Here is a 114005-nt window from a genome sequence, read left to right as displayed (position 1 = left end):
TGGTGAGCAGCCTGAGCGGAGAGTATACGTCGCCGTTTTACAAAGCGACGGGCGCGCTGAAAGACATCAGCCATATCTCTGTTTATCTTCGCGATAGCGTGTCAGAGGTTCCGCTGCCGGCCGCCGCGTGGCTGATGATCGCCGGCCTCGGCGGGCTTGGCTTCGCAGGCCGCCGCAAGAAAGCCGCTTAAGCGCTTCAGCGCAGCGCACCGAAATTCGAAAAGCCCGCCATCCGGCGGGCTTTTCGCTGTTTTGGGCGGAAAATCGCGATATGCCCGCGCTTTCCGGCCCGAGAACGTTGACATTCCCGTCCCCCACCGGTAATTCCGCGCGCTTCTGACGGGTGGCGCGTGGACCGCCGTTTTAATCGCTTCGGGGATGGGCCCCGGGGCCGGGCCGCGCCGGAAAACGAGGATAAAATGTCGAAGCGCAACAGCGCCAAGCACAAGCTTGACCGCCGGGTCGGCGAAAACGTCTGGGGCCGGCCGAAATCTCCCATCAACAAACGCGATTACGGGCCCGGCATGCACGGCCAGCGCCGCAAGGGCAAGCTGTCGGACTTCGGTCTGCAGCTCATGGCCAAGCAGAAGCTCAAGGGCTATTACGGCAACATCTCCGAAAAGCACTTCGAGCGGATCTATAACGAAGCCGTCCGCCAGCGCGGCAACACCGCCGAGCTTCTCATCGGGCTTCTGGAAAGCCGTCTCGACGCCATTGTTTATCGCGCGAAATTCGTGCCCACCGTGTTTGCGGCGCGGCAATTTATCAACCACGGCCATGTGAAAGTGAACGGCGTTCGCACCAATATCCCGTCTGCGCGGCTGAAGCCCGGCGATGTGGTTGAAATCAAAGAAAAATCCAAGAACATGGCGCTGGTGCTCGAAGCCCTTCAAAGCGCCGAGCGGGACATCCCGGAATATCTCGAGGTGGACCCGAAGAAAATGACCGTCACCTATATGCGCGTGCCGGAATTCGCCGAGGTGCCTTATCAGTGCACCATGGAGCCGAATCTGGTCGTCGAATATTATTCGTCATAAACTGACGTTGCCGATCTTGCGAAAAAGGCCGCCTTCGGGCGGCCTTTTCTTTGACCTCAAGTCTTTGCTTTTACTTATGAAAGAGAAAACTCTGTTGTTTAACAGCAACAGATCACGGTCTAACGCAATCTGCTTTTCACAATTCGTAATGAGGGGCGTGAGCCTCGCTGCGGTTTCGATATAGTCATAGGCAACGGCAGGGGCGCCGGGGCTTATTCTGCGGGGAATATTAAGAGGGCGTTCCTGTCTCACCGGACTATATGGGAGCATTAATTATGTCAAAAAACCTGATGCGCAGGAGTTTGCTTGCGCTGTTGTCGACCGCATCCGCAGGCGCGATGTTGACGGCTGGAGCTTATGCCCAGGATGAAGATCTTGGCGAAGACAATATTCTTGTCACCGGCACGCGGATCGCAAGACCTGCCCTGGACGCGCCGTCGCCTGTCACAACGATCGACGCCACTAATATCCAACGTTCGGGCGAGACCAACCTCGTCGAGCTGTTGAATGAAGTGCCGGCCCTTGTCGGGTCTGTCGACAATGACGACGCAACCCTTGGCGGCGGCATCGGCGCAACGGGTCTCAATACGCTAAACCTGCGCAACCTCGGCTCCAACAGGACGCTGGTTCTCGTCAATGGCCGCCGGCATGTGGGCGGTTCGGGCGGATCGACCGCCGTGGACATCAACACCATTCCGGTCGACATGATCGAGCGCGTCGATGTGCTGACCGGCGGCGCCTCGTCGATCTACGGCGCGGATGCGGTGACCGGCGCGGTCAACTTCGTTCTGAAGGACGATTTTGAAGGCGTTTCGGTGCGCGGTCAGGGCGGGCTGACGCCGGACCATGGCGATGCGGCCAGATATTTCGGCAGCGTCACCGCGGGCAAGAATTTCGCGGACGATCGCGGCAATATCATGTTTTCTTTCGAATACTCCAAAGAAAACGGCATCGATTCCAGCGATCGCGATTTTGCAAATGACGGCTATTACACGCTGCTCGACAACCCGGATTTTGATCCGAACGGCGATGTTCGCCAGCGCGTGTTCCTGCAGGACGCGACCATCCGCTTCGCGAGCCCTCAGGGCGGCGTCGCCATCGACTTTTTCGACGGCTTTGATCTGTTGTTCGATTATGAAGGCGACGGCGATCCTTACGAGCAGGGCGAGGTAATCGCCTTCCGCAACTCCATCGGCGGCAGCTCGACCCGGATCAGCTCTTTCACTGGAAGTCTGACGTCAGACATCGAGCGCTATGTCGCCAACGTCAATACGCATTACGAGTTCAATCCGAATGTCCGCGGCTTCCTGGAGCTGAAATTCGCCCAGGTCGATTCTTACGCCACGAGCAGCCCGGCCTTCAGCGATCTCATTCCGATTGTCGTTGCGGACAACCCGTTCGTGCCGCAGACAATTGCGGATGCGGCGAACATGGCGGGCGCGGATACGGTCTTCATTTCTCATGACACGTTCGAACTTGGCCGCCGCGCGGAGGACATCCGCAGACGGACCTATCGCGTCGCCGCCGGTCTTGAAACGACGATCCTGCCGGATAGTTTCGACAATCTCGGCTTTGACATGTCGTTCGTTTATGGCCGTACTGATGAAAGACTTATCTCGGAGAACAACCTCGTCCTTGACCGCTTCTATGCGGCGATGGACGCCGTGATCGATCCGGCGACAAACGAGCCGACCTGCCGCTCCAATCTCGATCCGAATGCGCTGCCGCCTCAGATACCATTCCCGGGCGGTTTTGGCTTCCTCGGCTATTTCGATGCATTCAATACGACTGTGACGCCGGGCAATTTCGGCACCACGCCGTATTTCACGCCGGGCCCGAACAGCGGTTGTGAACCGTTGAATCTTTTCGGGCTGGGCAACGCCTCGCAAGCGGCGATTGATTTCGTCAATGACGACAGTCTTCGCGAAGCATCGGTCGAGCAAATGGTCGTAACGATGGTCTTGCGCGGCGACACTGCCGGCGTCTTCGAGCTGCCGGCCGGTCCGGTCTCCTTTGCTCTTGGCGGCGAATACCGTGAAGAAGACAGCGAGGACAATCCGCCGCTGATCGATACGCAAGGCTTCACCTTCGGCAACGAAATCTTTCCGACTGTGGGCGGCTACAATGTCTTCGAAGGGTTTGGCGAAGTCTCGGTGCCGCTCATTGCAGACAAGCCTTTCGCGGAAGAGTTTTCTGTGGACGCCGCGTTCCGGGTGTCCGATTACTCCACCATCGGCTCCACGCTCGCGTGGCAGGTTGGCGGCGTCTACAAGCCGGTTGACGATATACGTTTCCGCGGCACGTATTCGGTCGCCGTGCGCGCGCCGAACATCGCCGAACTCTTCAATCCGCAGAACCAGTCCTTCTTCCTGCCGGATGATCCCTGCGACATCGACAATATCCCTCTCGCAGCCGATCCAGGACTTCGAGCGGCGAACTGTGCGGCGATCCTGACGCCGCTCGGCGTCGACCCTGGGACGTTTGAAGGCGACGACATCCTGAACGCCACGTTCCCCGGTGTTGTCGGCGGCAATCCGGACCTCTCGGAGGAAACCGCCAAAACCTGGACGGCCGGCATTGTCTTGCAGCCGCGCTGGCTCGAGGGCCTGACCTTCACGGCCGACTATTACAATATGCGCATCACCGACGGCATCATCGCCCCGGCGAGCCAGGATATTGTGGATCAGTGCGTGGACTTGCCCTCGATCGACAATGAGTTCTGCAACCTGATCACGCGCCGTTCCGACGGCGGTCTGAGCTTCCTCGAAGTGGTGCCGATCAACGTGGCCTATTTCGAAACCTCGGGCGTCGACTACGAGGTGAACTATTACTTCGATCCGGCGGAGGTCGGGCTGACCAATATCGGCCAGTTCAATCTGCGTTATGTGGGCAGCTATCTTGAGCGTCTCGATGTGATCAGTCTTCCGGGACAAACGCCGGATGAGGAGCGCGACGAAACGGAGACGCTGCTCGGCGACGATGCGCCGGTTCACACCGGAGCGCTCGATTTCACCTGGTTCTATGACAAGCTGACGGTGAACTATCGCTGGCGTTTCCGCGATCGCGTCTATCGCGATGAAATCGACGAGTTTGATGCAGCTGAAGATGAGGGCCTGATCCTGTTCCAGCCTGGCCGTACTTCAGCTCTATCGACCCACGACGTTCAGGTCCGTTTCGAAGTGCACGATCAGGCGGACGTGTATGTCGGCGTGAACAATATGTTTGACCAGGAGCCGGATATCGGCTCCCTCGGCACGCCGGTGAACTCTGTCGGCCGCTATGTCTATGGCGGCTTCTCCTTCGACTTTTAAGAAATGGCGGGCTGACGCCCGGTTGATGTACCGAGAAAGGCCGCTCATCCGGGCGGCCTTTTTCTGTCCATAAACAATTGGAATTAGAGCATTCTTTTTTATCGCCTGTTGTCGCCCAGCAACAGCGGCGCGGTCAAAATGTCTCCGGCGACGCATAGTTGACACAAAAAGGATGAGCTCAGCCTCGGTTCCGGTATGGTGTGTGATCACAAGTTGGCGACCGGATTCAGCAAGGGGCTGTGCCGGATTCGCTTGTCTTGCTGGGCATGCATGGGAGAGAAAATGTCGAAAGAATTTGTGCGTAAGGGTTTTCTTGCGTTGCTGTCGACTGCATCAGCGAGCGCGCTCCTGACGGCTGGGGCCTATGCGCAAGATGATGTCGAGCTTATTCCAGAGACCTCCTCTGAGGATGACGAGAGCGGCCGCGACGTTGTGGTCGTCACCGGTTCGCGCATCCGCAAGGACGAATTCTCCAGCCCGGGGCCCGTTCAGGTCATCGACCCCCGCCTTGGCGAACTGCAGGGCACGATCGATGCTGCGTCCCTGATCCAATCGTCTTCGGTCGCCTCTGGATCGGCGCAGACCACTTCGGCGATCTCTTCGAACTTCGTCACCAATGGCGGCGCCGGCGCGGCGACGATCTCCCTGCGCGGTCTCGGCGCGGAACGCACGCTCGTTCTCCTGAACAGCCGCCGCGCCGGTCCGGCGGGCACCCGCGGCGCCGTCAGTTCATTCGACCTCAACGTGCTGCCGACCTCGATCATCGGCAATATCGAAATCCTGAAAGACGGCGCGTCGTCTATTTACGGATCGGACGCGGTCGCCGGCGTCGTGAACATCATCACGAAACGCGACACGGACGGCGTCGAGTTCGATTTTTTCGGCTCCCAGCCTTTCAAATCCGGCGGCGAGGAATATCGCGCCAGCGCCACTTGGGGCAAAACCTTCGACCGAGGCCACCTGCTGATCTCCGGCGATTATTACAAGCGCAAGGAACTGGCGCGCGGCCAGCGGCCCAAATATCTCGAATGCGGCGAAGAACGCATCTTCGACTCGCCGGGCGGCAACCGCGTCGATCTCGTTGATCCGCGTACGGGCAATTATAAGTGCTCGGACGACCTGCCCTGGGGGCACATCTGGATCTACGACCTGCATTATTACGATTACGACTATGGCTATCTTTATGGCGGCCTGACGAATAACCCAAACTCGAATATTCCGGGCAGCGGGCCGGGGGTGGTGACCAAGTTCCAGTATAATTACGCCGGCGACAATCTTCAGAACTACATCCCGGCGTTGGCGCCGCCGCGCGACGGATCGGACCTGACGGTTCCGGACGGGTTCTTCCCGGTCGAATACGATCCGATCTCTTACGCCCTGTTCAACCAGCAGTCGCCGTTCATTCCCGAAGTCACCGTCATTCCCGAAACGACGCGCTACACCGCCTATCTCGACGGCGCTTTCGAGATCACCGACAATGTCGAAGTCTATGGCGAGTTCCTCTTCAACCGCCGCGAAACCTATCAGAACAGCTGGGTGCAGTTCTGGGATTTCGGCGTCACGTCCGATCCGGGGCCGGTGATCACGAATTTCTGGGGGCTGCCCGGGGGCAACCCTTTCAACCCGTCGACCGGGCCTTATCTCACGAGCGCTACGCCGATCACCAACCACGCTGACGCATCGCAGCAAGTGGATTATTTTCGCGGCGTCGGCGGTTTCCGCGGCGAGTTCGATAGCGGCGGCCTGAAGGGGTGGGCCTGGGATGTTTATTCCCAATACAGCCGGTCGAAAGGGCTGTATCGCAACGACCAGATCTACAAGGACTCGATCCAGTACCAGTACGATATTGGCTACGGCTACTATCCTGACGGCTGCGAAGGCTATGTGACGCCGGTCAGTCAGAAAGAATGCGTGACCATCGACTGGTGGGATCCCGAACTTCTGCGTGGCAATATTCCCCAGAATGTCCGGAATTACCTCTTCGGCACGGAAGAGGGCAAAACGATCTATACTCAGGCCTATGTGGAGGGGATCCTTACCGGCAATGTCGTTGAGCTGCCGGCCGGTCCGCTCGGCGCGGCTTTCGGCGCAACCTTCCGGAAGGATTCGCTTGACGATCTCCCGGGCCACATCACTTACGCGGAAAACCCGTATTACGATCCGAGCGATCCCGACTCGCAGGAGTTCATCAACAACTCCTGGACGGGCAGCGCGTCGGGCAACACGGTCGGCTCGAGCAAAACGCTTGAATTCTTCGGCGAGCTCAGCATTCCGCTTCTGCGCGATATTCCGGGGATTGAATATTTCGAAGTCGGCGTCGCCGGGCGCCATACGGATGTGAGCACGGTTGCGGGCACAGCCCAGACCTGGAAAGTGAGCGCCAATTGGGTGGTCACCGACTGGCTGCGTCTTGGCGGCACGATGGGAACGTCGTTCCGCGCCCCGGCTTTGTTCGAGCTTTATCTCGCGGACCAGACCTATTTCGAGGGGCAGCGTGTCATCGAACCTTGCGCCGGCTGGGGTGAGGCGCTGGCGAGAGGCGACATATCGCAACAGCTTGCGGACAATTGCGCCGCTGAAGGCGTGCCGGATAATTACACGGCGGGCGCAATCTCTTCCACCATCATCACAAGCGGCGGTCTCGGAGAGCTTGAGCCGGAAACCTCCAAGGCGAAGACTGCGAGCGTAACCGTGTTCCTCGATCCGATCCTGCCGGAGAAAACGAAAGCAAGCATTCGCGCTGACTATTTCGACATCGAAGTCAATGGCGAGATTGCGCAGCTTGGGCCGGCGAATATTCTCTATGGGTGCTTGTCCTCGAATTTTTATCCGGACGACCCGCTTTGCGAACTCTATGAGCGCAACGGCCAGGGCAATGTGAACTCGATTGCGACGGTGACGGACCAGTTCATCAACGTGAACAGCCAGAAGAACCGCGGCCTCGATTTCACGGTGCGGATTGACCAGGAGCTTCCCGGCGAGCTGGGCGACCTTCAAATCCTGTCGCAAATGACGGTGCAGCTCAAAGATACGATCGCCTTGTTTGAAGGGACGATCGAGGACATCAACGGCGAAGAGGGCGAGCCGAAATTCACCGGCGACCTCAATATTCGCTGGGACAAGGGCGACTGGTCCGCCCTCTGGTCTATCGACTATTTCGGCCGCACCAGCGATCTTGCGGATTTCCGCGAGGAATCCGGTCTCGACAGCGCCTGCGGCGTGACGGACATTCTTCATGACGGTCCGTATTGCGTGGATGTCGTCGCGGAACGGACGATCTATCACAGCGTCTCGCTGTCCAAGTCATTCATGGACGATCAGTTCAAGGTGATCTTCGGCGTGGCGAATGTCTTCGACAAGGAGCCGCCGCGCGTTTCCGAATATGGGGCGAACTACAGTTCAATCACCAATCTCGGCGCGGTTCCCTATCAGTCGCAATATGATTTCGTCGGACGGCGGGCCTTCCTCAACCTGAAGGCCGCGTTCTAGGAAACGGCTTGAATCATGCACGGAACGGGCGGCGGAGCGATCCGCCGCCCGTTTTTAATCTTGCCCGCTATGGGCCGCGGTTTTAGACCTGTTTTTGACGGGAAAGTTTGAAGAGGCCTGCGCCATGCCCAGAGTTTCCATGAAACCTGACACGTTGAACGTGGAAAACAGGAAATTTGAGCAAACGCCGCTGCGCCAGCCCTTGTTCATTAACTCTGTTCCGAAAAGCGGCACGCATCTTCTGCGCAACATCGTCAGGATGTTCGTGCCGGTCGAGCAGCAATATCATGAACAGTTCATTCAGCATCCGAACCTTCAGCAACATCTCGAAGCCTTCAATCCGGAAAAGAACTATCTGAGCTGGGGGCATCTTCTGTTTTCGGACGCCTCGGCGATCGAGCTGGCGAACAGCAGGAAGGTCGTCCTTTACCGCGATCCGCACACATGGGTGCTGGCGCGGGCGCGGTTTTTCCTGTCCGACGAATTTTCCGGCAATATCGATCACGTGAAGGGCGGGCGCATCCGGGTCGAGGAACTGCTCAACCTGATGATCCTCGGCATTTATCAAAAAGTGCCGTCCATGCTCGATCTTTACGTGCACAACGCGGTCGCTTGGCTCGGCGCGGGCAACACGATCGTACGCTATGAAGATCTCGTCCATGCGGTGAAGAATATCGACAGCCTCGAATCGGAAGTCTATTTCCGCAAGCTGCTCGGCGATTGCGGCATCGATCCGGTGCCGGAGGATTGGCGCGAGCGCGTCAAGGTGGGCGCCGACCGCAAGCAGAGCGGGACGGCGCGGGAAAATCTCTCCGGGCTTTCGGTGGAAATTCCGAATGAACTTCCCGAAGCGCAAAAAAAACTGATTGAGTTTATGGCGCCGGGCTTGCGGAAAATGCTCGGCTACGAATAGACGGGATCGTTGCAGGCGCGCCGCCGATCAGCCCTCAAGCCGCGTCTTGATCTCCGCAATCAGCGCGTCGACGCCTTTTTCGCCGCCGCCATTGTTGGCGATGATCGAGGTGAACTGGCTGCGCTGTTCGATGGCGAGCCAGACATTGTCGGCGCCGGCGTCGACGATGCTCAAGTCGCCGTCGCGGCTCCGGTAGACGCGCCAGTGGATGACCGTGTTCGCGTAAGAGCTTCCCGGTTCTGGGTTCTTGATCTTGGAATTGACGATGATGTCGCGTTCCGAACGGTCGACGGAGCCGGTGACGACAAGGCTTTCCCCGGCATAGTCGGAAAGCGTGTTGCGATAGATCTTTTTCGCATAGCGATGGAACAGGGGATAATATTCCGCCTCCTGCTCTTCGCTCATGCGCCGCGCATATTGACCGAGCACGAAGCGGCCGATGCGGCGCATGTCCACATATTCGTCGACGAGCGCCTCGATATTGTCGAGCATGGTCTGATGATCGGCGCCGGCGAGGATCGGCGCGGCTTCATCGAGGATACCTTGCACATAGTCCTCCACGGCTTGATCCGCGGCCGCCGGTTGCGTGGCGAAACAGAACGCGGCGGCGCCGGCGGCGGCGAGACGAAAGACGGAACGGCGGGCGAGGCTGCGCATGAGTTGAGCTCCTCCAGGAGGGAAATGTCTATTCAAGATCGTCGAATTCTTCGAATTCGCCGATATCCGGCAAGTCTTCGTAATTGGTGCGGCCATTGGAAATCTCGCGCTTGCGCGATTGCAGGTAAAAACTGCGGATGGACGCGTAAAAGTCGAGAGAATCCGTGCGGATGTCTGCGAGCGGTTCGATCAGCGGCTCGCGCGCGCTGACAATGTTCGCGCCGGCGCGGGAAAAGCGGAAATAGGTGGCCGGATCGGTGCGCACCCAGAAGGCCGGATCGGCGGTCAGGTCCACGCCGGCGCCGAACCCGTCGCGCAAGGTGGAGGGGCCGAAAAAGGGCAGCACCAGATAAGGTCCGGAATCGACGCCCCAAACCGCCAGCGTCTGGCCGAAATCCTCCGAATGCTGCTCGATGCCGAGCCGTTCGGCCGGATCGCCCATGCCGCCGAAGCCGATCGTCGAGTTGATGACGAAACGCCCCATGGTGTCGCCGGCGCGGCTGAACTCGCCCTGCAGCAGGTCGTTCACCAGGATGACCGGCGTTCTGAGATTGGCGAGAAAATTCCGAATGCCTTTGCGCTGTTTCTTGTGGGTGACGGTGCGATAGGCCTTGGCCGCCGGGATCATGAGATGTTGGTCGAACCCGTCATTGATGGCGAACATCTTGCGGTTGAAGCCTTCCCAGGGGTCGGCGTCCGCGCCGTCCGGGCTCGTGTCCGCGGTTTCGAGATCCCGGGCGATGTCCTCCGGATCGTCGCCTGCGCCCGAAAGCTGCGCCTCGGCGGCGCCGGAAAGGACGAGGCAGGATGCGGCGATATAGGCGAAAAGTCTCATAATGGCGGTGCGCCCCCTGGCGTCGGCGGGCGGTCGGGCCCGCTTTCCTGATTTGTCCCGCACCATATAAGGCTTCGCGCCGCCGGAACAATGAACAAACGCGCTAGCGGGCCGGATGGCCGCCGCTTCAGCTTGCCGGGGCATAAATATATCTTTATATCTCAAGAAAAGTGTCTGACTCACCCCAAAGGCCCCCCATGGCGCTGGACGCTGCTCTTCATGTCTTTCGCGCCATCGGCGAGGAAACCCGGCTTCGGATCATGGTGCTCCTGATCCGGGGCGAGCTGACGGTGAGCGAGATTACCGCCATCCTCGGGCAGAGCCAGCCGCGGGTGAGCCGCCATTTGAAAATTCTCGCCGACGCCGGCCTCGCCGAGCGCCATCGCGAAGGCGCCTGGATGTTCTACCGGGCGGCGTCAGGCGGCGATGCGGGCGGCGAGGATGACGACGATGCGGCGCGCCGGGCCGTGGTGGAGGCTGCAGCGGCGCTGGCGGCCTCAGGCGACCGCCTTCTGGCGCGGGACGGCGAGCGCTTCGAACAGACCCGGCTCGCCCGCGCCGCGCAGGCCGCCGCTTATTTCGAAGAAAACGCCCAGGAATGGAACCGGCTCAGAAGCCTCCATCTTCCCGAGCAGGATATCGAAGCGCGTATTCTGTCGCTCGCCGATGACAGGCAAATGAGCCTTTTCATCGACATGGGCACCGGCACGGGCCGTATGCTCGAAATCTTCGCCGGCCATTACGCCGCCGCGATCGGCTATGATCTGTCCCATGAAATGCTGTCCATCGCGCGCGCCAATCTCGACCGCGCCGGCATAACGACCGCCCAGGTGCGCCATGGCGACATCCTGGCGCTGCCATTGGAAAACGGCGCCGCCGACTGCGTTTGTTTGCATCAGGTGCTGCACTTCCTGGTCGATCCGGGGGCGGCTGTGATGGAGGCGGCGCGGCTTTTGAAAAAAGGCGGCGCCCTGATCATTTCGGATTTCGCGCCGCATGAGCTGGAATTCCTGCGCGAGGAGCACGCGCACCGGCGTCTGGGCTTCTCCGACACGGAAGTCGAGGGCTGGTGCGAAGCCTCAGGGCTGAAGCTCGACAAGGTGGAGACCCTGTCGCCGGCCTCGGGCGAAACGCAGAAACTGACGGTGAAAATCTGGCGCTGCCTCGCCTGAAGCCGTATTTTTGCGGGCGGCGCCGGCCATTTCCATTATGAGATCAGTGAAGCACCCCGGCGAGAGCGAGCGCGATCACGGTGAAGCCCGCGCCGCATAAAAGTCCGCTCACCAAAACGCCAATTTCTTGAAACGTACGCCCCATGCCCGGATCCTTCCCCGCATTCCGTTTCAACGCCCCGATTCAACACCCGTTCAACGCGTGTCGATCAGTGCGGAGAAAGCATGTCTGCGAAAGCGGGGATTGGCAAAGCGCAAGGGCTGCACATCGGCGCACTTCATGCGCTGAGGCGCGGATAAGCGCTTGCCGCTGTTTGTGAAATAATTTTTACAGGTATTTTTCCACAGATTTTTCCCGGGAAACAGACAATCATGACGGCGGCAAGCTGGATTTTCCGGGCGGCGGGACTTATGAAACGCGGCCATGCCTTTATGGGACCGCATAGAGACCGCTATCGTCGAAGCCCGCAAGCGCACGCTGGGGGCGTTTCTGGAAGCGTTCGCCGCGCAGAAGCAGCGGCGCAACGAGACCGCCTTTTCCATCGCCTTGATCGCCCTGTCGGCGAAGATGGCCAAGGCCGACGGCGTCGTCACCGATGACGAGATCGCCGCCTTCAAGGATTTCTTTTCTTTTCCCGAAAAAGAGGCGGACAAGGTCCGCATGATCTATCAGCTCGCCCAGCAGGATGTGGCGGGCTTTGACGAATATCTGCGCCGCGCGGCGAAAATCTTCGAGGATGCGCCGGCGGTGCTCGAGGACGTCCTCGACTGCCTTTTCCATGTGGCGACAGCCGACGGCGTCGCGCATCCGCGCGAGCTTGAACTGCTCGAAAAGGCGGCGACCGTGTTCGGCGTTTCTAAGCCCGCTTATCACCGGCTGAAGGCCGTGCATCTGGGGCTGGGCGCGGACGATCCTCATCTCATTCTGGGTGTTGAGCCGGGGGCCGGGCTCGACGCCGTCAAATCCGCCTATCGCGCGCTTTCCCGGGACCATCATCCGGACGCCCTGATGGCCCGCGGCGTGCCGCCGGACCTTGTGCGGATCGCTGAAGGCCGCATGGCGGCGATCAACGCCGCCTATGAACAGATATTAACCGATTACAGGTAAAATGGCGGCGCATGGGGCGCCTGGTTCGCTGGACGCGGGCCCCGCAATTTGGTTTGATACCCCTTCCAGAGTCGCGTCGAGTGGGTTTTAAAGAGGTGGATAAAGCGATCGGAAAGTCAGGCGAAGAAGCGGCCTCAGGCTCGCTGATCCGGCGGCTGGGCGAGGTTATGCTGTTTACCTGCGTCGTCGCGCTTTCCTGCCTCGCCGTGATTGCGGTGGCGCTCGCCGCGCCCTTCGTTCTCGCCGCTTCCGCCATCGCCGGCCTGTTCGCCAAGCCTGGCGCGCCGCGCGGCTGGCGCCCCGCCGGGGCGTAACAAAACCGCCGGTTTTTCCGGCGCTTCAATCCCTTTCCCGATAAATTCGTTTGCCGCCGGCAAGGCTTCGCCTTAAGGCGGGTTCATCTCCCCGCCCTGTCCCCTTGGTTATAAGGCGCGATCCATTGTCCCTGCGCGAACTCTCCGTTTTGTTCTCCGTCTGCTTCGTGTGGGGCGTTCATTTCGTCGTCATCAAGCTCGCAGTGGGCGTCCTGCCGCCGATCTTTTACGCCGGCATCCGGATGGTGCTGGTGGCGCTGATCCTGTCGCCGTTCCTGACCTGGCGGAAAGGGGAAATGGGGCTGGTGCTCGTCGGCGGGCTCTGCCTCGGCGCGTTCAATTATGGGCTGATGTTTTCGGGGATGAAGTTTGCGCCGGCTTCCGCGGCGGCGATCGCCATTGAGCTGAACGTGCCGTTCTCCACGCTGCTCGCCGTTATGTTCCTTGGCGACCGGCCCGGCTGGCGGCGGCTTTTCGGGATCGCGCTCGCTTTCGCCGGAGTCGCGGTCATCGCCCTCGGCGGATCGGAAGACGGGGCCGGCGGAGAAGAGGCGGCGCGCATCGGCCTTGGCATTGGCCTCGTCGCCGCCGGCGCGTTGTCTGAGGCCACCGGCGCCGTCATCGTCAAGCGCACGACCGCGTTCAAACCCCATGAATTGCTCGCCTGGTTCGCGCTGGTGGGCGCTGTCGCGCTGATGACCATGTCGTTTTTTCTCGAAGAGGGGCAGGGCGCAGCCTGGGCGTCGGCGGACCGCACGCTTATTGTCGGGGCCATTCTCTATTCGGCGCTCGGCGCCTCGCTTTTCGGCCATACGGCCTATTACTGGCTGTTGCAGCGCCTGCCGATCAGCATGGTGGCGCCGGCCGTTCTGTTTACGACCGTAATCGCCGTGTTTTCGAGCGTTTTTCTCCTCGGCGATCCCTTCGGCCCGCGCATGGCGGCCGGAGGTTTAATGACCCTGGCGGGGGTCGGCGTGGTGCTTTTCCGGAATGTTAAGAAACAGGCTAAGAATAAGGCTTTGCTGGAGCCCCAGGGGTAAGCCATGAAGCTCATCGACGCGCCGTCGCCCAATTTCGACGACCGGAAACTCCCGGTCGACACGGTGATCCTGCATTACACCGGCATGGAAACGGGCGCCGAAGCCCTCAAACGTCTGCAGGAGCCGGGCGCGAAAGTCAGCGCCCATTATCTCGTCGAGGAAAATGGCGATGTCTACAAGCTCGTCGAGGAAGACAAGCGCGCCTGGCATGCGGGCGTTTCCTATTGGAAGGGCGACATCGAAATGAACGGACGCTCCATCGGCGTCGAGATCGTCAATCCCGGGCACCAATTCGGCTATCGCGACTTCCCGGACGCGCAGATCGCGTCGGTGATCGATCTTCTGAAAGAAATCCGTGCACGCCATAAAATCGATCCCGCGCGCGTGATCGGCCATTCCGACGTGGCTCCGCGCCGCAAGGAGGACCCGGGCGAAAAATTTCCCTGGAAAAAACTGAGCGATGAGGGGCTGGCGCTGGCGCCCTTCGAGGGCGACGCAAAAGCCGGCGAGGCGGTGACGTTCGAGGCGGCGTTGGAAGCGCTTTCGGCTATCGGTTATGACGCCAATCTCGGCGATTACGCCGCGGGGCTTCTCGCCTTTCAGCGCCGGTTCTGTCCGCAGGCTTTGGGGCAGGGCTTCGATCCGCTGACGCGCGCGGCGCTGATCAGCGTTAAAGAAAAGCTCTGACGAATTCGAAGCTCAAACTCACGCCGAAGACGAGCGCGGTCGCGGCCCATAAGCCTTCATAAGCGGCTTGCGAAACGCTTGGCGCCGGGGCGATCTTCAACAGGCCGCCGACGCCAATGCTCTCAGGCGCGCGCAAAGCGGTCCAGACCAGGAGGGTCGTCAGAAACGAAAACCACGGGAATTGCAGGACGATCACCGAGGCGACAGCGCCGGCGATGAACAGGATCGCGCCAAAAGAGGGTCTCGACAGGGTCTGCATGAGCATCCGGAAAGCGAAGGTCCCTCCTTGCTAGAGGAGGATTTCTAATTTCGTTTAAGAATGCGCACGTAAGATCGAAGCACCGGCGCAAGGTTCTGTTAGTTTATAGAACGAGCGGCTTGATGTCCGGCGGAACCCATTCCTTGCGCGCTTTTACCGAAAACAGGGTCTCTTTCGTCCAGTAGTCGAACAGCCAGTCGCTCCGGCCGAAGGGCGAGGCGAAGAGCCGGTTGCAGAGCGCGTGCAGGGGCGGCTCGTCCGTTTGCGCCGCGAGAAAGCCGCGGGCGACGATCAGCGAGGCCTGCGTGATGGTCTCGTGATAGCCGGCCGTGTCGGTGTTCTCGCCGCCCACAGCGACGTTGTAGCGGCGGATGAGATGCGGCATGTCCCGCTCTGGGACAATGTCCGGGCGCTTGCATATGAGCCAGAACGCCGCCGCCCAATGGGCGCCGTGGGTCCACTCCGCCTTGGGCAGGGCGCGGTCGAAAAACCCCTCGCCGATGCGAATAATTTCCGCTTCGGAGCTGTAATGATACAGCGCCGCCATGATCCGCGTCCTTGTTTTCTGCTTGCCCGCGAAGCCTCATAGCCGGCCGCGTCTCCATGCGCCAGCCGTCACTTGCGCAAGTCTTTGGGCCGGGTGAATTGGACGAGACGCCCGCCGCCGAAATCGGCCTTGCGCCAGGCGCCGATATCGAATTCGAAAACGGCCAGCGCGCCTTTGGGAAATTTGTTTGCGATCCGGGCGAGTTCGCGCGCGTCGCTCTCATGTGGGTCGGCGAGCCTGACGCCGAGGGCGTGAAAGCCGGGATTGTGGCCGACGACCAGCACATGATCGCATTCATCGGGCAGTGTCTTGATGGCCTCGAGGATCTCCTCTTCCGTCGCTTCGTAAATCGCGGCGTCGATCATCGTCTCGAGCGGTTCGGCAAGGCGGGCGTTCACGCCGTCGAGCGTCTCGCGGGTGCGGGTCGACGGCGAGCACAGGGCGAGACCTGGAAGGCGATCGCTTTTCGCCAGAAACCCGCCCATGAGCCTGGAATCCTCGCGGCCTTTCTTGGTCAGGGGCCGCTCCCGGTCGGTGATCGCCGGCGATCTTTCGGCGGCCTCGGCGTGGCGCAACAGGGAAATTCGTTTCATGCACGGATCATAGGGGGCTGCGCGGGCCCCTTAAACCGTTAATCACGCAGCCTTGACCCGGACGGCCGGAAGGGACACATCACTCCCCGCCAGACGGTCGGACGGCCGCCCGCCTACGCGGCGTAGCCGCTTCGGCGCGGCAAGCCCTGCCTGCACGATGCAGCGGGTTCGCCACGCCGAAGCCCGAAAGGGCGAAGGCGGGAGGAAAGTCCGGGCTCCATGGAGACAAGGCGCCGGGTAACGCCCGGCCGGGCCTCTCAGCGATGAGGGGTCTGAGGGACAGCGCCACAGAGAACGAACCGCCTCTTTTAAAGGGGCAAGGGTGAAAAGGTGCGGTAAGAGCGCACCGCCGGACCAGCAATGGGACGGGCACGGCAAGCCCCGCCTGGAGCAAAACCGAATAGGGACGGCGCGCCCCAAAAGGGCAGGCGGGTTTCCGCGCCGAGTCGTCCGGGTTGGTTGCTTGAGCCGCGCAGCAATGTGCGGCCTAGAGGAATGGCCGTCGCCTCGCGAGAGGTACAGAACCCGGCTTACAGACCGTCTGGCGCTTTTATTCTGAAGCGGATCAAGAGAAACTTGGTCCGACGTATATTTCTTTTTCTGATCACGGGGTCCCGCCATGCCGTCATTCGATATTGTTTCCGAAGTCGATCTTTCCGAAGCGGAGAACGCCATCCAGAACGTCACGCGGGAAATCTCGACGCGCTATGATTTCAAAGGCTCGAAATCGTCCGTTGAAATGAAGGACGGCGTCATCACGATCTTCGCCGACGACGATCTGAAGCTTCGCCAGATGCACGAGATTTTGCAGGGCAATATGCAAAAGCGCGGCATCGAGCCGGGCTCGCTCGACTATCAGAAGGAAGAGCCGGCGGCGGGCCAGTCCGTGCGCCAGCGCGTCCTCATCAAGCAGGGCATCGACAAGGAGCTCGGCAAGAAGATCGTCAAGGCGATCAAGGGCGGGAAATTCAAGGTCCAGGCGGCGATCCAGGGCGATTCCCTGCGCATCACCGGCAAGAAACGAGACGACCTCCAGGAGGTGATCGCCTTCGTCAAGGGCATGAAGCTCGAACAGCCCATGCAGTACCAGAATTTCCGGGACTAAGCGGCTGTCCGGGCTTTAAGAACGGCCTTGCGGCCTAGGCATTTCCGGCGGCGTCGGTTAAGAGCCCTAGTATGAGGTCTGTAACGACACAGGAGCCCGATGGACAGACGTTCGCCAGCCGCCAAACCGATGCCTCACAGGCTCTTATTCTTTTATGTTAGAGCCGGCGCCGCATCGGCGCGCTGAAAGGGACGTCTGATCTTCTTCGTTCCGAAGGGATTGCAACACCTTAAGATCAGGCTCTAAGACGCGAGGGAGACAAGGGAGAGCGATATGGCCGATATGGAAGCGAGCCTTCTCGAGATCATCAAGGAGCACGCGGTGGGGCTCACCGGCGAGCTCAATCGCGACACGCCCATCGCCGATCTCGGCATCGATTCCTTTTCGGTCGTGGAGATCATCTACGAAATCGAGGAAAAGCTCGACGTGGAAGTGCCGTTCAACGCCAATGAAAATCCGTTCGGCGAGATGACGACGGTCGGCGATCTTCTCGACGCCCTCGACAAGCTGATCAAGAAATAGACCTGATGGCCCGCCCCCAATGAGTAGAAATGTCGTTGTTACGGGAATGGGCGCGGTCACGCCGCTTGGCGCGAGCGTGGCTGAGTTTTGGGACGGTCTGACGGCCGGACGCTGCGCTATCGAAAAGCGCGACTATTCCGCAGACCGGTTTTCGCTCAATGTGCCGGTCGCGCCCGTCGACGGTCTCGAAGCGCGCATTAAAAACCTCGGCGTCCAGCTGATGCGCGCCGACCGGTTTTCACAGCTTGCAGCGCTCGCCGCGGAAGAAGCGGTTGCGCAGTCCGGCCTAGAATTCGACGATGCTTTAAGCGCGCGTACGGCCTGCATCATCGGCACCGGGATCGGCGGCCAGTCGACTTTCGACGAAGGCTATGTGTCGATGCTCTGCCGCGAACGCCGGCCGCATCCGCTGACCATCCTCAAACTCATTCCGAACGCTGCCGCGAGCCATCTGACCATCAAATACGGCGTCAAAGGACCGTCTTTCGCGGTCTCCAGCGCCTGCGCCACCGGCGCGCACGCGCTTGGCGTCACCGCCGAGCTGATCAAATCGGGCGCCGCCGACGCCGGCATCGCCGGCGCGAGCGAGGCGATCCTGTGTTATGGCGCGCTCGAAGCCTGGAGGGCGATGCACATTCTCGCCGACGAGACCTGCCGGCCGTTTTCGAAAAACCGCAACGGTCTCGTTATCGGCGAAGGCGCCGGGGTTTTCATCCTCGAAGAAGAAGAACATGCGAAAAAGCGCGGCGCGGAGATCATTTGCCGGCTTTCCGGCTTCGGCATGAACGCCGACGGCAAGGACATGATCAATCCGGACGTGAACGGCGCCGCCGGCGCGATGAAGATGGCGCTGAAAGACATCGATATCGCCGACCCGAAGTCGGTCTATGTCAACGCCCACGGCACCGGCACGCTTTTGAACGATCCGACGGAGACGAAAGCCATTCGCGACGTGTTCGGCGCCGGGGCGGACGATCTCGCCGTCTCCTCGACGAAGTCCATGCATGGCCATTTGCTCGGCGCCGCCGGCGGCGTCGAATCGATCGCGGCGATCCTGGCGCTTAAAAACGGCGTTGTTCCGCCCACGGTCAATTATGATGAGCCGGACCCGGAATGCGATCTTGATTATGTCCCCAATAAAGCAAAAGAGCGCGACATTGCGGTCGCGCTCTCGAACTCGTTTGCTTTTGGGGGCCTCAATGCGGTCATCGCATTCGAGAAGCTCTAAAGCTTAAGCGGCCGCCTTTTTCGGCGATATGCCGTGAAGCGCGGCGCGCATCCAGCGGAAGCCGCCGATCATCAGGACAAGCCCGATATAGCGGACGATGTAAATGCCGAGATCGTCCTTGAAGCTTTTCGCCATCCCGGCGATCGCGGCATAGATGGATTGCAGCTCCGCGCCTGAGGCGCCCATGGCCGCGATCGGCCAGACCGTGCGGTCGATGAGAAGCGCCAGAAGACCCGCTTTCCAGACATTCGTGTTGCTTTGCGCGAACATTGCGAAGAGGAAAGCCAGAATGACCGCGCGCGGCAGGTCCGCGCCCGAAAACCCAATGCCGATAATGTAATTGAGATCTTCCATCTTGGGGATCTCCTCCGGATTGTTGCAGCCCCATTTAGGCGCCATTAGGGTTAATGGCGCGTAAAAAGCGGCGCTGTCTCCCGCAAGAATCGGGTGTCTCCGGGCGATTTTTGCGCTCAAAAAGGCGTCATGACCGATATGTCCTCATTCCTCCCGTCCCCCCGGTTCGTTCAACGCCTCGATGCTTATGAGCCCGTGGCGCGCGCCATCGATTTCCTGACGGCGAACGCCGACGCCAAGCCCGGCCTTGAAGAAACCGCCGCGCATGTAGGGCTTTCCCCGGCGCATTTTCAGCGCGTCTTCAAGGCGGGCGCCGGCGTCTCGCCTAAGCGCTTTTTGCAATATCTCGCCGCCCAGGAAGCCAAGCGCGCCATGGCCGAAGGCGAAGACATCTTGTCGGCGTCCTTTTCGGCGGGGCTTTCCGGCGCCTCGCGCCTGCATGACCTTTTCCTCGCGGCGGAAGCGATGACGCCGGGCGAGTATCGCCGCCGGGGCGCCGGGCTCGTCATTCGGCACGCCTTTATCAACGGGCCTTTGGGGCGCGTTCTGATCGGGGCCACGGACAAGGGCGTGTGCTGGCTGAGTTTTGCGGATGAAGGCGGCGACGACCGGCATCTCGAAGAGATGATGCATGACTGGACGGCGGCGGAGTTCATTCAGGACAAGGACTATGTGGCGCCGCTCGCCGCACAGGCCTTCGCTTTTGCCCTGAACTGCGATATGAGCGAGCCTTTGCGCCTGCATGTGCGGGGCACGAATTTTCAGTTGAAAGTCTGGGAAGCGCTGTTGAAGATCCCGTACGGCGCGCGCTGCACCTATGGCGACATCGCCGGCGAGATAGGCAAGCCGAAAGCCAACCGCGCGGTCGGCGCCGCGGTGGGCGCAAACCTCATTTCGGTTCTGATCCCGTGCCACCGGGTGATCCTGTCTTCCGGCGTCATCCACAATTACCGCTGGGGCGTCGAGCGCAAGAAAACGGTCCTCGCCATGGAAGAGGCGGTGAGCGCCGCCTGATCTTTTGGCGTGTCGCGCCTTCGGTCCTTTGAGACGCAAAAATATCTTCATCCTGAGGGCGTTCGCGCAGCGGGCGCGTCTCGAAGGACGAAGATATTTTTGCTCCTCAGGATGAAGGCTTAATGAGTCATCTCATCTGTAATCGGCTCAAAACCAAAAACGCCCCGGATTTTTCCGGGGCGTTTCTGAACTGGTGCAAGTTTAGACAGCGTCGCGTTTGCGATGGTCTTACGCGACGGATTGGGCTTTTTCCTCCTGCGGGTCGCGAAGAACGTAGCCGCGCCCCCAGACTGTTTCGATATAATGCTCGCCTTGTGTCGCGGCGGCGAGTTTTTTACGCAGCTTACAGATAAAGACGTCGATGATCTTGAGTTCCGGTTCGTCCATGCCGCCATAGAGATGGTTGAGAAACATCTCTTTGGTGAGCGTCGTGCCCTTGCGGAGCGAGAGAAGCTCCAGCATCTGATATTCCTTGCCGGTGAGGTGGACGCGCTGGCCCGCGACCTCGACCGTTTTCGCGTCGAGATTGACCACGAGCTTGCCCGTGGTGATGACCGACTGCGAATGACCTTTCGAGCGGCGCACAATCGCGTGGATGCGCGCAACCAGCTCGTCCTTATGGAAGGGCTTGGTCATATAGTCGTCTGCGCCGAAGCCAAGGCCGCGCACTTTGGTTTCGATGTCGCCCTGACCCGTCAGAATGAGGATCGGCGTGTTGATCTTTGCGACGCGCAGAGATTTCAGCACGTCAAAGCCGGTCATGTCCGGCAGGTTGAGGTCGAGAAGAATGATGTCGTAGTCGTAAACCTTGCCGAGATCGACGCCTTCTTCGCCGAGATCGGTGGTGTACACATTGAACCCGTCCGACTTCAGCATCAGCTCGATGCTCTGCGCCGTCGCGCCATCGTCTTCGATCAGCAGAACCCGCATTGTCCGTCTCCTGTTGCGCGCTGTTCCCCTCGAACTCGTCGCGCTTTATTCGCTTTGTCGTCGGGAAGTTAACGACGATAAGCTTTCATAATGGTTAACAGCGTGAATCAAATTCGCTGGTTTCTCGGGCGCTTTTTAAGGGCGCGAAAACACTTGTTACTGGCAAGCCCCAGTGATTGCTTGATTTGCGGGTCCTGTCATTAAGCATGTTCGATTTTTTCGCGTTAAAGCGGTTCACTAATTTACCCGGGCTTAAGCGCGTCTTGTTAACAGGAAGAACGCGCCTGGGGCGTTCTCTTATGTCGTTTCCGAAACAGGCGCGCCTCAAAAGGCGGGAGAATGCATGCGGGAGATGGACCCAGCTTTCGCGGCCGGGCGGATTGGACAAACCGGGCGAAGCAGCGCCCCATGCGATGAAGAGGGGCGGCGAATGATCATTGCCGAAAAAGACAGGATCGCGCTCGAAAAGCTTTTGCGGCTCGCCCGCGAGGAAGGCGCTGTCCTCAGCGAAGATCTCGCCGATATCGCCGCGGCGCGGACCGCCGCGGAAATCTCGCTCCGCAGGCTCGATGAAGCGGGGCCGGGCGGCGAACATGGTCCCGCGCGCCGGCGCCGGCTCGCCGTCACGCTGGCGACCCTCGACAGGGCCGAGGCGGAGATCCGCGAAAAGCTCGAAACGGCGAGCGCGCTCGCCATCCGCTTCGAGGCGCTGATGGCGCGGGATGCGCAACCCCGGAAGGGCGTGCAAAAACAAACCTCTGGGCAAGGCGCGGCGCGCGCCGTCTAGGTTTTCGGCCCGCCGGGAAAAACTTTTCCCCAATAGGCGTGGAAAATTCACCCTTTGTTAACGGATGTTTACGGATCATTACCCCGAGCTGATTCGGCATGTTCCGTTTCTGTTCCGGAACCATGCGGAGATAAACCGGCCCCAAGGCGAATCATTCTTTGACCGCCCATAAAATCCCATGCTATCCCATGTAAGCCCATAAAAGCAGGGCTAGGGGCGGCGTGCGCCTGGTGGAAGCCGGGGCGCGCCGCAGCGGAGGATGCGGCATGCGGCGCGGGGCCGGGGCCCGGTTTTTCGGGTCTTACACCAACAAGATCGATGCAAAGGGCCGGCTGGCGACGCCGGCGGCCTTCCGGCGCGTGCTCGATCTCGCCTCGGAAAACGTTATCTATTGTCTTCCGTCTACGGAGGAGCCCTGCCTTGAATGCGGCGGCGCCGATTACATCGATTACCTCCTTTCGATGATTGAGGATCTCGATCCCTATTCGGAAAAGCGCATCGCGCTCGAGCGGGCCATGGCGACGCAGATGACGCCGGTGACGACCGATACGGAAGGGCGCATCAACCTGCCGGAAAATCTGCGCAAACATGCGCAGCTCAACGGCCAGGCGCTGTTCGCCGGTCATATTCGCAACTTCCAGATATGGAATCCCGACCTTTTCGAAGCGCCGCTCGACGAAGCGAAGAAGATTGCGAACGAAGCCAAGCGCTCCTTGCGTAATCCGAAAGAAACGGGAGGCGCGGAATGACCGACGCTCCCCACAAACCTGTCATGCTGAAAGAAGTCATCGACGCCCTCGCGCCGAAAGACGGGGGCGTTTATGTCGACGCGACCTTCGGCGCCGGCGGTTATTCGCGCGCCATTCTCGCCGCCGCCGATTGCACGGTTTACGGCTTCGACCGCGACCCCACGGCGATCGCGCGCGCCGCCGAGTGGGCGAAGGAATTCGCCGGGCGTTTGTTCCTCATCAACCGGCCCTTCGCGGAAATGCGCGAGGCGCTCGCCGAAGAAGGCGTTGAAACCGTGGACGGCGTCGTATTCGATCTCGGCGTTTCCTCGATGCAGCTCGACGAGGGCGCGCGCGGCTTTTCCTTCCGTTATGACGGGCCCTTGTCAATGCGCATGGACGGGGGCAATCCCGACGCCGCCGACGTCATCGCCCGCGCCGACGCGCAGGATCTTGCCGCCATCTTCCGGCGCTATGGCGAAGAAAAGCGCGCCAACGCCATCGCCCGGGCGATCCTGCGCGAGCGCGAAAAGGCGCCCATCGAAACCACCGGACGGCTCGCGGAGATCGTCGAAAAGGCGACGCCGGGCGCGGCGCGGCTGAAAATCCATCCGGCGACCCGCGTCTTTCAGGCCTTGCGGATTTTCGTCAATGACGAGCTCGGGCAACTGATCGCGGGGCTGCGCGCGGCGGAGCGGTTGTTGCGTCCGGCGGGGCGGCTCGTTGTCGTCGCGTTCCATTCGCTCGAAGACCGCATCGTCAAGCGTTTCCTGACGGGGCGGTCGGCGGCGCGTCCCGCCGGGTCGCGGCACCTGCCGCCTGAAGAGGCGCCGCCGGCTTCGTTCCAGCTTCTTTACCCGCGCGCGCTCGAGGCGTCGGCGGCGGAAACAGAGGACAATCCGCGCGCGCGCTCTGCAAAACTGAGGGCCGGCATCCGCACCGACGCGCCGCCGCCGCCCGACGGCGACGATCTCGGTGCGCCGAAAGAAATCAACCTGTCATTCATGGACGGAGGCGTAAAAAAATGATCCGTATTACAACTATATTTTTGTGCATGTTGCTGGCCGCAGCGGCGTTCGGCCGCTACAGGGCGGAGGTGTCCGTGCGCGAATTGCGCGAGGACATTGAGCGTATCGAAACCAGCAAGGTTGAAGAACAGCGCGAAATTCAAATGCTGCGCGCGGAAATCGCCTATCTTGAAAACCCCGACCGGCTTTCGAAAATCGCTGAGACCAAGACCGATCTGCGCCCGTCGACATCGGCGCAGCGCGTCAACGCCCGTGAATTCGCGGCGCTTTTCGGCGATGAGGAGTTCATCGCCGAAGAAGAGGCGCCGGCGCCGGAGGCAGACGTCATCCGCAATGCGCTCGCTATGGCGCTGGTGACGGACGCGCAGTAAGCTTTCAATCGCGAATGAAGGGCGGCGCATGTTCCAGCGCAAACACAAAAGAGCGAAACCGCAAGCCTATGTCATCGCCGAAGCGGATGCGGACGAGGAAGCGCGCGGCGCCGACGCCGGCGCGCTGAAAGTCCGCGCCCTTGGCGCGCGCGGGCGCATTGCCGAACGCGCGCGCATGCGCGTGATGATGTGCGCGTCGGTTTTCGTCTTTGTGTTTGCCGCGCTTGGCGTGCGCCTTGCTTTCGTCTCCTTCGGCGGGCTCGGCTCCTCGCAGACTTATGCGGCCGCGCCGCGCGCCGCCGCGCCGCGTGCGGAGATCGTCGACCGCAACGGCGCGCTGCTCGCCGCCGATCTGCCGGTGATCGCGCTCGAGGTTGCGGGCCGGGACGTCTGGGACCCTGAAGAGGCGGCGCGCAAACTCGCCGGCGTGTTGCCGGATATCGACGCGGCCGAACTGCAGGCGAAACTTGAAGACGGACGTTATGTGGAAGTGCGCGCGGACTTAACACCGGCGGAGCGTCAGGCGGTGTTCGATCTCGGCTTGCCGGGCGTGCGTTTCGCTGCGCGGGTGAAGCGTTTCTTTCCTCAAGGAGATCTCGCCGCGCATACGGTCGGTCATGACGAACCCGGCAAGGGCGGCGTCATGGGGCTTGAGAAAGTCGTGAACCGCTTCCGCGGAAAAGGGCCGATGCAGGCGAGCCTCGACATCCGCGTGCAGCAGATCCTCGAAGAAGAGCTCGCCGACACCATGGAGGCGTTCGAGGCGGAAGCCGCCTGGGGCGCGGTCATGGATGTTAAGACCGGCGAGGTTGTGGCGCTGGCGAGTCTTCCCGATTTCGATCCCAATGCGCCGGGCGCCTATCCGGCCGATTCCCGCCGCAATCGCGCCACCTATGACCGTTACGAACTCGGTTCCGCGTTCAAGAGCTTCACCGCCGCGGCGGTGATCGAAGACGGGCTCGGCGACGAGACGACGACTTACGATGCGCGCGGAAGCTTCAAGGTGGCCGACCGGCGGATCACCGATTTCCATGGCGAGAACCGTATTCTGACTCTTTCCGAAGTGGTGCAGCATTCCTCCAATATCGGCGCGGCGCGCATGGCGCTCGACCTCGGCGCCAAAGAACAGCAGCGCTTTCTCGAAGCGCTCGGGCTGTTTGCGCCGCTGCCGATCGAGCTGGCGGAAAACCGCGCGCCGGAGCTGCCTTATCAATGGGGGCCGGTGGAGACCGCGACGATTTCTTACGGTCACGGTATTGCGGTGACGCCGCTGCATCTTCTCGCCGCCTATTGCGCGGTGGTGAATGGCGGCGTTTACCGCGCGCCGACATTTCTGGCGGGGACGAAAGACGAAGAAGGCCGCCAGGTGTTCAGTCCTGAAACAAGCGCCGCCATGCGCCGCATCCTGCGCCGGGTCGTCACGGACGGAACGGCGTCTTACGCGGAAGCCCCCGGCTATTATCCCATTGGCAAAACCGCGACGGCGGACAAGCAATCGGCGAGCGGCGGCTATCAGGACAATGCGCGGATTGCGAGCTTCGTCGGCGCCGTGCCGGGCTATGCGCCGCGTTACGCAATTCTTATTTCCTTCGACAATCCGCAGCCCCAGGAAGGAACCTATGGCTACGCCACGGCGGGCTGGAACGCCGCGCCCGCTTTTTCGCGTTTCGTTGAGCGCGCCGCGCCCTTGCTCGGTCTTTCCACGGTCAATGAAGCGACGGCGCTGGCGTCTTTCGTGTCGGGCGAGCCGCCGGCGCTTCAACGCCAGGCGAAGCTTTCCAGAAAAGCCGGGAGCGAGGCCGGGAGAGGCAAGATCAGCGGAGGCAATATCAGTGGAGGCGGGGCGCCATGAGGCTTTCCGAACTCGCTTACGAAACGATCTCGCCGGACCCGCAGATTGACGGGCTGACCGCCGACAGCCGCGCCGTTTCGCGCGGTTTTCTGTTTGCGGCGCTCGAAGGCGTCAAGTCGGACGGTGCTGATTTTATTCCGCAGGCGGAGGAAAACGGCGCTGCAGCGATCCTTGCAAGGCCGGGCGTGAGGTCGACATTGCCGGTGATCGAGGACCCTGAACCGCGCCGGCGCCTGGCGCAAATGGCCGCGCGGTTCTATCCGCGCCAGCCGGAGGTTGTCGCCGGGATAACGGGGACGAATGGGAAAACATCGACGGCGCGTTTCGCCGCGCAGCTCTGGACTCTTTTAGGATATGAAGCGGGCAGCATGGGCACGCTCGGCGCGCAGTCGCGCGTCTATGAGCGCCCGCTCGCCCATACGACGCCGGAGCCTGTGACCCTGCACGAGACGCTTGACGCCATGGCGCGCGCCGGCGTCACCCATCTCGCCATGGAGGCTTCGAGCCATGCGCTGGCGCAGCATCGCCCCGATGCGGTGAATTTCCGCGTCGCCGCGTTCACCAACATCACCCAGGACCATCTCGATTATCACGCTTCCTTCGACGATTACTTCGCCGCGAAAGGGCGCCTGTTTTCGCAATTGCTGACGACGTCCGGGACGGCGGCGATCAATATGGACGGCGAGGGCGCGCAAGGCGTTGTGGAGATCGCCCGCGCGCGCAATTTGCCCACCATCCAGACCGGCGTCAAAGGCCGCGACGTCAAGCTCCTTAGCTGCAAGCCCCATCTCGGCGGGCTGGCGCTGGAAATCGAGTGCAACGGCTATGTCTATCGCGCCGACCCGCCGCTCATCGGCGCGTTCCAGGCGGAAAACGCGCTGCTCGCTGCGGGGATCGTTATCGCCGCCGGCGCGAAGCCTTATGACGTCATGCTGCAGCTCGACAATCTCGAAGGCGCGCCGGGCCGCATGGAATACATCACCGAGGTCTGGGGCGGCGGCGTTTATGTGGATTACGCCCACACGCCGGACGCGGTGGCGACGGCGCTTGCCGCCATCCGCGCCCATGCGCCGGGCAAGGTGATTGCAATCATCGGCGCCGGCGGCGACCGCGACCGGACGAAACGCCCGCTTATGGGCGAAGCCGCCGCGAAATATGCGGACACAGTGATTGTCGCCGACGACAATCCGCGCACGGAGGATCCGGCGGCGATCCGCGCGGAGTTGATGAAGGGATGCCCGGACGCGAAAAATATCGGCGACCGGGCCGAAGCGATCGCGACGGGGGTTGCGATGCTGTCGGAGGGGGACGTGCTCCTGATCTTGGGGAAGGGGCACGAAGCGGGCCAGCAGGTGGGGGATGAAATCTTTCCTTTCGACGATGCGAGCGTCGCGCGCGACGCCGCTTCGGACCGGATGAAGGAGCTCGGGTGATGGTGAAAGACATGATTGAAAACCTGTGGAGCGCTTATGAAGCGGCGGCGGCGACGGGCGGCGCCTTGTGCGCGCGCGGCGGCGATCCGAAAAGCTGGACGGCGGAGGAATGGAACGCCGGCGGGATCTCCATCGACACGCGCAGTCTGAAACCCGGCGACATTTTCGTCGCCTTGCGCGATGCGCGCGACGGCCATGAATTTCTGAAAAACGCTTTCGACGCCGGGGCCGCGGCGGCGCTCGTCTCCCGCGCGCCCGAAGACGCGCCGGAGGGCGCGCCTTTGCTGGTCGTCGGCGACACGCTCGACGGGTTGCGCGATCTTGCGAAGGCCGCGCGCACCCGCAATTTCGGCAAACGCATCGGCGTCACGGGAAGCGCCGGCAAAACCTCGACCAAGGAAATCCTGCGCGCGGTTCTGGGTTCTGACGGCGAGGTCCATGCGGCGGACAAGAGCTTCAACAATCACTGGGGCGTGCCGCTGACTTTGGCGCGCCTGCCCATGCGCGCCGATTACGGCGTCTTTGAAATCGGCATGAACCACCTGGGCGAGATCACGCCGCTGACAAAACTCGTGCGCCCGCACGCCGCCATCGTCACCACCGTCGCGGCGGCGCATCTTGAGTTCTTCAAATCGGTCGAAGAGATCGCCGAAGCGAAAGCGGAAATCTTTTCCGGCCTCGCGCCCGGCGGCGTCGCGGTTCTGCCCTTTGACAACGAGTTCTTCCCGCTTTTGAAAAAGCGCGCCGAAGAGGCGGGGGCGGCGAGCTTCGTTTCCTTCGGCGAAAAGGACGGCGCCGATTTTCAATTGCTTGACTACAAACCGGAAGGCGCGGGCGCGACGCTGAAAGCGAAAATCAAGGGCGAGGTGCAGAGCTTTTTCGCCGGCGTGCCGGGGCGTCATCAGGCCCTCAATATCCTTGCGGCCCTCGCCGCCGCCGATGCGGTCGGCTGCCCGCTCGGGCCGGCGATCCATGCGCTCGCCCGGATCGCGCCGGCGGAGGGGCGGGGCGCGCGGTCGCGCATCGCCCTCGAAGGCGGGGAGGCGACCCTGATCGACGAAAGCTACAACGCCAATCCCGCCTCCATGGCGGCGGCCATCGGCCTTCTCGGCGCCTCCGAACCCCCGTCCGGCGGACGGCGAATCGCGGTCCTCGGCGAAATGCTGGAGCTGGGGCCGGACGGTCCGGCGCTGCATCGCGGTCTTGCCGAGGCGCTCGTCGCCGCGAAGGTTGACCGGGTCTACGCAGCAGGCCAATTGATGCGCCATCTCTGGGATGTCCTTCCTGACGCCATGCGCGGTCTTTACGCCGATGACGCGGTCGGCCTCGTGGGCCCTGTGCTGGACGCGGTCGCGCCCGGCGATATCATCATGGTCAAGGGATCGAACGCCTCGAAAGTGAGCGCCGTGGCGCGCGCGCTCAAACAGAGCGGCGGTAAAGAAGAGAACAAGGAAAGCCGGGCTTAATGCTGTATCATTTGCTGACCCCTTACGCGGATCAGTTTCAACTGTTCAACGTGTTCCGCTACCTCACCTTCCGCACCGGCGGGGCGGTGATGACGGCGCTGTTGATTTCGTTCATTCTGGGGCCCTCGCTGATCCGCTGGATGCGCCGCAAGCAGGGGCGGGGCCAGCCGATCCGCACCGACGGACCGCAAGGCCACATCATCGAAAAAGCCGGCACCCCGACCATGGGCGGCGTGCTCATTTTGCTTTCGCTCACCATCGCGACTTTCCTGTGGGCGCGGCTCGACAATATCTATGTCTGGATCGTCATGGGCGTGACGCTCTCTTTCGGCGCGCTTGGCTTCATCGACGACTATCTGAAAGTGACGAAGCAGTCGTCCGACGGCGTCGTCGGCAGCTTGAAACTTCTCGTGCAGTTCGCCGTGGCGTTGCTTGCCGGCTATTTCTGCATGGACGCGCTGGCCGCGGCGCCGGATGCGCCGGAAGGGCTCGCCCGGTCGGTGGGCGTTCCGTTCGTGCCGCTCGACCTTTTCCAGAGCTGGTTTCATGCGCCGGGCGTGCCGCTCGGGCTTTTCATCATTCCTTTCGCCGCGTTCGTTATTGTCGGCGCCTCGAACACGGTGAACCTCACCGACGGGCTCGACGGGCTGGCGACCGTGCCGGTGATGATCGCGGCCGGCGCTTATGCGCTGATCGCCTATCTCGTGGGCAATGCGATCTATGCGGAGTATCTCGGCGTTCCTTTCGTCCCGCATGTGGGCGAGCTGACGGTGATCTGCGGCGCCATCATCGGCGCCGGGCTCGGTTTTCTCTGGTACAACGCCCCGCCTGCGGCGATCTTCATGGGCGACACGGGCTCGCTCGCGCTGGGCGGCGCCATCGGCTCTATCGCCGTCGCCGCGAAACATGAAATCGTGCTGGCGATTGTCGGCGGACTTTTCGTGCTCGAGGGCCTGTCGGTGATGATCCAGATCGCGTCGTTCAAACTATTCGGGAAACGCGTTTTCCGCATGGCGCCCATCCATCACCATTTCGAGCAACTCGGCTGGAAAGAGTCGACGATCGTCATTCGCTTCTGGATTATCGCCTTCGTTCTTGCGATGGTCGGTCTTGCAACCTTGAAACTGCGCTAGGGACGACAATGATCCTGATCCCTGACGTCAAACGAAAGAAGATCGGCGTATTCGGCCTCGGGCTGTCCGGCGTCGCGACCTGCGAGGCGCTGGCGGCGTCGGGCGCGCATGTGTTTTCTTTCGACGAAAACCGTCAGGCGCGCGACAAGGTTGCGGACACCGAATATCGCTGCGAACATCCGAAAAACTGGCCGTGGAAAGAACTCGACGCGGTCATCGTGTCGCCCGGCGTGCCGCTGACGCACCCGAAACCCCACGCCATCGTGCGCAAGGCGAAGATGGAAAAGGTTCCGGTCATGGGCGATACGGAGCTTTTTGCGCGCGCCTTGAATGCGCTGGAGCCGCGGGCGCGCCCGCGCGTCATCGGCGTTACAGGCTCGAACGGAAAATCGACGACGACGGCGCTCATCGGTCATATCCTGAAACAGGCGGGCGAAGATGTTTATGTGGGCGGCAATATCGGCGAGCCGGTCCTGTCGCTGCCCGCTTTTGAAAGCGACGCGATTTACGTGCTTGAGCTTTCCTCTTTCCAGCTCGATCTTACCGCATCCCTGCGCCTCGATACGGCGGTGCTGCTCAATCTTTCGCCCGATCATATCGAGCGCCACGGCTCGGTCGAAGGCTATCTCAAGGCCAAGAAGCGTATCTTCCTCAATCAGACGGAAAAGGATCTCGCGGTCATCGGCGTCGATGACGATTACGTGCAAGGCGTGTGCACGGAAATGATGGCGCGCGGGACGGCGGATGTCCGGCCTGTTTCATCGGGCAGCGCGCTGGGGCGCGGCGTTTATGCGCTCGACGGCAAGATCTATTACAATCTCGACGGCAAGACGGCGCAGGCCGGCGATATCTCGAAGGCGCGGTCCTTGCGCGGCGTTCACAACCATCAAAACGTCGCCGCGGCGATTGCGGTTTGCGAGAAATTCGGCGTCGATCCGGCGCTGGCGGTGAAATCCGCGCAGCGTTTCGAAGGTCTCGCCCACCGGATCGAGGAAGTCGGGCGCAACGGCAAGGTGCTGTTCGTCAACGATTCCAAAGCCACTAACGCCGATGCGGCGGCGCGCGCCTTGAACGCCTTTGAAGACATATACTGGATCGCCGGCGGCAAGCCGAAAGAGGGCGGGGTGAAAAGCCTCCTGCCGCTGATGAACCGTGTGCGCTGTGTTTATCTCATCGGCGAAGCGGCGGTCGAATATGAAGAGCAGTTGAAAGACGCGGTTACATGCGTTCATTGCAGCGATCTTGAAAAGGCCGTAGCGGCGGCGGCGAAAGACGCGGCGCAGTCGGAGGCGGCCAATCCGGTCGTTCTCCTGTCGCCGGCCTCAGCCTCTTACGATCAGTTCAAAAACTTCGAAGAGCGGGGCGAGGCGTTTCGCGCGCTCGTCTCCGATCTTTCGGCGACCAATGGAGAAGCGGCGTGAAGCGTCTGTCGCGGCTTGACGAGTCTCCCTTCGCGCGGCTCTGGTGGTCCATCGACCGGCCGGCGCTCGGGATCCTGTCGCTGATCATCGTCATCGGCGGCGTTGTCCTGATGGCGGCGGGGCCGTCCGCCGCGGCGCGCATGCCCGGCGTCGGGCAGTTTCAGTTTCCCATGCGCCAGCTCATCTTTATGGGGCCGACGCTGCTTCTCATGGCGGCGGTCGCGTTTTTAACGCCGCTGCAGGCGCGCCGGCTCGGGGTTTTTGTCTTCATCGGCGCGGTCGCTGTCATGATCTTTGTGCTGATCTTTGGCGGCGAGGTGAACGGCGCCAAGCGCTGGCTCTATGTCGGCGGCATGTCGCTGCAGCCCTCTGAATTCGCCAAACCCGGCTTCGTCATCGCCGCCGCCTGGATGATGGCGGAGGGCGCGCGCGATCCGAAATTTCCCGGCGGCTCCGTCGCCATGGGACTTTACGTTATGTTTTCCGCCTTGCTCTTAATGCAGCCGGATTTCGGCCAGTGGGCGCTCGTCACTGCGGTCTGGGCGGTGATGTTTTTCGTCGCCGGGTGGAGCTGGCTGTGGATCGCGGGGCTCGGCGGCGCCGGGTTCGGCGCGCTCGCTGCGGGCTATTATCTCTCCGACCATGTGGCGCGCCGCGTCGACGGGTTTTTCAAACCGGGCGCGACGGAGACTTATCAGGTCGACAAGGCGATCGAAACGATTGCGAATGGCGGCCTGATCGGCCGGGGCGACGCGCCGCCGGTGAAGACCGCGCTTCCCGATGCGCACACCGATTTCATTTTCGCCGTCGCCGGCGAGGATTTCGGCTTTCTGGTGGCGGTCTTCATCATCGTTCTTTTCGCCGTCTTCACCGCGCGGGTGATGGCGCGGGCGGCGGGGCTGAAAAGCATTTTCGCGCAATGCGCCGCCACCGGCCTTGCGGCGATCATCGGCTTTCAGGCGATCATCAATATCGGCGTTAGTTTGCGCGCGCTGCCCGCGAAAGGCATGACCCTGCCGTTCATTTCTTATGGCGGCTCGTCGCTTTTCGCCACGGGATTGACGGTGGGGCTCATCTTCGCGTTGACCCGCACACATCAGGGCGTCTTCCGGCGCAAGGACATCATGCCGTGAGCTTGAGCGGTCCCATCGCGCTCGCTGCCGGCGGGACCGGCGGACATCTGTTTCCCGCCGAAGCCCTGGCGCAGGAATTAAAGCGCCGCGGCCATCAGGTGCTGCTCGTCACCGATGCGCGCGGCAGCCGTTACGCCAAAGCCTTTCCCGCCGACGAACGGTTTGAGATCTCCGCGGCGACCCCCTCCATCGGCGGGCCCGTGGCGAAAGCCGCTTCTGCGGTCTCCATTGCGGCGGGGCTTTTTACGTCGCTGCGCGAATTCAAGAAAAGAAAACCCGCGGCCGCGGTAGGCTTTGGCGGGTATCCGTCGCTTCCCGCCATGAAGGCGGCGGCGCTGATGAAGATCCCTTACGGGGTGCACGAACAAAACGGCGTCCTGGGTCGCGCCAACCGGCTGCTTGTCAAAAAGGCGGCCTTCGTCGCCCATGGGTTTTCAATCCTTGAAAAATTGCCCGCCGGCGTTGAAACGGTGGAGGTGGGAAACCCCGTGCGCGACGCCGTGGCGGCGCTTGACGGCGCGCCTTATCCCGCGACGGGCGGCGACATTCATCTCCTCATTTTCGGCGGCAGTCAGGGCGCCAGCATTTTCTCCGATGCGCCGGTGAAAGCGATTGCGGGCTTGCCCGAAGGCTTGCGCAAGAGGCTCATCGTCACGCATCAGGCCCGCGAAGGCGAGATGGAGACGGTGAAAGCCGCTTATGCTGAAGCCGGCGTCCGCGCCGAGGTTGCGCCGTTCTTTTCCGACCTTCCGCAACGCATGGCGGCGGCGCATCTCGTCATTTCCCGGGCCGGCGCCTCGACCGTGACGGAGCTCGCCGCCATCGGCCGGCCGTCGATCCTGGTGCCGCTTGCCATCGCCATGGACGATCACCAGACCGGCAATGCGCGGGCGTTAAAGGATAAAAACGCCGCCGTGATTTTGCCCGAAAAAGAGTTTAATGCTTATGAGCTCGCCGCGCCGCTGGAGGCGTTGCTCTCCAATCCGGCGCGGCTGAAATCCATGGCCGAGGCCGCTCATGGCGCGGTGAAATCCGGCGCCGCATCGCGCCTTGCCGATCTGGTCGAAGGCATCGCTGCGGTGAAAGCTGCAGCCTGAGGAACTTTAGTGAGTAAGCTGAAGACATTGTTCTTGAAGTATTGCACCGATCAACACGATGTGGATCGGTATCTCAATGTCTATGGTGTTTTTGTGGTCGCGGTTTTGGTTCTTGTACTTTTTGGCGCTGTTGGCGGATTTGTAAGCGGTCTTACACAAAATTAGGCGAATGTGAGTATGAGTAAGAACCAATATTCCAAAATCGATCCGCCGGCGATCAAGGTGCGCCTGCCTTTCGGCGCGGGCGTCGTGCATTTCGTGGGTATCGGCGGCATCGGCATGAGCGGCATCGCGGACGTGATGAGGACGCTCGGCTATGACGTCAGAGGCTCCGACATGGCCGAAAGCGCCAATGTCCAGCGCCTGCGCGATAAGGGCGTTCCCGTCGTCATCGGCCACAAGCCGGAAAATGTCGAAGGCGCCGACGCCGTCATCATTTCAACGGCGATCAAGCGCGACAATCCGGAGGTTGCGGCGGCGCGCGCGCGCCATATTCCGGTGGTCAAGCGCGCCGACATGCTCGCGGAGCTTATGCGCCTGAAATGGACGGTCTCCGTCGCGGGCACGCATGGCAAGACCACGACGACGACCATGGTCGCCGCGCTTCTCGACGAGGCGGGACTCGACCCCACGGTCATCAATGGCGGCGTCATCAATGCTTACGGCGCCAATGCGCGCATCGGCGAGGGCGACTGGATGGTGGTCGAGGCCGACGAGAGCGACGGCACTTTCATTCGCCTGCCGACGACCGTCGCCATCGTCACCAATATCGACCCGGAGCATCTCGACCATTGGGGCGGCTTCGAGGCTTTGCGCGCCGCGTTCGACCGTTTCATCGAGAACACGCCGTTTTACGGCTTCGGAATTGTCTGTCTCGATCATCCGGAAGTGCAGGCGCTTGTCGGCCGCGTCACCGACCGGCGGCTCATCACCTATGGCGTCAATCCGCAGGCCGATGTGCGCGCGGTCAATATCCGCCATGAAGACGGCGCCAGCCATTACGACATCATTTTCCGCGAGCAGGGGCGCGAAATCGACCGTATTGAGAATCTGCGCCTGCCCATGCCGGGAACGCATAATGTGCTGAACTCGCTGCCCGCCGCGATTGTCGCGAAACGCCTCGGCGCCAGCGACGACCAGATCAAATCGGGCCTGTCGAAATTCGAAGGCGTCAAGCGCCGCTTCTCGCCCGCCGGCGAGTGGAAGGGCGTTCACATCATCGACGATTACGGCCATCACCCGGCGGAAATCGCCGCGGTCCTGCGCGCCGCCCGCAATATCGCGAAAGGCAAGGTCATCGCGGTCGTGCAGCCGCACCGTTATTCAAGACTACGCGATCTCTTCGACGAATTCTGCGCCTGCATGAACGAGGCGGATGTCGCCTTGATCGCCGACGTATATGCGGCGGGCGAGGCGCCGCTCGAAGGTTTCGACCGCGATAGTCTTGTGGCGGGCCTCGAAGGTCATGGCCACCAGGGCGCGCAGCCCTTGAAGTCTTTCGATGAGTTGCCGGGGATCATCGCGGAGGTTGCGCAGGAAGGCGATTATGTCATCTGCCTCGGCGCCGGCGACATCACCAAACATGCGAATGCGCTGGCGGGCGAGTTGGCGAAGTCGGGCAAGTAGTTGTGTGTTTATTGTTGCGGCCAACCCCCTTCGACCCGCGCCTGATGGCGCAGGCCACTTCCCCCGTAAACGGGGGAAGAGATTCTTTCCTGCAGTTGCCTCCTTTTCTCCTCCCCCGCTTGCGGGGGAGGTGTCAGCGAAGCTGACGGAGGGGGTGATATGAAAAAAATCACTATATCCGAGCTCCCCGCCGTCCGCGGCAAATACACCGAGAACGCAGACCTCTCCGCGCTCACCTGGTTCCGCGTCGGCGGCCCGGCGGATGTTTTGTTCTCGCCCGCCGATGAAGACGACCTCGCGCACTTCCTGAAAGAAACGCCGGAAGAGATCCCGGTTCATGTGATGGGCGTCGGCTCGAATCTGCTGGTGCGCGACGGCGGGGTGCGCGGCGTCGTCATTCGCTTCGGCTCGCCGTTTCGGCAAATCAGCGTGTCGGGGATGCGCGTCACCGCCGGCGCTGGCTGCATCGACGCGCAGGTCGCAAAAGCCGCCGCGCAGGCGGGCGTCGCCGGGCTCGAATTTTTCCGCGGCGTGCCGGGGACCATCGGCGGCGCGATCCGCATGAACGCCGGCGCCTATGGCGGCGAGGTGAAAGACGTGCTTGTCGCCGCCGTAGCCTATGACCGCAAGGGCCGGCGGCGCATCCTCTCCAAGGACGGGCTCGGCTTTTCCTACCGCCATTGCGCCGCGCCCGAGGGTTTCATCTTTACGAGCGCCACCTTCGAAGGCCGCCCGGACGAGCCCGAACGCATTTTAAAGCGCATGGAAGAGATCAGCGCCGCGCGCGAGGAGACCCAGCCGATCCGCGAGCGCACGGGCGGGTCCACCTTCGCCAATCCCGATCCGGACATCTCGGGCGGTAAGAAATCCTGGCAGCTCATCGATGAGATCGGGGGCCGGGGCCGCGTCGTCGGCGATGCGCAAGTCTCTGAACATCACTGCAATTTCATGATCAATCGCGGCAAAGCGAGCGCGGCGGACCTCGAGGCCCTGATCGAGTCGCTGCGCCAGGATGTGGCGCGCGAGACGGGCGTCGAGCTCAAATGGGAAATTCGCCGGATCGGCGAGGCGATAGGGAATGGGGAATAGGCAATGGGACGCCTGAACCGCAGGAAACTCGCCGGACGCGCGCAGCGTAAACAAAATCTTAACGCGCCGAATGCTTCCCTATTCCTAAGCCGGGCGCCGAAGCGCTCCTTTGCCTATTCCCTATTGCCCGTTGCCTTATGACAAAAAAGCACACCCGCATTGCAGTCCTGAAAGGCGGCTGGTCGCCGGAGCGCGAGGTTTCCCTCAATTCCGGCGCGGCGGCGGCGAAGGCCTTGCGGGAAGCCGGTTACGAGGTGTTCGAGATCGACGCGGGGCGCGATATGGCCGCGCGTCTGCTCGAAGCCGAACCCGATGCGGTTTTTAATGCGCTCCACGGACAATGGGGGGAGGATGGCTGCGTCCAGGGGCTCCTCGAGGTGATGGGGCTTCCCTACACCCATTCCGGCGTCCTCGCCTCGTCCCTCGCCATGGACAAGCAGCGCGCCAAGGCGGTGTTCGAAGACGCCGGCATTCCCTCGCCATTCGGCCGGATCGTTTCGCGCGAAGAGGCGGCGAAGGGCCACGTCATGGAGACGCCCTATGTCATCAAGCCGAATGCGCAAGGCTCTTCGGTCGGCGTCTTTATTGTCCGCAAGGGCGAGAACCGTCCGCCGGCGGAGCTGACCTCGAAAGAATGGTCTCTCGGCGATGACGTGCTGGTGGAGAAATTCATTCCTGGGCGCGAGCTTACCGTCTCGGTGATGGGCGAGCGGGCGCTCTGCGTCACCGAAATCACCACATCGCTCGCTTTCTATGATTATGAGGCGAAATACGCCGCCGGCGGATCGAGCCATGTGCTGCCCGCGGACATTCCAGACGCGGTAACAGACCGTTGCATGGATTTGGCCCTGCGCGCCCATCACGCCCTTGGCTGCCGCGGGCTTTCCCGCGCCGATTTCCGTTACGACCCTGGCGCCAAAGACGAACAGGTCTATTGCCTTGAAGTGAACACGCAGCCGGGTCTCACGGCGACGTCGCTTTCCCCGGAGCAGGCGGGTCATTGCGGCATATCGTTTTCAGAACTCTGCGCATGGATGGTGGAGGATGCATCATGCCAAAGGTAAAGAAGAAAAACGGACGTAAGACGACAAAGCGCAAATCCTCGCGGAAAAAGCAGGAAGGCTTTTTCGACCGCATCAGCGCGATTTGGACGAACATGTCCCGCGCCGCGCTCGCAGGGTCCGTCTTGATCGCGCTTGTGGCGCTCGGCTTCCTGTGGACCGGGGGCTATATCGGTTTGATGGGCGAGAAGCTCTCCCGCGTCGCCGGCGCCGGCGCCGTCACCGCCGGGTTCGAAGTCCGGCGCATCACCGCGCGCGGCGTCGACCATGTGAGCGAGGACGAAATTCTTTCCGCTGTCGGGCCGGTGATGGGCGCCTCGATCCTGCATTTCGATGCGGACCGCGCCCGCGCCGCGGTGGAGCAGCTCGGCTGGGTGCGCGCCGCCGCCGTGTCGCGCCTCATGCCCGACACCATTCATGTCTCGGTGCGCGAGCGCGAGCCTGCCGCCGTCTGGCAATTGTCCGGCGCGCTGCATCTCATCGACGATACGGGCGCGATCATCCGCGAGGTTGACGCCTATGAATATGCCGACCTGCCGCTGATCGTCGGCGCCGGCGCCCCCGGCGCGGCCTCTGAGATGCTGAAGGCGCTGCATGTTGAACCCGAACTCTGGCAACGCGCCTCGGCGCTGATCCGCGTTTCGGACCGGCGCTGGAATCTGAAGACCAAAAACGGCGTCGATGTGAAATTTCCCGAGCACGGGCTCGGCGAGGCGGTGCGCTATCTGGCGCGCCTGCATGACGAAACCGGCTTGCTTGACGAGCCGCTCGAATATGTCGATTTACGGGACCCGGAAAACTTCGTCTACAGAACAAAAGGCGCGATGGAGATGGACAAGCCTCTCGGCCGCGTCAACTGATGGGACGCTAGTGGCGCACAAACACAAAACCAGAAAACGCCGCAAGGACGAGACGCTTGCCGCCGCGCTCGATATCGGCGGCTCGAAGATTTCCTGCTTCATCGCGCGCGTGCATGAGGAAGAGGATTTCGCGCCGCAGGCGGAGATCGTCGGCGTCGGCTGTTACGGCGCGCCGGCGCCGGCCCGCGGGCCCGCTTCGGCCGAAGCGATAGAAACCGGCGTCAGGAATGCGGTCGAAGCCGCCGAGCGCATGGCGGGCGAACATGTGGGCCGGCTCATCGTCGCCGTCCCGGGCCGGCATTTGCGCGCCAGGCGCATCGGCGTCGATCTTGAAATCGCCGGCGGCGTCGTCGCCCAGGAAGACGTGGACGACAGCCTCGCGGAAGGCCTTAAAATCGCGACGCCGCCCGATTGTGCGCCGCTGCATGCGCTTCCCGTGGGCTTCAAGCTCGACGGCGAGGAGGGGCTTGGCGATCCTGTCGGTCTTACGGGCGGCGTTCTCTCGACGCAGATGTTCGCCGTCGGGGCGCGCCAGAGCTATCTCGACAATCTCGCCGACCTGATCGAACGCTGCGATTTGAAAGTCGCGGATTTCGCCGCCGCGCCTTATGCGGCGGCCGAAGCGGTGCTTCTCGAAGACGAAAAAGAGCTCGGCGTCGTTCTGATCGATATCGGCGCGGCGTCGACCGGCTTTGCAGTCTATGACAATGGCGCGCTCGTCGAATGCGGCGGGGCGCCTGTCGGCGCGGGCCATATCACCCGCGACATCGCGCAGATTTTCGGCGCGCCGCTCGTCCATGCCGAGCGCATCAAGACGCTTTACGGCTCGGCGCTCATCGGCCCCGGCGACGAGCACCGATTCATCGACTTCCCGCAACTCGGCGTTCAGGGCGAGAGCGTGCGGGCGAGCCGCGCCGATGTCAGCGAAGTCATCCTGCCGCGGCTTGAAGAGATATTTGAACTCGTTTGCGAACAGCTTCCCAATGACGGCATGCGCCGTTCGGGGCTGCGCCGCGCGGTCCTTACCGGCGGCGGCTCGCTCCTCGTCGGCGCGCGCGAAGTCGCCGAAAGGAGCCTTGGCATGAAAAGCCGTCTCGGCCGGCCCGCCGCCATTGCCGGCTCGCCGGAAGCGGTCTCGGCGCCGGGCTTCGCCGTCTGCGCGGGGCTTGTCCAGCATTATGCGAATTTGGACGAAAACAGCGAAAGCGGGCTTGGTCTTTTGCGCCAATCACCTCATGCAGGGGCAAGATCGTCCGTGCTCGGCAATGTTGAAGCCTGGTTGCGCGCGAAGTTCTGAAAAAGCGCTCTTTGGGACCGGCATGTCAGGCCGTCCGGCGGGCGCTTTAAAAATCATTCCGCCCGGCGTTTAGAGAGTCGAAAAAATCGGGCGGGAAAGCGACTCGTTAAGGGGCTGTTAACCTTTTGGAAAGGGTTCTGAACGAGTCTTTAACGACGGATTAACCATCGGGGAAGGGCGCCGGATCTCAACGATAAAGCCGCCCGAAAAACATGCGCATCAGCGGAGACATCCATGCCAATCAATCTTAGCGTGCCGGAACTCACGGAACTCCAACCCCGCATCACCGTGATCGGCGTCGGCGGGGCGGGCGGCAACGCCGTCAACAACATGATCGAAAGCCAGCTCGAGGGCGTCGAGTTTGTTGTGGCGAACACCGACGCACAGGCGGTGGGCCTGTCCAAGGCGCAAAAAAAGATCCAGCTCGGCGTAAAGACCACGCAAGGTCTCGGGGCTGGGTCCATTCCCGATATCGGGCGGGCGGCGGCCGACGAGTCGCTCGATGAAATTCTCGAACATGTGGGCGGTTGCCACATGCTGTTCGTCACCGCCGGCATGGGCGGCGGCACGGGGACGGGCGCGGCGCCGGTGATCGCCAAGGCGGCGAAAGAGCGCGACATCCTGACCGTCGGCGTCGTCACCAAGCCCTTCCATTTCGAAGGCGCGCGGCGCATGCGGCTGGCGACGGCGGGCATCGAAGAGCTGCAAAAGCATGTGGACACGCTGCTCATCATCCCGAACCAGAACCTCTTCTCCATCGCCAATGAGCGCACGACCTTCCACGAGGCCTTCGCCATGGCCGACCAGGTCCTGCATTCGGGCGTCCGGGGCATTACCGATCTCATGGTCATGCCGGGCCTCATCAATCTCGACTTCGCCGACGTCCGCACGGTGATGAGCGAGATGGGCAAGGCGATGATGGGAACCGGCGAGGCCGAAGGCGAAAAGCGCGCCATTCAGGCCGCCGAAGCCGCGATCTCGAACCCGCTGCTCGACGAAGTCTCCATGAAAGGCGCGAAAGGCGTCCTCATCAACATCACTGGGTCCATGGATATGACTCTGTTCGAGGTCGACGAAGCGGCGAACCGCATCCGCGCCGAAGTCGATCCCGACGCCAACATTATTGTCGGCTCCACCTTCAATCAGGATCTCGAGGGCCGGGTGCGCGTTTCGGTGGTCGCCACCGGCATCGACATCGAGGAAAAAGAACAGCCGCGTCCGCAGATCAAGGTCAACACCGGCGCCGTCTCCAAACCCTGGCGCGAGCCGACCCCGGTGGACCAGCCTGCGGCTTCCAGCCAGAGCGCGTCGGCCCCAAGCGCCGCCGCTTCGCCGGCGCCGAGTGTTTCGAGCCCGGCTCCGCAGTCCGCGCCGGGCGCGCCGGCTCGCGGCGCGGCGCCAGGCGCCAATCCGGTGGGCGACGTGCATGAGCGCATCCGCAAGATGCTGACCGAAGGCGGCGTCGCCGAAACCCGCGCCGCCGCGCCGACCCAAGCCCCGACCCCGGCCCAGAATCCGGCCCAGGGCCCGGTTCGCGCATCCGCGCCGCAGCGCCCTGTGCGTCAGGAATCGCCGCGCCAGGAAACGCCGCGTCAGGGCGAAACCGCCAATCCCTTCCGCAGCGCCCAGGCGCTCGGCAAGCATTCCCTTGAAGCGGCGGTGGACATGTTCAAATCTCTTGGCGGCCAGGAAGAGCCGCGCCGGGCCGGGCGCCAGGCGGCATCCGCGCCGCGCGCGCCCGAAGCGCCGAAACCCTCGGGCGCGCCGCGCGGAGACCTGTTCGACGACCAGGAAGACGCCGATCTCGAAATCCCGTCCTTTTTGAGAAAGAAGAAGACCGGCTAAGCCGCGCCCTTAGGAGGCAATACCTTGTTTTCTCTTACAAAACCACGCCGGCAGCAGCGCCTGCCGGCGTGGTTTTTTGATTTTGAGGGCGCGCGAGCCTCTGCAAGAATCGGAAATAAACATTGACCAGGGGCAGTGTTCGCATACGCAAAAATCATCTATGCTTAACAAAAATAGCGCATTGTCCGGCGGGAGTCCGCTATGGTCATGCGGCTGTTGGGGACCCGCACTGGACTAGCGAGACGAGTATGAGTGAGCCCGCGCGCCAGCGGACAATTGCGAGCGAAATCGAATTTTCCGGCGTCGGCCTTCACAGCGGCGCGGAGTGCCGGGTGCGCCTTTTGCCGGCGACGCGCGGCGGCGTTGTTTTCCGCTGCCTCGGCAGAGAGGGAGACGGCGCTCAGATCAAGGCGAGTCCCGAAAACGTCGTCAGCGCCGATCACGGAACCAGCCTCGCCAATCGCGACGGCGCCCGGATCGGCACGGTGGAGCATTTGATGGCGGCGTTGGCGCTCAGCCGCGTCGACCATGTCATTGTCGAAGTCGACGGCCCGGAAATTCCCATTCTTGACGGCAGCGCGGCGCCTTTTGTGGCGGCCATCGCTGAAAACGGCCACGAACGACTTTCCGCCTATCGCCATCCGGCGGTGGTTCAGGAAAAAATCCGCATCGGCGACGAGAAGCGCTGGATCGAGTTCGAACCCTTTGCGGGCCGCCGGCTCGATATCGAAATCAATTTCGCGGGCTGCCTCATTGGCCGTCAAACCCTTTCCATCGATCTCGAAGATCCGGAGGATCTCGTGCGGCTGTCGACGGCGCGCACCTTTGTCCGGCTGGAAGAGGTGGAGGCGCTCAAAAACGCCGGCCTCATTCGCGGCGGCGGGCTCGACAACGCGCTGGTCGTCGACGGCGAAAAGCTGCTCAACGAGGACACGTTGCGCGACCAAGCGGAATTTGCGCTGCACAAGGCGCTGGATCTCGTCGGCGATCTTTATCTTGTCGGCGCGCCGATCGTCGGGCGCATCAAGGCGTTCCGCCCCGGCCACGACCTCAATACGCGGGCGGCCATGGCGCTGGCGAAAGCGGCGGGCGAGACGGCCCAGCCGATCTCCGCCACCGCCTGATCTGAAAGGGGCCGGGATCGGCCGTCCATCCTTGTTTGACAGCCCCGCCTGCGCCCAACTAGAACGGTTTTTCGCCCCCAAGGCCCCGCCGGCAGTCGGCGCGCGGCCGCGTCCCGAAAGGCCTCTCCAGGTGAAGTCGGTCCCAGTGAAAAAGCCTTTTGCGTTCCTCGGTAAAGCGCTCCTCGTCATCCTCGCCTGTTTCGCCGTCGCGGCCTGCAGTTCATCCGGCAAGAAGAAAGAGAAATTCGCTTATGTGGAGCGTCCGGTGGAAACGCTCTACAGAAGCGCCACCCGTGAGCTCGAGCGCAAGCGGTACGACAACGCCATCGCCTATTTCGAGGAAGTCGAGCGCCAGCACCCTTACTCCGCCTGGGCGCGCCGCGCCATGCTGATGAAGGCTTTCGCTTATTATCAGGGCAATGATTACGAAGAAGCGGTGACGGCGATCGACCAGTTCATTTCGCTGCATCCCGGCAACAAGGACGCCGCTTACGCCTATTACCTGAAAGCCATGTGTTATTACGAGCGCATCCGCGATGTGGGCCGCGACCAGGATTACACCAACAACGCCGTCCAGGCCCTGAACGACGTCATCCGGCGTTATCCGGATACGGAATATGCGCGCGACGCGCGGCTGAAACTCGACCTCACTTTCGATCACCTCGCCGGCAAGGAGATGTATGTGGGGCGCTTCTATCTGAAGCAGAACAAGCACATTGCGGCGATCAACCGTTTCAAGACGGTGGTCGAGCGCTACCAGACGACGAGCCACGTTCCCGAAGCCCTGCACCGTCTCGTGGAGGCCTATCTCGAGCTCGGCATTATCGACGAGGCGCGCGCCGCCGCCGCCGTTCTCGGCTACAACTATCCCGGCAGCCGCTGGTACGAGGAAAGCTACAAGCTGTTCAAAGAACGCGGCATCCTCGCCGAGGGCTCCGGCAAGCCCAAATCCAAGCCGGCGAAACTTAAAAAAGCGTCGGAAACGCTCGATGAGGCGGATATGAGCAATCAGGAGGCTCTTGAGCCGCCCTCGCCGGACGAGCTTGAAAGGCTTGAGCCGCGGGGCAATGCGCCGCAAAGCCCGATCGACGAGGCGCGCGAGCCGCTTTAACGGGCCGTCAAACTGCGATACATCACGGAGGAAACAGGCGAGGGGGCTCTCTCGCCGTTTTCAGGCAAACGGGTATCCAGTGAAAAGGCGCCGCTCCGGTCGATGCTGATCGCGCTTCATATTCAGGATTTCGTGCTGATCGACCAGGCGCGCCTGGCGCTCGGGCGCGGCCTGACCGCGCTTACCGGCGAGACCGGCGCCGGCAAATCCATTCTTCTTGACGCGCTCGGGCTCGCCGTCGGCGGCCGGGCCGAACGCGGCGCCGTGCGCCAGGGCGCGAAACAGGGCGTCGTCTCGGTCATCTTCGAACCGGGGCTTTCGCATCCGGTCTGGAAAGTGCTCGAGGAAAACGGCCTCGACGCGGGCGAGGATCAGGTGATCTTGCGCCGGGTGCAGGGCGCCGACGGGCGCGGGCGCGGCTTCGTCAACGACCAGCCCGTGTCGATTGCGATGCTGCGGACCGTCGGCGAAACCCTTGTGGAGATTCACGGCCAGCATGACGGGCGCGGCTTTTTAACGGCCTCGGCGCATCGCGGCATGCTCGACGAATTCGGCGGCTTGCAGAAAAAAGCGGGCGAGGTCGCGGGGCTCTGGCGGCGCTGGCGCGACGCTGAAGACGCGCTGGAGGAAAAAAAACGCGACCGCGACGCGGCGGCGCGCGAGGCGGATTATCTCAGGCATGTGGTCGAGCGCTTGTCGAAACTCGCCCCTGAGGCGGATGAAGAAGCCGCGCTCGCCGAACGGCGCACCGAGCTGATGGCGTCCGACAAGATCGCAGAAGACCTGAACGCCGCCATGACGGCGATGAGCGAAGGCGCCTTCGACGCACAGCTCGCCAGCGCCCTGCGCCGGATCGACCGGGCCGCGAGCCTCCTCGCCGAGAAAGACAATCCTTTAAGCGTCGCCTCGGCGCGGCTCGATGCGGCGCTGAATGAGGCGGCCGAAGCGCGCAGCGCCCTGGAAGCGGCCATCGACCGCTTCGGCGCCGATCCGGACGAGCTCGACCGCGTCGAAGAGCGGCTTTTCGCCCTGCGCGCCGAGGCGCGCAAACACGGCGTGACGCCGGACGGGCTCGCGGCTTTCCTTGAAAAGGCGAAGACGTCGCTCGAAGATCTCGAGATGGGCGAGGCGGCGTTCGAGAGTCTTGAAAAAGACGTGAAAGACGCGAAGGCCGCTTTTGAAAAGGCAGCCACGGCGCTGTCGAAAGAGCGCGCCGCGGCGGCCAAAAAACTCGACAGCGCCGTCATGAAAGAACTGGCGCCGTTGAAACTCGGCAAGGCGGTTTTCGAAACCAACATTGCAACGGACAAAAGCCACCCGACATCGGACGGCTTCGATGCGGTGGAGTTCATGGTGGCCACCAATCCGGGCGCCCCGGCGGGACCGCTGAAAACCATTGCGTCGGGCGGCGAGCTGTCGCGGTTCGTGCTCGCCATGAAAGCCGCGCTCGCGGCCAAGGAAAACCGCACGGTCATCATCTTCGACGAAGTCGATGCAGGCGTCGGCGGGGCCGTCGCCGATGCGGTGGGCGAGCGGCTGGCGCGGCTCGCCTCGGACGCGCAGGTTCTCGTGGTCACCCACAGTCCGCAGGTCGCGGCCCGCGCCGGCGCCCATTGGCGCATCGAGAAGAAGCAGACGAAATCCTCGACCCTGACGCGGGTGACGCCGCTTGAAGACGGCGCGCGCGTCGAGGAAATCGCCCGCATGCTGTCGGGCGCTGAAGTGACGGACGAAGCGCGCGCCGCCGCCCGCCGGCTTTTGTCCGTGGACGCGCCCAAAGAAAAAGCCCCGGCGAAAAAGTCGCGCAAACGGGCGTAACGGAAAGACATGACGAAAAAAAAGGCGCAGGACCATTCAGCAATTCCGGTGAACAAGCTGAAACCGGAGGAAGCCGAAGCCGAGCTCGAGCGTCTTGCGGGCGCGATCGGGCGGGCCGACAAGGCTTATTACGAGCATGACAAGCCGGAGATTTCCGACGCGGAATATGACGCCCTGAGGCGACGCAATCTGCTCATCGAAAAGCGCTTTCCGAAGCTGAAGCGTGAAGACTCGCCCTCGGATAAGGTGGGCGCGCCGCCCTCGACCAAGTTCGAAAAGTCGAAGCACGCCATCCCCATGCTCTCGCTCGACAACGCCTTTAACGATGAAGACGTTGTCGAATTCGAAAAGCGCGTGCGGCGGTTTTTAGGTCTTGGCGAGGACGCCAAGCTCGCTTTCACCGCCGAGCCGAAGATCGACGGGCTGTCGCTCAATCTGCGTTATGAAGAGGGCGTTTTGATGGTTGCGGCGACGCGCGGCGACGGCGTCACCGGCGAAAACGTCACCGCCAATGTGCTCACCATCGCCGACATCCCGAAAACCCTGAAGAACGCGCCGACGGTTTTGGAGGTGCGCGGCGAAGTCTATATGAGCCTTGAGGAGTTCGAAGCGCTGAACAAACGGCTCGAACGCGAGGCCGAAGACGATTCGAAAACGCACGAGCCTTTCGCCAATCCGCGAAACGCCGCCGCGGGATCGCTGCGCCAGCTCGATGCGGCGATCACCGCCGCGCGGCCCTTGCATTTTTTCGCTTACGCCTGGGGCGAATTGACCGAAGCGCTTGGCAAGACGCAATGGGAGGCGATCCAGCATCTCAAAAAACTCGGGTTCCGGATCAACCCTCTCGCTAAACATTGCGAGAGCGTCGAGGCGCTTTTAGCGCATTACAAGAAGATCGAAGCCGAGCGCGCCAGGCTCGGCTATGACATTGACGGCGTCGTCTATAAGGTCGACCGCCTCGATTATCAGGAACGTCTCGGCTATGTCTCCCGCGCGCCGCGCTGGGCGATTGCGCATAAATTTCCGGCGGAAAAGGCGACGACGGTCCTTGAAAAGATCGACATCCAGGTCGGACGCACCGGCAAGCTGACGCCGGTGGCGCGGTTGAAACCCGTCACCGTGGGCGGCGTCGTCGTTTCGAACGCGACCCTGCACAATGAAGACTACATCAAGGAAAAGGACATCCGCAAAGGCGACACGGTGATCATCCAGCGTGCCGGCGACGTCATTCCGCAAGTCCTGGAAGTGGACAAGAAGAAACGCCCGAAAGAGTCAAAGCCCTATAAATTCCCGACCCATTGCCCGGTCTGCGGCTCTCATGCGGTGAACGAGGTCAATCCCAACACCGGCAAGGCCGATGTGGACCGGCGCTGCACCGGCGGGCTCGTCTGCGACGCGCAGATGGTGGAGCGCCTGAAGCATTTCGTTTCGCGCCAGGCTTTCGACATCGAGGGCCTCGGCGAAAAACAGATTGCAAGCTTTCACGAAGAGGGCGTCATCCGCGAACCGGCGGACATCTTCACCCTTCGCGAAAGGCAGGAGGCGGGAAAGATCGACCTTTACCGCTACGATCTCGATGAGGAAGGCGCGCGCAAGCGCGACAGGAACGGCAAGGAAAAGCCGCCCACCAATCTAAAATCGGTGCAGAACCTGTTCGACGCCATCGACGCGCGCCGCAAGATTTCCCTGACGCGTTTTATCAACGCGCTCGGCATCCGCCATGTGGGCGAAACCAATGCGCGGCTTTTTGCGACTCATTACGGCGATTTCGATGCGTTTTACGCAGCGGCGCGCAAAGCGCGCGACGAAGAAAGCGAGGCTTACGAGGACATGCTCTCGATTGACGGCGTTGGCGCGCTTGTCGCGCGCGGCGTCATCGATTTCTTCGACGAGAAACACAATCGCGACGCTGTCGATAAGCTTCTGGAGCAAGCAGCGCCGCAAAAAGCGCAAGGCCCGGCGAAATCGAGCCCCGTTTCCGGCAAGACGGTCGTCTTCACCGGTTCGCTTGAAACCATGACCCGCGAGGAGGCCAAGGCCCGCGCGGTTGCGCTCGGCGCCAAGGTCTCGGGCTCGGTTTCCGCGAAAACCGATTATGTGGTGGCCGGGCCGGGCGCCGGGTCGAAGTTAAAGAAAGCTGAAGAGCTGGACGTTACGGTGCTCACCGAAGACGAATGGGCGAAGCTTGTAAAAGGATAATCGCCGTCAAGGGGTATAAATGCGACGTGCGGCGCCTATAGTGAGCGGACGGGAGAGCGCATCATGACTCTATGGCTCGTCTTGCTGGTGCTGGCGGCGATCGCCGCCGTGGCGCTGGCCGCGCTTTACAATCACCTCGTTCAGAAGCGGCAGATGACGCATAATGGCTGGGCCGATATCGACGTGCAGCTCAAACGCCGGGCCGATCTCATTCCGCAACTTGTCGCGGCGGTGCAGGGGTACGCCGCTCATGAACGCAGCCTCTTCGAAGAGGTGGTGGAAAAGCGCAATGCGGCGATGGCGGTCGGCGACGATCCGGCGGCGCGCGGCGCGGCCGAAAGCGCGCTGTCGCGTCCCGTCGCGAAAATGATCGCCGTTGCGGAGAATTATCCGGAACTGAAAGCCAGCGGCAATTTTCTGGAGCTCCAGACGGCGCTCGCCGAAACGGAAGACAAGATCGAGATGGCGCGGCGTTTTTACAACGGCGCGGTGCGCGAATTGAACACGCTCATTCAGAGCTTTCCCGTAAACATGCTTGCCGGAGGGTTCGGATTTAAAAAGCGCGATTATTTCGAGATCGAGACCGCGGAAAAAGCCGCGCCTTCCATCGATATGGGCGCCGACGCATCATGATGCTGCGTTCCGTTTTCGCCGCCCTCATCGCCCTTGCCGCGCTCGCCTGGCCGCTTTCGGCGTCGGCGCGCGAAGAGATCAACGACTTTACGGTGGAGATCGATGTCCGCAAAAGCGGCGATATTCTCGTCACCGAAACCATCGATGTTACGGTTGAAGGCAGGCAGATCAGGCGCGGAATCTTTCGCGACCTGCCGCGCTATTACAAAAGAGACGGGGTGCGCTATTCCTACGATTACGACATCGAACGCATCGAGCGCGATGGAAAAGGCGAGCCCTATACGGTCGACCGGCAGGGAAACGGCATGCAGATTCGCATTGGCGATGCGGATGTCTTTCTCGATCATGGCCGGCATGACTATGTCATCGAATATAGCGTGAAAAATCAGGTCCGCTATTTTGACGACTATGACGAAATCTACTGGAACGTCACGGGGAATTACTGGTTTTTCCCGATCGAGCATGCGCGCGCCGTCGTCCGTCTGCCGAAAGGCGCGAAGGTCGTATCGACGGCGGCCTATACGGGGCGCCAGGGCGCGAGCGGGCGCGCCTACCGCTACTCCGTTTCCGGCAATGCGCATATTTTCGAAACGACAAAAGAGCTTGGACAGCGTGAAGGGCTGACCGTCGCGGTTGGTTTTGAAAAAGGCGTCGTCGATCCGCCCTCGGCCGCCGACAAGCGGGCTGAATGGTTTCAGCGCAACGCGTCGGGGCTTATTCTCGCGAGCGCCATTGCGCTTCTGTCTCTTTTCTATGGCTGGGCTTTCATCCGGGCCGGACAGGACCCGGCCAAGGGCCCGGTCTTCCCGCGTTACGAGCCGCCGGAAGGGCTTTCCCCCGCGGCGACGCATCATGTTTATCGGCGCAAGCTTTCGGGCCATGACGCGCTCATCGCCACGATCCTCAATCTCGGCGTGAAAGATGCAGTCAAGATCGACGCCGAAAGCAAGAAAAAGACGAAGCTCACCTTGCTTGAAGGCGGGCGTGAAGAGGAACTCTCGCCGGCGGAACGCAACTTCCTGCACGGTGTTTTCAATCGGCGTGAGGAGTTTACGCTTGGCGACGGCTATGACTCCGCCTTCACGCACGCCTATAAGAAATTCCAGCGCGAAATCGGCAGGAAATTCGGCAAGCCCTATTTTAAATGGAACGCCGGGTATCTGATTCTCGGCGCCGTTCTCACGATCATTGCAATCATCGCCGCCATTTCATTTTCCGTCGGCTGGACTTGGGCGCACACCGCCGGCGTTGGCGCGCTCGCCGCGATGTTCGCCGCCTTCGCCTATTTCATTCCCGCGCCGACGCCCCATGGCCAGAAAACGCGCACGGAAATCGAAGGTTTCCGGCTTTATCTCAAAACCGCGGAAAAAATTTATCTCGACGCCGTGAAGGTCGGTTCTGACGCGCCGCCGCCCATGACCGTGGAGCGTTATGAACGGTTTCTTCCTTATGCGGTCGCGCTCGGCGTCGAAGAACCCTGGACGCGCCATTTCGAAAGACTGATTCCGGAAGAGGCGGCGCATTACCAGCCGCGATGGGTCGGCGCTCACGGCGGGCGTTACAGCTCCCTTCACGGCCTCAACAGCGCGCTTGTCGCCGGCATGGCGACAGGCGTCGCCTCAGCGCTGCCGCAAAGTTCGTCGTCTTCCGGGTCGGGCGGCGGCGGCTTCTCCGGCGGCGGCGGAGGCGGCGGGGGTGGAGGCGGCTGGTGATTCCGCGCTTGAATCTTCTGCTATGCGCAGAGGTTTCAATGGCAGATTCAACCTTCAAGCCCCGCCCAACAACGCCGCCCCTCCATTTTTCGCGATTGTAACGCCGCGCCATTGCGCGGGCTCGCGCCGGCGGGCTAAATCCCCGCAAAACAAGCCAGATTTCAAGGCGTAACGATCCGTCCACGCCTCCGGCGTAGTCTCGGACGGGAGGAAGTCCGGAGACAATATGAGCGACATGAAGCCGCTTTCCCTCTATGTGCCAGAGCCTGAATTCCGCCCCGGCGACAAGCCGGATTTTTCCAATGTCCCGATCCCGAAAGCCGGCGCCGCGCCGAAGCCGCCGGTGGATGTGGAAGCGGGCGATATCCGCGATCTCGCCTATACGATCATCCGCGTCTTGAACCGCGAGGGGAAGGCGGTCGGTCCGTGGGCGGACATGCTGACCGATGATGAGGTGAAAGCGGGCCTTGAAGACATGATGCGCGTGCGCGCTTTCGATGCGCGCATGCTGATGGCCCAGCGCCAGGGCAAGACCAGCTTTTACATGCAGGCGCTCGGCGAAGAGGCGATCGCCTGCGCCTTTTCGAAAGTGTTGAAGCCCGGCGACATGAACTTCCCGACCTATCGCCAGCAGGGGCTTCTCCTGTCGACCGATTATCCCATGGTCGACATGATCAACCAGATTTATTCGAACGCCGCCGACCCGTTGCAGGGCCGGCAATTGCCGATCATGTATTCCTCGAAAGAGCACGGCTTTTTCACGATCTCCGGCAATCTCGCGACGCAGTTCATTCAAGGCGTCGGCTGGGCCATGGCCTCGGCGATCAAGGGCGACACCAAAATCGCGACCTCATGGATCGGCGAAGGCTCAACGGCGGAAAACGATTTTCACTCGGCGCTGGTTTTCGCCTCCACTTATCGCGCGCCGGTGGTGTTGAACATCGTCAACAATCAGTGGGCGATCTCGACTTTTCAGGGCATCGCCCGCGGCAAGGCGGCGACATTTGCCTCAAGGGGCCTCGGCTTCGGCATTCCTTCCTTGCGCGTCGACGGCAATGACTATCTCGCTGTTTACGCTGTCGCCAAATGGGCCGTGGAGCGCGCGCGCAAAGGGCTGGGGCCGACATTGATCGAACATGTCACCTATCGCATGGGCGGGCATTCGACCTCGGACGATCCGTCCGCGTATCGCGCCAAGGAGGAATCGACCTCATGGCCGCTGGGCGATCCGGTGGAGCGGCTGAAAGACTATCTCATCAAGCGCGGCGTCTGGTCCGACGCCCGGCATCACCAGATGAAGGAGATGCTGGAAGTGGAAGTCGCCGAGGCCCAGAAACAGGCCGAGAAAAACGGCACGCTCCATGACGGGCCGCATTCCTCGCCCGCCACCATGTTCGACGACGTTTATAAAGACATGCCGCTGCATCTTCGCCGCCAGCGCCAGGAAGCGGGGTTTTAAGATGGCGCGCATGACCATGATTCAGGCGATCCGGTCCGCCATGGACGTCGCCATGGACCGCGACGACAATGTCGTCGTCTTTGGCGAGGATGTGGGCTATTTCGGCGGCGTTTTCCGCTGCACGCAAGGGCTGCAGGAAAAATACGGGCCCCAGCGCTGTTTCGACACGCCGATCAGCGAAAGCGGCATTATCGGCGCCGCCATCGGCATGGCGACCTATGGTCTGCGCCCCTGCGCCGAAATTCAGTTCGCGGATTATATGTATCCGGGCTACGATCAGATCACCCAGGAGGCCTCGCGCATCCGCTATCGCTCCAATAACGACTTCACCGTGCCCATGGTGGTGCGGATGCCGACCGGCGGCGGGATTTTCGGCGGCCAGACACACAGCCAGAGCCCCGAGGCGCTGTTCGCGCATGTTTCCGGCATCAAGACGGTGATCCCGTCCAACCCTTACGACGCCAAAGGGCTTCTCATCGCGTCTATCGAGGACGACGACCCGGTGATGTTCCTCGAGCCGAAGCGGCTTTATAACGGCCCCTTTGACGGCCATCACGACCGGCCGGTGACGCCCTGGTCGAAGCATGAGATGGGCGAGGTTCCCGAAGAGCATTATACGGTCCCGCTCGGCAAGGCGGCGGTGCGCCGCGAAGGCGCGGACGTCACCATGCTGGTTTACGGCGCCATGGTCTATGTCGCCGAAGCTGCGGCCGAGGAAACCGGCATTGACGCGGAGATCATCGATCTCAGGACGCTCCTGCCGCTCGACATGGAAGCGATTGAAAAGTCCGTGCAGAAGACCGGGCGCTGCGTCATTGTTCACGAGGCGACTCGCACCTGTGGGTATGGCGCGGAACTCGCGGCGATTGTTGCGGAGAACTGCTTCTACCATCTCGAATCGCCGGTGGTGCGGGTGACGGGCTGGGACACGCCTTATCCGCATGCGCATGAATGGGATTATTTTCCGGGGCCCGCGCGGGTTGGGGCGGCCTTGCAGAAAGTCATGGAGGACGCCTGATGGGCGAACATGTAATCAAGCTTCCCGATGTGGGAGAGGGCGTCGCCGAGGCGGAGCTCGTCGAGTGGATGATTGAGACGGGCGCCAATGTGCGCGAGGACGAGATCATCGCCTCGGTGATGACCGACAAGGCGACGGTGGAGATCCCCTCGCCGGTGGAGGGCAAGATTATCTGGCGCGGCGGCGAGCCCGGCGACGTGCTCGCGGTCGGTTCGCCGCTGGTGCGCCTCGAGGTGGACGGCGCCGGCAATGTGAAGCCGGGCGAAACGCCGGCGCCTGAGCCCAAAGAAAAGCCGGAAGAGGCGAAGGCGGAGAAAGCGCCGGAGCCGAAACCGGAAAAAACGGCGGAAAAGCCCTCGCCGAAGGCGGACAAGCCGAAGACCAACGGCGCTGCGCCTGCGCCCGCCATGCCCCGTGCAGAAGGCGAGAAGCCGCTGGCCTCGCCGGCGGTGCGCAAGCGCGCCGCCGACGCCGGCGTCGATTTGCGCCGCGTGCCCGGGACGGGCCCGGCAGGGCGCATCACCCATGAAGACCTCGACGCGTTTTTCGACAGCGGCGGCGAGACGGCGAGCGTTCCCGGCGCGGTGTTAAGGCGCAACACATCCGTCGCCGAGGTGCCAGTCAGGGGCCTGCGCCGCAAGATCGCCGAGAAGATGCAAGCCGCGCATGAACGCATCGTTCCCATCACCTATGTGGAAGAAGTCGACATGACGGCGCTTGAGGATCTGCGCGCCGAGCTCAACAAAACGCGCAAGGAGGGAAGGCCGAAACTGACGCTGCTGCCGTTCCTGATGCGCGCCATGGTGAAAGCGGTCGGCGAGCAGCCGCATTTGAACGCCATTTACGACGACGAGGCGGAAGTCATTCATCAGCATGGCGGCGTTCATATCGGCGTCGCGGCGCAGACGCCGACCGGGCTGATGGTGCCGGTGGTCAAACACGCCGAAGCGCGCGACCTCTGGGATTGCGCTGCGGAAGTCGCAAGGCTTTCCGAAGCGGCGAAGGAAGGCAAGGCGAGCCGCGAGGAGCTGTCCGGGTCGACCATCACCATCACCTCGCTCGGGGCGATGGGCGGCATCGTCACGACGCCGGTGATCAACCATCCGGAAGTCGCGATTGTCGGCGTCAACAAGATGCAGGTGCTGCCGCGCTGGAACGGCTCGGAGTTTACGCCGCGCAAGATCATGAACCTGTCGTCCAGCTTCGATCATCGCGTCATCGACGGCTGGGACGCGGCGGTCTTCGTGCAGCGGATCAAGTCCCTGCTGGAAAACCCGGCGATGATCTTCATAGAGAGTTAGACACAAGATCCCACCTCTCCCTTGAGGGGAGGTCGAAATTCGCGAATGCGAATTTCGGGTGGGGGATGCAAAACAAAGAGCGGTAATTCGGAGGCGGCGTCCTCCCCCTCCCGAAACTGCTGGCGCAGTTTCGGCCTCCCCTCAAGGGGGAGGCGGAAGATGGAAACGGTGAAAAGACATGGACGACATTTCCTGCAAACTCCTCGTCATCGGCGCCGGGCCCGGCGGCTATGTGGCCGCGATCCGCGCAGGCCAGCTCGGGCTCGATTGCGTCATTGTCGAGGGCCAATATCACGGCGGCACGTGCCTCAATGTCGGCTGCATTCCGTCGAAAGCGATCATTCACGCCGCCGACGAATTCGAGAAAGCCGTGCATTTCGCCGGCGACAGCGCCATCGGGGTGCATGCGGGAAGCCCCAAGATCGATTTTGCGAAAACGCTTCAATGGAAAGACGGGATCGTCAAACGGCTTACAGGCGGCGTCGGCGGGCTGCTCAAGAAAAATAAGGTGCGCAGCATCAAGGGCTGGGCGTCTTTTATCGACGGCAAGACGGTGGAGGTGACGGGCGGCGATGAAGACGTCCGCATCCGCGCCGACAATGTTATTATCGCCACCGGGTCCGAGCCGGTCGAACTGCCGTTCATGCCTTTCGGCGGGGACGTCATCTCTTCGACCGAAGCCCTGTCGCTCGAAACGCCGCCGAAGACGCTGGCCGTGGTCGGCGCCGGCTATATCGGCCTCGAGCTCGGCATCGCCTTTGCGAAGCTCGGAACCAAAGTCACCGTCGTCGAGGCGATGGACAAGATACTCCCGCTTTACGACAAGGAGCTGACACGGCCCGTCGAGAAAACCCTGAAGCGCCTCGGCGTCGAAGTTCTCCTGGGCGCCAAGGCCAAGGGCCAATCGAAAAAGGGCCTCGACATCGAAACGGCGGACGGCAAAGCCGAAACGGTGAAGGCGGAAAAAATCCTCGTCACCGTGGGCCGCGCGCCGAAGACGCAAGGCTGGGGCCGCGACAATCTCGTCCTCGACATGGACGGGCGCTACGTCAAAATCGACGATGAATGCCAGACGTCGATGACCGGCGTTTACGCCATCGGCGACGTCACCGGCGAGCCCATGCTCGCGCACCGCGCCATGGCGCAGGGCGAAATGGTCGCGGAGATCGTCGCCGGCGAAAACCGCTCATGGGACAAGCGGGCGATTCCTGCGGTCTGCTTCACCGACCCGGAAATCGTGTCGGTCGGCCTGTCGCCCAATGAGGCGAAAGAGGCGGGCTACGAGATCATCTCGCAGAATTTTCCGTTCTCCGCCAATGGCCGCGCCATGTCGATGGAGGCGGAAGACGGCTTCGTCCGGATTGTCGCGCGAAAAGATAACAAGCTGGTGCTCGGCGTTCAGGCCGCGGGCAGGGGCGTTTCGGAACTCTCGACCGCTTTCGGCCTCGCCATCGAAATGGGCGCGACCCTCGACGATATCGCGGGCACGATCCACGCCCACCCGACCTTGGGCGAGGCGTTCCAGGAATCGGCCCTCAGAACGCTCGGCCACGCCTTGCATATTTAAGACTCTCTTCCCCCGCTTGCGGGGGAAGTACCGGCGAAGCCGGGGATGGGGGTGAGCTCACCCCCTCCGTCTCAACCGGACTGCGTCCGGTTTCGACACCTCCCCCGTAAACGGGGGAGGAGATTTCTTCTCTAAACCCAATCCGCCGGGTCGAGGCGGTAATAATGCGCCATCTCTTCGTAGAGCTCGGGCTCGGCGTCCTGCAGTTTCTTCGGCTGTTCGAAAAAGACTTCGCTCGCCACGGCGAAAAACTCCGCCGGGTTCGTCGCGCCGTAAGGATCGAGCGCATTGGCCCGGCCCGCCGCGGCGTCTTCGCGCAGGCGTTTGTAAGCGGCGCGAAACACCTGCGCCCAGCGCGAGGCGCTCTGGTCCTTGTCGAGAAGCGGCGAGCCGTCCGTGACGCCGGTCTCGTTGTCGAGCTGGTGGGCGAATTCGTGAAACACCACATTATGCCCGTCATGGGCGGCGAAAGCGCCATAGGCCGCCTGGTCCCAGGAGAGGACCACGGGGCCGCGCGCCCAGCTTTCCCCGGCGCGCACCGGGCGATGCTCCGTATGCACATGACCCTCGATGCGCGCCGTGTTGCTGGTAAAGGCGCCCGGATAGACATGAATGGTGTCGAGCGTCTTGAACCAGCGGTTCTCCTTATTGACGATGAGAAGGCAAGCCTGCGCCGCGATGACGACGCGCATCTCTTCGGTAAGCTCGAGCCCGCCCTGGCCGTAGAATTTCTTCTCTGCGAGAAAACGGTTGATCAGCCCGTCAAGGCGCTTGTGGATGTCATGGGGCAGGGCGGAATAGATCGGCACTTTCGCGCGCAAGATGCGCCGGTGCTCGGCGGGCAAGGGCGCGGCCATCAGCGCCTCGGTCCGGCGGCGCTTCAACGCCCAATAGCCGCCGAGCAAAAGCCCGGCGCCGGCGACGAGGATGATGAGAAGGAGGTTCATGGGGAGGGAATATGGGGGGCGGAGAGGCTATGTCCAGCGCGTAAAGCTATTTTGTCTGCGCGCGGCGGTAAATTTCAATGATCTTATTGACTCGATATTAATTTCGAAGAGGACGAATAAAGCTAGGGAGGAGCAGCATATGTCTGAACAGGAATTCAGAGATTTAAATACTGAATACACTGAGGTGCCTATTCTGAAATCCGTACTGAATATTTTACTATGGGGTACGGTTTTCGGGGGAATGGCATTTGCGTTAATTTTCCAAATAACTCGTGCTTTTATTCTTGATCCGTTTTTTAATCTTGAACTTCCACGTGGAGAAACATTGGGAATTATATCTTTCAGTTTTGCATTCATATGTTCGGTTGGATATTCATCCTACATATCATTTAAAGAAATCGAACGCCGAGAAGATTGCCAGCGCCGTGGGCTCACACTTGTGAAGCGTTGAGTAGTTTTGGCTCGAAGTTCAATGTTGAGGTGTGGCGCACCAACTGACGTGTCACGATGGAAACAACCGCCGCCCGGGCGGGCCGAAGGATAAGGCCAAACGGGCGGGCGGGGATAGAATTTCATGAATTAAATTTCGTCCCCCGCTGTTCCGGCGGGTGTAGGATGCGGTGCGCGCCAGCTCCGCAAGGCCGGTTGAGGCTTCGCAGGGCTTGGCCGTTTGCGTCTCGCCACGATTTGCTTGCCCCGGGCTTGATCCGGGGATCGTGGCGTCCAGGCTATGGGCCGCTGGACCCCACGCTTAAAGCGTGGGGAGTCGGCATAAGGAGAGGCCGGGAGAGAAGTAACGCGCAAAAAATCCCGTGAAACATTTTTGTGTAAAAGGCGCCAAATCGGCCTGAACGCCAGAAAAGACGGGGTTTAAAAGAAATGAGGAATCCATTTTGCGTAAATTGTTTCACGGGAACTTTCTTCCCCCGCCCCGCGCCAAAAGGCGCGACTCTTTATTTGTGCGCCTTCGCGCACGGGCGGGGGAAGTACCGGCGAAGCCGGGGATGGGGGTGGGCGGCGAAGAACCCCCTCCGTCCGCTGCGCGGACGCCTCCCCCATTTACATGGGGGAGGAGGGGCATCGAGTGAAAGCGCCAACAGAAAGGAGGCTGCCGCTTAAATATCCAGCTCGTCCTGCACGAAGGCGGCGTTTTCCTGGATGAACTGGAAGCGCGCTTCGGCCTTTTTGCCCATGAGGCGGTCGACGAGGCTGTCGCAGTCTTTTTCCTTGTCCTCGGCGATGACGACGCGGGCGAGGACGCGGCTTTCCGGGTTCATGGTGGTTTCTTTGAGCTGCGCGGGCATCATTTCGCCAAGGCCCTTGAAGCGGCCGACCTCGACTTTCTGGTTCGGCTTGAACTCGGTCTTCAGCAGTTTTTCGCGTTCGTCTTCGGTCATGGCGTAGACGGACTTGCCGCCCGCGCTCAAACGGAACAGCGGCGGCTGCGCCATATAAAGCCGCCCGGCGCGGATCAGCTCCGGCATTTCCTCATGAAAGAAGGTGATGAGGAGCGCCGCGATATGCGCGCCGTCCACATCGGCGTCGGTCATGATGATGATTTTTTCGTAGCGCAAGGCGTCGATGTCGAATTTCGGACCCGTCCCGGCGCCCAGCGCCTGCACGATGTCGGCGATTTCCTGGTTGGCCATGATCTTGTCGCGGGTGGCGCTCGCGACGTTGAGGATCTTGCCGCGCAAGGGGAGAATGGCCTGCGTCGCGCGGTTCCTCGCCTGTTTTGCAGAGCCGCCCGCCGAATCGCCCTCGACGAGGAAAATCTCCGTACCCGAACGATCTTTCTGGGAGCAGTCGGCGAGCTTGCCGGGCAGGCGCAGTTTCCGCGTCGCCTGCTGGCGGGAGACTTCCTTTTCCTTGCGCCGGCGCTGGCGTTCCTCCGACCGGTCCACCACCCATTCGACCAGCGCCGCGGCCTGTTTCGGATTGGAGGCGAGCCAGTGATCGAAAGCGGGCCGGACGGCGTTTTCGACAATGCGCTGGGCTTCGGCGGTGGCGAGCTTGTCCTTGGTCTGCCCCTGAAACTCCGGGTTCCTGACGAAGACGGAGAGGAGAACGCCCGCCGTGCCGAGCACGTCCTCGGCGGTGACGTTCGCGGCTTTTTTCACGCCCGAGAGCTCGCCATAGGCCTTGAGGCCTTTGGTGAGCGCGGCGCGAAGGCCCGCTTCATGGGTGCCGCCTTCGGGCGTCGGCACGGTGTTGCAGTAAGAATGGATGAAGCCGTCGGCTTCGCCGAAGCCGGCCGCGCCCCAGAGCACGGCCCATTCGAGATTGCCGTGGCCGCCTTCGTCTTTCTTTTCGATCTTGCCGGAGAAGATGTCGTCGGTGACCGTGGGTTTCGAGCCTGCGAGGCTTTTCAGATAATCCGTCAGCCCGCGTTCGAAGTGAAAGACGGCCTCGGACGGCGTGTCATCCTTGATGAGCGCAGGCGCGCATTTCCAGCGGATCTCGACGCCGCCGAAAAGATAAGCCTTCGAGCGCGCCATCTTGAAAAGGCGCGCCGGTTTGAACTTGGCGTTGGCGCCGAAGATTTTCGGGTCCGGGTGGAACATCACCATGGTGCCGCGCTTGTTCGGCGCCGGGCCGACTTTTTCGAGCTTGGTTCGCGGATGGCCCTCGGCATAGGACTGGCGATACATGGTGCGCCCGCGGCAGACCTCGACAATGAGGTCGTCGGAAAGCGCATTCACGACGGAAACGCCGACGCCGTGAAGGCCGCCCGAAGTGACGTAAGCCTTGCCCTCGAACTTGCCGCCCGAATGCAGCGTCGTCATGATCACTTCGAGCGCCGACTTCTTCTTGAACTTCGGATGCGGGTCCACAGGCACGCCGCGGCCATTATCGTTCACCGAGAGATAGCCGTCGTCATGCAGCTCGACCTCGATGCGCGTCGCATGGCCCGCAACGGCCTCGTCCATGGCGTTGTCGAGGACTTCGGCGAAGAGATGGTGCAGCGCCTTTTCGTCGGTGCCGCCGATATACATGCCCGGCCGTTTGCGGACCGGCTCAAGGCCCTCGAGGACCTCGATGTCCTTGGCGGAATAGTCGCCAAAGAGATCGTCATCGCCGGAGCCGTTTTTGCCGCTACGTTTACTCATATTTTTCTATTCATTAACACTTACGGAATCGCTTGGTGGCAGAACGATGTAGACTGGTTGCCGTTTGAGCGCAAAGCACAAGCCGCGGGTCGGGAAAATCCGGCGGCGCGCAGATTGGGGAAAACTTGATGTCAAGCTGCATACTTTGCGGGGGCGAGCGGGAAGACTGGCTCAACTGCCCCATCGACGCCAAGACCCTGCGGCCGACGCCTACGGGCGCGTCACGCGCTGCCGGCGCTGCGGGCTCGGCGCGGTGGAGCCGCTGCCATCTGCAGAGGAGCTGCCGGCTTTTTACCGGCTCGAGGCCTATTACACCCATGGCGAATCGCATTTCCAGAAGGGCGAGGCCGTGACTTTCGCGGACCGGGTGCGCGACCATCTCGCCTGGCGGTTCGACAAGGGCGATCCCGCCAAGCCTGAACGGCTGATCGCGCTCGCGGGCAAGCCGGCGGGCGAGATCCGGGTGCTCGATATCGGCTGCGGGCACGGCAATCTTTTGAAGGAGTTCAAAGCGCTGGGGGCCAAGGCCGCCGGGCTCGATCCCGATCCGGAAGCGGTGGAGAACCTGGCCAAGGCCGGGATCGCCGCGCATCAGGGAACCGGCGAGGCGCCGCCGGAATCGCTTGCGGGCCAGTTGTTCGACATCGTGATCATGACCCATGCGATCGAGCACTGTCTCGATCCGGTGAAAGCGCTGGCGACGGCGTTTTCGCTGACGCGGCCGGGCGGGGTTTTTCTCTGCGAGGCGCCGAACTGCGCCGCAACGCATTTCGAACGCTTCAACATCATGTCGGAAATGTTCGATGCGCCGCGCCATCTTTATTTCTTCACGCCCGACACTCTGCGCAGAGTGATCGAAGGGGCCGGGTTCGCCATCGAGCGGGATTATTATGACGGCTTCCTGCGACATTTCACCAATTCCTGGCGGGCCACGGAAAATCATATCCGCGAAGGCATCGTGAAAGACGGCGGAGAGACAAGCGCGCTGCCGCCGGCGCATTCGCGAATGGAAACCATCCGTCTACTGATGGAAACGGCCCTGGCGGACAAAAAGAAGAAATATGACTGCGTCGGCTTTGTTGCGCGGCGCCCGGTTTAATTTCTTTTGCCGCCGCCGCGGCCCGCCCCGCCGGCAAAGGCCGCCGCGCCGGAGGCCGTTTCGCCGGAAGAGATGGTCGCGAGGCCGTGCCGGATTTCGTTGCGCAGCGCTGCGTCTTCGGAAAGGTCCCATTGTTCGAGCGCCGAGAGACGGTCATGGCGCAGGCAGGTCTGGGGCAGGGCGGCGATTTCGGCCGCCAGCGCCTTGGCGGCGGGGAGGGCTTCGCCTTTCGCGGAAAGCCGGTTGGCGAGTCCGATGTCGACGGCTTCGCGCGCCGCGACGGGCCGGCCGGTGAGAATGAGATCCATGGCGCGCGAATGGCCGATGAGGCGCGGCAGGCGGATGGTGCCGAGATCCACCAGCGGCACGCCGAAGCGTCGGCAGAAAACGCCGAAGACCGATCCTTCCGCTGCGACGCGCATATCGCACCACAGCGCCAGTTCGATCCCGCCGGCGACGGCGTAGCCTTCGACGGCGGCGATGACCGGTTTCGACAGCCTGAGGCGCGTCGGACCCATGGGACCGTCGCCGTCTTCCGTGACGCGTTTTTCTTCACCTTGCGCCAAAGCCTTGAGATCGGCGCCGGCGCAGAAATTGCCGTCCGCGCCGGTCAGGATCGCGACGGAAAGCGCATCGTCGGCGTCGAAATCGCGGAAGATTTCGGCGAGCGCTTTTGCGGTCGGAACATCGACGGCGTTGCGCCGCGCCGGCCGGTTGATGGTCACGGTCAGGACCGGACCGTCGATTTCGGTCAGCACTGCTTTTTGTTCAGCCATGGCTTATTCTCCCGCAAGGTCTCGGGGCTCCGCAAGAGTCAGGCGCAGCCGCTCGCGGGAATCGGCGCATCATGATAGCGTATTGTCCGGAAAGACGCGCCATGACCGGGTTTCTGACAAAACCGCTGATCTTGCCGAGCGGCGGGAAGCTCAAAAACCGCATCGCCAAAGCCGCGATGACGGAAGGGCTCGCTGACGCCTGGAACCGGGCGACGCAGCGCCATCAGACGCTTTACCGGCGCTGGGCCGAAGGCGGGGCCGGTCTCCTCATCACCGGCAATGTCATGGTCGACCGGCGCTATCTCGAACGGCCCGGCAATGTCGCGATTGACGGGACGCAGACGGACGAACAGCTCGATCTTTTAAAGCGCTGGTCCGGCGCGGCGCGCGAGGCGGACGCGGACATCTGGATGCAGATCTCCCATGCCGGCCGCCAGACGCCGAATATCGTCGCGAAAGAGCCGGTGGCGCCGTCCGCCGTTGCGCTGGGTCTTCCCAGCGGACAGTTTGGGACGCCCCGCGCGCTCACCGGCGATGAAATCGAAGAGGTTATCGCGCGGTTCGCAAACGCGGCGTCGGTCGCCAAGCGCGCGGGCTTTTCCGGGGTGCAAATTCATGCGGCGCATGGCTATCTGATTTCGGAGTTCCTCAATCCGCGCGCCAATCTGCGCGAGGACGACTGGGGCGGCGCCTTGGAAAACCGCGCGCGATTGCTGATGCGCGTCATCAAAGAGGTTCGCGCGCAGGTCGGATCGGGCTTTCCCCTGTCAGTGAAACTGAATTCCTCCGATTTCCAGAAAGGCGGCTTTTCGCCCGCCGAATGCCTTCAGGTCGCAAGCTGGCTGAACGAGGCGGGCGTCGATCTTCTGGAGGTTTCCGGCGGGTCTTACGAACAGCCGGCGATGATGGACCTTGAAGGCATGGAGGCGCGCTATGAAGAAACGAAACGCGAGGCGACCCGCGAGCGCGAAGCTTATTTTCTGACCTATGCGGAGGAAATCCGGGCGGTTGCGAAAGTGCCGCTGATGGTGACGGGCGGATTCAGAAGCCGGGCGGGCATGGAGGAAGCGCTCTCTTCCGGCGCCTGCGACGTGATCGGCCTTGCGCGCCCGCTTTGCGTCGATCCGAACCTGCCGGAAAAGCTTTTCAACGGAGAGATTGACGTTGCGCCCTCTTACGAAAAGCTGATGCGCCTCGGGCCGGGCGTTTTCGGCCCCAATTCCGGCGTCGATTTTTTAAAGGCGCTCAATGGCTTTTCGGTGATGGCGTTTTTCTATGAGAATATTTATCGCCTGTCGGAAGGTCGGGAGACGGCGGAGAAAATGGCGCTCCTGCCGGCCTTTCTCAAATATCAGATGGGCGAGGCCCGCAAGGCGAAAGCGCTTGAGCGCTGACGTCTTTTGCGCGCTGTCATCCAATCCAGCCTTTCGATTTTGACTGCATGGAAAACCACAAAAGAAAAGCGCCGATCAGGCAGATGATCGCCGGAAAGACTGCGGCGCCGAGACCAAGAATGGACAAGGCGTTCATGCCGAAGAACACATAGCCCATTTGGATCAGGATGGCGGCTAAGGAAACCGCGAAAATGGGCGCCGCAAAAGCCTTGCGCAGAGCGAGCGCCGCCGATCCGATCAGGCCGCCGAAGACGGCGATGGCGTAAACGCCGAAGAGCCAGCCCGGGCGTCCCGCAATCAACGCCTGTTCCTCTTCCGGATAGTCGGCGAGCTTTTCCGGCGACATCATGACGTCCGCCAGATAGGCGTAAACGCCCAGAAGATTCCATAAAATGGCGATGACGGCGACAACCCAGAACCAGACTGGCGGTTTGACGATTGCGGACATGGTTTCTCTCCCTTTGTGCTATTTTTCGAGCGGCCAGTTTTCGGCGCGCATCGTTTTCGGCGTCAGCGGCGTCATCAGCGCGAAAAGACCGAGCATCATGCGCGCGCCGAACGTGACCTTGCCGGTCTCCACATAGGCCTTGAAATTCTCGACAATGGATTTCGAGCCAGAGGCCATGGATTTTTCACTCTTGGAGCCGGCGACGACATGCTCGGTGATGAGCTGGAATTCCGTGCCGCCGTCGACGTCTTTCAGGAGATAAGTGACGGTCGAGGCGGGGTCGGGCAGGGAGGTGAGCTGGAAGCTCGTGACCATTTTGCGGGGCGGCTCCATCTCGATGATCTCGCCGATCACCGCGACCACCTTGCCGTCGCCGGACAGCATGCGATAGCGATTGCCAGGCGCCATTTCTTTGGCGTCCCAATTGGAGTTCCAGAAGAACGGGCGCGGCGACTGGGTGTTCACGAGTTCCGACCAGACGGTCTCGATCGGCGCCGCGATGACGACTTTGTAAATCTGCTTTTCGGCGTACTGATCGTCGTTCATGCTATGACTTCCCCTGCTTCTTTTCATCCGGTGCGGTTTCATGGCGCGCCTCGGCGAGATATTTGATGCGGGTCATGTGTCCCGCCCAGTAGGCGCTGTAATCGCTCGTCCAGCGGTCATGGATCATCTGGATCGGCGCGGCGTTGAAGTAGAGCTTGCGCGTGCGGCCGTGTTTTTCAGAGACGATGAGGTTCGCCTCTTCGAGGACGGAAAGATGCTTCATCACAGCGATGCGGCTGACGTCGAAGTCGGCGGCGAGGGCGCCGACGCCGATGCCCGGTTCGTCTTTGACGATGTCGAGCATGCGTCTTCGGCTTTCATGGGCGAGCGCCTGAAAAACGGCGTCCATATCGCGGTCATTCATCATGTAACTAGTAGGTTACATAAAAGGCCGCAGCCGTCAAGCCGGCTTTGGCGGGCGTGTGAAGGCGTTGATCGGTTCAGATGTTCTCGAGCGGGAGATCAGGTCTTGGAGATCAGGAAGATGCCGACAATGATCAGAAGGCAGCCCGTGATCTTGATCACGGTCGCCGGTTCATCGAGAAGCCAGGCTGAGGCGGCGACCATCCCGATCAACGCCGAGGAGGTGACGACGGCGTAGGCGACGGAAAGGTCGAGCGTCCTCAGGGCGAGGATGTAAAATGTCAGCAGGAAAACGCAGGCAAAGCCAAAAGCCCAGAAGGAGCCCATGCCGAGCGCTGTCTTCAGGGCGGCTGTCATGCCTTCGCGCGCCGGGAGGGCGGTGATAGTTTTTTTCAGCATCACATTGGCGAGGACGTTCGAGGCGGCTGCGGCGAGAACCAATATCCAGCTTGTGAGGGACATCCGTCACGCTCCTTTGGCTTCAGAAGTTTGTAAAACGTCGCGTTTGCTTTTCAGTTTTGAAAAGGTGGCGGCAACGGCGAACCCCGCCAGCATGGCGATAAAAGGAATGCTTTGCATGTGGTATCTGTCGCCGGAGACGATCACCGCATGCATGCATGCGTAATAGGCCCACAGCCCGAGCGGCGGCGACATTAATGCGATCGCCTTGTCTTTAAGCGTTTTCTCTTTCAGCGCCATAAAGACCACCAGCCCCACGCCGGCGAGCGAGGCGAGGAACACAATCATCCAATAGGCCTGGGTCAGCAGTTTCAGCGGCAACACGGCGCCTGCGCCGAAACGTTTTTCAATGCCGGATTGGTTCCAGTGAACGGCGATGGTTTCGCGCAGATGCGTGTTTATGAGCTTTTTGACAAAACCGACGCCTGTGCGCACAGGGTTCGACATCATATAGGCCTTAGCTTCGTCGCCCAGAACGCGCGCCCGCTCGACCTCGTTCATACCTATCACTTTGTCGGGCAGCGGCATATAGCCGCCGTCGGTCTCGGGATTGTTGCCCATCCACAGCACCGGAGCGCCATTGGTGGAGATCAGCACCATGGCGTCATGAACGGCGTAATTGCGCGCCGTCCAAGGCGCGATGGCCGCGAACATCGCGATCAGAACGACGACGAGACGCCAGGCTTGCGGGACGATTTTCCTCTCTTTCGCGGCTTTCATGATCGCGAAGACGACAGGAACTAAAAGCCCGAGAGGTCGAATAAGGGCGGCAAGGGCGAAGGTGACGCCGCTCAAAAGACTTGCCCCGGCCGCCGGCAATTTGCGTGCGTCCCATGCAAGCAAGGCCGTATTAATGGCGAGGATGAAAAACACTTCGCTCGCGAGGATGGTCGCATACATGACTAGGCTTGGCCAAACCGCGAGAATGGCGGCGGTCCACAGGGCCTCGCGCTCGCCGAACCATCGCCGCGCCAGACGCGCCGAAGTCAGGATCAAAAGCGCGCCGGCGGCGAGGTTGACGAACACGGCCGTCGTCATGTTGACGCCGAAGATTTTGAAGAAGGCCGCGTAAACAGCGCTCGTGCCTACCGGCCAGTAGCTGAAGGGCTGGTCGGGCCTGACGCCGTAGACCCCATCATTGGCGAGATTGCCGGCGGTGACCCAGTATACATAAGAATCTGATTGCGGAATGACGGGGACGAGGAGCGCCCAGACAAGACGCAGGGCCAGACCAAGCGCGACCAGCGCCGCAAGCTGGCGGTTGAAGGAAAGGTCGTTCCAGGCGGCGACTAGTGCGGCGGTTTTCGGCATGCCCGTTCCTTTTTAGACGGCCAGCAGGATAGCGCCGGCGCAGATCAGGCCGCATAACAGGCTGACCTTGTCGCGCAAGGCGAAAACGATCGGGTCGTCCGGCATTTGCCCGCGATGCGCAAGCGTCCAGATGCGGCCGAGCCAGTAAATCATCACAAGACAGATCACCCAGAGAATGCGCGGCTCTTGATAAAGAACCGTGACGTTGGGCGAGGTGATGTAGAGGGCGAGGATGAGGATCGAGGTGTAGCTCGCCACAACCCCTAAGTGGCTGACGATTTCCCGATCATGCGCATAATAGCCGCGCCCGGGTATTTTTCCGTCCGCATTCGGCGTTTTCTGGCTGATCTCCGTATAGCGCTTGACGAGCGCAAGGCCGAGAAAGAAGAATACGGAAAAGGCGATGAGCCAGTCGGAAACGACGACGCCGGAGGCCGCGCCGCCGATCAGAATGCGATAGCCGTAAAGAATGCCGAGCGCCATGGCGTCGACCAGGAGCTTTTCCTTCAGATAAAGCGAATAGGTCAGTGTAAAGACAATATAGCCGGCGAAGAGAAGCGCCACGAGCGGGCTCGTGAACAGGAAGGCGATGGCGAAGCTCGCGGCTAAGAGCAGCGCCGAAACGAAGATTCCTTGCGGAATCGGGATGCGTCCGGCGGCGAAGGGGCGGTTCATCTTTCGCGGATGGCGCCGGTCGGCGCGGATATCGAGAATGTCGTTGACGATATAAGTCGCCGAGGCGCACAGGCTGAAGCCGACAAAGGCCGCAAGGGCGTCAAGGACCTTGCCGACTTCGAAGATCTGGTGCGACAGGACGAGCGGCAGAAAAATCAGGACATTCTTCACCCACTGATGAAGCCGCATCGCCTTGAGGTAATCTTTAAGGCTTGCTTTCGCCGCCGCCAGCCGCACGGTGTTCTGGTGTCCGCCGGTGAGCGCGCGGGCGGACGCATCGTCCGGCGCTGCGACATATGCGGTCTCGGCTTCTTTCCAGATGGGGCGGTCGGCCTTGCTGTCGCCGGCATAGTCAAAGCCGGCGTTGAAGCCATGCGCTTGGCTGTAGGCGCGGATGGCCGCGAGCTTTCTGCCGCTTTTGAAGTTTTCACCGTCGCTTGCAATGACGCCGTGAAAAAAACCCGCCTCCTCGGCGATGGCGTCGGCTGCTGATTTATGCGCCGCTGTCGCCAGCACGACGGGCCGGTCTTCAGATTCGGTTTTGACGTAAGCGAAGACCTCTTCATTAAGACGCAGATCGCCGAGCTCAGTCGGGAGCCGGCTGGCGACTGAAGCCTTGAAGGCGGCGCGCCCGGCCATGAGCGAGGGGAGACAGGCGAGAAAGGAAAAGGCGTTTTTGCCGGCGAGCGCGGCGGCGGCCTCCCATAAGGTGTCGCCATGGATCAGCGTGCCGTCGAGATCGACGAAGAGCGCGCGGGTCTCGCCGCCGTTCGGCCCTTCTCCAGGCCGGGATCGCGTTCGGCTGTCTTCACGTGGCACGGCGGTCCGTTCTCCCAAGGATTTTCCGGGCCCCTCGCAAGGGCCCGGCATGCCGGCTTTGCGCGCCGCTCCTGGCGGCTTTCAAGCGGTGTGCCATAGATCGCGCAAAAGGGTAAAGAAAAACAGACCCCAAGGGCCTTTCAGGCGCTTCGCCCAAAAGAAAAGGCCGGGCGCGAGGCCCGGCCTTTTCCGCATTCGAGCGCCCGTCCGTCAGACGGAGTAGTACATGGAGAATTCCACCGGATGCGGCGTCGTTTCGAAACGAAGGACTTCCTCCATTTTGAGGTCGATATAGCCGTCGATCTGGTCGTCGTTGAAGACGTTGCCTTTCTTCAGGAAGGCGCGGTCGGCGTCGAGCGCTTCCAGCGCTTCGCGCAGCGAGCGGCAGACCGTCGGAATGTCTTTCAGCTCTTCCGGCGGCAGGTCGTAAAGGTCCTTGTCCATGGCGTCGCCCGGATTGATCTTGTTCTCGATGCCGTCGAGGCCGGCCATGAGGAGGGCCGAGAAGGCGAGATAGGGGTTTGCGCCCGGATCCGGGAAGCGTGTTTCGATGCGTTTGGCTTTCGGCGACGAAACCCACGGAATACGCACCGACGCGGAACGGTTGCGCGCCGAGTAGGCGAGCAGGACCGGCGCCTCGAAGCCCGGCACCAGACGTTTGTAGGAGTTGGTGAGCGGGTTGGTGAACGCGTTGATCGCTTTGGCGTGTTTGATGATGCCGCCGATATAGTGGAGGCAGGTGTCGGACAAATCGGCGTATTTGTCGCCGGCGAAGAGCGGCTGGCCGCCCTTCCAGATCGACTGGTGAACGTGCATGCCGGAGCCGTTGTCGCCATAGATGGGCTTGGGCATGAAGGTCGCGGTTTTGCCGTAGCCGGCGGCGACCTGATGCACGATGTATTTATAGATCTGCAGACGGTCGGCCATGGTCGTCAGCGTCGAGAACTTCATGCCAAGCTCGTGCTGCGACGGCGCCACTTCGTGGTGGTGCTTTTCCGGCTCGATGCCCATCTCGCCCATCAGCGCCAGCATTTCCGACCGCATGTCCTGACAGCTGTCGACGGGCGGGACCGGGAAGTAGCCGCCTTTCGGCCCCGGACGGTGGCCGAGATTGCCGCCTTCGAAATCGGTCGAGGTGTTGTAGGGGCCTTCGACCGAGTCGACGGCGTAGCCCATGTTGTTCTGCTCGGTGGACCAGCGAACGTCGTCAAAGACGAAGAATTCCGCTTCCGGTCCGAAAAAGGCGGTGTCGCCAACGCCGGAGGATTTGAGATAAGCCTCGGCGGCTTTCGCCGTGGTGCGCGGGTCGCGCGCATAAGGCTGGCCGGTGGAAGGCTCGAGAATATCGCAAGTGATCGACAGGGTCGGCTGCGCGAAGAACGGGTCCACAAGCGCCGTATCGTTATCCGGCATGAGAATCATGTCCGACTCGTTGATCGCTTTCCAGCCGGCGATGGACGAGCCGTCGAACATCGTGCCTTCGGACATGAAGTCCGCGTCGATGAGAGACTGGTCAAAGGTGACGTGTTGCCATTTGCCTTTTGTGTCGGTGAAACGAAGGTCGACGAATTTGATTTTTTCGTCCTTGATGCGTTTAAGAACGGCTTCTGCGCTCATGGTCATTAGGCCCCTGTTTTGTTTTTCCGCGACAGCCATTATGCGACGTAAAAACCTGCGCCGCATGGGTCGTCTTAGCATGCGTTAAGAGTCGCTGCCGGTGCAAGAAATTATTGCGGCGCAACATCGAAATCGAGCCTCAAATTGCAAAATGTTTCTCAAACAAGAAAAAAAGACATAATATGCTTAAATCACGCAATATTATTCTGATCTATGCGGCCCTGCGGCAGGCCCGGCCCGGCGGGCGCGATAAATGACGCGCCCCGCCGACAGTCAGGGAGAGAACGGAGAATCGCATCCGGGCCGGATCTGGGTCCTCACCGACGGCAAGATCGGCGACGATGTTCAATGTCTCGCCGTGGCGTCGGGGCTCAGCCCGTCCTTTGAAAAGCGCGTAGTCGCGCCGCGCTGGTTGTGGGCGATGCTCGCCCCTTACGGCCCGGTCGATCCGCGCGAGGCGCCGGGCCGGGAAGAGGGCCCGCTTGCGGGGCCGTTCCCCGATGCGGCGATCGTTTCCGGGCGCCGCGCCATTCCCCATGCGCGGGCGTTGAAAAAAGCGAGCGGCGGCAAAACCAGGATCGTCATTTTAAAAGATCCCCGTTTCGGGCGCGGCGTTGCGGACGCGCTATGGGCGCCGGCCCATGACCGGCTTGACGGCGCCAATGCATTTTCAACGCTGACCTCGCCCCATGCGCTCGGGGCCCGCGTTCTGTCGCCGCCGGCGCCGGTTCCCGCCATCGCCGCTTTGCCGAAACCGTTTCTCGGCGTTGTTCTCGGCGGGGTCACCGCGGGCGGCGGGGCGGACTACAGCGCCGAAGCGGCGCGGGACCTTGCGGCGCGGCTTTCGCAGGCCGGGCGCGATTACGCGGCGGTCGCCGTCACGCCCTCGCGGCGCACGCCGCCTGCGTTTCTGGACGTCTTGAAGGCCTCTCTGGATCACCCCAAACTGTTTATCTGGAATGGGGAAGGGGACAATCCGTATCCGGATATTCTAGCGCAAGCCGCGGCGCTGGTCGTTGCGGGGGACTCCCACAATATGACAAGCGAGGCGCTCGCCTCGCGCGCCGCCGTTTATATCTGGAAGCCGAAAGGGCTTGCGGCCAAGATGGGCTGGTTTATCGGCGAACTCATCGCCCGCGGCGAGGCGAAGCTCTTCGAAAGCGCGGCGCCGGTTTTCGGGCGCATCCCCCTCGATGCGACGCCTGAGATTATTGCGGAGATCAGAAAGCGGCTGGAGCTTTAGAGCTTTTGAAGCGCCTGCGCATGCGCTTTGGCTTCCTCGACATAATGGGCTGATCCCACAAGCGCGTATTTGTCCTCGCCTTCGCGCAAATCGCGGAATTTCTTCGCCGGCATGCCGGCCCACATCTCGCCGGCGGGAACGATTTTCTTTGGTCCCAGAAAGGCCCCGGCGGCGAGAAACCCGCCGGTCTTCACGACCGAGCCATCAAGCATGGTCGCGCACATGCCGACAAAACCGCCGTTTTCGACCGTCGCGCCATGCAGCATGCATTTATGACCGATGAGGGCGTTCTCGCCGATAAGGGTCGGCAGGCCGCCCCATTCTGGATCGTCCACATGCACGATCGTGCCGTCCTGCACGTTCGAGCCCTTGCCGACCACAATCTTGTTGGTGTCGCCGCGCAAGACGCAGCCATACCAGACCGAGGCGTTCTCGCCGATCTCGACATCGCCGCAGACGACCGCGCCCGGCGCGATGAAGGCGGTTTCGTGGATTTTGGGTTCTTTGTCGCCAATGGCGAATATAAGCGGTTTCATAGCAGCTCAATATGCGCTGTGCGGGCTTTGGGTCAATGGCGAAAGGCGGCTGGAACTGTGACGCATATCCAGGCGTCGCCATCCGTCCTGGAACTCTCTTCCTTAAGAACGTCGATTAATCTGGCGGTGTTGGTTCTTGGCTGAATTAAAAAACCGCAAGACAGTGGTTTTAGAATGACGCGAAAGCCAGCGCCGAAAATGAAGTCTGCGATGGATTACCGTTGAAGAAGTCCCTAGGCGTAATGCGTTGAGCTAATCTGCGTCTTTATAAAACTGTACGCATCCTTTCCCCGCATTGCGCTGCGGCATGACGTAAATTGGGCGCCGTCAGTTTTCGCATTTATCTTGAGGGCCTGACTGCGCTTGCTTATGCTCAGCGCAAGGGAGAATTTTTTCGACGAATTGAATCTAAAGTTGCAAGTGCGGCTGCGGCCGTTTTGCACGTGTTTAATGCAGATGGAGGGAGAGACATCATGCTGACTGTGCTGGCGGCGCTTGCCGCATCATCGATCATGACGACGGCGGAGGCGCAAACGGCGTCTGACGACGCGAACCCCGACACAAGCGCCGAAACAATCGTCACCGCGCAAATCAGAACGCAGCCGCAACGCGAGATCAGGCCCGCGCCGTCGCGGACCATTGCGCCGCGCCGCGCCGTCATTGCGACTCTGGCGAACACGGAGTTTCACGATCCGGTCTCCACCGGCTGGTATATTGGCTACGGCCTTACAAGCAGCCGCTACAACGACTTGTGGACGTCCTACAAGAACCGCGGGTTTGTGCCCATCGACATTGAAACCGATCGCATCGGGCGCAATACGCGCTATGCCGGCCTCTGGCAGAAAAACGAGGATGGGCGCGGCTGGGTCAGCTATCGCAATCTGACGAGCAGCGGTTTCCATGACAAATGGGAGGAATATAAGAACAAGGGCTACCGTCCCATCGACCAGGACACGGTCGTCATCAACGGATCGGTCCGCTATTCGCTCATCATGGTGGAAAACAAGGAAGGGGTGAAATGGATCTCCAACCGCAATCTCACCAGCGAACAGTTCAGCCAGAAATTCAATCAGTTTAAGGGCGATTACATGCCCATCGATGTCGACGCCGTCGAGATCAACGGGGACATGCGCTATTCCATCATCTGGATGGAGAACAAGGCGAACACAGCCTGGGCGGAATATCGCGACATGTCCCCCAATTCCTACGGCCAGAAGTTTCAGCAATTCCGCAGCAACGGCTACCGCGTCGCCGATCTCGATTGCTACGAGTCGGGCGGCAATCTGCGTTACGCGGCCATCTGGGAAAAGAACAAGCCCGGCCGCGCCTGGGCTGCGCGGCGTGAAATGTCGGCGACAGGACTCAGAAACTGGTGGAAGAAATATGCAGACCAGGGCATGCGCATCATCGATATCGAAGTCTGTCCGGCCAAATCCGGCGGCGGCGTGCAATACGCCGCGGTCTGGCGTGAAAACAGCAGCCGCTATGACTGGTCCGGCCGCAAGGACGTGGAAAAAGAGCTGAAAGACTATGTCGACAATTCCGACGCGCCGAGCGTCGGCGTCGCCATCATGCGCAACGGCCAGCTCCTGTTCCGCGGCGGCGCCGGCGACGCCGACACGGAAAAGGGCGTGTGGGCCCATGGCCGCACGATTTACCGCCTGGCGTCCGTAGCCAAAGCCGTAACCGGCACGCTCGCCTACGATATGGAGGAGGCGGGCCTTATCGATCTCGATGACCGCACCGACACGATCGTCTCCGGTCTCGGCACGAGCCACGTGCACACGGTCCGCGATCTGGTCAGAATGGAAGGCTGCGTCTCGCATTACAAAAGCGACGGCGTCGACGACAACGACACGCAGACAAAATATTCGACCGCGCTTTCCGCGCTCAACAACCATATGAACGGCGCCATCAAGAAAAACGGCTTCATCATCTCCGGATGCTCCACGGGCCAGTATAATTACTCGACCCACTCTTACGTTCCCGCCGCGGCGGCGCTGGAGGCCAAAGGCGGGACGTCTTACGCAAACCTGATCAAGACGCGGATCAGCGACCCGTTCAATCTTGATACGTTGCGCGTGGAATCGCGCACCTCGCCGGACCCCAGCGGCGATCTTGCGGAGGTGTACGCGGGCAGCGGGCGCGTCAGCGATTCCGATTTTGAGAATGTGACCTGGAAAGCCCCGAGCGGCGGTCTGGAATCATCGTCCGAAGACCTTGCGCGCTTCGGCGACGCCGTCTTGCGCAACCGTTATTTCCCGCAGACGACCCGCGACGCCATGTGGGTCGGCACGTCCAACGGCCGCGCCGCCGGATGGACAGTCAGCGGCGTGCAGCGCTGGAAAACCGGCGGTCAGCAGAGCTCGGATTCGTATATCGTCATCGACACCAATACGGGCGTGACGGTCGTGACGCTGAGCAACAAGCGCTCGCCGTCGATCGACACGCAAGTGCTGGCGAATACGGTTCTCGGCATCGCCAATGCGAACTGAACCGTTAGGCGGCGCTTGCGCCGCCTAACTTGTCACCGCATCCGGCTGATTGTCCGGATGCGCTTTTTCGAAAGCCGGGTGTTTGAGGCAGCGTTCGTGAATCTCGTTCATTTTGGCAAAGCCTGAAACGTCAATGCCGAAGCGATGGGCTGCATACATCTGCGGGACGAGAAAACAATCGGCGAGGCCGGGAACGTCGCCGACGCAGTAATCGCCGGCCGTGTGCGCGAGCATTTTCTCGACCGCGGCCATGGCGCCGCCGGGCCAGCGGTTCATCCAGTCATTCATGGCGTCTGCGTCGAAGCCGCGCTCGTTTTTCAGATATTTCTGGATGCGCGAATTGCCGAAGGGCTGGGCTTCGCTCGCCAGGGTGGCGGCGACGGCGCGCGCCTGCGCCCGCGCAATTGCGCCGCCGGGCAGGAGGGGCGGCTCGGAGAATGTCTCTTCGAGATATTCGATGATCGCCGAGGACTGGACGAGGAGCGCGCCGTCATCGGTTTGCAAGGTCGGCACGAGGCCAAGCGGGTTTTTGGCGCGATAAGCTTCGCTGTTCTGTTCGCCTTTGAGGAGGTGCACCGCCTCATAATCGTAAGGAAGATTTTTCAACGCCAGCGCAATGCGCACCCGATAGGTCGCGCTCGAACGCCAATAACCGAATAATTTCATGCGCTTGCCTCTTTTCTTGCTGCAGGAAAACCGGTGCTTGCCTCAAATTAGTAACATATGTTACTAACTTGGCCAACGCACACCCTTAGCTGGAAGGAATAGCCATGGCTGACCTGTTCGAAAACCCGATCGGCACCGACGGTTTTGAATTTGTCGAGTATACGAGCAGCAATCCGGACGAACTTGCGGTCCTGTTCGAGCGTCTTGGCTTCACGGCCGTGGGCCGGCACCGGTCCAAAGACGTGGTTCACTACCGCCAGGGCGACATCAACTTCCTGTTGAACCGCGAGCAGACCGGACAGCCAAAAATATTCTGCGGCCAGCACGGCGCCGGCGCCAACGCCATGGCGTTCCGCGTGAAAGACGCGCAAGCCGCATTCAAGGAAGCGGTGAAGCGCGGCGCCAAGCCCATCGAGGCGAAGGCGGGCCCCATGGAATTGAATATTCCGGGCATTGAAGGGATCGGCGGGCTCAACGTCTATCTCGTCGACCGTTACGGCGCGCGCACGATTTACGATGTGGATTTCGAACCCATCGCAGGCGCGGACCCGTCGAAAAACGATATGGGGCTCACCTATATCGACCACCTGACCCACAACCTCCATCGCGGCAATATGGACAAATGGGCGGCCTATTACGAAGACATCTTCAACTTCCGCGAAATCCGCTATTTCGACATCGAAGGCAAAATGACAGGCCTCGTCTCGAAAGCGATGACCAGCCCCTGCGGCAAGATCCGTATTCCGTTGAACGAAAGCCGGGACGACAAGTCCCAGATCGAGGAGTTTCTAGACCGCTATAACGGCGAAGGCATCCAGCATATCGCGCTCGGCACGGGGAATATCTACGAAACCGTCGAGGCGCTGCGGAAAAGAGACATTCCGTTCCAGGACACGCCGGACACCTATTATGAAAAAGTCGACGAGCGCGTCGGCGATCACGGCGAAGATCTGGAGCGCCTCAAAAAGAACCGCATCCTCATCGACGGCGCGCCGACGCAAGGGCAGGGGCTTCTCCTGCAGATATTCACCCAGGACGCCATCGGCCCGATCTTCTACGAGATCATTCAGCGCAAGGGGAACGAAGGCTTCGGCGAAGGCAACTTCAAGGCGCTGTTCGAATCGATCGAGGAAGATCAGATTCGCAGGGGCGTTCTGAAAGAATCTGCGTAAACTGCGCCCATGACCGTCGCCTGCGTCTCGCGTAAAACCAAGCCCGGCGCCAGGCGCAAACTGGTGCTCGACCAGTTTGCGCCCTACCGCATCGTCGCGCTGGGCCACGCGATTTCCGGGCGTCTGGCGCGCGCCTATCGCGACGAGAACATCACCATTCCCGAATGGCGCGTCTTAGCGGTGATCGGCGAGGCGAACGAGGTCGCCGCCCGCGACGTCGTCAAACGCACGCCCATGGACAAGATGACCGTCTCCCGCGCGGTGGCGAGCCTTGAACAGAAAGGTTTCGTAAAGCGCGCGCCGCACAAGGACGACCGGCGCGTTTCCATGCTCTCCCTTGCGCCGGAAGGGCAGGATGTCTTCGACCGCATCGCCGAACTGGCGCTCGCCTTTGAAGACGACCTGATGTCGACCCTCGAGCCGGAAGAGGCGGCGGCGTTCCGCCTGGCGCTTGAGAAGCTGGAAGAAAAAGCGCGCCTTAACGGCCAAGTTGAATGAGTGATGATAAAATAAAACTCGGTCTGGCCGGTGAATACGCCGTTGCTTCCGAACTTTGCAGGCGCGGTGTCTATACGCAGCTTACCCTTGGAAACTACAAACGCACTGACTTGTTGGTGATGGGAGAAGAGGGGAATACCCGCCGGATCGAAGTTAAAGCCAAAAAAGGGCCCAAATGGGCGAACATCAAAGGCGTAGTCGGTGAAGGCGCATACATCGTGTTTGTCGATTTGCGCAAACTCGATATAGAGCGGCCAGACTTTTACATTCTTTCATCAGAAGATTGGCGCAAAGTCGCCCTAAAAATAGTTGAGGAAAAGCAGAAAAGGTCTCCGAACGTGAATGTTCATATCGGGGAAGATAATTGCCCGACCTTTCCTGATCAGATAACTAAGTCCGGTCGACCCTATCGCGGCTGCTCTGTCAGCGTCGGCGATGTGGGCGAATATAAGGATTCTTGGGATAAAATTATCGCGTTGAGTGATATCACCCAAAAACCGTGAAGGCTGAGGCGTCACCGATGGCAGGTTGGAGCAGTACTAAACGTATGCTCATTCTCTTCGCCGCTCTCGCTCTCTCAGCCTGCGTTTCCTTTCCCGATGCGCCGCCTGCGCAGGTCGAGCCACGGTTCGAGGCTGACGGTCTGCGTTCCATCGACGGCGCCGTGCTTGGCGTTCAGACATGGGAGGCGGAAGCCCCGCGCGCGGCCGTCATCGCGCTCCACGGCATGAACGATTATTCGCACATGTATGACGAGCCCGCCGCCTATTGGGCGGAAAAGGGCGTGACGGTCTACGCCATTGACCAGCGCGGTTTCGGCCGGTCTCCGGATTTCGGCCATTGGGTCGGCGAGGAGACGATGGTCGCCGATCTGCGCGCGGCGGTGACGGCCGCGAAAGCAAAGCACGCCGGCCTTCCTGTTTTCGTGCTCGGTCATTCCATGGGCGCCGGCGTGATATTGGCGGCGGAAGCCGAGGCGCCGCTCGGCGCCGACGGTCTTATCCTTGCGGCGCCGGGCGTGTGGGGCGGGGCGGCGCTGCCGATCCCATATCGCCTCTCGGCCAATATCGCCGCAACATTCGCGCCCGGCAAAACGCTGACCGGCGAGCGCGCCCAGCGGCAGGCGACGGACAATATCGAGGCCTTGCGCGAAATGGCGAAAGACCCGCTGGTGATCAAGGAAACCCGTCTCGACGCGGTGGTCGGCGTCACGCGCGTCATGGGCGCGGCCTATGGCGGCGCCAAAGAGGTGCGCGGCGACATTCTTTTTCTTATGGGCGAGAAGGACGAAATCATTCCTTTGAAAGCCATGGAGAAAACCGCCATGCGCCTTTCCGGCGACGTCACCTTTCGGCGCTATCCGCAAGGCTGGCACATGCTGTTTCGCGATCTGCAGGCGGAACGCGTCTGGTCCGATGTTGCGGACTGGATTTCAAAACAGAGCGCGCATCTCGGCGGCTAGACCCGCATCGTAATTCTGTCGTCATTCCCGCCTAGAATGGCGCCGAAATTTTCGGGACTTGCATCCGTGCGCGCATCGTTGAAAGAGCCTGAGCGGCAGCCTGCGCAACGCGCAGACGAGCTGCGCTGGTCCGTGGTCGTTCCCTATTATAATGAGCGGCCCTTTCTGCCCGCCATGCTGGCCTCAATGATTGCGCAAAGCGTGCGCCCTTTCCGGCTAACCCTTGTCGACAATGCGTCCACGGACGGCTCGGGCGCCGCCGCGCGCGCGGCGCTCGCCGAGGCTGAGGACATCGATATCGTGCATCTTGTCGAAACGACGCCCGGCCAGGCGGCGGCCCTGGAGCGCGGCATCGCCGAAGCCGATACTGATTTCATCGCGATCTGCGACGCGGACACGATCTATCCGCCGGATTATCTCGCCCGCGCCGGCGCGCAATACGACGCCCTGGGGCCGGGCGCGGCCGCAATCCTCGCGACGGCGTTTTATGATGAACCCGGAAGCTTAAGCAGCCGGCTTGCGCGTCTGAAAATGCGGATCGTGCCGCACCTGTTGCGCAAACAGTGTCATGCGGGCGGTTACGCCCACACCTTCCGCACCGATGCGCTGAAGCGGGCCGGCGGCTATTCGCGCAAATTGTGGCCGCATCTGCGCAAAGATCACGAGCTTATGCATCGCGTCTGGAAAGAGGGGCGGGTGGTGCACGATCCCGGCCTCTGGTGCCGGGCGAGCGACCGGCGGTCGAGCGTCTTGCAAAAGCGCTGGACCCTGTTTGAGCGCATTCTTTATCACGCGACGCCGTTTCAGATGAAAGACTGGTTTTTTTACGACTTTCTCGGTCCGCGCATGGCGGCGCGCGCCCATGACGAATTGCGCCTGCGCGAGCGGCCCTGGGAAGGGACGGGAAAAGAACGCGAAGCGGGCGTTTAAAATCAGCCGGCTTTCGCCTGCGGGTTCTCGGCCGCCGGTTCGAAAACGGGGTCGGCGCTTTTCCCGGCGCGCCTTTCAAGCGCCCGCGAGTAGATCCGGAAGACGAGATCTTCGAATGTCTTGCGCCAGGAGAAATTTTCGAGCGCATGGGCTCTGGCGCGCGCGCCCATCTCCGACAAACGGTCCATCCAGACGGCGGCGATATTCGCCGCCATAGCGCCGGAATCGCCGCAAGGGCCGAGCCGTCCCAGTGCGGGCGGCACCCGGTCGATCATCGCGCCTGCCCGGACGCCGACCACAGGCAGGCCCGCCGCCTGCGCCTCGATCACCGAAATGCCGAAGGTCTCGTTCTCCATGGCCGACACATAGATGTCGGAGGAGGCGAGATAGGTTGCGAGGCTTTCCCGGTCGTCGACGAAGCCCTTGAAATAGACTTTCAGTCCGGCGCATTCTCGGGCAAGCGCGTCGCGCTCCTTGCCGTCGCCGAGCATGACGAGGCTCGCGCCCCAGGAGGCGGGAAGCTTGCGGAACGCATCGACCACGACGCGGGCCTGCTTTTCCTTGTCGATGCGGCCGGCGTAAATCAGGAGCGGCTGGTTGTCGCCGACGCCGAGCTCCGCGCGCAAGTCGCAGCAGCGCTGCGCCTTGTTGAAAAGACGCGTGTCGGCGCCGAGGGACAGGATCTGAGGGTCGTCCAGGCCGAGCTCAGCGAAATGTTCGGCGGCGATCTGGGTCAGCGTGTAAAAGGCGTCAAAACGCCGGTAGAGATTGGCGGCGTAGCGATAGGCGAGACGGCGCGCCTGGCGCGCGGCATAGGCGCCGGCCCGGGGGCGCAGGTAACGCTCCACATAAACGGTCGGAAAATCCGTGTGATAGCCGGCGACGACCGCAGTTTCGGGATGGCGCGCGCGATAACACAGCGCCGTCCAGGGCAAATTATAGGCGTCCTGGCATTCGATGAGGTCCGGCTTGACGAAGGCGAGCGCGTCGAGAACCGCCGGCGAGCGCAGGAGCAGCCGGTAATTGGGGCTGCCGGGCACTTGCGGCGACTTGATTTCGATGATCGCGGCGCGTTTTTCCTGGATGATGCGGTCTTCCGGCCCCGGCACGATAAGCACATGATGCGCGTCGGTGTGGCCGAGAAGAAAGCTGCGTTTTTCGCTGAGAAAGGTTTTCACCCCGCCGCCGCGAACTGCGTATGACTGCGTCACATCGCAAATGGTGAGCGCTGATGAACGCGTGCGCAATTTGGTGATCCCGCCTTGTGACTCTTATACGCCTTTTGGCCGGCCGCACGCGTCGTTCTGCGCCCCTCCGCCAATTGTTTACGTATTGGATGGATGGAGTGCGCTGCTTCAAGGTAATTTTTTATGACAATCGCGCACAATTTGCGTGTTGCAAAAAATAATCCGTACACATTGTAAAATTGGAAAATCCGGAAAAGCGCCGGAGAAGCAACAGTCTTTCGGTTGTTGCGGATTTTCTTGTAAGACAAATAGGTGACAAATGTGCAAAGGGTGCGGCGCTGTGCGGGGCGGGCCCGTTTCACGCGATTGTCACACGACTCCTGCATAGAAAATCACGCCGCCGCGCGAGGCGGCGTTGGCCGCACCCGTCGCTGGCGGGCAGGGAGCGTTTATGAGACGCATATTGAAAGTCTTCCAGACCCTCGGCGACGCCGCAGGTCTCGTCTTGCTGCTGGGCGGGCTGATCATTGCGACGAACAATGCCCGCGCGCCGCATGCCGCGCATCGCAAATCCGGCGCAAAAAAATCCGTTCGCGCCCTGAATGCGCGCCGCGCCGGCGCCGCTGTTTAAGCGCCGCCCCGTCTATTGAGGGACGTGGTCTATCGCGGGACGTGGCAGGCGCCGCCGCCGTTTTTCTCGAAATATTGCTGGTGATACTCCTCCGCTTTCCACCATTTGCCGAGCGGTTCGATCTCGGTGGCGATGGGGCGGGGGTGACGGCCCGAAGCGTTTTCCGCGGCTTTTGAGGCCTCGGCGGTTTCCCGCTGGGCGTCGTTAAGCGTGAAGATCGCCGTGCGGTACTGATCGCCCACATCGGGGCCCTGGCGGTTCACCTGGGTCGGGTCGTGGCTCGCCCAGAAGATCTCGAGCAGTTTCTCATAGCTGACGACGGCGGGATCGAACTCGATCTTCACCGCCTCGGCGTGGCCGGTGCCCTTGCCGCAAACTTCGCGATAGGTGGGGTTTTCCGTATGGCCGCCCGTATAGCCGACTTCCGTCGCGACGACGCCGTTTGTGTCGCGGAAAACCTGCTCGACTCCCCAGAAGCAGCCGGCGGCGAAAACAGCGGTTTCGGTCATGAGATTTGTCTCCGTCTCTTACGCAGCACCATAAAGGGCGCAAACGCCTCCGCGGCAAGGGGCATCACGCGCTTGTGGCCTGTTTGATCCAGTCGAGAAAGCTGCGGCTCGAGCCTGTCTCCGCGACGGGCAGGGCGACGACGCAGGGCTCGTCATAAGGGTGCAGCGCGATGATCCGGTCCCGGGCGGCGCCGGCGGCGGCGTGCGTGGTTTTGACGAGCATCGGGGTTTCGAGCCCGATCTCCACCTGGCCCTCCCATTCATAGACCGAGCGCATTTCGGCGTGAATATTGACGCAGGCTACGAGCTTTTCCTCCACTAGGGGCCGGGCGATTCGCGCCGCGGTCTCCGAATTCGGGGCGGTGACATAAAGAAAGACGATTTCAGACAGTTCCGGTCCAGACATTGCGCGCCTCCCGCACCCGGCCTAAACCCGTTTCCTCACGTCAGGCCAAAGGGATGCGCGCTGAGTCTCGCGCGCTTTAGAACCATGCGCAAGCTCGACCCGTCCCGCGCGCTCATCCTGTTTTCCGGGGGCCAGGATTCATCGATTTCGCTCGCCTGGGCGCTCGACCGGTTCGCCCATGTGGAAACGGTCGGCTTCGTTTACGGCCAGCGCCATTCGATCGAGCTTGGCGCCAGGCTCACCGTGCGCAAAGCCATGGCCGACGCTTTTCCCCGTTGGGCCGGAAAACTTGGCGAGGACATGCTGGTCGATGCGCGGGGGCTGAAAGACCTCGGCGAGACCGCCATGACCCATGAGACGGAAATCGTCATGGGCGAGGACGGGCTGCCAACGACTTTCGTGCCGGGCCGCAATCTCGTCTTTCTCTCGCTCGCGGGCGGGCTCGCTTATCGGCGTAATCTGGGGCGCCTCGTCGCCGGCATGTGCGAGACCGATTATTCCGGCTATCCCGACTGCCGCGAACCGGCCCTTAACGCGCAGCTTGAAGCCTTGCGTCTCGGCATGGATGCGGATTTCGGTCTTGAAACCCCGCTCATGCATATCGACAAGGCGGAAAGCTGGCGGCTCGCCGAAAGTCTCGGCGGCGAGAAACTGGTGGCGCTCATCAACGAGCACAGCCACACTTGTTATCGCGGCGAGCGCGGCGCGCGCCATAACTGGGGCTATGGCTGCGGCGAGTGTCCGGCTTGCGTGCTGCGCGCGAAAGGCTGGGCCGCTTACAGCGCCGGGACCGAGTCGGCCCGACCTTGAGCGACAATTTGAAGAAATACGCCGGGCCGCTTTACGCCTTTTATTATGGCGGGCAGTTCATCCTGCTCGGGATTCAACTGCCATTCTTCGCCGGCTGGCTGGCGCTGAATGGCTTCGATGCGTCGGAAATCGGCCTCATCACCGGCGCGGCGCTGATCGCGCGGCTTCTTTTCGGGCCGCTGGTCGCTTTCTGGGCCGATCATCAGACGGACGAACGCCGCGCCCTGCGCGCCGTCACTTTCCTTTTTGCGCTGGGCGCCGGCGGGCTGTTGATTGCGCCGACAAAGATCCTGATCGGGGCGAGCGCCGCGCTGGTGATCTGGACTTTCGGCCTGCTCGTGCCGCTGACCGACACGGCGGTTTTGCGCGCCGACCGCAACGGCTGGCTGCATTACGGCCAGACGCGCGCCGCGGGCTCTTTCTTCTTTTTGTCGACGAATATTATCGGCGGCGCGATCCTGACGGCGACGGGTGTCGCGGCGGCGGCGCCGGCCATGGCCTGCGCGGCGAGTTTTGCATTCCTGATGACCTTCCTGCTGCCGGCCGGCGCGGGCGGGCGCGGCGGCGCCAAACCGGTCTCCTGGCGCGAGGCGCCGAAGCTTCTCGCAAATCCTGTATTCCTCATCGTGCTTTTCTCCGCCGGCCTCACCCAGGGCGGGCACGCCGTCTATTACGCCTTCTCCTTCCTGCGCTGGGAGCAGCTTGGCTATTCGACCCTCGTCATCGGCTGTCTGTGGGCGACGGGCGTCATCGCGGAAATCTTTTTGCTGACACGCGCACGCGGGCTCGCGAAACGCTTAGGCCCCGCCAAGCTGCTCGCGCTCGGCGGCGCGGCGGCGGCGCTGCGTTGGACGGTGATCGCGCTGGAGCCGCCCTTGCCGCTCTTGTTTATTGTGCAGACGCTGCATGCCGGGACTTTCGCTTGCGCCTATCTCGGCGCCATTGAGTTTCTCGACCGCGCCGCGCCCCTGCGCCTCGTAAACACCGGCATGACCTTGATGTCGACGACCGGCGTCGGGGCGGTGACGGGTCTCGCCACGGTCGCCGCCGGGTTTGTCTGGAACGGGGCCGGCCCCGCGCCCGCTTATCTGATGATGGCGGGGATGGGCGCGTGCGCCTTTCTCGCCGCCATCCTCCTCATGCGCGTATGGGACGGCGGCCGGCTTTTCGATTAAGATGCCGGGACCGGCGCCGAATGGCCGCCGCAGGGAAGGAGAGACATCCATGCGTTTCATAATCATGATTTTCGCCGCGGTGTTCATGGTTGCGTCCGCCGGCGCTGAAGAAGCGAAGATTGAAATCAAATCGCTCAGCGAGGACGCGGCGTCGCCGCACGCCTCTATCGACGAGCTTTCATGGCTGATCGGCCACTGGAAGGGCGAAGGGCTGGGCGGCAAGTCGGAAGAGTTCATTTCGCCGCCCGTGGACGGTCAGATGATGGGCATGTTCCGCCAGGCGACGGCGGACGGCGCGCTGATGTTTTACGAGTTCTATCTCTTCGCTGAGCATGAGGGATCGCTTGTCCTCCAGATCAAGCATTTCAATCCGGACTTCACCGGCTGGGAGGAAAAGGATGATTATGAGGAATTTCCGCTGGTCGCTTTGGAAGAGAACGCCGTCTATTTCGACGGGCTGACATTCGCGCTCGAGGGCGAGGATGTTCTGCGCTCGGCTGTTTCACTCGATGAGACGAGCCGCGCGGATTTCCGCTATGAACGGCAGACGCCTTAGAGCGCTTTAAACGCTCGCTATATGCGCGCCGTCCCAGTCTTTGGGAACGCCTTTTCGAGATTATCCCGCGCCATGCCGTCGGCGAGGCGCAAGAAAAAAGTCAGTATAAAGATTGAAGGCGGGACGCGACATCTTGCCCTTGTTAGGAATCTCGCGCCGACGAATTCAACGGCAGGTTGTTTTGGAAGACACAGAAAATCGCTTCTATATTTCGGGCGTAGGGTCTACACTGCCTTAATATTACGTGCCGTTTCCAGGGGGAGGTGCGAATGACAACGCAAAATCTGCATGGTGTTGCGGCCTTTTTGCGACTTTCGTCCGTAAAGCTCGCGCCGCTCTGTCTTGCCGGCGTGCTCGCCGCCAGCCCCGCTGAGGCTGCCGTCATTTCCTGGTCGAACGCCGGCGCCGGCGACTGGTTCGATAGCACGAACTGGTCGCTCAGCGTTCCCGGCTCCACCGACGACGTCTTCATCAACAATGGCGGCGACGCGACGGCCGACAGTTCCAGCGGTTTCTATCCAGGTTCAGGGACGCTCGCTGATACCAATGATCTAAACATCGGTTACCGCGACAACTCCTCGCCTTTGCCGCCTTATGGAACGGGATCGCTGCAATTAAATGACGTCGGCCTTGCTGTCGGCGGCGATCTGAGGATCGGCGTCACCGACGCCCCGGTCTTCATCTTTCCGCAGGGCGATTCCAACGGCCTCCTGACGACGAACGGCGGCGCCAATAATGATGGCGATGTGACGGTCGGCGGCGCCGCGTCGATCGGCGAATTTATTGACGGCATTGCTGACGGGACGGCGACGGGCGACGCTGCCATCGCCGGCGACTTCACCGGCATGGATGCGGGCGGTCTCATCGTCGGCCGGACGGAAAGCCTTGGCGACGCAGACGGATCGCTGACGGTCGGCGGGGACGTGAGCGGGTTCACGTCGCTGCAGATCGGCGTCACCGGCCTCGACAGCGAGGGCAATGCGGCCGGCGTGATGGATGTCGGCGGCAGCCTGTCGCGCTCGACGACTGGCGGCTTCCTTTCTGTCGGCACGATGGCGGGGAACGGCGTCGCGGACGGCAGCCTGACGGTTGGGAACGGCGTCTTCGGCTTCAACTCGATCGGCGTCGCCAGCGGCACGGCGGACCCGGACGCGACGGGCAGCTCGACCGGCGTGCTGACGGTTCTGGGCGGCGGCGTTCACAGCGGCGGCGACGGCTTCGGCTTCGACGTCGGCAGTCTCAACGCCAATGGCAGCGTCCTTGGCTTTGCCGACATTACCGGGGATGTTGATGGGTATTCCATTGTTGAGATCGGCAATGCGCGCGGGAGCGCGACTGAGACCGGCAGCGCGAGCGGCGACGTTTCGATCACCGGCAATCTGACGGGCCTCGATATGGGCGCGCTGCGCATCGGCCGGACGGAAAGCCTCGGGGATGCGGACGGCTTGCTATCCGTAAGCGGAGACGTGAGCGGGTTCACATCGCTGCAGATCGGCGTCACCGGCCTCGACAGCAACGGCAATGCGGCTGGCGTGATGGATGTCGGCGGCAGCCTGTCGCGCTCGACGACTGGCGGCTTCCTTTCCGTCGGCACAATGGCGGGGAACGGCGTTGCGAATGCCAGCCTGACGGTCGGAAACGGCCTCAACGGCTTTAGCTCCATCGGCGTCGGCAGCGGCACGGCGGACCCGGACGCGATGGGCAGCTCGACCGGCGTGCTGACGGTTCTGGGTGGAGGCGTTCACAGCGGCGGCGACGGCTTCGGCTTCGACGTCGGCAGCCTCAACGCCAACGGCTCCGTAACAGGCGTCGCGAGTATCACAGGCGATGTCGACGGCTACGGCATCGTTGAGGTCGGCAATGCGCGCGGGAGCGCGACTCAGACCGGCAGCGCGCAGGGCGATGTTTCGATCACCGGCAATCTGACAGGTCTCGATACGGGCGCGCTGCGCATCGGCCGGACGGAAAGTCTCGGGGATGCGGACGGGACCTTGTCGGTGAGCGGCGATGTGAGCGGCTTTACGTCGATGCAGATCGGCGTCACCGGGCTCGACAGCAATGGCAATGCGTCCGGCGTGATGGATGTGGTCGGATCGTTATCACGGTCGACGACCGGCGGTTTTCTTTCGGTCGGGACGGCGGCAGGGAACGGCGTCTCGGTCGGCAGCCTGACGGTCGGGGACGGCATCTTCAGCTTTAACACCATCGGCGTCGGCAGCGGTACGGCGGATCCGGACGCGACGGGCAGCGGCGGCGGCGTGCTAACGGTTCTGGGCGGCGGCGTCCACAGCAACGGGAACGGGTTCAGCTTCGATGTCGGCAGTACGAATGCAGCTCCCACGACAATCGGCGTCGCCAGCATTACCGGCGGCATCACCGGCTACGACCTTATCGAGGTCGGCAATGTGCGCGGCGCGACGAGCACGGGCGACGCTACCGGTTATCTTACCGTCAGCGACGGTCCGGTGATGGCGTCGGCCATGCGCGTCGGCGTCAGCGAAAGCGGGATCGGCGTTGGGACCGGGACGGTCAATCTCGATCATACGCTTGTAAGCCTCGACGATGCGCTGACGCTTGGCGCGGGAGCAACGCTTTCGTTTGACGTTGACGGCACCAACAGAGGCGTCGACTACGCCGCTATCGATGCGGCGGCCGCGATGCTCGACGGCGATCTTGAAGTCGACTTTTCGTTCGACCCGGCGCCGTCGGTTTACGATCTTATCGTTTCGGACAGCGTCGGCGGCATTCTCGGCGATTTTGACAATGTGTACATATTCGGCCTCGCCGCGAGCGTCATGTACAGCTATGGCGTCGAGGTCGCGAATATCGGCGGCTTCGATGTCGACGTGTTCCGGCTTCGCATTTTCGGGATGGACGGCGGAGAGGTTCCGCTCCCGGGCGCAGCATTGTTTTTCCTCTCAGGTCTTGGAGGGTTTGCCGGTTTCCGCCGTCTGCGCAAGCCGGCGCGGCGCGCATTGGCCTGATATGCGTCAAGAAAGGCGCCGCCGTCAAACCCCCGCTATATGCGCGCCGTCCCAGTCTTTGGGAACGCCGTCTTCGGAATATTTTTTGACGCGCTCTTCATAGATGTCGAAGAGGGCGATCTTCGCGCCGGGCGAGCCTTTGGTTTTTTCCAAAAGCGTTTTGGCCCGGCCCATATCGCCGGCGCGATAGGCCTTCAGAAACTCCCGGTGGGCGTCGTCAAGCGCGCGAAACGCCTTCGACGATTTGATGAACGGATTGCCGATCAGCGCATAGATGGAGACAGGCCGCGTCTCGTCGCGCAGTTTCAGCTTGTCGAGTTCGAGAAACGCGAAATGGTGATGCGTTTCCTTGTAGACCTGCTCGTCGCAGATCATCGCGGGGCCGTAAAACTCGGACTGGCTGCGCAGGAACGCGGCGCGGTCGACCGCGGGGCCTACGGCGGAGTAGCGGTTGTTGCGGCCATGGCCCATGGGGCCGACGAAACACGGGCCCGTGGCGATGCCGATGGCGAGATGGATCTGCAGGCCGCGCGTGCGGCTCGACGCGTCGAGATCGGCGTTGACCTTGTCCATGCTTTCGATGAGGCGCAGCGCCGCCGCGCATCCCGCCTGGATGTGGTCGGCGGTCTCTAAGGGCGCGTTGAAATAAGCGAACAGGCGCCCGCCCTCCGCCTGATCGGCCGCGCCGCCGGCGTCGATGATGGTCTGGCGCAGATCGAGCGAAGCCGCGGCGAGGAGCTTGGTGATGTCGTCGGGCAGGTTCTCCATGGTGCGCAGATCTTCGTCCGCGAAACGCAGCTCGCAGGCGAGGACGGTGATCTCCCGGCGCACGCCGTTCAGAAGATCGGCGCCTGAATCCTCGCGCAGTTTCTTCATCGCCGCTTCGGGCAGCGTGTCATGGAACGAGCCGCGCAGATTATCGTCGCGCAACACGCCGCCGATGGATTTGCCGCCGGCGATCGACAACGCGCCGAGGAACAGCGCGAAAGCCGGCGGGATCGGGTTCAGCATGATGTCGCCGAACGCAAAAGCGCCATAGGCGCCGAGCACGAGGACGAGCGAGACCACGGCGGCGAAGCCCGCCGCGCGCCAGAAGTCGAGACGCCGGGCGATCATGATCGCCGCCGCGCCGAGCAGCATCACCGCGAGCGCTTCCATATAGCCCGCCCAGCCCGGGCGCACGGGCGCTTCGCCGGAAACGATCTGCGCCGCGGCGAGGGCGTGGACCGCGGCGGGCGCCATCGGCCCCCGCGCCGTCCGGACCGAGGGGCCGAGCTCCGTATCGAGGCCGATGAGAACGACCGCGTCTTTCAGCTGCGAATTCGATCCGGCGATCACCGGCGCGCCGTTATAGCCGGAAAGCAGGCGCGAGGCGGAAGTGGTCGGCACCGCGATGTTTTTCGGCAGGTAAAGCCGCATGGCCGAGCTTGCCGAGAGCGGCAGCGCATGGCCGTTGACGCGCAGGCTTTCGAGCGTGCGTCCTTGCGCGTTGGCTGCATCGGCGGCGGTGATGGTGACCGCTTCGCCGCCGGCCGCCAGGCGCGCGGCCTCGAGCGCGATGGAGGGCGCCGGCTTGCCGCCGATCGACCACAGGAGTGGCGCGCGCCGCAAAACGCCGTCGCTGTCGGGCGACAGCGCCGAGACGGAAGGCTGCGCCGCATTGGCCAGCGCCGGATTGAGCCCGTAGAAATACCGCGTCGCCGGCAGCGCCAGATAATCCGCCGCGTCGCCGGCGACATGAAGCCAGGAAACGCCTTTCATATCAGTGCGTTCAAAGGAAGATGTGCGATAAGGGTTGAGCGGCGCCGAGGCCGAAACGCCGACCCCGCCGTCAACGGACGTGAAAGCTTCGGCGAGACGCTCGTCTGTCTGGGGCAGGAGGGCGAGCTGCTGGGCCAGGGTTTCGTCCCTTGCGCCTGAAAGCCAGAATTCGCCGATGGTTTCCGGCGACAGGGGATCGGGGGCGTCGACCGCTTCGGTGAGGATGACGCCTTTCGCGCCGGCTTCGCCCGCAGCCTCCACGAGCCCGGCGATCACCGTCCGCGGCCAGGGCCAGGGGCCGACCGCCTCGACGCTCTCGCGGTCGATCAGAACCAGGTGGAAATTATCCACAGCCGCGCCGTCTGCCGGGTCAAGTCTTTGAAAATAATCGAAAAGCCGCTCGCGCCAGCGCGCTTCCGGCGATTGCGCGCCGGTCAGGGCGCCGATCGCCATCACCGCCAGCACGCCGGTGACGACCAGGAGCGGGAGCCCGGTCAGCCACTGAAACGGCTTGGAAAACATACGTTTGGCCAAAACGACCCCTTTTACCGGCACGACATCGGGCGGCGCCCGCGGGCTCCATGAGCCCAATGCCGATCCGACTTGCAAGCCCTTATTCAGGATGAATTTATTATCCTGTTTTAAACCATAGCGCTGCAAGGACCGGGCCGGGCGCCTGGTTCCTTTAAGGAAGCATTAACCATGACGGATTCGGCGGCGAGTTTCGACATCGATGTGACGCAAGGGGTGCTGAAACTGGCCCCCCAGGGCGACTGGCGGGCGCGTTTTCTCGGCGGTCTCGACGATCCCTTGCGCGATTTCGCCGATGATTCGGTGGGCCGCGATCTCGTCATCGACATGTCCGGGGTGGAAAGGCTGGACACCGTCGGCGCGATGATGCTCCAGCGCACGCTCAGGGCCTGCGAGCGCAATGGCGACTCCGGCTTCGTGCGCGCGAACGAAGCGCAGGCCGCGCTTCTCGAACAGGTCGAAAATCACCTTTCGCCGTGCCATGTTGAGCCCCTGCACGAAAACGCCTTCGTCGCGGTCATCCGGCGCCTCGGCGTCGGCGTCGTCGACGCTTATTACGCGGCGATCGAAGTCTTGAGCTTTGTCGGCCTCGCCCTGGCGACGGCGGGACGGGTCCTGCTCAATCCGAAAAAGATGCGCTGGACCTCCACCGTCTATCATATGGAGGAGGCGGGGCTGAACGCCATGCCCATTGTCGGGCTGATGTCGTTCCTCATCGGCGCGGTGGTCGCCTATATGGGCGCCAAAATTCTCAGCATGTTCAACGCAGACATTTTCACCGTGGAGCTTGTGGGCATTTCGGTGTTGCGCGAATTCGGCGTTCTCTTAAGCGCGATCCTGATTGCCGGGCGGTCGGGCAGCGCGTTCACCGCGCAGATCGGCTCCATGAAGATCCGCGAGGAGATCGACGCCATGCGCGTCCTCGGTCTCGATCCCATGGAGGTTCTTGTTTTGCCGCGGGTGATCGCGCTCGTCATCATGCTGCCGATCCTCGCCCTCGTCGCGGCGGTGCTCGGCGTCATCGGCGGCGGTCTTGTGGCGGCGACAGCGATGGATATTTCGCCGGCGCTCTTTGTCTCGCGCTTTCAGGAGACCATCGTCATCAACCATTTCTGGGCGGGGCTCATCAAGGCGCCGTTTTTCGCCTTCGTGATTGCGATCATCGGCTGTTTCCAGGGCATGGAAGTCGAAGGCAGCGCCGAGTCCCTCGGTCAGCACACGACGCTTTCCGTCGTGCAGGCGCTGTTTCTCGTGATCCTCATCGATGCGTTCTTCGCGATGTTTTATCTGGAGATCGACTTTTGACGGACGAGGGACAGGATTCAAACCATGTCATCGAAGTCAAAGGGCTGAAGACCCAGTTCGACGACTTCGTGGTGCATGAAGATCTCGACCTCAGCGTGAGGGCGGGCGAGATCCTCGGCGTCGTCGGCGGGTCGGGCACCGGCAAGTCGGTGCTGATGCGCGCCATCATCGGTCTTAAACGGCCGAGCGCGGGAACCGTGCGCATTTTCGGCGAGGATTATTATCAGGCCAGCGACAAGGAGCGCGAAGTGATCGAACAGCGCTGGGGCGTTTTGTTTCAGGGCGGCGCGCTGTTTTCCTCGCTCACCGTCGCGCAAAACGTCATGGCGCCGATTAAAGAACATCTTAACCTTCCTGACGAATTGGCTAAGGACATTGCGGCGCTGAAGATCTCCATGTCCGGCCTGCCGGAGGAGGCGGGCGCGCGATACCCCGCCGAGCTTTCCGGCGGGATGAGGAAGCGCGCCGGCCTCGCCCGGGCGCTCGCCCTCGATCCGGAAATCGTTTTTCTCGACGAGCCGACCGCCGGCCTCGACCCGATCGGGGCCGCGAAATTCGATGAGCTCATCGTGAATCTCAAGGAATCCTTAGGGTTAACCGTGTTTATGGTGACCCATGATCTTGATACGCTGCATGCGACGTGTGACCGGGTGGCGGTGCTTGCTGAAAAGCGGGTCCTTGCCTGCGGCCCTCTCGAAGAGGTTCGCAAGACCGATCATCCGTGGATACAGGAATATTTTTCAGGGCCCAGGGGCAGGGCCGCGCTTGCCTTTAAGGCGAGCTAGGGGATGAGCTAGAGACAATGGAAACGCGCGCGCATTACGTCGTGATCGGCTCGGTCGTGTTGATCGCGATCGCGCTTGCGTTTTTCGTCATCATCCAGATGTCGCAGACCCAGCGCGAATTCGATGAATATGACGTGATCTTCACCGGACGCGTGTCAGGCCTTTCGGTCGGCGCCGCGGTGCGCTTCAACGGCATCCAGAAGGGCGAAGTCGAGACGCTTTCCATTGACCCGGAAGATCCTCGCGTCGTCGTCGCGCGCGTGCGCGTCGACAAGGACACGCCGGTCAAGACCGACACCAAGGCGGAGCTGGAGCTTGTCGGCTTCACCGGTCTCGCCGTCATTCAGCTGGTGGGCGGCAGCGCCGATAAGCCGCTTTTGAAAGATGTCAGCGACAAACGCGTTCCGAAGATCGTGGCGGATACGGCGGGCTTTGCGGCCTTTCTGGAAGGCTCCGGCGATATGCTCGCCCAGGCGAACCGTCTTTTGTCGGATGAAAACATCAATGATATTTCCGACATCATCTCCAATGTGGAGACGGTGACCGGCGCCTTCGCCGATAATGAGGAAGACATTGTCCATATCATCAAGAATCTGAACACCGTGACGACGGACCTTGCGAATGTGACGTCGAAGCTCGACTCTGCGGCGTCGAGCCTTGAGGAGTTCATGGAGAACGACGCGCAGGCTGCGGCCGAGGACGTCAAAGCGCTCCTGTCGGAATCGCGCGCGCTGGTCGAAGAGGTGCGGGCTATTACGACTGAAAACCGCGCCTCCATTCGCGTCTTCGCCGATCAGGGACTGGGCCAGGTGGCGCCGGCGCTTGCCGAGGCGCGCCGTTTGATGCGCACGCTCGACGCCATGCTGCGTGAAATCGACCGCGATCCGAACGCTTACTTCTTCGGCGAACGCGCGCCCGAATATGCGGGGGATGAGTAATGACGAGATTTTTCCTTTACGGTTTCGCAGCCGCGCTGGCGCTTTTTGCGTCGGGTTGCGTTTCGGTGCTGCCTGAAGCGGCGCCGCCGAAACCGCGCTTTCACATCGCTGCGGCGGACGCCGGCGCGCTGTCGGGCCCGCGGCTTTCCTTTTCGCTCGTCGTGGACGAGCCGCGCGCGACGCGGGTCTATGATTCCGTGCGCATCGCGGTCGCTTCGGCGCCGGGCCGCATCGAATATCTCGCCGGCGCAGAATGGGCGGACCGCGCGCCGCGGCTTTTCCAGACCGCGGTCATTCAGACTTTCGAAGACGCGGGCCGCATTCTCGGCGTCGGCGACCGCACGGCGATCCCTGTCGCCGATCTTGTTTTACAGACGGACATTCGCCGCATGGAGCTGAAAGTGAGTGGCGGAACCCGCGCCGCCGACGTCTCCGTTTACGCGCGCCTGTCCGACGGCAAGGGGACGGTTTACGCCGCGCGCAAATTCGAAGCCCGCATGCCGGCAAGCTCGACCGAACCGGATGACGCTTATGAAGCGTTCGACGCCGCTTTCGACGACGTCATCGCCGACCTTGTCGGCTGGGTTTATGAAGAGGGCGAAGCGCTGAAGGGCGAAACCTCCGCATCGCTCAGCGGCTAGATCGCTTTTCGTCCCATTGGACTTCGCCTGCCGCAGGTTTTATTCTGCGCCCTGTCATTTAGGTGCGCCATGGAAACCAAGTCATATACAGTTTCTTACAAAGCAGAATATGTAGGGCCTCCAAAGAGGTATTTGTATCTTACTAAAGAGCTACCCATTCCAAATGATGCTCCGCCAGAAATGGTGAGCGGTTGGGTGTTTGTTGTAGATGAAGAAGATAAAAATGGTGAAATTCAGCCTTTGTGGGATACATGGGAAGAGACATATCGAGAGATAATCAGATACCCAGAAGTATATGCCCCGAAAGATATTACATGGGTAAATGACGATACAGGTGAACCGGTAGATATTTATAATCTATAACATATTGAACAAAACGGTTCTGGTTAAGGAGCAGACATCATGAAAAACGCATGTTCCTTTGTTGCAGCATCCTTGATGTTCGCGCTTTCCGGCTGCGCGCAGCAGGCGTCATCGCCGGGCGCGGACGCGCCGTCAGGAGAAGAGCCCGCCATGCCGGATAACGGCGACTGCCCGGTCATCGACTCGCGCGACTGGAAAGCCTGGGTGAACGCCATGCCCGGTCCGGGCGCAGAGACGACGCTGATCGTCGAAGGCGCCGTCGACATGCCGACCCCCGGCTATACGTTTTCCTGGGAGGCCGGCATGGCGGACCGCAGCGCCGTTCCGGCGCAGCGCCTGCATCTGACCGCGACGGCGCCGGACGGCATGGTTACGCAAGTGATCACGACCGAAAATGTGCGTTATGAGGGCCCGGCCATCGCGAAGGAATATCGCGCGGCGGCGGTGATGTGCGGGGATGAATTGCTCGCGGAAATCACCGACGTCGTGACCGCGGAGTGACGCGTCAGGCGAAATAACCGACCGTGGCGCCGATCAGGAGATAAACCCGGCCGAGCGGCGAGGAGAGATATTCTTCGAGCTCTTCGTCGGCGGTTTCCGACGTGGTGGCGTCTTCCAAGAGTTGTTCGAAGCCTTGCAGGAATTCATGCACGCCGGATTCGAACCGCCGGTCGCGCCCTGATTCCGTTCTTATGCGGCGCTTCACGTCGGCCTCGTTGAGCCGCAACAGGCGGTTGGCGAAGACATTGCGGTCGCCGCGTTCGAAACGCTCCTGCAGCGCCGGCGGCGGGTCGCCGTAAAGCCGGGTTTCAAGCTCGTGGGTGAAATCCTGCAATTGCGCAATGATGCGGATTGCGTCTTCGGCCTGTTTGCGCGCATCGGCGTCGGCATCCGTGTCTTTCGCCGCCTTGCCGAGATCGAGCGGCGCGGCTTCTTCGGCGGCGTCGAGGATTTCGCGCCAGGACACATTGCCCTTGTTGCGCTTGCCGTCGGCGCTTTTCTCGTCCCTGCCGAGCGTCAGCGGCGGTTCTTTCGCCGCCGCTTGCTTGCTCGGGCGGCGTTCGGCGATGTCGCGGGCGAGCTCGTCAAGGCGCGCCGCGCCGTTGGGCTTTTTCGCCGGCGCTGCGGCGGGCTTTTCGCCGGATGCCGGGGCCGCGGACGCTTCGGCGGGTTTGTTCTGCGCCGCCGCTTTTTCAGGGGCCGGTTTTCCTTGAGGCGGAATTTCCGGGGCGGTTTTTGCGGCCGTCAGCGGCGGCTCCTTGCGGCGGGCCGCCGGCGTCAGGTCGAGCGTCGCTTCGGCTTCCTTTTCCGTTTTTCTGGCTTCTTCTTCATCTGTCGTTTGGCGCGCGGCGGCTTCCGCTTTCTTTTTCTCGGCGGCCTGGCGGTCGGCGCGGGCCTGCATTTCGTTTTGCGCTTCGGCGAGGCGGGCGGCGGCTTCCTGCTCGCGCAATTGCGCTTCGGCGAGGCGCGACAACCGGTCGGTCTGGGAGGCGATGGCTTCGGCGAGGCGGTCGGCGCGTTTTCTCTGTTCGTCGATCAGCGATTCAAGGCGCGCATTTTCCTTTTCCAGCGCGGCCCGCGCTTCGGCGAGCGCCTGGTTGCGTTCTTCAATGCGCGCGGCTTCGGTCTCGGAGAATTTCATGGCGTCTTCGGAGCTTTTGCGGGCGCGGTCGCTGGCGGCGGCGACATCGGTTGAGGCTTTTTCCGCAGCCTCGCCGGTGCGGCGCGCCGCATCGGTGACGTCTTCGGCGGCTTTGGTGGCTTTCAAGGCGCCGTCCGATGCGGCGGTCAGCGCGTCGGAGGTTGACTTCGTAATGTCCTCGAGCGCCTTGGCGGCGGCGTCCTGAACCTTGGCGGATTCTTCAGTGGTCGCATCGATGGCGGATTTCGCCGTGCGTGTCGCGTGTTCGCGCGCCGTCTCAACGGCTTCCTCGGCGGCTTTTTTCGCTTCTTCCGATGCGGCGCGGGCGGCGGAGCCGATATTGGCGGCGTTGCGCGCGGCGGACTCTGCGGCTGCGTCGGCGGCGGCTTTGGCCCGCTGCGTCGCGGCGTTGGTTTCTTCAGTGGAGGCGTCGATGGCCTGGGCCGAGGCGCGCATCGATTCATCGACATCGCGCAGGGCGTCGCGCAGGGATTCAAAAGAATTGAAAGCGCGCTCGGCGGCGCTTTCAAGCCGGTGCAGGCGTTCGTCGAAATCCTTTTCCGCTTGCACTGTCGTTATTTCTGCGGATTCGAGCGAGGAGATGGTTGTCTTCGCCTTTTCCGCAATCGCCGCGGCGAAACTGTCCGCATGAGCGTTCAGCGTTTCGGTGAGCTCCATCAGCCGCGAGCGTTCATCGGCGACGCGGCCCACGGCGCCGGTGGCGCGCGCCTCAATGGCTTCGCCGGCGATCTCGATCGCTTCCACATGCTGGCGGATCATCGCTTCCACCGACGCAAGACGGGTGAGGGCGCCGTCGAGCCCTTCATTCAGCGCGGTCATGTGGCCCTGCACCACGGCGCCGACGCTGTCCGCGTTTTCCGCCGCCGCCAAATCGGGCGTGACGATGCGTTGCGCCGCGGCGGCGATCGATTCCGCCGCGCGGATCATTTCGATGAGACGCGAGACCGCATAGCCGATGAACAAAACCAGCGCCGGGATGATGAACGCAAAGAGCAGCGTTTCGATTTCAAAAGCGGCGAGCGGATTCCAGGGCCGGTCGGCGCCGGTGAGCGCGTTCAACTGGCGATGCGCGAACCAGTTGCCGAGCGGCAGGCCGACGATCATGGAGAAGAAAACGAAAACCGAGGTGAGGCGCGCCATCTGCCAGACCTGCCGGCTCATGGAGTTCCAGCGCCGTTCGCCGCCGGAAACGTATGAGACAGCGCCGGCGCCATAGCCGGCCGCGGCGCGCGCGCCGGACTCGATGATGCCTTTGAAACGCATGCGCGGATTGTCGTCCGCCTCGCCGTCATCGGGCTGACGGGCTTGCCGCTCTTCGTTTTCGTCTGCGTTGTCGCTCACCTGGCCGGCCTCTTTAGAAACGCCGAAGTCTCTTGTAATGGGCGAAGACCCGCCCGAACGCACCCGCATAGCGGAATTTGTAAAGCCCGCCAATCGCTTGAGCGAGAAACCGGACGCCGCCCCGCCTTGCCTTTTGGCAATATTTGCGCATCCGGCCCCGATTAGGGAAGGGGCTTCAATTTCCAGCCCGTCAGAATCCCCGTAGAAGCTGGCTTACGCGCCTTTCCGGACGATTTTCCCCAAGCAGCGGCCCGAATGACTGACGAGCAAAAAACCGCGCTGCAGCGCTTTATCGAAAGCGACGCCTTTCAGGGCGTGGTGCTGGGGCTGATCATCATCAATGCGGTGATTCTCGGGGCCGACACCTTTTCCGGGGTGCGCGACGGGGCCGGGCCCTGGCTGATGGCCGTCGACCGGGGCATCATCTACGCCTTTGTCGTCGAGATCGGCCTCCGGATCATCGCCTGGCGCGCCGCCTATTTCAAAAACGGCTGGAATGTCTTCGATTTCCTGATCGTTCTCGTCTCGGTGGGGGCGGCGACCTCGGGCCTCGGGGCCCTGCGCGCCTTCCGGGTGTTGCGGGTCTTGCGCGTCATCACCGTCATTCCGCGCATGCGGGTGGTGGTCTCGGCCCTGCTCGATTCGATTCCCGGCATCGCCTCGGTGGGGGTCGTCCTGGCGCTCATTGTCTATGTCTTCGCGGTGATCGCCGCCAATCTCTACGGCCCCGCCCATCCGGACCTCTTCGGCGACGTCTTTCAGGCAATGTACACCCTGTTTCAGGTGATGACGCTTGAAGGCTGGCCCGACATCGCCTCGCAGGTCTCCGAGACGCACAGCCGGTCCTGGGTCTTTTTCCTGACCTTCGTCCTGATCGCGACTTTTACGATGCTCAATCTTTTCGTCGCCATCGTCGTGCGGGTGGTGGAGGAAGATAGCGAACCCGTCGTTGACGAAGTGATGGAAGGACAGGCGGAGATCCGGAAGGAAATCAGCGCCTTGCGCGCGGAGATTGAGGGCTTGGCGAAACGCCTGCCGCCGGCGTCTTAGTCTTTTCTTCCCGCTTTTCGGCGGGCGCAAAAAATGCGACTTTCCGATCCTCATGAGCAAGCCACATTCCTTCGGCCTTTCCAAGGGCGACCGGCTGACCTGGCGTTACGAGGTGATCGAACCCATCGGCGCGGGCTCGGAAGGCGAGGTCTACAAGATCCGCGAAAAGGCGACGGGCCTCACCCGCGCGGCGAAGCTCTATTACCGCTCGAAGGAACAGAACGCGAAACGCTTCCAGCGCTATGCGCGCAAGCTCGACGCGCTGCGGGACTGCGATATCGTCGTCAAATATCTCCACGCCGAGGAGGTGTGGATCGACGACCGCTTCATCTATTGCCTGATCAGCGAATATTTCGGCGGCGCGATCCTTGAAGACATGCTGAAGCGCTATCGCGGCGGACGCATGCCGGCTTTCGAGGCGCTCAACCTCACCTATGCGCTGGTGAACGGGCTTGAGGAAATCCACGCTCGCAAGGAGTTTCACGGCGACCTTCACAAGGGAAACATCTTCGTCGAACGCACCGGCGTTTTCTTTCGGGTGCGCACCATCGATTTTCACGACTGGGGCCGCACCCCGGCGGTGGAGCGGCGCGCCGACATCCTGTGCGTGGCGCGGCTTCTTTACGATCTTGTCGGCGGGCGCGAGCATTACAGGAAACAGCCCCAGGCGATCCGCGACATCTGCATGGGCAACCGCTCGGATCTCATTCTCAAAAAGTTCCCGACGGTGTTTCACCTGCGCGCGCATCTTGAGACGTTTGAGTGGTGAGGGCCAAAGCGCTAGGTGAAGAAGCGGAAGCCGGTTTTTCGCGTTACCGGCGCGACCACTTAAATCTAGCCCGCGAATTTCGCGCGTCTGCGGGCGAGCGCCGTCTGTTTCAAGAGCAGTTTGACGAGGGGCCGCGAAGTGATGCGCGCGGCGAGGATGCCGAACGTGACGGCGACCGCGCCGACGGTGAGGACCGCATCCTGCGCCATGATCGACGGCGCATCGAACAGCGAAATCAGGAACAGGGCCGAGGCGACGCCCGGCGCGCCGCCGAACCAGGCGAGAAACATCTGGCTTTCCTGGGGCAGGCTGGTTTTTCGAAGCGCGGCGAGGCGGGGCCCGGCGCGCATGATGGTGACGGCCGCCGCGGCGAAAAGCACGATCAGGAGATCCGCCTGCAGCATGCGCGGCGCCAGAACCGCGCCGAAGCCGAGATATGCGAGCGGCGCGGCGAGGCGCTCCGCCGAACGGCGCAGGCGCACCCGCGTCACGGTCAGCGCGCGGGTCTGCTCGCCCCATAAAAGCCCGGCGGCGGCGGCGGCGATCACCGCATGGGCGCCGATAAAGGGCGCTGCGACAAAGGCGATGACGCCAGCGGCGACGGCGAAACCCGCGGCGTTTTTCCGGAAGCGATGAAAATTGCCGTAATGGGCGGCGGCGAGCCCTAAAGAGCCGCCAAGCGCAAAGGCGATAAGGAAACCGCGCGAGGCCTCGAAGAGCGGCGTCGCCAGCGGCATGTCCTGCGGCGCGGCGGTGGCGACCGCTTCGAGCATGACGGCGACGGGAATGCCGAGCGCGAGGATCGCCGCGCTTTCAAGCCGCACCGCGGCTTTTAACGTTGAGGGGGCCGGCGCGCCGGTGACCGCCCGGCGGTCGAAGGCGGCGCCGTTGAGGGTGAGCGCCCCGGCGAGGAGGAAGGCCGCGCTCAAGGAAAGCTGCGGCACCAGAATGAAGGCTGCGAGCCCGCAGACGACGAGGAAGATCGGCGCCCCGCCAATGGTCAGCCGGAAGGAGGCGGGGCAGACGCTCGCAAGCTTGGTGATTCGAAATTGTGCAGCTGCGGTAAAGGCGATGAGGGCGAGAAGGGCGTCGGCCCCGGCGGCGGTCCACTCCGAAGGCGCGAATGGCGCGCCGGCGACTCGCCAGACAAGCGAGGCGCCTGCGCCCAAGGCCAGCATCGCGGCCGGCGCGCGCGCCGCCGCGTCAACCGCCTTCAGGCTGAAGACCTTGCCGCGACCCAGAATCAAAAACAGTGCGGCCAGTAAGGCCGCTGCGATAGCGAAAGCCATTGGGAGTTTTTTGTCCGCCGTTGCCGTTCGGCGCTATTGCCGCGCGCCGAATCATTAACCGCAACTTTGGATTGATCCGCGCGCAATTGCAAATTGAATTTTCGATAGAATTAGCCCGTTTAGCCCTATATTCCGGGCCCGGACGGACTGCGGATGCACCATTCTATCACGGAAATTTTTTTGGTGGATAGATATCCACGGGTTTTTTTTCGGCTCTATGATCTGCGGCGAACTTTGTTGTGTGAGAGGTTGTTATGGACGCTTCGCCGGACTTCGAAAAAGAAACGAAGAGCCGCGGCAGAATAAAGCGCGCGATTGCGCGCATCGCGCCGGGTCTGGCTCATGCGCTGGGCGGGCCGCTCGCCGGCGCGGCGGTCGGGCAATTGTCGCGCGCGGTTTTCGGCGATGATGCGGCAAGCGAAGACACGCTCGCCGATGCGCTGGAGCGCGCGGGGCCCGAACACCTTCTTGCGATCAAAAAAGCCGAACAGGAGTTCCAGCTCGCGTTGCGTCAGGCGCGTGTCGAGGAAATGCGTATCGATGCGGGCGACCGCGCCAATGCGCGCGCGCGCCAGGTTAAGATGGACGACTGGACGCCGTCGGTTCTGGGCGCGCTTGTCATTCTCGGCTTCTTTCTTGTGCTCGGCGTTATGGTGGCGAAAAAGCTGCCCGCCGGCGCCGAGACGGAGTTTTCGATCATGCTCGGCGCGCTGGCCACGATGACGGCGGCGGTGGTCAATTATTTTTTCGGCTCTTCCGTCGGCTCGCGCGAAAAGACGCGGCTCATCGCCTGGCCGGTTCCGGAAGACGAAAAGAAAGAAGGCGGCGCGTAACGATTGCGTCAGCGAGCGCGGCGGATGGCGGCGCTCAACACCGGCATGACAAAAGGCGGCAGCATGCATGAGATGACAAAACCGGCGCCAGCGGCCAAAAGGGCAGGATGAGCGTTAAAGGATTTGACATTGCGATTGTCGGCGGCGGCGTTATTGGCCTGGCGCTCGCCCGGACGCTCGTCAGGGAAGGCGCGCGCGTCGCCGTCTTCGACGCCGCGGAAGCGGGCGGCGGGGCGATCCCGTCCGCAAGCCACGCCGCGGCGGGCATGCTGGCGCCGTCATTCGAATATGGCGAGCTGCCCGCGGCTTTGAGCCAGGCGCTTTATCGTTTCGGCGCGCGCGGGCTCGCGCTCTGGCGCGAATACGCCGCCGCCCTCGAAGAAGAGACCGGCCTTTTCATCGATTATCGCCCGGACGGCATGCTCGCCGTCGCCTATGGCGAAAACGACAGCGCGCCGCTCGAAGTGCAGGCGTCCATGGTCTCGGCGCTTGGCGGCGCGGCAAAGATGATTTCCGGCGACGAGGCGCGGGTCCTGGAGCCGGCGCTGTCGGAGGCCGTGATTGCGGCGCTGCATGCGCCGCAAGACGCGCAGGTCGACCCCCGGCGTCTGGTGAAAGCGCTGAAAGCGTCGCTGGCGGAAAAAAAGACGCCTTCTTTTGCGGTGCGCTTAGCGCGCGTCGACCGAAAGGACGCCGGTTACGAACTCGTCGGCGCCAATGGCGAGCGTTTCGAAGCGGACAAGGTGGTCCTCGCCGCCGGCGCCGTCAGCGGTCTTGTTCCCATGGGGCTCGTTTATCCGGTGAAGGGCGCGGCGGTCGCGATCGCGGTGAAAGACGGTCTTTTGAGCCGGGTGGTGCGCGCGCCCGGCGCTTATCTTTGCCCCAAGGCGGATGGCCGGCTTGTCATCGGCGCCACCGAGGAGATCGGCCGCGACGATCTCGAAGTGGAGCCGGCGGCGGTGACTGGCCTGCGGACCAATGGGGTGAAAGCGGTTCCGGCGCTCGCCGGCGCGCCCGAGATCGAGCGCTGGGCGGGCCTTCGGCCCGGCACACCCGACGGCGCGCCGATCCTGGGGCAGGACGGCGAGGGGCGGTTTCTCGCGCTTGGCCATTACCGCAACGGCATTCTCCACGCGCCGGCGGCGGCCGAAGCCATGGCGGCGCTTATTCTGGGGCGCGAAGCGCCGGTCGACATCGCCCCGTTCGGGCTGGGGCGGTTCGGACCGGCGCAACATGGTTAGCGCTTTATTGACGATTGGCCGCCAGATTAACGGGTTGTTGCGCCATGAGAGGGGCTGCAGATGACGACGGAAATCGCCGCCGCCGGCACGACCGGGACTGTGCTCGTGACGGGCGCGGTCAAGCGCGCCAGCGCCTCCACCGGCGCAGGCTTTGATTTTCTGATGAAGATGGCGGCCCGCGAAAGCGGCTTCGATCCGAACGCGCAGGCCAAAACCTCGAGTGCGGCGGGACTGTTTCAATTCATCGAACAGACCTGGCTCTCGACGGTGAAACAATATGGCGGCGACCACGGGCTCGGCGCGGCGGCGAACGCCATCACGCAGAACGCCAATGGCCGCTATGAAGTCGCGGACCCGGCGGCGCGCGAAAAGATTTTGAATCTGCGCTTCAACGCCGAGGCGGCCTCCGCCATGGCGGGCGAGCTCGCAAACGAAAACAAGACTATGCTTGAAAGCCGGCTCGGCCGGGCGGCGTCGAGCGCCGATCTTTATACGGCGCATTTTCTCGGGCCGTCGGGCGCGGTGAAGCTTCTGTCCGCCGCGTCCAATGTGAAAGCGGCCGATTTGCTGCCGCAGGCGGCGGCGGCGAACCGGCCTGTGTTTTACGACGGCGCGCGTGCCAAAAGCGTCGGTGAAGTCGTCGCCTCTATCGCGCAGTCCATGATGGGCGAGGCCGCGCCGGACGCTGGTTTCGCGCAGGCGCAACCGGCGCGCAGCGTCTCGCCGGTCGGGAATTACATGCATCAGATCGTGGACGCCTTTTCAGCGCCAGCGACGAAGCCGGCCTCCACAGGCATGAGCGCCACGGCGCTCGCCGTTCTCGACGCGCTCGATGCGACGTTAATGCGCGAAGAAGGCGACGAAGAAGAGTCTGGCCTTACTTCTTGAGGTAAACCGCTGCTTGGGATCAGTTTAGCGCTAAGGATGAGTAGTATAATTGTGGCTTGCCGTTTACGGTAACGGCTTATCTTTGATAAAGACCCATACGTCACCCTCTGTTTCCGATGATCGCGCATCAATTTCAGTTAACAGTCGGGCTGTTTCATCGCGGTTGGCTCCGATTACACCGGATAAAGTTTCCATTTTTCGCCAACCATTGGGTCCAGGCTTATCCAACATCTGCTTCAATAGTTTTTTGCGCTTTTCGTCACGGTTGCGCATCTCCTGTGTTTCCCACTGATGCTTTAACCATTGGCCAGCAATGGCAATAGCGCCGCCCACAACAGCACCAATAATGCCGGCCAAAAATTCGCACATAACATTTCCTGTTGCAGCTAGCGGTTTTCTAGCAGCGCGGGGCCGTTACGCCTTCGGGCAGTTTCGTGTCGGCGGAGATGCAGGCTTTCGCCAGTTGCTCCGTCGAGAGATTGACCGCAGCGGAAAGATCCGCGCCGTGAAGTCTTGCACCGTCAAAGGTCGCGGCTTTCAGATTGGCGCCGGTGAAAATAGCCTTGTCGAGTGTCGCAGCGCTGAAGCGCACGCCGGTAAAGTCGGCGCCTTCGAAATGCGCGCCCGTCATGTCAGCGCCGATGAAGGACGCCCCCGCGCCATAGGCGGCGCGGAAGTCCGTCTTGGCGAGTTTCGCGCCGGCGAAACTTGAAAAGGAAAGATCGGCGTCAATGAACTGCGAGTCCGTGAAATCGCCGGCGCGGGCTTTCGCCTCGCGCAGCTCGGCGCCGGAGAAGTCCGAATTCCGGAACATCGATGCGTTGAGATTGGCCTTGGCCATGCGCGCGCCGTTGAAATTCACCATATCACCGGTCGCGCCTTCAAGGCTGGCGCCGTCGAGCAGGGCCTGGTCGAATTGCGCGTTGGATACGTAAGAGCTGGCGAAATTTGTCTTCGGCAGGTCCAGATTGGAGAAGACGGAGCCGTTGAAATCCTGAACCGCGTGTTTGAGGTCTTCTTCCTTGTCCAGCTTGCCGACGGCGATGGCCGGCAGTTTGACTCCGGCGCCGTCGAGCACTTTTTCGAGCTCCGGTCCGATCTGGTCGACCTGGGCGAGCGGCTTGGCGAATTCCTTGCCGATCTCGGCGACTTCGACGACGGGGTTTTTCTTTTTATAGTTCCTCGAGCCGGGCGTGACCGTTGTCACGACCGAAAGGACGGCGATCATCAAAACAATAATAAGCGCGATCAACTTCATCGCGGCAGACTCCCCGGTTTTGTTCGATTGCCAAGCTAGGCCCGAGCGGGTCAATGTTCGATTAAGGATGAATTTCGAATTTGTCGTCCGGCGCTAAAAAGTTAACGAGGCCTTACGAACATCCCGTGGAAGCGCCGCAACTGTCGCAGCGAAGGCAGGCGCCGTTCCTGACCAGCGTGAACTGGCCGCATTCGGCGCAGGCGTCGCCTTCATAGCCCTTGATGCGCGCTTCGGATCGCGCGCCCCCCGGCGTGGCGAGGACCCCGCGCGGCGCCTTCTGGTTCACGGCGTCGGCGAGCTTGGCGATCTGCGCCTCGATTTCCGGCGCGCTTTCGGCGCGGGCCTCCTCGTCGACATCCTCGATTTCGACCTCGATGTCTTCTTCTTCGTCCTGCTCTTGGTTTTGGGGCTTGCCGGCTTCATTCGCCGAATGGCGCAGCCGGTCGAAATCGCCGCCGCGCAAGATGACGAGATTGTCGGTGACGGTGGAGCGCGAGAAGCCTTTCGAGATCAGCTTCGTCGCATCGGCCTGGGTCTTTTCTTCATCGACGCCGCGGCCGATGGAATCGATGGCGGTCTCTTCCGGGTGCACATGGGCGAGATCGGCGCGCCCGAGATAGGAGATCGCCAGCTCGCGGAAAATATAGTCGAGGATCGAGGTTGCGTTCTTGATCTGGTCGTTGCCCTGAACGGGGCCCGCCGGCTCGAAACGCGTGAAGACGTAAGCGTCGACAAACTCTTCGAGCGGCACGCCATATTGCAGGCCGAGCGAGACCGCGATGGCGAAATTGTTCATCAGCGAGCGGAAGGCCGCGCCTTCCTTGTGCATGTCGATGAAGACTTCGCCGAGCTCGCCGTCGTCGAATTCGCCGGTGTGAAGATAAACCTTGTGGCCGCCGACAATGGCTTTCTGGATATAGCCCTTGCGTCGGTCGGGGAGGCGCCGGCGGCCCGGCGTTCGTTCGATGATGCGCTCGACAATGCGTTCGGCGACGATTTTCGATTTCTCCGCCGCGGGCGCGTCTGCGATCTCGGCTTCAAAGTCTTCTTCTTCTTGCTCCAAGCTTTCCGGAGCGAGGAGGGCGGCGGCGAGCGGCTGCGACAGTTTCGAGCCGTCGCGGTAAAGCGCGATGGATTTCAGCCCCATCCGCCAGGCGAGCATATAGGCTTTCGCGCAATCGCCGATGCTGGCGTAATTCGGCAGGTTGACGGTCTTCGAAATCGCACCGGAAATGAAGGGCTGCGCCGCGGCCATCATTTTCAGATGCGCCTCGACGGGAAGCGCGCGGGTGCCGATGCGCCCGCAGGGCGTTGCGCAATCGAAGACCGGATAATGCTCTTGTTTCAGATGCGGCGCGCCTTCGACGGTCATCGCCCCGCAGCAATAAAGATTGGCCTGGTGGATTTCCTCGTCGGTAAAGCCGAGGAAGCGCAGGACTTCGTAACCGGTGAGGTTGAGCTCGCTTTCGCGCATGCCGAGGACATGCATGCAGAAATCCTCGCCCAGCGCCTGCGGCGTGAAAGCGTAGGTCAGATCGAACGCCGTTTTGAGCCGGTCTTCGAGCGCCTTGATGTGACGGTCTTCGAACCCTTCGCCGCGCAGATCGACAAGCGAGACGCCCGGCGCGCCTTCGAGCGTGCCGCGTCCCGCCGCGTAATAGCCGATGTCCTCGATCTCCGCTTGCGAATAGCCGAGCGATTGCAGGGCGGCGGGCACGGCGCGGTTGACGATCTTCAGCATGCCGCCGCCGGCGAGCTTTTTGAATTTGACGAGCGCGAAGTCCGGTTCGATGCCCGTCGTGTCGCAATCCATGACGAGGCCGATGGTGCCGGTGGGGGCGACAACGGAAACCTGCGCATTGCGGAAGCCGTTGATGGTCCCGAGTTCGTAAGCTTCGTTCCAGACCCGGCGCGCCGCCTCGGTCAACTCGCCCCAGGGGCAGGCGTCGGCGTCGAACAGCATGGGCTCGACGGCGAGGCCTTCAAAGGCGCCGCCGATCGCCGTGCCGGCGCAGGCGCGGCGGTGATTGCGCAGGACCCGCAGCATGGCGTCGCGATTATCGGCGAATTGCGGGAAGGGCCCGACGGCGGACGCGATTTCGGCCGAGGCGCGATAGGCGGCGCCGGTCATCAGCGCGGATACGCCCGCCGCAACGGCGCGCCCTTCCTCGCTGTCATACGCAACGCCGGAAGACATCAGCAGACCGCCGAGATTGGCGAAACCGAGGCCCAGCGTCCTGTAATCGTAAGACCGGCGCGCAATTTCGGCGGCTGGATATTGCGCCATGAGGACGGAGATTTCGAGCGTCAGCGTCCATAAGCGGCAGGCGTGTTCGAAGAGGTCGGCGTCGAAGCCGTCTTCGGTTTTGAACTTCAAAAGATTGAGCGAAGCGAGATTGCAGGCCGTGTCGTCGAGGAACATATATTCCGAGCACGGATTGGAGGCGCGGATCTCGCCGCCCGCGGGGCAGGTGTGCCAGGCGTTGATGGTGTCGTGGAATTGCAGCCCCGGATCGGCGCAGGTCCATGCGGCCGAGCAGATATTGCTCCATAGCGCCCGCGCGCGAATGGTCTTGGTGGTTTCGCCGTCCGTGCGCCGCGTCAGCGACCATGTCGCGTCGTCATTCACGGCGGACAGAAATGCGTCGGTGACGCGCACGGAGTTGTTGGCGTTCTGGCCGGAGACCGTGCGGTAGCCTTCCGAATCCCAGTCGAGATCGAATGTCTCCACATCGATGCGGCGATAGCCCTGACGCGCGAAATCGATGACCCGCCGGATCGACGCGTCGGGAACGAAGGCCTGGCGCGCCTCCTTGACGGCGGTTTTCAGCGCTTCGTTCTGTTTCGGGTCGAACCGCGCGTCCTGAGCATCGCCGACCTTGCCTTCGCCCTGCCAGCAGGCGTCGAGCACGCGGGGGAGGTGTTTGGCGAGCAGGCGCGACCCGGACACGAGCGCCGCGACTTTTTCCTCTTCGCGGGTCTTCCAGGAAACGAAGTCTTCGATGTCGGGATGGTCGATATCAACGACCACCATTTTCGCCGCGCGCCGGGTGGTGCCGCCGGATTTGACCGCGCCCGCCGCCGCGTCGCCGACTTTCAGGAAACTCAAAAGGCCGGAGCTTTTGCCGCCGCTTGAAAGCGGTTCGTCCGCGCCGCGGATGTTTGAAAAGTTTGTGCCGGAGCCGGAGCCGTATTTGAACAGGAGCGCCTCGCGCTTCCACAGATCCATGACGCCGCCGTCGCCGGTCAAACTGTCGTCCACCGACTGAATGAAACAGGCATGCGGCTGCGGGCGTTCATAGGCGCTGTCGGACTCGGTCAGGGCGCCGGTCGCATGGTCCACATAGAAATGGCCCTGTCCGGCGGCGTCGATGCCATAGGCCCAGTGCAGGCCGGTATTGAACCATTGCGGCGAGTTCGGCGCGCCGGCCTGCAGGGCCAGCATGGCGCGCATCTCGTCCATGTAAGCGAGAGCCGCTTCCTCATCGTCGAAATAGCCGCCTTTCCAGCCCCAATAGGTCCAGGCGCCGGCCATGCGGTCGAACACCTCTCGGGCGGAGGTCTCAGGCCCGTAGCGTTCGCCGGCGGGCATTTTGGCGAGCGCCGCGATGTCCGGCATGGAGCGCTGCAGGAACACAGGCACGCCCTTTTCCTTCACGCGCTTGGTTTTGGCGGGAACGCCGGCCTTCCTCAGATATTTCTGGGCGAGAATGTCGACCGCGGTCTGGCTCCAGGCCTTGGGGACCTCGATGTCGCGCATCTCGAAGATGATCTCGCCGGAAAGGCTCCGGATCTCCGAATCCGCGCGCCGGAAGACGACGCCGCCATAAGGCGCGCCTTTTTCCTCCGAAAAGCGGCGTTCGATGCGCATAGAACCTTCTCTTGGGGCGGAGCTTTGCCTCCAGCCCCAAATATAGTCATCCGGCCCTCTTGGCTCCACCCGTTTTCTTTGCAATTCAAGGGAAAAGCGCCCTCCAGGCCCGGCTTGGCGGCCTCTCTTGCGGGGCCTGGCGACGGGCGCCATATTCGCGCCGCTTATCGGGGCCATAAAGGCCCTCAGGAGTTCGGGACCCCGCATGTTTTCACAGCTTTTCACCTGGTGGAATTCGACCACCTTCGGCACCTCCTTCACCCTCTGGCGCAGGGGGGCCCGCCTGGTCGGGACCGATGAGCAGGGCAACCGCTATTACGAGGAGCGGGATGGAAGTCTGCCGGGCAGCGACGGCAAGCGCCGGCGCCGCTGGGTGGTTTACCATGGCGTCGCCGAAGCCTCGCGCGTGCCCTCGGACTGGCATGGCTGGCTGCATCACACTTTTGAGGAAGCGCCGACGGTCGCGCCCTTGACGCGCCGCGCCTTCGAGCAGGATCATCTGCCGAACATGACCGGCACGCCGCTCGCCTATCATCCCAAGGGCAGCCTGTCGCGCCCGGGCGGCCCGGCTGATGTGAACGACGATTACGAAGCCTGGACGCCGGACAACGCCTAAAGGCTGAAACAGGGGAGGCGAACCCATGAGCCGCGCCGGATTTTTCGAAACCATTGTCGGAGCCGTCGTGATCGCCATCGCTGCGGCGTTCCTCGCTTATGCTTACGGGGTCAGCGGCAAAGGCATCGGCCGCGACCAGTACCGGATCGCCGCCGTCTTCGGCCGCGTCGACGGGGTGACGGTCGGGTCGGAAGTCCGGATCGCCGGCGTCAAGGTCGGCGCCGTTTCCGCCAACAGTCTCGATTCGCGCACCTATGAAGCGAATGTGGAGTTTGCGATCGACGGCAATGTCGAGATTCCCGAGGACTCCATTGCGAAAGTCGTTTCCGACGGCCTGCTTGGCGGCGCGCATATCGCGATTGAACCGGGCGCTTCGGAAGAAATGCTGCGCGCGGGCGACAAGATCACCATCACGCAAGGCTCGGTCGATCTCTTAGGGCTTGCGGTTCAGGCCTTCACCAACCAGGCCGCCAGCGACGGGGACAAAGCCGGCGATAATGCAAACGCCGACCCGCTGGGAGAGTTTTGATGCGCCCTATTTCAGGTCTCGGCGTTTGTGTTCTGGCGATGGCCTTGGCGATGTCGGCGCCCTTGGCGGCGCAGGCGCCCGCTGATGACGAAGCTGCTGATGAACCCTTAAGCGAGCTCGACGCGCTTTCCCGCTCCGAAGACGATCCTTTCGCCGGCGCTTCGGAAAAGGACGAGCGCGAGCCGGTTTCGGTGACCTTGCGCGCGCTCAACAAGATCACCGCGCGCTACACCGATCTTGAAATCGGCATGAATGAAATCGCCCGCTTCGGGTCGCTCGAAATCCTGCCGCGCACCTGCGACAAGCGTCCGCCGGAAGAGTTTCCGGAAACCACGGCCTTTCTCGAAATTTACGATCTTGAATATGAAAACCGGCAGAGCGATCTGAAAATTCAGGAGCCGGAGATTCTCGAAGACGAGATCGAGACGCAAGAACTTGAGGTTCTGCCGGGCGAGCCCATCGGCGAGGCCGTGCCGCTGCGCGAAGCCGACGCTGCGGAAAAGCCGGCGCCCGCGCCGGAAGTGCTTGAAGGGCCGCAAGCCGACGGCGTCAATATTTTCCGCGGCTGGATGTTCGCCTCGAGCCCGGCGCTCAATGCGCTTGAGCATCCTGTCTATGACGTCTGGGTGATTGACTGCAAAACCAAGGACGCCGACAGCTGATCGGGCGCGGCGAAGAAATCGGCTTCCGCCTGAAGCGCTTTCGCCAGCATGATCTGATAATCGGCGTCAGGCACGCCGATCAGCCCGAACTGCACCAGATGCTCGTTGTAGAACTGGGCGTCGATAAAGTGGAAGCCGCCGATCTTTAAGCGCGCCATCAGATGCAGCATGGCGATTTTGCTGGCGTCCGTTTCCCGCGAAAACATGCTCTCGCCGCAAAAGGCCGCGCCCATGACGACGCCGTAAAGCCCGCCTGCAAGCCGGCCGTCTTTCCAACATTCGACCGAATGCGCGCGTCCCTGAAAATGAAGCTCGGTATAGGCCTCGATGATGGCGTCGTTGATCCAGGTTTCGGGACGGGCGTTGGTCGCCTCGGCGCAGGCGGCGATAACCTGCGCGAAGGCGGCGTTGATGCGGATCTCGAAGGGCTCGGTTTTGAGAAACCGCGCCAGCCTTTTCGGCACATGCGGCTGGTCGAGAGGAATGACGCCGCGCTCGTCGGGCAGGACCCAGACGGCGTGCGCGTCGTCCCGGGCGCGCGCCATCGGGAAATAGCCGAGGGTATAGGCCTTCAGGAGGTCCTCGGTGGGGATCGCTGTCGCCGAATCGCGGGGCATGGGGCCAGTCTACGACATGCCGCCGCAGGCCGTCATCTGTGGAAAAAGCGCCAAACTTATTGATTTCTTTACGGCGCTGAATATATGACTAACTGGTAAGTTAGTTGCAGCGTCCCGATGAGCGAACCCGCCCGCCAGCAAAAGCCGAAATGGCGCCGCCGCGCCGAGAGCCGGCCGGACGAGATTCTCGATGCGGCGCTCACTATTTTCGAGCGGGACGGATTTGACGCCGCGCGGGTCGAAGACATCGCCAAGGCGGCCAATCTCTCGAAAGCCGGCGTTTATCTTTATTTCGAGACCAAGGATGCGATCCTGCGCGGCCTCATCGAGCGCGAGGTGGCGCCGGTTGCGCGTAATTTTCGCGCCATGGCCGAAGCCGGCGTCGAAGACCCTGTGGCCTCCTTACGCATGATCGTCGCCGGCTTCACCGAACTCGCAGGCGACAAGCGCAAATTCGCCGTGCCGCGTCTCGTTTTGTCTGTGGCGAGCCGGTATCCGGACCTTGCCGTTTATTATCGTGAAAATGTGGTGGAGCAGGGGCTCGGCGCCGTGAAAGGGCTTGTGGCGGCGGGGATGGAGCAAGGCGTCTTTCGCCCCTGCGACCCGGGCGCCGCCGCGCGCGCGCTTCTCGGGCCGATCTTCATTCACGGGTTTTACACCCATTTTCTGCATGGTGATCCGGGCCCCCTAGGGGCCGCAGAGCGCGTTGAGGCGCATACGGATATTTTACTGAACGGATTGATGGCGCCGCAATGAGAACCATCGCTTTCATATGCGCCGTTCTTATGGCGGCGGGCTGTTCCGATCAATCCGCCGACCGTCTCAGCGGTTATATTGAAGCGGAAACGCTTTACATGGCGCCGCAGGAAGCGGGCGTCATCGGCGGGATTCTCGTCAAGGAAGGCGATCAGGTCAGCAAGGGCGATGTCCTCTTCCGGATGAAGGCAGACAGGGTTTCCTATCAGGTCGAACAGGCGTCCGCGGCGGCGAAATCGGCGAAAAAGCGCGTCGATGAGACGGGCGCCCTTGCGAAAGCGGTGAATGAAGCGAAAGCCGATCTCGACCGCGTCGCCCTCGACTTCGCCCGCACGCAAAAACTCTACAAGGAAGGTTTTGTCGCCAAGGTGAAACTCGACAATGAATACGCGGCGCTGACGGCGGCGGAAGCCCGGCTCGAACGCGCCCGCGCCGAACGCGATGCGGCGCGAGAGGATTATCAGTCGGTCGAGGCGCAGGCCGGTCTCGCCAAACAGCGCCTAAACGATCTCGCTGTGACCGCGCCGAAAGCCGGAACCATTGAACGGATTTACCGGCGCGAAGGCGAAGTCGCCGCTGCGGGCGACCCGGTTGCGGCGCTCCTGCCGCCGGACAATGTGAAGCTGCGTTTTTACGCGCCGGAGGCCATGCTTTCGGCTTTCCAGCCGGGCCAGGAAATCAGTTTCAATTGCGACGGCTGCGCTGAAGCTGGACGGGCGCGCATCACCTATGTGGCGAGCGAGCCGCAATTCACCCCGCCGGTGATCTATAGTCTTGAGGAGCGCGACAAGCTTGTCTTTCTCATCGAGGCGCGGCCGCTCAATCCGGAAGGGCTTCGGCCGGGCCTGCCGGTCGATATCGCAACGCCGTGAACGGCGAACCCGTCATCGATGTGCGCGGCCTGACCAAAAGGTTCGGAGACAAGACGGTTGTCGATCATTTCGATTTGAAAGTGCCGCGCGGCTCGATCTACGGGTTTCTGGGGCCCAATGGCTCCGGCAAGACCACGACCATCCGCATGGTGTGCGGGCTTTTAAAGCCCGATGAAGGCGAGGGGACTTGTCTTGGCCATGACGTTCTTCATGAGAGCGTGAAGATCAAGAGCAAGGTCGGCTACATGACCCAGCGCTTTTCGCTTTATGAAGATTTGAGCATCCGCGAAAATCTCGAATTCTTCTCCCGGCTTTACGGGCTCGACAATCTGCGCCGGCGCGTCAATGAATCGATTGAATCGCTGGGCCTTAAAGGGCGCGCCGGTCAGCTTGCGGGCGAGCTTTCCGGCGGCTGGAAGCAGCGTCTCGCGCTCGCCGTCTGCATGATCCACAATCCGAAACTCCTGCTGCTGGATGAGCCGACCGCCGGCGTCGATCCGAAAGCGCGGCGCGACTTCTGGGACACGATCCGGCTTTACGCGAGCCAGGGCGTGACGACGCTGGTGTCGACCCACTACATGGACGAGGCGGTGCAGTGCGATCGCATCGCCTATATCGCTTACGGCAAAAAACTGCTCGACGCGCCCACGGCGGAAATTCCGGGCCGGCTCGGGCTGCACGCCTTCAAGCTCGACAATGGCGATCTCGACAAATTGTCGTCGATCCTGAAAGGCGCGCCGGGGGTCGACATTCTCGCGCGCTTCGGCGCCTCGATTCATGTCTGCGGCAAAGATCGCGACAAACTCGCCGCCGCCGTCGACCGGGTGCGGGACATGGAAGGCGTACGGATCAAAGAAATCGAGGCGGGCCTCGAAGAGGCCTTCATCTATCTGATGGCCGAGAGCGACGATAATTTCAGTGCGGAAGACGCCGCATGATCTCTTTTTCGCGCATCGCCGCCGTGTTCATCAAGGAATTGGTGCAGATGCGCCGGGACCGGCCGACTTTCGCGATCATGATCATGGTGCCGGTGATGCAGCTGGCGCTTTTCGGCTTCGCCATCAACACCGATCCGCGCCATTTGCCCGCGGCGGTGGAGCTGCGCGACGAAGGCCCCCTGACGCGCAGCTTTCTCGCTTCCCTCAAACAGTCGACCTATGTCGAAATCACCGACATCGTTCACGGCGAGGCGCAAGGCGAGGAGCTCTTGCGATCCGGCAAGGTGAATTTTCTCATTGTCATTCCGGAAAATTTCGAAAGCGACTTCGTGCGCGGCGAACGGCCGGAAATTCTCGTCGCCGCCGACGCTTCCGACCCTGTCGCGGCGTCCGGCGTCATCGGCGCGGTGGGCGAAATCGCCCGGCGCGCTTTCGCGCCGGAGCTCGACCGTCTGCCGTCAAAGCTTCGCGGCGGCGCGCCGCCTTATAACGTCGTCGTTCACCGCCAATATAATCCGGAAGGCGTGACCGCCTTCAACATCGTGCCCGGCCTTCTCGGCGTCATTTTGACCATGACCATGACGATGATCACGTCGATTGCGCTTACCCGCGAGCGCGAGCGCGGCACCTATGAAGCGCTGCTGTCGTCGCCGGTCAGGCCGCTCGAAATCATGGTCGGCAAGACGACGCCTTATATTCTTGTGGGCGCGATCCAGACGGGGATCATTCTTCTCGCCGCGCGCTATGTCTTCGACATCCCGTTTACGGGAAACATGGCGGCGTTCGTTCTGGTCCTGTCGATATTCATTTTCACCAATCTGATGCTCGGTTATCTGATCTCCACCGTGGCTCGGACGCAGATGCAGGCCATGCAAATGACGTTTTTCGTCTTTCTGCCCTCGATCCTCTTATCCGGTTTCATGTTTCCGTTTCGCGCCATGCCCGCCTGGGCGCGCGCCATCGGCGAAGCGCTCCCGAACACGCATTTCCTGCGCATGGTCAGGGAGATCATGTTGAAAGGGGCGAGTTTCGCCGACATTCAGGGCGATCTCGGGCCGCTTCTTCTGATTTTATTTGTGCTTGCGGGGATTGCGCTTCTGCGCTTTCAGCGCACGCTCGATTAAGTCTGCATCAAGAGAAGGTTCAGGCTTTGAGCGCGCCCGTTTCCGGGTCGACGCCGGCCTTTTCGAGCGCGTCGGCGAGGGGGCGCAGATAGTCCGCATAAGCCTCCGCCTTGCCGCGTCTGACCGAAACGGCCTCGCGCGCCTGCACCGCCGAAAACGTCGCGACCGGGCGTTCGGCTTTCTGGAAATCGGCCATCGCCTGGCTCCAGGGAAGACCGATACGCTCGGCGAGCGCGGGGGCCGCGTTTTCGAAATCGCCGGCGAAGTCCTCATACTGCACGGTGACGACGCGGCCCGGATAGGCCTTGTCCCAGTGATCCATCAGCCGCGCGTAATAGCCGTAGAAATGGCCGATATCTTCCAGCCGGTTCGCGAAAGGCCAGAACTTTGAAAACTCGTGCCGAAAGATCGACAGGCCGGTTTCGAGCGGGTTGCGCCGGATGTGAATGATCGGCGCGCCGGGGAACAGCCGGTCGATGAGGCCGACTGCCTCGAAATTGAGCGGGTTCTTGTCGGTGAGCCAGCCAGCCCCTTCAGGATCGGGCAGCTCCGCATAATAGCTTTCGATCCATTTAGGATTGACCGGCCCTGTCGCGGCGACGTCTTTTCCTTCCGCGCGCGAAAGATAGTTGTTGAGCAGGTGCTGCATGTCAGGACGTTCGCCGCCGGCGAAAACGTCCCGGTGCGCCGACAGAAGGCTTTCGATCAGCGTCGTGCCCGAGCGCGGCATGCCGACAATGAAGATCGGCCGCGGCCGGCGGTCTTCATCGGCTCTGTGTTCCACCGGGCCGGAAAACAATTTTTTCAGCGTTTCCTCGCGCGCCGTAACGGCGTCGCGGCGATAGCGGATGCCGGAATCTTCGCTCTGGGAGAGGGCGATGTCATTGGCGTGCTGGTATATTTTGAAGGCGTGCGCCCTGTCGCCTTCAGCGTCGAGCGCATGGCCGAGAGCGTAGGCGGCGGCCGCCCGGTCCTCTGCATGCTGCGCTTTGTCCCAGGCGAGCTCGCTTAAGGTTTTCTTTTCGGCCTCGCTCATGCGCCCGCCGGTGAGGCGGCTGAGTTGCGTATAGGCGCCGGCGAAGGACGGGTTCGCCGCAAGACAGCGCCGGCAATAGGTTTCGGCGTCCTCGAAGCGGCCTTCATAAGTGAGGAGCAAGCCCTTCGCCGCCAGCATCTCGGCGTGATTGGCGTCGAGCGATTCCGCTTCGCCAAGCGCGGCGCGGGCTTCATCGAACTCCAGCGCAGAAAGGCAGATC

General features: G+C 61.9%; 104 protein-coding genes and 1 other RNA gene (2 of these 105 cut by a window edge). 75 read left to right on the top strand and 30 right to left on the bottom strand.

What is annotated here, in order from left to right:
- The 5 genes from CW354_RS03985 to CW354_RS03960 form a co-directional block, all read left to right on the top strand.
- A protein-coding gene (locus tag CW354_RS03985) for a VPLPA-CTERM sorting domain-containing protein (RefSeq protein ID WP_104828754.1) crosses the window boundary here: on the top strand, positions 1-191 show its final stretch. Its footprint begins 406 nt before the window's first position; the window shows 191 of its 597 coding nt (coding positions 407-597); the start codon falls outside the window, past its left edge; it ends in the stop codon at positions 189-191.
- A 228-nt stretch (positions 192-419) separates the two neighbouring features.
- Positions 420-1037, top strand: coding sequence for a 30S ribosomal protein S4 (rpsD, locus tag CW354_RS03980; RefSeq protein ID WP_104828753.1), 618 nt, complete (start codon positions 420-422; stop codon positions 1035-1037).
- A gap of 275 nt (positions 1038-1312) precedes the next feature.
- Positions 1313-4348, top strand: coding sequence for a TonB-dependent receptor domain-containing protein (locus tag CW354_RS03970; RefSeq protein WP_165793514.1), 3036 nt, complete (start codon positions 1313-1315; stop codon positions 4346-4348).
- A gap of 282 nt (positions 4349-4630) precedes the next feature.
- Positions 4631-7837 (top strand): TonB-dependent receptor domain-containing protein, encoded by a 3207-nt coding sequence (locus CW354_RS03965; RefSeq protein WP_165793513.1) that lies wholly within the window; start codon positions 4631-4633, stop codon positions 7835-7837.
- A gap of 139 nt (positions 7838-7976) precedes the next feature.
- The gene (locus CW354_RS03960) at positions 7977-8750 is read left to right on the top strand and encodes a hypothetical protein (protein ID WP_207764650.1); all 774 of its coding nucleotides are present in this window, start codon (positions 7977-7979) and stop codon (positions 8748-8750) included.
- A gap of 27 nt (positions 8751-8777) precedes the next feature.
- Here the strand turns inward: CW354_RS03960 and CW354_RS03955 are convergent, their stop codons facing one another.
- Both CW354_RS03955 and CW354_RS03950 read right to left on the bottom strand, forming a co-directional pair.
- Positions 8778-9407, bottom strand: a complete 630-nt coding sequence (locus CW354_RS03955) for an MlaC/ttg2D family ABC transporter substrate-binding protein (RefSeq protein WP_165793512.1) — start codon at positions 9405-9407, stop codon at positions 8778-8780.
- A gap of 28 nt (positions 9408-9435) precedes the next feature.
- On the bottom strand, positions 9436-10242 hold the full coding sequence (locus CW354_RS03950) for an MlaA family lipoprotein (protein WP_165793511.1): 807 nt from the start codon (positions 10240-10242) through the stop codon (positions 9436-9438).
- 197 nt (positions 10243-10439) lie between these two features.
- Between CW354_RS03950 and CW354_RS03945 the strand changes: the two genes are divergently transcribed.
- The 5 genes from CW354_RS03945 to CW354_RS03920 all read left to right on the top strand — a co-directional run bounded on the left by CW354_RS03945 (position 10440) and on the right by CW354_RS03920 (position 14563).
- Complete coding sequence (locus CW354_RS03945) at positions 10440-11414, top strand: ArsR/SmtB family transcription factor (RefSeq protein WP_104828747.1); 975 nt, start codon at positions 10440-10442, stop codon at positions 11412-11414.
- 424 nt (positions 11415-11838) lie between these two features.
- Positions 11839-12522 carry a molecular chaperone DjiA gene (locus tag CW354_RS03935; RefSeq protein ID WP_104828745.1) on the top strand — a complete coding sequence of 228 codons (684 nt, stop codon included), beginning with the start codon at positions 11839-11841 and terminating at the stop codon, positions 12520-12522.
- 95 nt (positions 12523-12617) lie between these two features.
- A complete protein-coding gene (locus tag CW354_RS03930; RefSeq protein WP_104828744.1) occupies positions 12618-12836 on the top strand; it encodes a hypothetical protein in 219 nt (72 codons plus the stop codon).
- Positions 12837-12961: 125 nt separating this feature from the next.
- A complete protein-coding gene (locus CW354_RS03925) occupies positions 12962-13876 on the top strand; it encodes a DMT family transporter (RefSeq protein WP_133162164.1) in 915 nt (304 codons plus the stop codon).
- A 3-nt stretch (positions 13877-13879) separates the two neighbouring features.
- Positions 13880-14563 carry an N-acetylmuramoyl-L-alanine amidase gene (locus CW354_RS03920; protein WP_104828742.1) on the top strand — a complete coding sequence of 228 codons (684 nt, stop codon included), beginning with the start codon at positions 13880-13882 and terminating at the stop codon, positions 14561-14563.
- Here the strand turns inward: CW354_RS03920 and CW354_RS03915 are convergent.
- The 3 genes from CW354_RS03915 to CW354_RS03905 all read right to left on the bottom strand — a co-directional run bounded on the left by CW354_RS03915 (position 14547) and on the right by CW354_RS03905 (position 15962).
- Positions 14547-14822, bottom strand: a complete 276-nt coding sequence (locus tag CW354_RS03915; RefSeq protein WP_165793510.1) for a hypothetical protein — start codon at positions 14820-14822, stop codon at positions 14547-14549. The genes CW354_RS03920 and CW354_RS03915 overlap by 17 nt on opposite strands.
- A gap of 103 nt (positions 14823-14925) precedes the next feature.
- Positions 14926-15369: a hypothetical protein gene (locus CW354_RS03910; RefSeq protein WP_104828740.1), complete on the bottom strand. Its 444-nt coding sequence runs from the start codon at positions 15367-15369 to the stop codon at positions 14926-14928.
- Positions 15370-15437: 68 nt separating this feature from the next.
- Positions 15438-15962, bottom strand: coding sequence for a SixA phosphatase family protein (locus tag CW354_RS03905; protein ID WP_104828739.1), 525 nt, complete (start codon positions 15960-15962; stop codon positions 15438-15440).
- A 183-nt stretch (positions 15963-16145) separates the two neighbouring features.
- On the opposite strand from CW354_RS03905, the gene rnpB reads away from it, so the two are divergent.
- The 4 genes from rnpB (at position 16146) to CW354_RS03885 (ending at position 18817) form a co-directional block, all read left to right on the top strand.
- Positions 16146-16511, top strand: an RNA gene (gene rnpB / locus CW354_RS03900) — RNase P RNA component class A.
- Positions 16512-16581: 70 nt separating this feature from the next.
- Complete coding sequence (locus CW354_RS03895; protein WP_104828738.1) at positions 16582-17067, top strand: YajQ family cyclic di-GMP-binding protein; 486 nt, start codon at positions 16582-16584, stop codon at positions 17065-17067.
- A gap of 273 nt (positions 17068-17340) precedes the next feature.
- Positions 17341-17589, top strand: a complete 249-nt coding sequence (locus CW354_RS03890; RefSeq protein ID WP_104828737.1) for an acyl carrier protein — start codon at positions 17341-17343, stop codon at positions 17587-17589.
- Positions 17590-17608: 19 nt separating this feature from the next.
- Entirely contained in the window at positions 17609-18817 is a 1209-nt protein-coding gene (locus tag CW354_RS03885) for a beta-ketoacyl-[acyl-carrier-protein] synthase family protein (protein WP_104828736.1), read from the top strand.
- Between the two features lie 3 nt (positions 18818-18820).
- Here CW354_RS03885 and CW354_RS03880 read toward each other — a convergent pair whose 3' ends face one another.
- The gene (locus CW354_RS03880) at positions 18821-19171 is read right to left on the bottom strand and encodes a hypothetical protein (protein WP_133162163.1); all 351 of its coding nucleotides are present in this window, start codon (positions 19169-19171) and stop codon (positions 18821-18823) included.
- Positions 19172-19309: 138 nt separating this feature from the next.
- Between CW354_RS03880 and CW354_RS03875 the strand changes: the two genes are divergently transcribed.
- Positions 19310-20185, top strand: coding sequence for a bifunctional transcriptional activator/DNA repair enzyme AdaA (locus CW354_RS03875; protein WP_104828912.1), 876 nt, complete (start codon positions 19310-19312; stop codon positions 20183-20185).
- Positions 20186-20413: 228 nt separating this feature from the next.
- On the opposite strand, the gene ctrA is transcribed toward CW354_RS03875, so the two are convergent.
- Positions 20414-21115 carry a response regulator transcription factor CtrA gene (ctrA, locus tag CW354_RS03870; RefSeq protein WP_104828734.1) on the bottom strand — a complete coding sequence of 234 codons (702 nt, stop codon included), beginning with the start codon at positions 21113-21115 and terminating at the stop codon, positions 20414-20416.
- Between the two features lie 430 nt (positions 21116-21545).
- Between ctrA and CW354_RS03865 the strand changes: the two genes are divergently transcribed.
- From CW354_RS03865 to lpdA, 27 genes are all read left to right on the top strand, one after another.
- Entirely contained in the window at positions 21546-21902 is a 357-nt protein-coding gene (locus tag CW354_RS03865) for a hypothetical protein (protein ID WP_104828733.1), read from the top strand.
- A 266-nt stretch (positions 21903-22168) separates the two neighbouring features.
- On the top strand, positions 22169-22651 hold the full coding sequence (locus tag CW354_RS03860; protein WP_133162162.1) for a division/cell wall cluster transcriptional repressor MraZ: 483 nt from the start codon (positions 22169-22171) through the stop codon (positions 22649-22651).
- Positions 22648-23658 carry a 16S rRNA (cytosine(1402)-N(4))-methyltransferase RsmH gene (rsmH, locus tag CW354_RS03855; protein ID WP_104828731.1) on the top strand — a complete coding sequence of 337 codons (1011 nt, stop codon included), beginning with the start codon at positions 22648-22650 and terminating at the stop codon, positions 23656-23658. Before CW354_RS03860 ends, rsmH begins: the two co-directional genes overlap by 4 nt.
- A complete protein-coding gene (ftsL, locus tag CW354_RS03850) occupies positions 23655-24029 on the top strand; it encodes a cell division protein FtsL (protein ID WP_133162161.1) in 375 nt (124 codons plus the stop codon). Before rsmH ends, ftsL begins: the two co-directional genes overlap by 4 nt.
- A 28-nt stretch (positions 24030-24057) precedes the next feature.
- Positions 24058-25881: a peptidoglycan D,D-transpeptidase FtsI family protein gene (locus CW354_RS03845; RefSeq protein WP_104828729.1), complete on the top strand. Its 1824-nt coding sequence runs from the start codon at positions 24058-24060 to the stop codon at positions 25879-25881.
- A complete protein-coding gene (locus CW354_RS03840; protein WP_104828728.1) occupies positions 25878-27314 on the top strand; it encodes a UDP-N-acetylmuramoyl-L-alanyl-D-glutamate--2,6-diaminopimelate ligase in 1437 nt (478 codons plus the stop codon). The genes CW354_RS03845 and CW354_RS03840 overlap by 4 nt, the downstream gene beginning before the upstream one ends.
- A complete protein-coding gene (locus tag CW354_RS03835; protein ID WP_207764649.1) occupies positions 27314-28780 on the top strand; it encodes a UDP-N-acetylmuramoylalanyl-D-glutamyl-2,6-diaminopimelate--D-alanyl-D-alanine ligase in 1467 nt (488 codons plus the stop codon). The genes CW354_RS03840 and CW354_RS03835 overlap by 1 nt, the downstream gene beginning before the upstream one ends.
- Positions 28780-29913 carry a phospho-N-acetylmuramoyl-pentapeptide-transferase gene (gene mraY, locus CW354_RS03830; RefSeq protein WP_104828727.1) on the top strand — a complete coding sequence of 378 codons (1134 nt, stop codon included), beginning with the start codon at positions 28780-28782 and terminating at the stop codon, positions 29911-29913. The genes CW354_RS03835 and mraY overlap by 1 nt, the downstream gene beginning before the upstream one ends.
- 8 nt (positions 29914-29921) lie before the next feature.
- Positions 29922-31334, top strand: a complete 1413-nt coding sequence (gene murD / locus CW354_RS03825; RefSeq protein WP_104828726.1) for a UDP-N-acetylmuramoyl-L-alanine--D-glutamate ligase — start codon at positions 29922-29924, stop codon at positions 31332-31334.
- Positions 31331-32467: an FtsW/RodA/SpoVE family cell cycle protein gene (locus CW354_RS03820; RefSeq protein ID WP_104828725.1), complete on the top strand. Its 1137-nt coding sequence runs from the start codon at positions 31331-31333 to the stop codon at positions 32465-32467. Before murD ends, CW354_RS03820 begins: the two co-directional genes overlap by 4 nt.
- A complete protein-coding gene (gene murG, locus CW354_RS03815) occupies positions 32464-33564 on the top strand; it encodes an undecaprenyldiphospho-muramoylpentapeptide beta-N-acetylglucosaminyltransferase (RefSeq protein WP_207764648.1) in 1101 nt (366 codons plus the stop codon). The genes CW354_RS03820 and murG overlap by 4 nt, the downstream gene beginning before the upstream one ends.
- 222 nt (positions 33565-33786) lie before the next feature.
- Complete coding sequence (gene murC, locus CW354_RS03810; RefSeq protein WP_104828910.1) at positions 33787-35190, top strand: UDP-N-acetylmuramate--L-alanine ligase; 1404 nt, start codon at positions 33787-33789, stop codon at positions 35188-35190.
- A gap of 159 nt (positions 35191-35349) precedes the next feature.
- On the top strand, positions 35350-36279 hold the full coding sequence (gene murB / locus CW354_RS03805; protein ID WP_104828723.1) for a UDP-N-acetylmuramate dehydrogenase: 930 nt from the start codon (positions 35350-35352) through the stop codon (positions 36277-36279).
- 137 nt (positions 36280-36416) lie between these two features.
- The gene (locus CW354_RS03800) at positions 36417-37343 is read left to right on the top strand and encodes a D-alanine--D-alanine ligase (RefSeq protein WP_104828722.1); all 927 of its coding nucleotides are present in this window, start codon (positions 36417-36419) and stop codon (positions 37341-37343) included.
- On the top strand, positions 37331-38200 hold the full coding sequence (locus tag CW354_RS03795) for a cell division protein FtsQ/DivIB (protein ID WP_165793509.1): 870 nt from the start codon (positions 37331-37333) through the stop codon (positions 38198-38200). Before CW354_RS03800 ends, CW354_RS03795 begins: the two co-directional genes overlap by 13 nt.
- Before the next feature lie 10 nt (positions 38201-38210).
- Positions 38211-39497, top strand: coding sequence for a cell division protein FtsA (gene ftsA, locus CW354_RS03790; protein ID WP_165793508.1), 1287 nt, complete (start codon positions 38211-38213; stop codon positions 39495-39497).
- Positions 39498-39731: 234 nt separating this feature from the next.
- The gene (gene ftsZ, locus CW354_RS03785) at positions 39732-41342 is read left to right on the top strand and encodes a cell division protein FtsZ (protein WP_104828719.1); all 1611 of its coding nucleotides are present in this window, start codon (positions 39732-39734) and stop codon (positions 41340-41342) included.
- 248 nt (positions 41343-41590) lie between these two features.
- Positions 41591-42466 (top strand): UDP-3-O-acyl-N-acetylglucosamine deacetylase, encoded by an 876-nt coding sequence (gene lpxC, locus CW354_RS03780; protein WP_104828718.1) that lies wholly within the window; start codon positions 41591-41593, stop codon positions 42464-42466.
- A 130-nt stretch (positions 42467-42596) separates the two neighbouring features.
- Positions 42597-43577 carry an outer membrane protein assembly factor BamD gene (locus CW354_RS03775; RefSeq protein ID WP_243396285.1) on the top strand — a complete coding sequence of 327 codons (981 nt, stop codon included), beginning with the start codon at positions 42597-42599 and terminating at the stop codon, positions 43575-43577.
- A gap of 102 nt (positions 43578-43679) precedes the next feature.
- Complete coding sequence (recN, locus tag CW354_RS03770) at positions 43680-45395, top strand: DNA repair protein RecN (RefSeq protein ID WP_104828717.1); 1716 nt, start codon at positions 43680-43682, stop codon at positions 45393-45395.
- Positions 45396-45404: 9 nt separating this feature from the next.
- The gene (gene ligA, locus CW354_RS03765) at positions 45405-47594 is read left to right on the top strand and encodes an NAD-dependent DNA ligase LigA (protein WP_104828716.1); all 2190 of its coding nucleotides are present in this window, start codon (positions 45405-45407) and stop codon (positions 47592-47594) included.
- A gap of 63 nt (positions 47595-47657) precedes the next feature.
- Positions 47658-48227, top strand: a complete 570-nt coding sequence (locus CW354_RS03760) for a LemA family protein (RefSeq protein ID WP_104828715.1) — start codon at positions 47658-47660, stop codon at positions 48225-48227.
- A complete protein-coding gene (locus CW354_RS03755; RefSeq protein ID WP_104828714.1) occupies positions 48224-49939 on the top strand; it encodes a DUF2207 domain-containing protein in 1716 nt (571 codons plus the stop codon). The genes CW354_RS03760 and CW354_RS03755 overlap by 4 nt, the downstream gene beginning before the upstream one ends.
- Before the next feature lie 226 nt (positions 49940-50165).
- Positions 50166-51398 carry a 3-methyl-2-oxobutanoate dehydrogenase (2-methylpropanoyl-transferring) subunit alpha gene (locus CW354_RS03745; RefSeq protein ID WP_104828712.1) on the top strand — a complete coding sequence of 411 codons (1233 nt, stop codon included), beginning with the start codon at positions 50166-50168 and terminating at the stop codon, positions 51396-51398.
- 1 nt (position 51399) lies between these two features.
- Entirely contained in the window at positions 51400-52416 is a 1017-nt protein-coding gene (locus tag CW354_RS03740) for an alpha-ketoacid dehydrogenase subunit beta (RefSeq protein WP_104828711.1), read from the top strand.
- Entirely contained in the window at positions 52416-53717 is a 1302-nt protein-coding gene (locus tag CW354_RS03735) for a dihydrolipoamide acetyltransferase family protein (RefSeq protein WP_104828710.1), read from the top strand. The genes CW354_RS03740 and CW354_RS03735 overlap by 1 nt, the downstream gene beginning before the upstream one ends.
- Positions 53718-53895: 178 nt before the next feature.
- Entirely contained in the window at positions 53896-55284 is a 1389-nt protein-coding gene (gene lpdA / locus CW354_RS03730) for a dihydrolipoyl dehydrogenase (protein ID WP_104828709.1), read from the top strand.
- Between the two features lie 131 nt (positions 55285-55415).
- Here lpdA and CW354_RS03725 read toward each other — a convergent pair whose 3' ends face one another.
- Complete coding sequence (locus CW354_RS03725) at positions 55416-56231, bottom strand: M90 family metallopeptidase (RefSeq protein ID WP_104828708.1); 816 nt, start codon at positions 56229-56231, stop codon at positions 55416-55418.
- Positions 56232-56370: 139 nt separating this feature from the next.
- Between CW354_RS03725 and CW354_RS22940 the strand changes: the two genes are divergently transcribed.
- On the top strand, positions 56371-56682 hold the full coding sequence (locus tag CW354_RS22940) for a hypothetical protein (RefSeq protein ID WP_133162159.1): 312 nt from the start codon (positions 56371-56373) through the stop codon (positions 56680-56682).
- Positions 56683-57346: 664 nt separating this feature from the next.
- On the opposite strand, the gene parE is transcribed toward CW354_RS22940, so the two are convergent.
- Complete coding sequence (parE, locus tag CW354_RS03720; RefSeq protein WP_104828707.1) at positions 57347-59341, bottom strand: DNA topoisomerase IV subunit B; 1995 nt, start codon at positions 59339-59341, stop codon at positions 57347-57349.
- A 253-nt stretch (positions 59342-59594) separates the two neighbouring features.
- Here parE and CW354_RS03715 point away from each other — a divergent pair, with 253 nt between their 5' ends.
- The gene (locus tag CW354_RS03715; RefSeq protein ID WP_165793507.1) at positions 59595-60440 is read left to right on the top strand and encodes a class I SAM-dependent methyltransferase; all 846 of its coding nucleotides are present in this window, start codon (positions 59595-59597) and stop codon (positions 60438-60440) included.
- On the opposite strand, the gene CW354_RS03710 is transcribed toward CW354_RS03715, so the two are convergent.
- Positions 60437-61216, bottom strand: coding sequence for a crotonase/enoyl-CoA hydratase family protein (locus CW354_RS03710; RefSeq protein WP_104828705.1), 780 nt, complete (start codon positions 61214-61216; stop codon positions 60437-60439). The genes CW354_RS03715 and CW354_RS03710 overlap by 4 nt on opposite strands.
- 101 nt (positions 61217-61317) lie before the next feature.
- Between CW354_RS03710 and CW354_RS03705 the strand changes: the two genes are divergently transcribed.
- The gene (locus tag CW354_RS03705; RefSeq protein ID WP_104828704.1) at positions 61318-62610 is read left to right on the top strand and encodes an NADH:flavin oxidoreductase/NADH oxidase family protein; all 1293 of its coding nucleotides are present in this window, start codon (positions 61318-61320) and stop codon (positions 62608-62610) included.
- A 16-nt stretch (positions 62611-62626) separates the two neighbouring features.
- Here the strand turns inward: CW354_RS03705 and CW354_RS03700 are convergent, their stop codons facing one another.
- The 7 genes from CW354_RS03700 to glnA form a co-directional block, all read right to left on the bottom strand.
- On the bottom strand, positions 62627-63058 hold the full coding sequence (locus CW354_RS03700; protein WP_104828703.1) for a hypothetical protein: 432 nt from the start codon (positions 63056-63058) through the stop codon (positions 62627-62629).
- An 18-nt stretch (positions 63059-63076) separates the two neighbouring features.
- Positions 63077-63604 carry an SRPBCC domain-containing protein gene (locus CW354_RS03695; protein WP_165793506.1) on the bottom strand — a complete coding sequence of 176 codons (528 nt, stop codon included), beginning with the start codon at positions 63602-63604 and terminating at the stop codon, positions 63077-63079.
- A gap of 1 nt (position 63605) precedes the next feature.
- Positions 63606-63953 carry an ArsR/SmtB family transcription factor gene (locus CW354_RS03690; RefSeq protein ID WP_207764645.1) on the bottom strand — a complete coding sequence of 116 codons (348 nt, stop codon included), beginning with the start codon at positions 63951-63953 and terminating at the stop codon, positions 63606-63608.
- A 113-nt stretch (positions 63954-64066) separates the two neighbouring features.
- A complete protein-coding gene (locus tag CW354_RS03685) occupies positions 64067-64429 on the bottom strand; it encodes a DMT family transporter (RefSeq protein ID WP_104828700.1) in 363 nt (120 codons plus the stop codon).
- Between the two features lie 3 nt (positions 64430-64432).
- Entirely contained in the window at positions 64433-65737 is a 1305-nt protein-coding gene (locus CW354_RS03680; protein WP_104828699.1) for an ArnT family glycosyltransferase, read from the bottom strand.
- A gap of 12 nt (positions 65738-65749) precedes the next feature.
- On the bottom strand, positions 65750-67249 hold the full coding sequence (locus tag CW354_RS03675; RefSeq protein WP_165793505.1) for a UbiA family prenyltransferase: 1500 nt from the start codon (positions 67247-67249) through the stop codon (positions 65750-65752).
- Between the two features lie 192 nt (positions 67250-67441).
- The gene (glnA, locus tag CW354_RS03670; protein WP_104828908.1) at positions 67442-68848 is read right to left on the bottom strand and encodes a type I glutamate--ammonia ligase; all 1407 of its coding nucleotides are present in this window, start codon (positions 68846-68848) and stop codon (positions 67442-67444) included.
- 253 nt (positions 68849-69101) lie between these two features.
- On the opposite strand from glnA, the gene CW354_RS03665 reads away from it, so the two are divergent.
- The gene (locus tag CW354_RS03665) at positions 69102-70091 is read left to right on the top strand and encodes a mitochondrial fission ELM1 family protein (RefSeq protein ID WP_104828697.1); all 990 of its coding nucleotides are present in this window, start codon (positions 69102-69104) and stop codon (positions 70089-70091) included.
- On the opposite strand, the gene CW354_RS03660 is transcribed toward CW354_RS03665, so the two are convergent.
- Complete coding sequence (locus CW354_RS03660; protein WP_104828696.1) at positions 70088-70627, bottom strand: gamma carbonic anhydrase family protein; 540 nt, start codon at positions 70625-70627, stop codon at positions 70088-70090. The genes CW354_RS03665 and CW354_RS03660 overlap by 4 nt on opposite strands.
- Positions 70628-71100: 473 nt before the next feature.
- Between CW354_RS03660 and CW354_RS03655 the strand changes: the two genes are divergently transcribed.
- Entirely contained in the window at positions 71101-73122 is a 2022-nt protein-coding gene (locus tag CW354_RS03655; RefSeq protein ID WP_104828695.1) for a serine hydrolase, read from the top strand.
- A gap of 24 nt (positions 73123-73146) precedes the next feature.
- Here CW354_RS03655 and maiA read toward each other — a convergent pair whose 3' ends face one another.
- A complete protein-coding gene (maiA, locus tag CW354_RS03650; RefSeq protein ID WP_104828694.1) occupies positions 73147-73788 on the bottom strand; it encodes a maleylacetoacetate isomerase in 642 nt (213 codons plus the stop codon).
- 104 nt (positions 73789-73892) lie between these two features.
- Here maiA and hppD point away from each other — a divergent pair, with 104 nt between their 5' ends.
- From hppD to CW354_RS03625, 5 genes are all read left to right on the top strand, one after another.
- Positions 73893-74960 carry a 4-hydroxyphenylpyruvate dioxygenase gene (hppD, locus tag CW354_RS03645; RefSeq protein WP_104828693.1) on the top strand — a complete coding sequence of 356 codons (1068 nt, stop codon included), beginning with the start codon at positions 73893-73895 and terminating at the stop codon, positions 74958-74960.
- Between the two features lie 9 nt (positions 74961-74969).
- Positions 74970-75458 carry a MarR family winged helix-turn-helix transcriptional regulator gene (locus tag CW354_RS03640; protein ID WP_104828692.1) on the top strand — a complete coding sequence of 163 codons (489 nt, stop codon included), beginning with the start codon at positions 74970-74972 and terminating at the stop codon, positions 75456-75458.
- Entirely contained in the window at positions 75455-75961 is a 507-nt protein-coding gene (locus CW354_RS03635) for a hypothetical protein (protein WP_133162158.1), read from the top strand. Before CW354_RS03640 ends, CW354_RS03635 begins: the two co-directional genes overlap by 4 nt.
- Before the next feature lie 44 nt (positions 75962-76005).
- Complete coding sequence (locus CW354_RS03630) at positions 76006-76920, top strand: alpha/beta hydrolase (protein WP_165793503.1); 915 nt, start codon at positions 76006-76008, stop codon at positions 76918-76920.
- Between the two features lie 66 nt (positions 76921-76986).
- The gene (locus tag CW354_RS03625) at positions 76987-77850 is read left to right on the top strand and encodes a glycosyltransferase family 2 protein (protein WP_165793502.1); all 864 of its coding nucleotides are present in this window, start codon (positions 76987-76989) and stop codon (positions 77848-77850) included.
- A gap of 2 nt (positions 77851-77852) precedes the next feature.
- On the opposite strand, the gene CW354_RS03620 is transcribed toward CW354_RS03625, so the two are convergent.
- The gene (locus CW354_RS03620) at positions 77853-79097 is read right to left on the bottom strand and encodes a glycosyltransferase (RefSeq protein WP_104828688.1); all 1245 of its coding nucleotides are present in this window, start codon (positions 79095-79097) and stop codon (positions 77853-77855) included.
- Between the two features lie 391 nt (positions 79098-79488).
- On the opposite strand from CW354_RS03620, the gene CW354_RS22935 reads away from it, so the two are divergent.
- On the top strand, positions 79489-79668 hold the full coding sequence (locus tag CW354_RS22935) for a hypothetical protein (protein ID WP_133162157.1): 180 nt from the start codon (positions 79489-79491) through the stop codon (positions 79666-79668).
- Between the two features lie 29 nt (positions 79669-79697).
- On the opposite strand, the gene msrA is transcribed toward CW354_RS22935, so the two are convergent.
- Both msrA and cutA read right to left on the bottom strand, forming a co-directional pair.
- A complete protein-coding gene (gene msrA, locus CW354_RS03615; protein WP_104828687.1) occupies positions 79698-80177 on the bottom strand; it encodes a peptide-methionine (S)-S-oxide reductase MsrA in 480 nt (159 codons plus the stop codon).
- Positions 80178-80241: 64 nt separating this feature from the next.
- Positions 80242-80583 (bottom strand): divalent-cation tolerance protein CutA, encoded by a 342-nt coding sequence (cutA, locus tag CW354_RS03610; protein WP_104828686.1) that lies wholly within the window; start codon positions 80581-80583, stop codon positions 80242-80244.
- 84 nt (positions 80584-80667) lie between these two features.
- Between cutA and queC the strand changes: the two genes are divergently transcribed.
- The 4 genes from queC to CW354_RS03590 all read left to right on the top strand — a co-directional run bounded on the left by queC (position 80668) and on the right by CW354_RS03590 (position 86108).
- Positions 80668-81393: a 7-cyano-7-deazaguanine synthase QueC gene (gene queC / locus CW354_RS03605; protein ID WP_104828685.1), complete on the top strand. Its 726-nt coding sequence runs from the start codon at positions 80668-80670 to the stop codon at positions 81391-81393.
- Positions 81390-82568: an MFS transporter gene (locus CW354_RS03600; protein ID WP_165793501.1), complete on the top strand. Its 1179-nt coding sequence runs from the start codon at positions 81390-81392 to the stop codon at positions 82566-82568. Before queC ends, CW354_RS03600 begins: the two co-directional genes overlap by 4 nt.
- 49 nt (positions 82569-82617) lie before the next feature.
- Positions 82618-83124: a DUF6265 family protein gene (locus CW354_RS03595; RefSeq protein ID WP_104828683.1), complete on the top strand. Its 507-nt coding sequence runs from the start codon at positions 82618-82620 to the stop codon at positions 83122-83124.
- Between the two features lie 269 nt (positions 83125-83393).
- Positions 83394-86108 (top strand): VPLPA-CTERM sorting domain-containing protein, encoded by a 2715-nt coding sequence (locus CW354_RS03590; RefSeq protein ID WP_104828682.1) that lies wholly within the window; start codon positions 83394-83396, stop codon positions 86106-86108.
- A gap of 24 nt (positions 86109-86132) precedes the next feature.
- Here CW354_RS03590 and CW354_RS03585 read toward each other — a convergent pair whose 3' ends face one another.
- On the bottom strand, positions 86133-88403 hold the full coding sequence (locus CW354_RS03585) for a CHASE2 domain-containing protein (protein WP_133162156.1): 2271 nt from the start codon (positions 88401-88403) through the stop codon (positions 86133-86135).
- 168 nt (positions 88404-88571) lie between these two features.
- On the opposite strand from CW354_RS03585, the gene CW354_RS03580 reads away from it, so the two are divergent.
- The 6 genes from CW354_RS03580 to CW354_RS03560 all read left to right on the top strand — a co-directional run bounded on the left by CW354_RS03580 (position 88572) and on the right by CW354_RS03560 (position 92933).
- The gene (locus CW354_RS03580) at positions 88572-89705 is read left to right on the top strand and encodes an ABC transporter permease (protein WP_207764644.1); all 1134 of its coding nucleotides are present in this window, start codon (positions 88572-88574) and stop codon (positions 89703-89705) included.
- Positions 89702-90490, top strand: a complete 789-nt coding sequence (locus tag CW354_RS03575; RefSeq protein ID WP_104828680.1) for an ABC transporter ATP-binding protein — start codon at positions 89702-89704, stop codon at positions 90488-90490. The genes CW354_RS03580 and CW354_RS03575 overlap by 4 nt, the downstream gene beginning before the upstream one ends.
- A 17-nt stretch (positions 90491-90507) precedes the next feature.
- Positions 90508-91428, top strand: a complete 921-nt coding sequence (locus tag CW354_RS03570; RefSeq protein ID WP_104828679.1) for an MlaD family protein — start codon at positions 90508-90510, stop codon at positions 91426-91428.
- Positions 91428-92069, top strand: a complete 642-nt coding sequence (locus CW354_RS03565) for an ABC-type transport auxiliary lipoprotein family protein (RefSeq protein ID WP_104828678.1) — start codon at positions 91428-91430, stop codon at positions 92067-92069. The genes CW354_RS03570 and CW354_RS03565 overlap by 1 nt, the downstream gene beginning before the upstream one ends.
- A 69-nt stretch (positions 92070-92138) precedes the next feature.
- Complete coding sequence (locus CW354_RS22930; RefSeq protein WP_133162155.1) at positions 92139-92432, top strand: hypothetical protein; 294 nt, start codon at positions 92139-92141, stop codon at positions 92430-92432.
- Positions 92433-92471: 39 nt separating this feature from the next.
- Positions 92472-92933, top strand: a complete 462-nt coding sequence (locus CW354_RS03560; protein WP_133162154.1) for a hypothetical protein — start codon at positions 92472-92474, stop codon at positions 92931-92933.
- 4 nt (positions 92934-92937) lie between these two features.
- Here the strand turns inward: CW354_RS03560 and CW354_RS03555 are convergent, their stop codons facing one another.
- On the bottom strand, positions 92938-95436 hold the full coding sequence (locus CW354_RS03555; protein WP_104828676.1) for a coiled-coil domain-containing protein: 2499 nt from the start codon (positions 95434-95436) through the stop codon (positions 92938-92940).
- Between the two features lie 255 nt (positions 95437-95691).
- On the opposite strand from CW354_RS03555, the gene CW354_RS03550 reads away from it, so the two are divergent.
- Both CW354_RS03550 and CW354_RS03545 read left to right on the top strand, forming a co-directional pair.
- Positions 95692-96486 carry an ion transporter gene (locus tag CW354_RS03550; RefSeq protein ID WP_104828675.1) on the top strand — a complete coding sequence of 265 codons (795 nt, stop codon included), beginning with the start codon at positions 95692-95694 and terminating at the stop codon, positions 96484-96486.
- 52 nt (positions 96487-96538) lie between these two features.
- Positions 96539-97255: a protein kinase domain-containing protein gene (locus CW354_RS03545; RefSeq protein ID WP_133162153.1), complete on the top strand. Its 717-nt coding sequence runs from the start codon at positions 96539-96541 to the stop codon at positions 97253-97255.
- Between the two features lie 65 nt (positions 97256-97320).
- Here the strand turns inward: CW354_RS03545 and CW354_RS03540 are convergent, their stop codons facing one another.
- Positions 97321-98544: a cation:proton antiporter domain-containing protein gene (locus CW354_RS03540; RefSeq protein ID WP_104828673.1), complete on the bottom strand. Its 1224-nt coding sequence runs from the start codon at positions 98542-98544 to the stop codon at positions 97321-97323.
- A gap of 254 nt (positions 98545-98798) precedes the next feature.
- Here CW354_RS03540 and CW354_RS03535 point away from each other — a divergent pair, with 254 nt between their 5' ends.
- The 3 genes from CW354_RS03535 to CW354_RS03525 all read left to right on the top strand — a co-directional run bounded on the left by CW354_RS03535 (position 98799) and on the right by CW354_RS03525 (position 101506).
- Positions 98799-99377 (top strand): hypothetical protein, encoded by a 579-nt coding sequence (locus CW354_RS03535; protein WP_104828672.1) that lies wholly within the window; start codon positions 98799-98801, stop codon positions 99375-99377.
- A 107-nt stretch (positions 99378-99484) separates the two neighbouring features.
- Positions 99485-100618 (top strand): glycine oxidase ThiO, encoded by a 1134-nt coding sequence (thiO, locus tag CW354_RS03530; RefSeq protein ID WP_104828671.1) that lies wholly within the window; start codon positions 99485-99487, stop codon positions 100616-100618.
- Positions 100619-100678: 60 nt separating this feature from the next.
- Positions 100679-101506 carry a lytic transglycosylase domain-containing protein gene (locus CW354_RS03525; protein WP_104828670.1) on the top strand — a complete coding sequence of 276 codons (828 nt, stop codon included), beginning with the start codon at positions 100679-100681 and terminating at the stop codon, positions 101504-101506.
- A 63-nt stretch (positions 101507-101569) separates the two neighbouring features.
- On the opposite strand, the gene CW354_RS03520 is transcribed toward CW354_RS03525, so the two are convergent.
- From CW354_RS03520 to CW354_RS03510, 3 genes are all read right to left on the bottom strand, one after another.
- Positions 101570-101875, bottom strand: coding sequence for a hypothetical protein (locus tag CW354_RS03520; protein WP_104828669.1), 306 nt, complete (start codon positions 101873-101875; stop codon positions 101570-101572).
- A 28-nt stretch (positions 101876-101903) separates the two neighbouring features.
- Positions 101904-102764 carry a pentapeptide repeat-containing protein gene (locus CW354_RS03515; protein ID WP_104828668.1) on the bottom strand — a complete coding sequence of 287 codons (861 nt, stop codon included), beginning with the start codon at positions 102762-102764 and terminating at the stop codon, positions 101904-101906.
- A gap of 112 nt (positions 102765-102876) precedes the next feature.
- Complete coding sequence (locus tag CW354_RS03510) at positions 102877-106635, bottom strand: vitamin B12-dependent ribonucleotide reductase (protein WP_104828667.1); 3759 nt, start codon at positions 106633-106635, stop codon at positions 102877-102879.
- A gap of 205 nt (positions 106636-106840) precedes the next feature.
- On the opposite strand from CW354_RS03510, the gene CW354_RS03505 reads away from it, so the two are divergent.
- The 3 genes from CW354_RS03505 to CW354_RS03495 are packed head-to-tail and all read left to right on the top strand — an operon-like array spanning position 106841 to position 108442.
- Positions 106841-107251 (top strand): NADH:ubiquinone oxidoreductase subunit NDUFA12, encoded by a 411-nt coding sequence (locus tag CW354_RS03505; RefSeq protein ID WP_104828906.1) that lies wholly within the window; start codon positions 106841-106843, stop codon positions 107249-107251.
- Positions 107252-107276: 25 nt separating this feature from the next.
- Entirely contained in the window at positions 107277-107780 is a 504-nt protein-coding gene (gene mlaD, locus CW354_RS03500; RefSeq protein ID WP_104828666.1) for an outer membrane lipid asymmetry maintenance protein MlaD, read from the top strand.
- Positions 107780-108442 (top strand): DUF2155 domain-containing protein, encoded by a 663-nt coding sequence (locus CW354_RS03495; protein WP_133162152.1) that lies wholly within the window; start codon positions 107780-107782, stop codon positions 108440-108442. Before mlaD ends, CW354_RS03495 begins: the two co-directional genes overlap by 1 nt.
- On the opposite strand, the gene aat is transcribed toward CW354_RS03495, so the two are convergent.
- A complete protein-coding gene (gene aat, locus CW354_RS03490) occupies positions 108394-109059 on the bottom strand; it encodes a leucyl/phenylalanyl-tRNA--protein transferase (protein WP_104828665.1) in 666 nt (221 codons plus the stop codon). The genes CW354_RS03495 and aat overlap by 49 nt on opposite strands.
- A 117-nt stretch (positions 109060-109176) precedes the next feature.
- Between aat and CW354_RS03485 the strand changes: the two genes are divergently transcribed.
- Genes CW354_RS03485 through CW354_RS03470 form a run of 4 tightly spaced genes read left to right on the top strand, consistent with a single transcriptional unit; the run spans position 109177 to position 112749 of the window.
- On the top strand, positions 109177-109815 hold the full coding sequence (locus tag CW354_RS03485; RefSeq protein ID WP_104828664.1) for a TetR/AcrR family transcriptional regulator: 639 nt from the start codon (positions 109177-109179) through the stop codon (positions 109813-109815).
- Positions 109812-110687, top strand: coding sequence for an HlyD family secretion protein (locus tag CW354_RS03480; protein ID WP_104828663.1), 876 nt, complete (start codon positions 109812-109814; stop codon positions 110685-110687). The genes CW354_RS03485 and CW354_RS03480 overlap by 4 nt, the downstream gene beginning before the upstream one ends.
- The gene (locus CW354_RS03475; RefSeq protein ID WP_104828662.1) at positions 110684-111625 is read left to right on the top strand and encodes an ABC transporter ATP-binding protein; all 942 of its coding nucleotides are present in this window, start codon (positions 110684-110686) and stop codon (positions 111623-111625) included. Before CW354_RS03480 ends, CW354_RS03475 begins: the two co-directional genes overlap by 4 nt.
- Positions 111622-112749: an ABC transporter permease gene (locus CW354_RS03470; protein ID WP_104828661.1), complete on the top strand. Its 1128-nt coding sequence runs from the start codon at positions 111622-111624 to the stop codon at positions 112747-112749. The genes CW354_RS03475 and CW354_RS03470 overlap by 4 nt, the downstream gene beginning before the upstream one ends.
- A gap of 19 nt (positions 112750-112768) precedes the next feature.
- Here the strand turns inward: CW354_RS03470 and CW354_RS03465 are convergent, their stop codons facing one another.
- Positions 112769-114005, bottom strand: the 3' portion of a protein-coding gene (locus CW354_RS03465) for a tetratricopeptide repeat-containing sulfotransferase family protein (protein WP_104828660.1). It continues 755 nt past the right edge of the window; the window shows 1237 of its 1992 coding nt (coding positions 756-1992); its start codon lies beyond the right edge, outside the window; its stop codon occupies positions 112769-112771.

The organism is Hyphococcus luteus, from assembly GCF_002943565.1.
Lineage (GTDB): Bacteria > Pseudomonadota > Alphaproteobacteria > Caulobacterales > Parvularculaceae > Hyphococcus > Hyphococcus luteus.
This window is presented reverse-complemented; position numbering and strand designations above follow the sequence as displayed.

Bases quoted from the DNA above. Each gene is read 5' to 3' on its own strand.
- CW354_RS03635 (WP_133162158.1), top strand. From the start codon at position 75,455: ATGAGTGATGATAAAATAAAACTCGGTCTGGCCGGTGAATACGCCGTT.
- CW354_RS03485 (WP_104828664.1), top strand. From the start codon at position 109,177: ATGAGCGAACCCGCCCGCCAGCAAAAGCCGAAATGGCGCCGCCGCGCC.
- CW354_RS03920 (WP_104828742.1), top strand. From the start codon at position 13,880: ATGAAGCTCATCGACGCGCCGTCGCCCAATTTCGACGACCGGAAACTC.
- CW354_RS22935 (WP_133162157.1), top strand. From the start codon at position 79,489: ATGAGACGCATATTGAAAGTCTTCCAGACCCTCGGCGACGCCGCAGGT.
- cutA (WP_104828686.1), bottom strand. From the start codon at position 80,583: ATGTCTGGACCGGAACTGTCTGAAATCGTCTTTCTTTATGTCACCGCC.
- CW354_RS03970 (WP_165793514.1), top strand. From the start codon at position 1,313: ATGTCAAAAAACCTGATGCGCAGGAGTTTGCTTGCGCTGTTGTCGACC.
- CW354_RS03590 (WP_104828682.1), top strand. From the start codon at position 83,394: ATGACAACGCAAAATCTGCATGGTGTTGCGGCCTTTTTGCGACTTTCG.
- CW354_RS03935 (WP_104828745.1), top strand. From the start codon at position 11,839: ATGCCTTTATGGGACCGCATAGAGACCGCTATCGTCGAAGCCCGCAAG.
- CW354_RS03580 (WP_207764644.1), top strand. From the start codon at position 88,572: ATGACGGATTCGGCGGCGAGTTTCGACATCGATGTGACGCAAGGGGTG.
- rsmH (WP_104828731.1), top strand. From the start codon at position 22,648: ATGACCGACGCTCCCCACAAACCTGTCATGCTGAAAGAAGTCATCGAC.
- CW354_RS03595 (WP_104828683.1), top strand. From the start codon at position 82,618: ATGCGTTTCATAATCATGATTTTCGCCGCGGTGTTCATGGTTGCGTCC.
- CW354_RS03560 (WP_133162154.1), top strand. From the start codon at position 92,472: ATGAAAAACGCATGTTCCTTTGTTGCAGCATCCTTGATGTTCGCGCTT.
- CW354_RS03865 (WP_104828733.1), top strand. From the start codon at position 21,546: ATGATCATTGCCGAAAAAGACAGGATCGCGCTCGAAAAGCTTTTGCGG.
- CW354_RS03705 (WP_104828704.1), top strand. From the start codon at position 61,318: ATGACCGGGTTTCTGACAAAACCGCTGATCTTGCCGAGCGGCGGGAAG.
- ctrA (WP_104828734.1), bottom strand. From the start codon at position 21,115: ATGCGGGTTCTGCTGATCGAAGACGATGGCGCGACGGCGCAGAGCATC.
- CW354_RS22940 (WP_133162159.1), top strand. From the start codon at position 56,371: ATGTCTGAACAGGAATTCAGAGATTTAAATACTGAATACACTGAGGTG.
- CW354_RS03550 (WP_104828675.1), top strand. From the start codon at position 95,692: ATGACTGACGAGCAAAAAACCGCGCTGCAGCGCTTTATCGAAAGCGAC.
- CW354_RS03520 (WP_104828669.1), bottom strand. From the start codon at position 101,875: ATGTGCGAATTTTTGGCCGGCATTATTGGTGCTGTTGTGGGCGGCGCT.
- mlaD (WP_104828666.1), top strand. From the start codon at position 107,277: ATGAGCCGCGCCGGATTTTTCGAAACCATTGTCGGAGCCGTCGTGATC.
- murD (WP_104828726.1), top strand. From the start codon at position 29,922: ATGATCCTGATCCCTGACGTCAAACGAAAGAAGATCGGCGTATTCGGC.
- CW354_RS03655 (WP_104828695.1), top strand. From the start codon at position 71,101: ATGCTGACTGTGCTGGCGGCGCTTGCCGCATCATCGATCATGACGACG.
- CW354_RS03760 (WP_104828715.1), top strand. From the start codon at position 47,658: ATGACTCTATGGCTCGTCTTGCTGGTGCTGGCGGCGATCGCCGCCGTG.
- CW354_RS03505 (WP_104828906.1), top strand. From the start codon at position 106,841: ATGTTTTCACAGCTTTTCACCTGGTGGAATTCGACCACCTTCGGCACC.
- CW354_RS03535 (WP_104828672.1), top strand. From the start codon at position 98,799: ATGGACGCTTCGCCGGACTTCGAAAAAGAAACGAAGAGCCGCGGCAGA.
- rpsD (WP_104828753.1), top strand. From the start codon at position 420: ATGTCGAAGCGCAACAGCGCCAAGCACAAGCTTGACCGCCGGGTCGGC.
- CW354_RS03510 (WP_104828667.1), bottom strand. From the start codon at position 106,635: ATGCGCATCGAACGCCGCTTTTCGGAGGAAAAAGGCGCGCCTTATGGC.
- CW354_RS03845 (WP_104828729.1), top strand. From the start codon at position 24,058: ATGTTCCAGCGCAAACACAAAAGAGCGAAACCGCAAGCCTATGTCATC.
- CW354_RS03890 (WP_104828737.1), top strand. From the start codon at position 17,341: ATGGCCGATATGGAAGCGAGCCTTCTCGAGATCATCAAGGAGCACGCG.
- ftsL (WP_133162161.1), top strand. From the start codon at position 23,655: ATGATCCGTATTACAACTATATTTTTGTGCATGTTGCTGGCCGCAGCG.
- CW354_RS03695 (WP_165793506.1), bottom strand. From the start codon at position 63,604: ATGAACGACGATCAGTACGCCGAAAAGCAGATTTACAAAGTCGTCATC.
- CW354_RS03755 (WP_104828714.1), top strand. From the start codon at position 48,224: ATGATGCTGCGTTCCGTTTTCGCCGCCCTCATCGCCCTTGCCGCGCTC.
- msrA (WP_104828687.1), bottom strand. From the start codon at position 80,177: ATGACCGAAACCGCTGTTTTCGCCGCCGGCTGCTTCTGGGGAGTCGAG.
- CW354_RS03965 (WP_165793513.1), top strand. From the start codon at position 4,631: ATGTCGAAAGAATTTGTGCGTAAGGGTTTTCTTGCGTTGCTGTCGACT.
- CW354_RS03725 (WP_104828708.1), bottom strand. From the start codon at position 56,231: ATGAACCTCCTTCTCATCATCCTCGTCGCCGGCGCCGGGCTTTTGCTC.
- CW354_RS03860 (WP_133162162.1), top strand. From the start codon at position 22,169: ATGCGGCGCGGGGCCGGGGCCCGGTTTTTCGGGTCTTACACCAACAAG.
- CW354_RS03540 (WP_104828673.1), bottom strand. From the start codon at position 98,544: ATGGCTTTCGCTATCGCAGCGGCCTTACTGGCCGCACTGTTTTTGATT.
- glnA (WP_104828908.1), bottom strand. From the start codon at position 68,848: ATGAGCGCAGAAGCCGTTCTTAAACGCATCAAGGACGAAAAAATCAAA.
- lpxC (WP_104828718.1), top strand. From the start codon at position 41,591: ATGAGTGAGCCCGCGCGCCAGCGGACAATTGCGAGCGAAATCGAATTT.
- CW354_RS03795 (WP_165793509.1), top strand. From the start codon at position 37,331: ATGCCAAAGGTAAAGAAGAAAAACGGACGTAAGACGACAAAGCGCAAA.
- CW354_RS03660 (WP_104828696.1), bottom strand. From the start codon at position 70,627: ATGAAACCGCTTATATTCGCCATTGGCGACAAAGAACCCAAAATCCAC.
- CW354_RS03680 (WP_104828699.1), bottom strand. From the start codon at position 65,737: ATGCCGAAAACCGCCGCACTAGTCGCCGCCTGGAACGACCTTTCCTTC.
- aat (WP_104828665.1), bottom strand. From the start codon at position 109,059: ATGCCCCGCGATTCGGCGACAGCGATCCCCACCGAGGACCTCCTGAAG.
- recN (WP_104828717.1), top strand. From the start codon at position 43,680: ATGCTGATCGCGCTTCATATTCAGGATTTCGTGCTGATCGACCAGGCG.
- queC (WP_104828685.1), top strand. From the start codon at position 80,668: ATGCGCAAGCTCGACCCGTCCCGCGCGCTCATCCTGTTTTCCGGGGGC.
- ligA (WP_104828716.1), top strand. From the start codon at position 45,405: ATGACGAAAAAAAAGGCGCAGGACCATTCAGCAATTCCGGTGAACAAG.
- CW354_RS03740 (WP_104828711.1), top strand. From the start codon at position 51,400: ATGGCGCGCATGACCATGATTCAGGCGATCCGGTCCGCCATGGACGTC.
- CW354_RS03835 (WP_207764649.1), top strand. From the start codon at position 27,314: ATGGTGAAAGACATGATTGAAAACCTGTGGAGCGCTTATGAAGCGGCG.
- CW354_RS03700 (WP_104828703.1), bottom strand. From the start codon at position 63,058: ATGTCCGCAATCGTCAAACCGCCAGTCTGGTTCTGGGTTGTCGCCGTC.
- CW354_RS03710 (WP_104828705.1), bottom strand. From the start codon at position 61,216: ATGGCTGAACAAAAAGCAGTGCTGACCGAAATCGACGGTCCGGTCCTG.
- CW354_RS03735 (WP_104828710.1), top strand. From the start codon at position 52,416: ATGGGCGAACATGTAATCAAGCTTCCCGATGTGGGAGAGGGCGTCGCC.
- CW354_RS03545 (WP_133162153.1), top strand. From the start codon at position 96,539: ATGAGCAAGCCACATTCCTTCGGCCTTTCCAAGGGCGACCGGCTGACC.
- CW354_RS03570 (WP_104828679.1), top strand. From the start codon at position 90,508: ATGGAAACGCGCGCGCATTACGTCGTGATCGGCTCGGTCGTGTTGATC.
- CW354_RS03880 (WP_133162163.1), bottom strand. From the start codon at position 19,171: ATGGAAGATCTCAATTACATTATCGGCATTGGGTTTTCGGGCGCGGAC.
- CW354_RS03875 (WP_104828912.1), top strand. From the start codon at position 19,310: ATGTCCTCATTCCTCCCGTCCCCCCGGTTCGTTCAACGCCTCGATGCT.
- murB (WP_104828723.1), top strand. From the start codon at position 35,350: ATGAAAAAAATCACTATATCCGAGCTCCCCGCCGTCCGCGGCAAATAC.
- CW354_RS03630 (WP_165793503.1), top strand. From the start codon at position 76,006: ATGCTCATTCTCTTCGCCGCTCTCGCTCTCTCAGCCTGCGTTTCCTTT.
- CW354_RS03945 (WP_104828747.1), top strand. From the start codon at position 10,440: ATGGCGCTGGACGCTGCTCTTCATGTCTTTCGCGCCATCGGCGAGGAA.
- CW354_RS03840 (WP_104828728.1), top strand. From the start codon at position 25,878: ATGAGGCTTTCCGAACTCGCTTACGAAACGATCTCGCCGGACCCGCAG.
- parE (WP_104828707.1), bottom strand. From the start codon at position 59,341: ATGAGTAAACGTAGCGGCAAAAACGGCTCCGGCGATGACGATCTCTTT.
- mraY (WP_104828727.1), top strand. From the start codon at position 28,780: ATGCTGTATCATTTGCTGACCCCTTACGCGGATCAGTTTCAACTGTTC.
- CW354_RS03480 (WP_104828663.1), top strand. From the start codon at position 109,812: ATGAGAACCATCGCTTTCATATGCGCCGTTCTTATGGCGGCGGGCTGT.
- lpdA (WP_104828709.1), top strand. From the start codon at position 53,896: ATGGACGACATTTCCTGCAAACTCCTCGTCATCGGCGCCGGGCCCGGC.
- CW354_RS03495 (WP_133162152.1), top strand. From the start codon at position 107,780: ATGCGCCCTATTTCAGGTCTCGGCGTTTGTGTTCTGGCGATGGCCTTG.
- CW354_RS03915 (WP_165793510.1), bottom strand. From the start codon at position 14,822: ATGCAGACCCTGTCGAGACCCTCTTTTGGCGCGATCCTGTTCATCGCC.
- hppD (WP_104828693.1), top strand. From the start codon at position 73,893: ATGGCTGACCTGTTCGAAAACCCGATCGGCACCGACGGTTTTGAATTT.
- CW354_RS03960 (WP_207764650.1), top strand. From the start codon at position 7,977: ATGAAACCTGACACGTTGAACGTGGAAAACAGGAAATTTGAGCAAACG.
- CW354_RS03515 (WP_104828668.1), bottom strand. From the start codon at position 102,764: ATGAAGTTGATCGCGCTTATTATTGTTTTGATGATCGCCGTCCTTTCG.
- CW354_RS03910 (WP_104828740.1), bottom strand. From the start codon at position 15,369: ATGGCGGCGCTGTATCATTACAGCTCCGAAGCGGAAATTATTCGCATC.
- CW354_RS22930 (WP_133162155.1), top strand. From the start codon at position 92,139: ATGGAAACCAAGTCATATACAGTTTCTTACAAAGCAGAATATGTAGGG.
- CW354_RS03955 (WP_165793512.1), bottom strand. From the start codon at position 9,407: ATGCGCAGCCTCGCCCGCCGTTCCGTCTTTCGTCTCGCCGCCGCCGGC.
- CW354_RS03905 (WP_104828739.1), bottom strand. From the start codon at position 15,962: ATGAAACGAATTTCCCTGTTGCGCCACGCCGAGGCCGCCGAAAGATCG.
- CW354_RS03525 (WP_104828670.1), top strand. From the start codon at position 100,679: ATGACGACGGAAATCGCCGCCGCCGGCACGACCGGGACTGTGCTCGTG.
- CW354_RS03745 (WP_104828712.1), top strand. From the start codon at position 50,166: ATGAGCGACATGAAGCCGCTTTCCCTCTATGTGCCAGAGCCTGAATTC.
- CW354_RS03950 (WP_165793511.1), bottom strand. From the start codon at position 10,242: ATGAGACTTTTCGCCTATATCGCCGCATCCTGCCTCGTCCTTTCCGGC.
- CW354_RS03895 (WP_104828738.1), top strand. From the start codon at position 16,582: ATGCCGTCATTCGATATTGTTTCCGAAGTCGATCTTTCCGAAGCGGAG.
- thiO (WP_104828671.1), top strand. From the start codon at position 99,485: ATGAGCGTTAAAGGATTTGACATTGCGATTGTCGGCGGCGGCGTTATT.
- maiA (WP_104828694.1), bottom strand. From the start codon at position 73,788: ATGAAATTATTCGGTTATTGGCGTTCGAGCGCGACCTATCGGGTGCGC.
- ftsZ (WP_104828719.1), top strand. From the start codon at position 39,732: ATGCCAATCAATCTTAGCGTGCCGGAACTCACGGAACTCCAACCCCGC.
- CW354_RS03885 (WP_104828736.1), top strand. From the start codon at position 17,609: ATGAGTAGAAATGTCGTTGTTACGGGAATGGGCGCGGTCACGCCGCTT.
- CW354_RS03800 (WP_104828722.1), top strand. From the start codon at position 36,417: ATGACAAAAAAGCACACCCGCATTGCAGTCCTGAAAGGCGGCTGGTCG.
- CW354_RS03685 (WP_104828700.1), bottom strand. From the start codon at position 64,429: ATGTCCCTCACAAGCTGGATATTGGTTCTCGCCGCAGCCGCCTCGAAC.
- CW354_RS03470 (WP_104828661.1), top strand. From the start codon at position 111,622: ATGATCTCTTTTTCGCGCATCGCCGCCGTGTTCATCAAGGAATTGGTG.
- CW354_RS03665 (WP_104828697.1), top strand. From the start codon at position 69,102: ATGACGCGCCCCGCCGACAGTCAGGGAGAGAACGGAGAATCGCATCCG.
- CW354_RS03565 (WP_104828678.1), top strand. From the start codon at position 91,428: ATGACGAGATTTTTCCTTTACGGTTTCGCAGCCGCGCTGGCGCTTTTT.
- CW354_RS03640 (WP_104828692.1), top strand. From the start codon at position 74,970: ATGACCGTCGCCTGCGTCTCGCGTAAAACCAAGCCCGGCGCCAGGCGC.
- CW354_RS03690 (WP_207764645.1), bottom strand. From the start codon at position 63,953: ATGGACGCCGTTTTTCAGGCGCTCGCCCATGAAAGCCGAAGACGCATG.